118 protein-coding genes, 1 other RNA gene and 2 riboswitches (1 of these 121 running past the window's edge) are annotated in these 115,343 nt (G+C 32.5%); of the genes, 19 read left to right on the plus strand and 100 right to left on the minus strand.

What is annotated here, in order from left to right; translation table 11 throughout:
• Nucleotides 1–7,616 (minus strand): YPDG domain-containing protein (locus LQ694_RS00005; RefSeq protein ID WP_239771774.1); only part of this gene is annotated, 7,616 nt, incomplete at its 3' end.
• A gap of 451 nt (nucleotides 7,617–8,067) precedes the next feature.
• Here LQ694_RS00005 and LQ694_RS00010 point away from each other — a divergent pair.
• The gene (locus tag LQ694_RS00010) at nucleotides 8,068–8,466 is read left to right on the plus strand and encodes a ribonuclease HI family protein (RefSeq protein WP_196968348.1); all 399 of its coding nucleotides are present in this window, start codon (nucleotides 8,068–8,070) and stop codon (nucleotides 8,464–8,466) included.
• 42 nt (nucleotides 8,467–8,508) lie between these two features.
• On the opposite strand, the gene LQ694_RS00015 is transcribed toward LQ694_RS00010, so the two are convergent.
• The gene (locus LQ694_RS00015; RefSeq protein WP_058611273.1) at nucleotides 8,509–9,393 is read right to left on the minus strand and encodes a 5'-3' exonuclease; all 885 of its coding nucleotides are present in this window, start codon (nucleotides 9,391–9,393) and stop codon (nucleotides 8,509–8,511) included.
• Nucleotides 9,394–9,404: 11 nt separating this feature from the next.
• A complete protein-coding gene (locus tag LQ694_RS00020) occupies nucleotides 9,405–12,833 on the minus strand; it encodes a dynamin family protein (protein WP_218696542.1) in 3,429 nt (1,142 codons plus the stop codon).
• 285 nt (nucleotides 12,834–13,118) lie between these two features.
• On the opposite strand from LQ694_RS00020, the gene LQ694_RS00025 reads away from it, so the two are divergent.
• Together LQ694_RS00025 and LQ694_RS00030 are read left to right on the plus strand one after the other, a co-directional pair.
• Nucleotides 13,119–13,598 carry a cupredoxin domain-containing protein gene (locus LQ694_RS00025; protein WP_048539800.1) on the plus strand — a complete coding sequence of 160 codons (480 nt, stop codon included), beginning with the start codon at nucleotides 13,119–13,121 and terminating at the stop codon, nucleotides 13,596–13,598.
• Nucleotides 13,595–15,247 (plus strand): b(o/a)3-type cytochrome-c oxidase subunit 1, encoded by a 1,653-nt coding sequence (locus tag LQ694_RS00030; RefSeq protein ID WP_096791922.1) that lies wholly within the window; start codon nucleotides 13,595–13,597, stop codon nucleotides 15,245–15,247. Before LQ694_RS00025 ends, LQ694_RS00030 begins: the two co-directional genes overlap by 4 nt.
• A gap of 337 nt (nucleotides 15,248–15,584) precedes the next feature.
• Here the strand turns inward: LQ694_RS00030 and LQ694_RS00035 are convergent, their stop codons facing one another.
• The 5 genes from LQ694_RS00035 to LQ694_RS00055 form a co-directional block, all read right to left on the minus strand.
• Nucleotides 15,585–16,709, minus strand: coding sequence for a THUMP domain-containing class I SAM-dependent RNA methyltransferase (locus LQ694_RS00035; RefSeq protein ID WP_096791921.1), 1,125 nt, complete (start codon nucleotides 16,707–16,709; stop codon nucleotides 15,585–15,587).
• Nucleotides 16,710–16,793: 84 nt separating this feature from the next.
• Nucleotides 16,794–17,163, minus strand: an RNA gene (gene rnpB / locus LQ694_RS00040) — RNase P RNA component class B.
• Between the two features lie 47 nt (nucleotides 17,164–17,210).
• Nucleotides 17,211–17,525, minus strand: coding sequence for a cell division regulator GpsB (gpsB, locus tag LQ694_RS00045; protein ID WP_025905495.1), 315 nt, complete (start codon nucleotides 17,523–17,525; stop codon nucleotides 17,211–17,213).
• Nucleotides 17,526–17,538: 13 nt separating this feature from the next.
• Nucleotides 17,539–18,102 carry an SLOG family protein gene (locus LQ694_RS00050; protein ID WP_218697460.1) on the minus strand — a complete coding sequence of 188 codons (564 nt, stop codon included), beginning with the start codon at nucleotides 18,100–18,102 and terminating at the stop codon, nucleotides 17,539–17,541.
• Complete coding sequence (locus LQ694_RS00055; protein ID WP_218696540.1) at nucleotides 18,096–18,425, minus strand: DUF1798 family protein; 330 nt, start codon at nucleotides 18,423–18,425, stop codon at nucleotides 18,096–18,098. The genes LQ694_RS00050 and LQ694_RS00055 overlap by 7 nt, the downstream gene beginning before the upstream one ends.
• A gap of 168 nt (nucleotides 18,426–18,593) precedes the next feature.
• Here LQ694_RS00055 and recU point away from each other — a divergent pair, with 168 nt between their 5' ends.
• Entirely contained in the window at nucleotides 18,594–19,220 is a 627-nt protein-coding gene (gene recU, locus LQ694_RS00060) for a Holliday junction resolvase RecU (RefSeq protein ID WP_058592357.1), read from the plus strand.
• Nucleotides 19,217–21,547 carry a transglycosylase domain-containing protein gene (locus LQ694_RS00065; protein WP_058611266.1) on the plus strand — a complete coding sequence of 777 codons (2,331 nt, stop codon included), beginning with the start codon at nucleotides 19,217–19,219 and terminating at the stop codon, nucleotides 21,545–21,547. Before recU ends, LQ694_RS00065 begins: the two co-directional genes overlap by 4 nt.
• Nucleotides 21,548–22,033: 486 nt before the next feature.
• Here the strand turns inward: LQ694_RS00065 and LQ694_RS00070 are convergent, their stop codons facing one another.
• The 30 genes from LQ694_RS00070 to cmk all read right to left on the minus strand — a co-directional run bounded on the left by LQ694_RS00070 (nucleotide 22,034) and on the right by cmk (nucleotide 49,230).
• A complete protein-coding gene (locus LQ694_RS00070) occupies nucleotides 22,034–22,381 on the minus strand; it encodes a YpoC family protein (protein WP_218696538.1) in 348 nt (115 codons plus the stop codon).
• Nucleotides 22,378–23,046 (minus strand): endonuclease III, encoded by a 669-nt coding sequence (gene nth / locus LQ694_RS00075; RefSeq protein WP_025905489.1) that lies wholly within the window; start codon nucleotides 23,044–23,046, stop codon nucleotides 22,378–22,380. Before nth ends, LQ694_RS00070 begins: the two co-directional genes overlap by 4 nt.
• Nucleotides 23,036–23,728, minus strand: a complete 693-nt coding sequence (locus tag LQ694_RS00080; protein ID WP_058611263.1) for a DnaD domain-containing protein — start codon at nucleotides 23,726–23,728, stop codon at nucleotides 23,036–23,038. Before LQ694_RS00080 ends, nth begins: the two co-directional genes overlap by 11 nt.
• A 69-nt stretch (nucleotides 23,729–23,797) precedes the next feature.
• On the minus strand, nucleotides 23,798–25,090 hold the full coding sequence (asnS, locus tag LQ694_RS00085; RefSeq protein WP_231493082.1) for an asparagine--tRNA ligase: 1,293 nt from the start codon (nucleotides 25,088–25,090) through the stop codon (nucleotides 23,798–23,800).
• Between the two features lie 62 nt (nucleotides 25,091–25,152).
• Nucleotides 25,153–27,846, minus strand: coding sequence for a helicase C-terminal domain-containing protein (locus LQ694_RS00090; RefSeq protein ID WP_096791916.1), 2,694 nt, complete (start codon nucleotides 27,844–27,846; stop codon nucleotides 25,153–25,155).
• A 10-nt stretch (nucleotides 27,847–27,856) separates the two neighbouring features.
• Entirely contained in the window at nucleotides 27,857–28,825 is a 969-nt protein-coding gene (locus tag LQ694_RS00095) for a biotin--[acetyl-CoA-carboxylase] ligase (protein WP_065381190.1), read from the minus strand.
• Nucleotides 28,812–30,023, minus strand: a complete 1,212-nt coding sequence (locus LQ694_RS00100) for a CCA tRNA nucleotidyltransferase (RefSeq protein ID WP_239771776.1) — start codon at nucleotides 30,021–30,023, stop codon at nucleotides 28,812–28,814. The genes LQ694_RS00095 and LQ694_RS00100 overlap by 14 nt, the downstream gene beginning before the upstream one ends.
• Nucleotide 30,024: 1 nt before the next feature.
• The gene (gene bshA / locus LQ694_RS00105; protein ID WP_218696537.1) at nucleotides 30,025–31,146 is read right to left on the minus strand and encodes an N-acetyl-alpha-D-glucosaminyl L-malate synthase BshA; all 1,122 of its coding nucleotides are present in this window, start codon (nucleotides 31,144–31,146) and stop codon (nucleotides 30,025–30,027) included.
• Nucleotides 31,147–31,165: 19 nt separating this feature from the next.
• Complete coding sequence (locus LQ694_RS00110) at nucleotides 31,166–31,480, minus strand: nucleotide pyrophosphohydrolase (RefSeq protein ID WP_025905482.1); 315 nt, start codon at nucleotides 31,478–31,480, stop codon at nucleotides 31,166–31,168.
• 181 nt (nucleotides 31,481–31,661) lie between these two features.
• The gene (locus LQ694_RS00115; protein ID WP_037588148.1) at nucleotides 31,662–32,348 is read right to left on the minus strand and encodes a zinc metallopeptidase; all 687 of its coding nucleotides are present in this window, start codon (nucleotides 32,346–32,348) and stop codon (nucleotides 31,662–31,664) included.
• 53 nt (nucleotides 32,349–32,401) lie between these two features.
• Entirely contained in the window at nucleotides 32,402–32,995 is a 594-nt protein-coding gene (locus LQ694_RS00120; RefSeq protein ID WP_204200930.1) for a DUF1405 domain-containing protein, read from the minus strand.
• Between the two features lie 57 nt (nucleotides 32,996–33,052).
• A complete protein-coding gene (locus tag LQ694_RS00125) occupies nucleotides 33,053–33,841 on the minus strand; it encodes a menaquinol-cytochrome c reductase cytochrome b/c subunit (protein WP_049318833.1) in 789 nt (262 codons plus the stop codon).
• Between the two features lie 37 nt (nucleotides 33,842–33,878).
• Nucleotides 33,879–34,553 (minus strand): menaquinol-cytochrome c reductase cytochrome b subunit, encoded by a 675-nt coding sequence (gene qcrB / locus LQ694_RS00130; protein WP_016912349.1) that lies wholly within the window; start codon nucleotides 34,551–34,553, stop codon nucleotides 33,879–33,881.
• A gap of 13 nt (nucleotides 34,554–34,566) precedes the next feature.
• Nucleotides 34,567–35,070, minus strand: a complete 504-nt coding sequence (locus LQ694_RS00135; protein ID WP_037588153.1) for a Rieske (2Fe-2S) protein — start codon at nucleotides 35,068–35,070, stop codon at nucleotides 34,567–34,569.
• 288 nt (nucleotides 35,071–35,358) lie between these two features.
• On the minus strand, nucleotides 35,359–35,790 hold the full coding sequence (locus LQ694_RS00140; RefSeq protein ID WP_218696536.1) for a DUF2487 family protein: 432 nt from the start codon (nucleotides 35,788–35,790) through the stop codon (nucleotides 35,359–35,361).
• On the minus strand, nucleotides 35,790–36,326 hold the full coding sequence (locus LQ694_RS00145) for a YpiB family protein (RefSeq protein ID WP_096791913.1): 537 nt from the start codon (nucleotides 36,324–36,326) through the stop codon (nucleotides 35,790–35,792). Before LQ694_RS00145 ends, LQ694_RS00140 begins: the two co-directional genes overlap by 1 nt.
• 12 nt (nucleotides 36,327–36,338) lie before the next feature.
• On the minus strand, nucleotides 36,339–37,577 hold the full coding sequence (locus LQ694_RS00150; RefSeq protein ID WP_049318831.1) for a tetratricopeptide repeat protein: 1,239 nt from the start codon (nucleotides 37,575–37,577) through the stop codon (nucleotides 36,339–36,341).
• 15 nt (nucleotides 37,578–37,592) lie between these two features.
• Nucleotides 37,593–38,693, minus strand: a complete 1,101-nt coding sequence (aroB, locus tag LQ694_RS00155; RefSeq protein WP_231493083.1) for a 3-dehydroquinate synthase — start codon at nucleotides 38,691–38,693, stop codon at nucleotides 37,593–37,595.
• Nucleotides 38,675–39,841 (minus strand): chorismate synthase, encoded by a 1,167-nt coding sequence (gene aroC, locus LQ694_RS00160; RefSeq protein ID WP_037588158.1) that lies wholly within the window; start codon nucleotides 39,839–39,841, stop codon nucleotides 38,675–38,677. The genes aroB and aroC overlap by 19 nt, the downstream gene beginning before the upstream one ends.
• An 845-nt stretch (nucleotides 39,842–40,686) precedes the next feature.
• Nucleotides 40,687–41,139, minus strand: coding sequence for a nucleoside-diphosphate kinase (gene ndk / locus LQ694_RS00165; protein ID WP_196968276.1), 453 nt, complete (start codon nucleotides 41,137–41,139; stop codon nucleotides 40,687–40,689).
• 75 nt (nucleotides 41,140–41,214) lie between these two features.
• Nucleotides 41,215–42,177, minus strand: coding sequence for a polyprenyl synthetase family protein (locus tag LQ694_RS00170; protein WP_058611255.1), 963 nt, complete (start codon nucleotides 42,175–42,177; stop codon nucleotides 41,215–41,217).
• Nucleotides 42,178–42,189: 12 nt separating this feature from the next.
• On the minus strand, nucleotides 42,190–42,894 hold the full coding sequence (locus tag LQ694_RS00175; protein ID WP_048539778.1) for a demethylmenaquinone methyltransferase: 705 nt from the start codon (nucleotides 42,892–42,894) through the stop codon (nucleotides 42,190–42,192).
• A gap of 40 nt (nucleotides 42,895–42,934) precedes the next feature.
• Nucleotides 42,935–43,405, minus strand: a complete 471-nt coding sequence (locus tag LQ694_RS00180) for a hypothetical protein (protein WP_049318829.1) — start codon at nucleotides 43,403–43,405, stop codon at nucleotides 42,935–42,937.
• Between the two features lie 131 nt (nucleotides 43,406–43,536).
• Nucleotides 43,537–43,809: an HU family DNA-binding protein gene (locus LQ694_RS00185; protein ID WP_016912122.1), complete on the minus strand. Its 273-nt coding sequence runs from the start codon at nucleotides 43,807–43,809 to the stop codon at nucleotides 43,537–43,539.
• 127 nt (nucleotides 43,810–43,936) lie between these two features.
• Nucleotides 43,937–44,662, minus strand: a complete 726-nt coding sequence (locus tag LQ694_RS00190; protein ID WP_058611253.1) for a hypothetical protein — start codon at nucleotides 44,660–44,662, stop codon at nucleotides 43,937–43,939.
• Complete coding sequence (locus tag LQ694_RS00195; RefSeq protein WP_025907089.1) at nucleotides 44,655–44,861, minus strand: DUF2768 domain-containing protein; 207 nt, start codon at nucleotides 44,859–44,861, stop codon at nucleotides 44,655–44,657. The genes LQ694_RS00190 and LQ694_RS00195 overlap by 8 nt, the downstream gene beginning before the upstream one ends.
• Nucleotides 44,862–44,878: 17 nt before the next feature.
• A complete protein-coding gene (locus LQ694_RS00200) occupies nucleotides 44,879–45,883 on the minus strand; it encodes an NAD(P)H-dependent glycerol-3-phosphate dehydrogenase (RefSeq protein WP_058611252.1) in 1,005 nt (334 codons plus the stop codon).
• A 19-nt stretch (nucleotides 45,884–45,902) separates the two neighbouring features.
• On the minus strand, nucleotides 45,903–47,213 hold the full coding sequence (gene der, locus LQ694_RS00205) for a ribosome biogenesis GTPase Der (protein ID WP_025907085.1): 1,311 nt from the start codon (nucleotides 47,211–47,213) through the stop codon (nucleotides 45,903–45,905).
• A gap of 127 nt (nucleotides 47,214–47,340) precedes the next feature.
• Nucleotides 47,341–48,498 (minus strand): 30S ribosomal protein S1, encoded by a 1,158-nt coding sequence (gene rpsA, locus LQ694_RS00210; protein ID WP_058611251.1) that lies wholly within the window; start codon nucleotides 48,496–48,498, stop codon nucleotides 47,341–47,343.
• Between the two features lie 78 nt (nucleotides 48,499–48,576).
• Entirely contained in the window at nucleotides 48,577–49,230 is a 654-nt protein-coding gene (gene cmk / locus LQ694_RS00215; RefSeq protein WP_218696534.1) for a (d)CMP kinase, read from the minus strand.
• 74 nt (nucleotides 49,231–49,304) lie between these two features.
• Between cmk and LQ694_RS00220 the strand changes: the two genes are divergently transcribed.
• Nucleotides 49,305–50,273 carry an asparaginase gene (locus LQ694_RS00220; RefSeq protein ID WP_218696533.1) on the plus strand — a complete coding sequence of 323 codons (969 nt, stop codon included), beginning with the start codon at nucleotides 49,305–49,307 and terminating at the stop codon, nucleotides 50,271–50,273.
• 45 nt (nucleotides 50,274–50,318) lie between these two features.
• On the opposite strand, the gene LQ694_RS00225 is transcribed toward LQ694_RS00220, so the two are convergent.
• From LQ694_RS00225 to LQ694_RS00245, 5 genes are all read right to left on the minus strand, one after another.
• The gene (locus LQ694_RS00225; RefSeq protein ID WP_204200935.1) at nucleotides 50,319–51,305 is read right to left on the minus strand and encodes a YpdA family putative bacillithiol disulfide reductase; all 987 of its coding nucleotides are present in this window, start codon (nucleotides 51,303–51,305) and stop codon (nucleotides 50,319–50,321) included.
• A gap of 461 nt (nucleotides 51,306–51,766) precedes the next feature.
• Nucleotides 51,767–52,405 carry a CBS domain-containing protein gene (locus LQ694_RS00230; RefSeq protein ID WP_049318824.1) on the minus strand — a complete coding sequence of 213 codons (639 nt, stop codon included), beginning with the start codon at nucleotides 52,403–52,405 and terminating at the stop codon, nucleotides 51,767–51,769.
• A gap of 24 nt (nucleotides 52,406–52,429) precedes the next feature.
• Nucleotides 52,430–53,917: a LysM peptidoglycan-binding domain-containing protein gene (locus LQ694_RS00235; RefSeq protein WP_218696532.1), complete on the minus strand. Its 1,488-nt coding sequence runs from the start codon at nucleotides 53,915–53,917 to the stop codon at nucleotides 52,430–52,432.
• 86 nt (nucleotides 53,918–54,003) lie between these two features.
• Nucleotides 54,004–55,377 carry a RecQ family ATP-dependent DNA helicase gene (locus LQ694_RS00240; protein WP_096791909.1) on the minus strand — a complete coding sequence of 458 codons (1,374 nt, stop codon included), beginning with the start codon at nucleotides 55,375–55,377 and terminating at the stop codon, nucleotides 54,004–54,006.
• Nucleotides 55,358–56,314, minus strand: coding sequence for a helix-turn-helix domain-containing protein (locus LQ694_RS00245; RefSeq protein ID WP_096791908.1), 957 nt, complete (start codon nucleotides 56,312–56,314; stop codon nucleotides 55,358–55,360). The genes LQ694_RS00240 and LQ694_RS00245 overlap by 20 nt, the downstream gene beginning before the upstream one ends.
• Nucleotides 56,315–56,418: 104 nt before the next feature.
• On the opposite strand from LQ694_RS00245, the gene LQ694_RS00250 reads away from it, so the two are divergent.
• The gene (locus LQ694_RS00250) at nucleotides 56,419–56,667 is read left to right on the plus strand and encodes a ferredoxin (protein ID WP_016913182.1); all 249 of its coding nucleotides are present in this window, start codon (nucleotides 56,419–56,421) and stop codon (nucleotides 56,665–56,667) included.
• Between the two features lie 41 nt (nucleotides 56,668–56,708).
• On the opposite strand, the gene LQ694_RS00255 is transcribed toward LQ694_RS00250, so the two are convergent.
• From LQ694_RS00255 to LQ694_RS00295, 9 genes are all read right to left on the minus strand, one after another.
• Nucleotides 56,709–57,257, minus strand: a complete 549-nt coding sequence (locus LQ694_RS00255) for an ECF transporter S component (protein ID WP_048539767.1) — start codon at nucleotides 57,255–57,257, stop codon at nucleotides 56,709–56,711.
• Nucleotides 57,258–57,335: 78 nt separating this feature from the next.
• A riboswitch (FMN riboswitch) is annotated at nucleotides 57,336–57,465 on the minus strand.
• A 75-nt stretch (nucleotides 57,466–57,540) separates the two neighbouring features.
• Nucleotides 57,541–59,283 (minus strand): ATP-binding protein, encoded by a 1,743-nt coding sequence (locus LQ694_RS00260; RefSeq protein WP_096791907.1) that lies wholly within the window; start codon nucleotides 59,281–59,283, stop codon nucleotides 57,541–57,543.
• On the minus strand, nucleotides 59,283–59,990 hold the full coding sequence (locus tag LQ694_RS00265; protein WP_025907062.1) for a response regulator transcription factor: 708 nt from the start codon (nucleotides 59,988–59,990) through the stop codon (nucleotides 59,283–59,285). Before LQ694_RS00265 ends, LQ694_RS00260 begins: the two co-directional genes overlap by 1 nt.
• A gap of 27 nt (nucleotides 59,991–60,017) precedes the next feature.
• Entirely contained in the window at nucleotides 60,018–61,235 is a 1,218-nt protein-coding gene (gene ccsB / locus LQ694_RS00270; RefSeq protein WP_048539765.1) for a c-type cytochrome biogenesis protein CcsB, read from the minus strand.
• Nucleotides 61,228–62,871: a cytochrome c biogenesis protein ResB gene (resB, locus tag LQ694_RS00275; RefSeq protein WP_058611581.1), complete on the minus strand. Its 1,644-nt coding sequence runs from the start codon at nucleotides 62,869–62,871 to the stop codon at nucleotides 61,228–61,230. The genes ccsB and resB overlap by 8 nt, the downstream gene beginning before the upstream one ends.
• A 13-nt stretch (nucleotides 62,872–62,884) precedes the next feature.
• A complete protein-coding gene (gene resA, locus LQ694_RS00280; protein WP_058592335.1) occupies nucleotides 62,885–63,421 on the minus strand; it encodes a thiol-disulfide oxidoreductase ResA in 537 nt (178 codons plus the stop codon).
• 114 nt (nucleotides 63,422–63,535) lie between these two features.
• A complete protein-coding gene (locus tag LQ694_RS00285) occupies nucleotides 63,536–64,273 on the minus strand; it encodes a pseudouridine synthase (protein ID WP_048539762.1) in 738 nt (245 codons plus the stop codon).
• Nucleotides 64,273–64,833, minus strand: a complete 561-nt coding sequence (gene scpB / locus LQ694_RS00290) for an SMC-Scp complex subunit ScpB (RefSeq protein ID WP_048539761.1) — start codon at nucleotides 64,831–64,833, stop codon at nucleotides 64,273–64,275. Before scpB ends, LQ694_RS00285 begins: the two co-directional genes overlap by 1 nt.
• Nucleotides 64,820–65,554 (minus strand): segregation and condensation protein A, encoded by a 735-nt coding sequence (locus tag LQ694_RS00295; protein WP_058611582.1) that lies wholly within the window; start codon nucleotides 65,552–65,554, stop codon nucleotides 64,820–64,822. The genes scpB and LQ694_RS00295 overlap by 14 nt, the downstream gene beginning before the upstream one ends.
• A gap of 97 nt (nucleotides 65,555–65,651) precedes the next feature.
• Here LQ694_RS00295 and LQ694_RS00300 point away from each other — a divergent pair, with 97 nt between their 5' ends.
• The gene (locus LQ694_RS00300; RefSeq protein WP_048539759.1) at nucleotides 65,652–66,155 is read left to right on the plus strand and encodes a DUF309 domain-containing protein; all 504 of its coding nucleotides are present in this window, start codon (nucleotides 65,652–65,654) and stop codon (nucleotides 66,153–66,155) included.
• A gap of 86 nt (nucleotides 66,156–66,241) precedes the next feature.
• On the opposite strand, the gene xerD is transcribed toward LQ694_RS00300, so the two are convergent.
• From xerD to LQ694_RS00315, 3 genes are all read right to left on the minus strand, one after another.
• Nucleotides 66,242–67,156 (minus strand): site-specific tyrosine recombinase XerD, encoded by a 915-nt coding sequence (xerD, locus tag LQ694_RS00305; protein ID WP_196968280.1) that lies wholly within the window; start codon nucleotides 67,154–67,156, stop codon nucleotides 66,242–66,244.
• Nucleotides 67,157–67,247: 91 nt separating this feature from the next.
• On the minus strand, nucleotides 67,248–67,688 hold the full coding sequence (fur, locus tag LQ694_RS00310; RefSeq protein ID WP_025907044.1) for a ferric iron uptake transcriptional regulator: 441 nt from the start codon (nucleotides 67,686–67,688) through the stop codon (nucleotides 67,248–67,250).
• Nucleotides 67,689–67,788: 100 nt separating this feature from the next.
• Nucleotides 67,789–68,331 carry an NUDIX domain-containing protein gene (locus tag LQ694_RS00315; protein WP_196968281.1) on the minus strand — a complete coding sequence of 181 codons (543 nt, stop codon included), beginning with the start codon at nucleotides 68,329–68,331 and terminating at the stop codon, nucleotides 67,789–67,791.
• Nucleotides 68,332–68,408: 77 nt separating this feature from the next.
• Between LQ694_RS00315 and LQ694_RS00320 the strand changes: the two genes are divergently transcribed.
• Nucleotides 68,409–69,320, plus strand: a complete 912-nt coding sequence (locus LQ694_RS00320) for an aldo/keto reductase (RefSeq protein WP_196968282.1) — start codon at nucleotides 68,409–68,411, stop codon at nucleotides 69,318–69,320.
• Between the two features lie 42 nt (nucleotides 69,321–69,362).
• Here LQ694_RS00320 and LQ694_RS00325 read toward each other — a convergent pair whose 3' ends face one another.
• Nucleotides 69,363–70,118 (minus strand): SDR family NAD(P)-dependent oxidoreductase, encoded by a 756-nt coding sequence (locus LQ694_RS00325; RefSeq protein WP_218696530.1) that lies wholly within the window; start codon nucleotides 70,116–70,118, stop codon nucleotides 69,363–69,365.
• Between the two features lie 139 nt (nucleotides 70,119–70,257).
• On the opposite strand from LQ694_RS00325, the gene proC reads away from it, so the two are divergent.
• Nucleotides 70,258–71,073 (plus strand): pyrroline-5-carboxylate reductase, encoded by an 816-nt coding sequence (gene proC / locus LQ694_RS00330; protein WP_025907039.1) that lies wholly within the window; start codon nucleotides 70,258–70,260, stop codon nucleotides 71,071–71,073.
• Between the two features lie 58 nt (nucleotides 71,074–71,131).
• Here the strand turns inward: proC and rnz are convergent, their stop codons facing one another.
• On the minus strand, nucleotides 71,132–72,049 hold the full coding sequence (gene rnz, locus LQ694_RS00335) for a ribonuclease Z (protein ID WP_065381199.1): 918 nt from the start codon (nucleotides 72,047–72,049) through the stop codon (nucleotides 71,132–71,134).
• 195 nt (nucleotides 72,050–72,244) lie between these two features.
• Here rnz and zwf point away from each other — a divergent pair, with 195 nt between their 5' ends.
• Together zwf and LQ694_RS00345 are read left to right on the plus strand one after the other, a co-directional pair.
• A complete protein-coding gene (gene zwf / locus LQ694_RS00340; protein ID WP_218696529.1) occupies nucleotides 72,245–73,729 on the plus strand; it encodes a glucose-6-phosphate dehydrogenase in 1,485 nt (494 codons plus the stop codon).
• A 28-nt stretch (nucleotides 73,730–73,757) separates the two neighbouring features.
• Nucleotides 73,758–74,618, plus strand: a complete 861-nt coding sequence (locus tag LQ694_RS00345) for an effector binding domain-containing protein (RefSeq protein WP_049318808.1) — start codon at nucleotides 73,758–73,760, stop codon at nucleotides 74,616–74,618.
• A 50-nt stretch (nucleotides 74,619–74,668) separates the two neighbouring features.
• Here the strand turns inward: LQ694_RS00345 and gndA are convergent, their stop codons facing one another.
• Together gndA and LQ694_RS00355 are read right to left on the minus strand one after the other, a co-directional pair.
• Nucleotides 74,669–76,072: an NADP-dependent phosphogluconate dehydrogenase gene (gene gndA / locus LQ694_RS00350; RefSeq protein WP_058611590.1), complete on the minus strand. Its 1,404-nt coding sequence runs from the start codon at nucleotides 76,070–76,072 to the stop codon at nucleotides 74,669–74,671.
• Between the two features lie 110 nt (nucleotides 76,073–76,182).
• Nucleotides 76,183–77,298 carry a M20/M25/M40 family metallo-hydrolase gene (locus LQ694_RS00355; protein ID WP_218696527.1) on the minus strand — a complete coding sequence of 372 codons (1,116 nt, stop codon included), beginning with the start codon at nucleotides 77,296–77,298 and terminating at the stop codon, nucleotides 76,183–76,185.
• 95 nt (nucleotides 77,299–77,393) lie between these two features.
• On the opposite strand from LQ694_RS00355, the gene prli42 reads away from it, so the two are divergent.
• Nucleotides 77,394–77,495, plus strand: a complete 102-nt coding sequence (gene prli42 / locus LQ694_RS00360) for a stressosome-associated protein Prli42 (RefSeq protein WP_151452370.1) — start codon at nucleotides 77,394–77,396, stop codon at nucleotides 77,493–77,495.
• A gap of 200 nt (nucleotides 77,496–77,695) precedes the next feature.
• Here prli42 and LQ694_RS00365 read toward each other — a convergent pair whose 3' ends face one another.
• The 9 genes from LQ694_RS00365 to LQ694_RS00405 form a co-directional block, all read right to left on the minus strand.
• Entirely contained in the window at nucleotides 77,696–78,661 is a 966-nt protein-coding gene (locus LQ694_RS00365; protein WP_135016740.1) for an aromatic acid exporter family protein, read from the minus strand.
• 18 nt (nucleotides 78,662–78,679) lie between these two features.
• Entirely contained in the window at nucleotides 78,680–79,117 is a 438-nt protein-coding gene (locus tag LQ694_RS00370) for a BrxA/BrxB family bacilliredoxin (RefSeq protein WP_025904925.1), read from the minus strand.
• Nucleotides 79,118–79,190: 73 nt separating this feature from the next.
• On the minus strand, nucleotides 79,191–80,465 hold the full coding sequence (locus LQ694_RS00375) for a dihydrolipoamide acetyltransferase family protein (RefSeq protein WP_096791902.1): 1,275 nt from the start codon (nucleotides 80,463–80,465) through the stop codon (nucleotides 79,191–79,193).
• Nucleotides 80,466–80,476: 11 nt separating this feature from the next.
• A complete protein-coding gene (locus tag LQ694_RS00380) occupies nucleotides 80,477–81,460 on the minus strand; it encodes an alpha-ketoacid dehydrogenase subunit beta (RefSeq protein WP_058611594.1) in 984 nt (327 codons plus the stop codon).
• Nucleotides 81,453–82,451 (minus strand): thiamine pyrophosphate-dependent dehydrogenase E1 component subunit alpha, encoded by a 999-nt coding sequence (locus LQ694_RS00385; RefSeq protein WP_196968286.1) that lies wholly within the window; start codon nucleotides 82,449–82,451, stop codon nucleotides 81,453–81,455. Before LQ694_RS00385 ends, LQ694_RS00380 begins: the two co-directional genes overlap by 8 nt.
• A 14-nt stretch (nucleotides 82,452–82,465) precedes the next feature.
• Nucleotides 82,466–83,878, minus strand: coding sequence for a dihydrolipoyl dehydrogenase (lpdA, locus tag LQ694_RS00390; RefSeq protein WP_135016736.1), 1,413 nt, complete (start codon nucleotides 83,876–83,878; stop codon nucleotides 82,466–82,468).
• A gap of 11 nt (nucleotides 83,879–83,889) precedes the next feature.
• Nucleotides 83,890–84,951: a butyrate kinase gene (gene buk, locus LQ694_RS00395; RefSeq protein WP_196968287.1), complete on the minus strand. Its 1,062-nt coding sequence runs from the start codon at nucleotides 84,949–84,951 to the stop codon at nucleotides 83,890–83,892.
• Nucleotides 84,951–86,051 (minus strand): Glu/Leu/Phe/Val dehydrogenase dimerization domain-containing protein, encoded by a 1,101-nt coding sequence (locus LQ694_RS00400; RefSeq protein ID WP_058611597.1) that lies wholly within the window; start codon nucleotides 86,049–86,051, stop codon nucleotides 84,951–84,953. The genes buk and LQ694_RS00400 overlap by 1 nt, the downstream gene beginning before the upstream one ends.
• Before the next feature lie 209 nt (nucleotides 86,052–86,260).
• The gene (locus tag LQ694_RS00405) at nucleotides 86,261–87,151 is read right to left on the minus strand and encodes a phosphate acyltransferase (RefSeq protein WP_196968288.1); all 891 of its coding nucleotides are present in this window, start codon (nucleotides 87,149–87,151) and stop codon (nucleotides 86,261–86,263) included.
• A gap of 121 nt (nucleotides 87,152–87,272) precedes the next feature.
• On the opposite strand from LQ694_RS00405, the gene LQ694_RS00410 reads away from it, so the two are divergent.
• Entirely contained in the window at nucleotides 87,273–87,530 is a 258-nt protein-coding gene (locus tag LQ694_RS00410; protein WP_096791898.1) for a DUF2627 family protein, read from the plus strand.
• A gap of 2 nt (nucleotides 87,531–87,532) precedes the next feature.
• Here the strand turns inward: LQ694_RS00410 and LQ694_RS00415 are convergent, their stop codons facing one another.
• The 13 genes from LQ694_RS00415 to LQ694_RS00475 form a co-directional block, all read right to left on the minus strand.
• Complete coding sequence (locus LQ694_RS00415; RefSeq protein WP_049318794.1) at nucleotides 87,533–88,237, minus strand: response regulator; 705 nt, start codon at nucleotides 88,235–88,237, stop codon at nucleotides 87,533–87,535.
• 23 nt (nucleotides 88,238–88,260) lie between these two features.
• Nucleotides 88,261–89,937 (minus strand): DNA repair protein RecN, encoded by a 1,677-nt coding sequence (recN, locus tag LQ694_RS00420; protein WP_049318793.1) that lies wholly within the window; start codon nucleotides 89,935–89,937, stop codon nucleotides 88,261–88,263.
• Between the two features lie 17 nt (nucleotides 89,938–89,954).
• Nucleotides 89,955–90,407: a transcriptional regulator AhrC/ArgR gene (gene ahrC / locus LQ694_RS00425; protein WP_025904936.1), complete on the minus strand. Its 453-nt coding sequence runs from the start codon at nucleotides 90,405–90,407 to the stop codon at nucleotides 89,955–89,957.
• A gap of 147 nt (nucleotides 90,408–90,554) precedes the next feature.
• Nucleotides 90,555–92,423 carry a 1-deoxy-D-xylulose-5-phosphate synthase gene (dxs, locus tag LQ694_RS00430; protein ID WP_196968289.1) on the minus strand — a complete coding sequence of 623 codons (1,869 nt, stop codon included), beginning with the start codon at nucleotides 92,421–92,423 and terminating at the stop codon, nucleotides 90,555–90,557.
• A gap of 57 nt (nucleotides 92,424–92,480) precedes the next feature.
• A complete protein-coding gene (locus tag LQ694_RS00435; RefSeq protein ID WP_049318791.1) occupies nucleotides 92,481–93,359 on the minus strand; it encodes a polyprenyl synthetase family protein in 879 nt (292 codons plus the stop codon).
• Entirely contained in the window at nucleotides 93,340–93,558 is a 219-nt protein-coding gene (gene xseB / locus LQ694_RS00440) for an exodeoxyribonuclease VII small subunit (RefSeq protein ID WP_025904939.1), read from the minus strand. Before xseB ends, LQ694_RS00435 begins: the two co-directional genes overlap by 20 nt.
• Before the next feature lie 5 nt (nucleotides 93,559–93,563).
• Complete coding sequence (gene xseA / locus LQ694_RS00445) at nucleotides 93,564–94,889, minus strand: exodeoxyribonuclease VII large subunit (protein ID WP_058611601.1); 1,326 nt, start codon at nucleotides 94,887–94,889, stop codon at nucleotides 93,564–93,566.
• A 12-nt stretch (nucleotides 94,890–94,901) separates the two neighbouring features.
• The gene (nusB, locus tag LQ694_RS00450; protein ID WP_025904941.1) at nucleotides 94,902–95,294 is read right to left on the minus strand and encodes a transcription antitermination factor NusB; all 393 of its coding nucleotides are present in this window, start codon (nucleotides 95,292–95,294) and stop codon (nucleotides 94,902–94,904) included.
• Between the two features lie 56 nt (nucleotides 95,295–95,350).
• Nucleotides 95,351–95,710 carry an Asp23/Gls24 family envelope stress response protein gene (locus LQ694_RS00455; protein WP_025904942.1) on the minus strand — a complete coding sequence of 120 codons (360 nt, stop codon included), beginning with the start codon at nucleotides 95,708–95,710 and terminating at the stop codon, nucleotides 95,351–95,353.
• A gap of 12 nt (nucleotides 95,711–95,722) precedes the next feature.
• Complete coding sequence (gene accC, locus LQ694_RS00460) at nucleotides 95,723–97,081, minus strand: acetyl-CoA carboxylase biotin carboxylase subunit (protein ID WP_196968290.1); 1,359 nt, start codon at nucleotides 97,079–97,081, stop codon at nucleotides 95,723–95,725.
• Between the two features lies 1 nt (nucleotide 97,082).
• Nucleotides 97,083–97,532: an acetyl-CoA carboxylase biotin carboxyl carrier protein gene (gene accB, locus LQ694_RS00465; RefSeq protein WP_037588238.1), complete on the minus strand. Its 450-nt coding sequence runs from the start codon at nucleotides 97,530–97,532 to the stop codon at nucleotides 97,083–97,085.
• A 181-nt stretch (nucleotides 97,533–97,713) separates the two neighbouring features.
• Nucleotides 97,714–98,271 carry an elongation factor P gene (efp, locus tag LQ694_RS00470; RefSeq protein WP_196968291.1) on the minus strand — a complete coding sequence of 186 codons (558 nt, stop codon included), beginning with the start codon at nucleotides 98,269–98,271 and terminating at the stop codon, nucleotides 97,714–97,716.
• A gap of 25 nt (nucleotides 98,272–98,296) precedes the next feature.
• Entirely contained in the window at nucleotides 98,297–99,352 is a 1,056-nt protein-coding gene (locus LQ694_RS00475; protein WP_077233440.1) for a M24 family metallopeptidase, read from the minus strand.
• Between the two features lie 99 nt (nucleotides 99,353–99,451).
• On the opposite strand from LQ694_RS00475, the gene LQ694_RS00480 reads away from it, so the two are divergent.
• A complete protein-coding gene (locus LQ694_RS00480; protein WP_196968292.1) occupies nucleotides 99,452–100,042 on the plus strand; it encodes a hypothetical protein in 591 nt (196 codons plus the stop codon).
• 55 nt (nucleotides 100,043–100,097) lie between these two features.
• Nucleotides 100,098–100,310 (plus strand): SA1362 family protein, encoded by a 213-nt coding sequence (locus LQ694_RS00485; protein ID WP_048539730.1) that lies wholly within the window; start codon nucleotides 100,098–100,100, stop codon nucleotides 100,308–100,310.
• 31 nt (nucleotides 100,311–100,341) lie between these two features.
• On the opposite strand, the gene LQ694_RS00490 is transcribed toward LQ694_RS00485, so the two are convergent.
• Nucleotides 100,342–101,172, minus strand: a complete 831-nt coding sequence (locus LQ694_RS00490) for a lipoate--protein ligase family protein (protein ID WP_070368876.1) — start codon at nucleotides 101,170–101,172, stop codon at nucleotides 100,342–100,344.
• Between the two features lie 120 nt (nucleotides 101,173–101,292).
• Between LQ694_RS00490 and LQ694_RS00495 the strand changes: the two genes are divergently transcribed.
• On the plus strand, nucleotides 101,293–101,673 hold the full coding sequence (locus LQ694_RS00495) for a rhodanese-like domain-containing protein (protein WP_025904950.1): 381 nt from the start codon (nucleotides 101,293–101,295) through the stop codon (nucleotides 101,671–101,673).
• Nucleotides 101,674–101,718: 45 nt separating this feature from the next.
• Here the strand turns inward: LQ694_RS00495 and gcvPB are convergent, their stop codons facing one another.
• From gcvPB to comGA, 10 genes are all read right to left on the minus strand, one after another.
• Nucleotides 101,719–103,194 carry an aminomethyl-transferring glycine dehydrogenase subunit GcvPB gene (gene gcvPB / locus LQ694_RS00500; RefSeq protein ID WP_196968293.1) on the minus strand — a complete coding sequence of 492 codons (1,476 nt, stop codon included), beginning with the start codon at nucleotides 103,192–103,194 and terminating at the stop codon, nucleotides 101,719–101,721.
• Nucleotides 103,187–104,530 (minus strand): aminomethyl-transferring glycine dehydrogenase subunit GcvPA, encoded by a 1,344-nt coding sequence (gcvPA, locus tag LQ694_RS00505; protein ID WP_058611607.1) that lies wholly within the window; start codon nucleotides 104,528–104,530, stop codon nucleotides 103,187–103,189. Before gcvPA ends, gcvPB begins: the two co-directional genes overlap by 8 nt.
• A gap of 11 nt (nucleotides 104,531–104,541) precedes the next feature.
• Nucleotides 104,542–105,630: a glycine cleavage system aminomethyltransferase GcvT gene (gene gcvT / locus LQ694_RS00510; RefSeq protein ID WP_196968294.1), complete on the minus strand. Its 1,089-nt coding sequence runs from the start codon at nucleotides 105,628–105,630 to the stop codon at nucleotides 104,542–104,544.
• Between the two features lie 80 nt (nucleotides 105,631–105,710).
• A riboswitch (glycine riboswitch) is annotated at nucleotides 105,711–105,806 on the minus strand.
• A gap of 16 nt (nucleotides 105,807–105,822) precedes the next feature.
• On the minus strand, nucleotides 105,823–106,311 hold the full coding sequence (locus LQ694_RS00515; RefSeq protein ID WP_196968295.1) for a shikimate kinase: 489 nt from the start codon (nucleotides 106,309–106,311) through the stop codon (nucleotides 105,823–105,825).
• A 234-nt stretch (nucleotides 106,312–106,545) separates the two neighbouring features.
• Nucleotides 106,546–106,980 carry a competence type IV pilus minor pilin ComGF gene (locus tag LQ694_RS00520; protein WP_196968296.1) on the minus strand — a complete coding sequence of 145 codons (435 nt, stop codon included), beginning with the start codon at nucleotides 106,978–106,980 and terminating at the stop codon, nucleotides 106,546–106,548.
• On the minus strand, nucleotides 106,955–107,236 hold the full coding sequence (comGE, locus tag LQ694_RS00525) for a competence type IV pilus minor pilin ComGE (RefSeq protein ID WP_058611610.1): 282 nt from the start codon (nucleotides 107,234–107,236) through the stop codon (nucleotides 106,955–106,957). Before comGE ends, LQ694_RS00520 begins: the two co-directional genes overlap by 26 nt.
• A complete protein-coding gene (comGD, locus tag LQ694_RS00530) occupies nucleotides 107,220–107,666 on the minus strand; it encodes a competence type IV pilus minor pilin ComGD (protein WP_227531649.1) in 447 nt (148 codons plus the stop codon). Before comGD ends, comGE begins: the two co-directional genes overlap by 17 nt.
• A complete protein-coding gene (comGC, locus tag LQ694_RS00535) occupies nucleotides 107,647–107,964 on the minus strand; it encodes a competence type IV pilus major pilin ComGC (RefSeq protein ID WP_058611611.1) in 318 nt (105 codons plus the stop codon). The genes comGD and comGC overlap by 20 nt, the downstream gene beginning before the upstream one ends.
• A gap of 14 nt (nucleotides 107,965–107,978) precedes the next feature.
• Nucleotides 107,979–109,019: a competence type IV pilus assembly protein ComGB gene (gene comGB, locus LQ694_RS00540; RefSeq protein WP_196968298.1), complete on the minus strand. Its 1,041-nt coding sequence runs from the start codon at nucleotides 109,017–109,019 to the stop codon at nucleotides 107,979–107,981.
• The gene (comGA, locus tag LQ694_RS00545) at nucleotides 109,009–109,911 is read right to left on the minus strand and encodes a competence type IV pilus ATPase ComGA (RefSeq protein ID WP_218697438.1); all 903 of its coding nucleotides are present in this window, start codon (nucleotides 109,909–109,911) and stop codon (nucleotides 109,009–109,011) included. The genes comGB and comGA overlap by 11 nt, the downstream gene beginning before the upstream one ends.
• Before the next feature lie 153 nt (nucleotides 109,912–110,064).
• Here comGA and LQ694_RS00550 point away from each other — a divergent pair, with 153 nt between their 5' ends.
• Entirely contained in the window at nucleotides 110,065–110,313 is a 249-nt protein-coding gene (locus LQ694_RS00550) for a DUF2626 family protein (RefSeq protein WP_025904960.1), read from the plus strand.
• Nucleotides 110,314–110,346: 33 nt separating this feature from the next.
• On the opposite strand, the gene LQ694_RS00555 is transcribed toward LQ694_RS00550, so the two are convergent.
• The gene (locus LQ694_RS00555; protein ID WP_058611613.1) at nucleotides 110,347–110,979 is read right to left on the minus strand and encodes an MBL fold metallo-hydrolase; all 633 of its coding nucleotides are present in this window, start codon (nucleotides 110,977–110,979) and stop codon (nucleotides 110,347–110,349) included.
• A gap of 97 nt (nucleotides 110,980–111,076) precedes the next feature.
• Between LQ694_RS00555 and LQ694_RS00560 the strand changes: the two genes are divergently transcribed.
• On the plus strand, nucleotides 111,077–111,316 hold the full coding sequence (locus tag LQ694_RS00560; protein WP_016911885.1) for a DUF2759 domain-containing protein: 240 nt from the start codon (nucleotides 111,077–111,079) through the stop codon (nucleotides 111,314–111,316).
• A 29-nt stretch (nucleotides 111,317–111,345) separates the two neighbouring features.
• On the opposite strand, the gene LQ694_RS00565 is transcribed toward LQ694_RS00560, so the two are convergent.
• From LQ694_RS00565 to phoU, 7 genes are all read right to left on the minus strand, one after another.
• Entirely contained in the window at nucleotides 111,346–111,660 is a 315-nt protein-coding gene (locus LQ694_RS00565; protein ID WP_058611614.1) for an MTH1187 family thiamine-binding protein, read from the minus strand.
• Nucleotides 111,660–112,631 (minus strand): ROK family glucokinase, encoded by a 972-nt coding sequence (locus LQ694_RS00570; RefSeq protein WP_218697436.1) that lies wholly within the window; start codon nucleotides 112,629–112,631, stop codon nucleotides 111,660–111,662. The genes LQ694_RS00565 and LQ694_RS00570 overlap by 1 nt, the downstream gene beginning before the upstream one ends.
• The gene (locus LQ694_RS00575) at nucleotides 112,628–112,819 is read right to left on the minus strand and encodes a YqgQ family protein (RefSeq protein ID WP_078099923.1); all 192 of its coding nucleotides are present in this window, start codon (nucleotides 112,817–112,819) and stop codon (nucleotides 112,628–112,630) included. The genes LQ694_RS00570 and LQ694_RS00575 overlap by 4 nt, the downstream gene beginning before the upstream one ends.
• 4 nt (nucleotides 112,820–112,823) lie before the next feature.
• Entirely contained in the window at nucleotides 112,824–114,272 is a 1,449-nt protein-coding gene (locus tag LQ694_RS00580) for a rhomboid family protein (protein WP_096791885.1), read from the minus strand.
• Nucleotides 114,273–114,827 carry a 5-formyltetrahydrofolate cyclo-ligase gene (locus LQ694_RS00585; RefSeq protein WP_096791884.1) on the minus strand — a complete coding sequence of 185 codons (555 nt, stop codon included), beginning with the start codon at nucleotides 114,825–114,827 and terminating at the stop codon, nucleotides 114,273–114,275.
• Between the two features lie 150 nt (nucleotides 114,828–114,977).
• Nucleotides 114,978–115,127, minus strand: coding sequence for a 50S ribosomal protein L33 (rpmG, locus tag LQ694_RS00590; RefSeq protein ID WP_016911879.1), 150 nt, complete (start codon nucleotides 115,125–115,127; stop codon nucleotides 114,978–114,980).
• 76 nt (nucleotides 115,128–115,203) lie between these two features.
• Nucleotides 115,204–115,343 carry the 3' portion of a phosphate signaling complex protein PhoU gene (gene phoU, locus LQ694_RS00595; protein ID WP_096791883.1) on the minus strand. The gene runs 508 nt beyond the window's last position, so the window shows 140 of its 648 coding nt (coding positions 509–648); the start codon falls outside the window, past its right edge; the stop codon is at nucleotides 115,204–115,206.

The following is a 115,343-nucleotide window of genomic DNA, read 5'->3' on the forward strand; positions in this document are numbered from 1 at the left end:
TTATCACCAACTTGTGGGATATGAGTAGACGTACCAGGTTTAACAGGTGTTGAACCATTATCTTTAGAACCATATCCAGGTGTATTGTCTTTAGCGTCATTACTATCAGTATTACTGTCAGATGAGTTATCAGAGTTGCTATCTGAATCAGAACCTTTATCACTGTCTGAAGAACTGCTGTCATCAGAGTTAGAGTCAGAATCTACGTCAGAATCGCTATCAGAAGTATTATCTGAGTTACTATCTGAATCAGAATCTTTGTCGCTATCTGAAGAGCTGTTGTTATCAGAGTTAGAATCAGAATTCATGTCAGAACCACTGCCAGAAGTATTATCTGAGTCGTTGTCTGAGTCAGAATCTTTATCACTGTCTGAAGAACTATTGTCGTCAGGGTTAGAGTCAGAACTCATGTCAGAACCACTATCAGATGAGTTATCTGAGTTGCTATCTGAGCCAGAATCTTTGTCGTTGTCTGAAGAACTGTTGTCGTCAGGGTTAGAGTCAGAACTCATGTCAGAACCACTATCAGATGAGTTATCTGAGTTGTTGTCAGAGTCAGAATCTTTGTCGTTGTCTGAAGAGCTGTTGTCATCAGAGTTAGAATCAGAATTCATGTCAGAACCACTATCAGATGAGTTATCTGAGTTGCTATCTGAGTCAGAATCTTTATCACTATCTGAAGAGCTGCTGTCGTCAGAGTTAGAGTCAGAATTCATGTCAGAACCACTGTCAGAAGTATTATCTGAGCTGCTATCTGAATCAGAATCTTTGTCCTTGTCTGAAGAGCTGTTGTCATCAGAGTTAGAGTCAGAACTCATGTCAGAACCACTGCCAGAAGTATTATCTGAGTTACTGTCTGAGTCAGAGTCTTTATCGCTATCTGAAGAGCCGTTGTCGTCAGAGTTAGAGTCAGAATTCATGTCAGAACCACTGTCTGAATCAGAATCTTTGTCGTTGTCTGAAGAACTGTTGTCGTCAGGGTTAGAGTCAGAATCTTTATCGTTATCTGAAGAGCTGTTGTTATCTGAGTTAGAATCTTTATCGCTTTCTGAAGAACTGCTGTCATCAGAGTTAGAGTCAGAATTCACGTCAGAACCACTATCAGATGAGTTATCTGAGTTACTATCTGAATCAGAATCTTTGTCATTGTCTGAAGAACTGTTGTCGTCAGAGTTAGAGTCAGAATCTTTATCACTGTCTGAAGAACTGCTGTCATCAGAGTTAGAATCAGAATTCACGTCAGAACCACTATCAGATGTATTATCTGAGTTGCTGTCTGAGTTAGAATCTTTATCGCTTTCTGAAGAACTGCTGTCATCAGAGTTAGAGTCAGAGTTCATATCAGAACCACTATCAGATGAGTTATCTGAGTTACTGTCTGAGTTAGAATCTTTGTCGCTATCTGAAGAACTATTGTCATTAGAGTTAGAATCAGAGTTCATATCAGAAACACTATCAGATGAGTTATCTGAGTTACTGTCTGAATCAGAATCTACGTTAGAACCACTGTCAGATGAGTTAACTGAGTTGTTGTCTGAATCAGAATCTTTATCGCTGTCTGAAGAGCTATTGTTATCAGAGTTAGAATCAGAACTTACATCAGAACCACTGTCAGAAGTATTATCTGCGTTACTATCTGAATCAGAATCTTTGTCACTATCTGAAGAGCTGCTGTCTGAATCAGAATCTTTGTCGCTGTCATCAGAGTTAGAATCAGATCCATTATCTGAATTAGAATCAGAATTTACATCAGAGCCATTGTCAGATGAGTTATCAGAGTTGTTGTCTGAATCAGAATCTTTGTCGCTGTCTGAAGAGCTATTGTCATTAGAGTTAGAGTCAGAATTCATGTCAGAACCACTGTCAGAAGTGCTATCTGAGTTACTGTCTGAGTTAGAATCTTTGTCGTTGTCTGAAGAACTGCTGTCATCAGAGTTAGAATCAGATCCATTATCTGAGTTAGAATCAGAGTTCATATCAGAACCACTATCAGATGAGTTATCTGAGTTACTGTCTGAGTTAGAATCTTTGTCGCTATCTGAAGAGCTATTAGCATCAGAGTTAGAATCAGATCCGTTATCTGAATCAGAATCTTTGTCGTTGTCTGAAGAACTGTTGTCGTCAGGGTTAGAGTCAGAATTCATGTCAGAACCACTGCCAGAATTATTATCTGAGTCGTTGTCTGAGTCAGAATCTTTGTCGTTGTCTGAAGAACTGTTGTCATCAGAGTTAGAATCAGAACCGTTATCTGAATTAGAATCAGAATTCACGTCAGAACCACTATCAGATGTATTATCTGAATTGCTGTCTGAGTTAGAATCTTTGTCGCCATCTGAAGAGCTATTAGCATCAGAGTTAGAGTCAGAACCGTTATCTGAATTAGAGTCAGAGTTCATATCAGAACCATTGTCAGATGAGCTATCAGAAGTGCTATCTGAGTTATTGTCAGAGTCGGAATCTTTGTCGTTGTCTGAAGAATTATTGTCATCAGAGTTAGAGTCAGATCCATTATCTGAGTTAGAGTCAGAACTTACATCAGAACCACTGTCAGAATTATTATCAGAATTAGAATCAGAATTCACGTCAGAACCACTATCAGAAGTATTATCTGAGTTAGAATCTTTGTCGCTGTCTGAAGAGCTATTGTCATCAGAGTTAGAGTTAGATCCATTATCTGAGTTAGAATCAGAACTTACATCAGAACCACTATCAGATGAGCTATCTGAGTTGTTGTCTGAATCAGAATCTTTATCGCTGTCTGAAGAACTGTTGTCGTCAGAGTTAGAGTCAGAAGTATTTTCTGAATTAGAATCAGAATTAGAATCAGAACCATTGTCAGATGAGTTATCTGAATCAGAATCTTTATGGCTGTCTGAAGAGCTGTTGTCATCAGAGTTAGAGTCAGAAGTATTATCTGAATTAGAATCAGAATTTACATCAGAACCACTATCAGATGAGTTATCAGAGTTGCTATCTGAGTCAGATTCTTTATCACTGTCTGAAGAACTATTGTCGTCAGAGTTAGAATCAGAACCACTGTCAGATGAGTTATCTGAGTTGTTGTCTGAATCAGAATCTTTATCGCTGTCTGAAGAACTGTTGTCATCAGAGTTAGAGTCAGAACCGTTATCTGCATTAGAATCAGAATTCATGTCAGAACCACTGTCAGATGAGTTATCTGAATCAGAATCTTTATCACTGTCTGAAGAATTATTGTCGTCAGAGTTAGAATCAGAACCACTGTCAGATGAGTTATCTGAGTTGTTGTCTGAATCAGAATCTTTGTCGCTGTCATCGGAGTTAGAGTCAGATCCATTATCTGAATTAGAATCAGAATTTACATCAGAACCACTATCAGATGAGCTATCAGAGTTGCTATCTGAATCAGAACCTTTATCACTGTCTGAAGAGTTGTTGTTATCAGAGTTAGAGTTAGATCCATTATCTGAATTAGAATCAGAACTTACATCAGAACCACTATCAGATGAGTTATCTGAATCAGAGTCTTTATCGCTGTCTGTAGAACTGTTGTCATCAGAGTTAGAGTCAGAAGTATTATCTGAATTAGAATCAGAATTCATGTCAGAACCACTATCAGAAGTGCTATCTGAGTTAGAATTTACATCAGAATTACTATCGTCTGTTTTAACTGTTACAGGAACTGTAATTTCGTCTTTAGATCCGTCAGGATATTTAACTGTTACAGGGATATCAACAGTTGTACCTGGTTCGGCATCAGCCGGTGGCGTAACCGTCACAGCACCTGTATTAGGATCAACAGTCGCTGTCCAACCATCTGGCACGCTACCTTCAGGAATTTCAAATGTTGTACCTGGAGGTAATGTACTATCTCCATTTTGAGGAATCGTTACAGATTCACCTGGTTTCGTAGCCACAGGTTCAGTTGGGTTGTAACCTGGGTCGTTATCTTGAGCTTCGTTAGGTTTAACCGTAACAGAAACAGATGTATCGTCTGTAGAACCGTCAGGATATTTAACTTTAACAGGAATTTCTTTAGTTGTACCTGGCTCGGCATCAGCCGGTGGCGTTACAGTTACAGCACCCATATTAGGATCAACAGTCGCAGTCCAACCATCTGGCACGCTACCTTCAGGGATTTCGAATGTTGTACCTGTTGGTAATTCAGTATCCCCATTTTGAGGAATCGTTACAGATTCACCTGGTTTCGTTTCAATTGGTTGATCTGGGTTTTCAGTATTATAACCTGGCTCATTTTCTTGAGCTTCGTTCGGTTTAACTTTAACTGGAACAGAAATTTCATCTTTAGATCCATCAGGATAGTTAACCGTTACAGGGATATCAACAGTTGTACCTGGCTCAGCATTAGCTGGAGGTGTAACTGTAAGTTCACCTGTATTAGGATCTACTACTGCAGTCCAACCATCTGGCACGCTACCTTCAGGGATTTCAAATGTTGTACCTGTTGGTAAATCTTGATCTCCATTTTGAGGAATCCTTACAGATTCACCTGGTTTTGTAGCCACAGGTTCAGTTGATGTATAATTTGGATTTTTATCATCAGCGTCTGAAGTCGTTTTAGTACCTCGTTCAATTATTTTATTCTGAACTGGAGTTATAATTTCTTCAGAAGTACTTGCAATTCTTGTTTTTTCACCTGTAGTAGGATCTATTTCGTAAATATTATTAATGGATTTAGAACCGTTACGTCCTTCTTCGATAATATTTTCAGTACCTACTTTCAAGTTCGGATTATCTCTATATTCTATTTCGAAAGGAATAGTTTCAGTTAACACTTCTTTAGCGCCAACTTCTATTATTTTATCTGTTTTCTCAAGTTCATAAATTGTTTCAGATGTAGGGTTTGATAATTCACCTGTATCTGTATTTAGATCATATGAAGTTCTGATTCTTCTGATACCATCTTGACCTTCTTGAACTGTTGTAGGCTCATCTGAAATTAATTTATTATTATTTGCTTGATAAACCGTATCAAATGGAGTTACATTATTCTCAATTTGCAGTGTATTTTTTGCAATTAATTTAGCTATTGGTTTGTTAGATTCAGATTTGTATATTATGTTAACTGATCCGTCATTACGGTTTGTATACTTTTTAGCTTCACCGTCTTTACCTTCTTTTAGAACAGTTTCTGCACCAAGTGGTATATTATCTGCCACTTGTTTAACATATTTAACTGGTCGTGGAATAATTGCATGTAAATCGACATCATGTCCAATTAATACAAATCTTTGAAGCATACCTATATCAAGATCTTTAATATCTTTACCGTTGTTACTTAGAGGAGTTGTATATCCTTCTTCATGAGTGATTGCTCCACTTGAAGTGTGTCTATCTGTGATTTTAGCTGAGAAGTCAGTTATGTTTTCCCAAATATTAGATACATTGCTATTTATATCAGAATCATGCTGACCCTTCTTACTGAACACGCGATCATTCCATGTTCTTACTTCATGGTTACCAGTCCATTTAAGGAAATTATTTTTAGATGCATCTCCATAAATAAGTGAGTTGTTTCCTGTTGGGTGTGTCTCAGTACCCGCTTGTCCACTAGTTACCAGTCCAGTTCGTTGTAAGTTGAAATATTTAACTGTGCCTTCGATGAAGATACCACGATCTTGACCACCAATATTTGAAAATCCAATAATTTCTGAATGATAATCGTGATTATCCGTTTTTATATCAAATGTTGAATTTTCTTTAAGGATAATTTTGGCTGTTGTTTGGCCAGATGCAACCATAGAAATTACAGGGTTACGGCTTGTACGAGTGCCATCTGGTCCAACGAGATGGTTTATAGCATCAATTTTGAATACTGCATTTTCAGATACTGTAATGATAGAGTTTGAATTAAGTCCGATTAGGTTATTATTTCTGTTTTGACCATTATTTTTGTATTCAGAAACTGCATTAAACACACTATCGTTTTGAATGTTAAATCTAGAACCACCATGCATATTAACAATATTACCATTACCTTTTTGATGAATATTGATAGTTGTTCTTTTCCCTGTATTTAACATTCCATATTCGCCGTTACTACCGATACCAGTGCCAGTTCCAAAAGCAAAAATGTCTTGTCCTGATAAATCAATTTTATTATCGTTACCTAAGTCGATCGTTACGCCATCTCCACTAGTAGCGAAAATTCTATGTGTATTTTCTTCATCCCATGGATTTTCAGAATTTGTACTTAATTTTATTGTAGCATGATTCCCAACAGTGAAAGATCCGTTTTGATATTGTCTCGCTTTATTCTTACTTGAATCAGCGTAAATTTCAAAAATTCTACCTTTCTTTGCCATTGACATATCAACATTACTGTTGTCAGCAATTCTGATTGTATTTGCACCAATAGTAACGGTATTATTGTATCCTCTTCCACCATTTCCACTTTCAATACGGCTAACAAAATTACCAGAAATATTAACTGTTAATTTATCGTCATTTGTTAATGTACTACCAGTATGTTCTATGTCTCTAAAGTTTAATACTTGATCGTGAGCACCGCTACCATATTGAACAATCCCTGCATTCTGTCTCACAGGACCTGGATTGTTATCATCAGTATGAATATGACCATTATTAAATGTGATATTCCAAGCCGGTTTAGTGCCACTGTTTCCAGGAGTTTCAAAGTAGTTGTCCTGAGTATTTAAAGTGTGAGAATTTAAATTGATAGTCACAGCTCTTGCGGCATTTGAATTTAAAGTTTGGGCATCACGTTTTATGCCACCAACACCTCTTTGTGCTTTTGGCATAGTAATATTCGTATCAAATTCGATAGTTCCAACGTTCTTGTCATTCATTGCAGCTAGTAATTGATCGTAATTACTTACGTGCCTTGTTTGATATCCTACTGCTCTAAATGTATTGCTGTAACTACCTCCAGGCTTTGGTGCTTGTCTTGAAGGTTGTTCTAATGTTGTTGCTTCGACTTTGTCTTTATTTTGATTGTTAACAATGTCTTCAAGTGATTTAGATGACACGCTGTCTGTATCTACATCAGAAATTGTATTTGTAACTGTTGCTTCTACTGTTGGTGTATCTACTGCAGGTGTTTCTTCTACACTTGCTGGTTGTACTGCATTTACAGTATTAACTGCTGGTTCTGCAGTTTCTGTTGCTTCTTCAGTACTAGTTTCTTCTTTAGCTACTTCTGTTGATTCAGCTTTTGGTTGTTCTGCTTTTTCAGCAGTTTCAACTTTCGCAGTTTCTGTTGCTGCTGTATCAACTTGAGTTGCTTCTTCTGTAGATGATTTATCTTCTGTTGTTGATTCTTCGTTAGTTGTTGCATCTTGTGATGTTTCTTCAACTGCAGGTGCTTCTGTAGTTGCTTCTTCTTGTGGTTGTTCTGCTGTTGTTTCAGCTGTACCGTTTTCTTTAGCTGCTTCTTCAGTTGATGTTGTTTCTTCGATTGCAGACGCTTCTTCAACTGGATCTGTTGATTTGCCTTCTGCTTTTTCTTCTTGTGCATGTTTTTGAATTACATTTTCAGATGCAAATGCATCGTGAGTTGGTAAGCCTAAGAATATAAGCGTACCGATTAGTATCGAACACGTTCCTACTGTGTACTTACGGATACTAAACTTCTGTAATTTCCGTTGCTTATCCATTAGCAAGCCCCTTTACTATAAATTTCCTTAAAGGCAACTTTACTCATGGCTGAGTTTCCCCCGTTACTATTTTGTCTTTATCTCATTAGTAATGTGTTCAGTTATATATTCTATTAATGAATCTCAGATATATGAGTGAAGTGCACACTATTAATATGTGAATGGTCGTGCGAAACTAACTCTCCCTCCGTTAAGATTATTCACACATAAGATATGAACAAAATTATATTTCGTTCTGAATTAGTATATCACTTTTAATGTTAATTTCAAATACTATTTATAAATAACTCTATAAAATTAATATACAATTTTTACAACTTACAATATTTTGTACAAGTTTGATGAAGAATTATTAAGTCTAAATGAAAAGTATTATGACCATTTATTGAAGTCTGTTTATCGTTCGTGTAAATTAGATGAGAAGGTAAATAATTTGAAAGAGTTGATTGAAATGCCGCAAATTTATTTTGACGCCGCTTCTAAAGGTAATCCTGGAGAGAGCTGTTGTGCTTGCGTGATTATTACGGATGATGCGAGACATCATTTCGTGTCTTGCCTAGGTGAAATGGATAATCATCGTGCTGAATGGGAAGCTTTAATCTTCTCTATTCAACATGCAATTGAATTAGAAGTTGGTAATGCGTTAATTTATACAGATTCGAAATTAATTGCAGATAGTATTGATAAAGATTATGTTAAAAATGCTACGTTCAAACCCTACTTTGAGCTATTTAAAGAATTAGAACGTCAATTTGATTTAATATTTGTGAAGTGGATTCCACGATCTCAAAATAAAGAAGCCAATCAATTGGCACAAACTGTCTTAAGAAAACAATTAAAGCATAAATAAAAAGCATATCACGACGGCGCGTGATATGCTTTTTGTGTTTACTTACAAGAAGTTTGTTGTTAAATATTTACTTGATACAAATAATTCATGTTCGTTACAGATTTCGATAGATTGTTCGATTTCATGACGATATGTCATTTGATTAAGTAAATCTTCTGTTTCTAATGGTACATCTGTATGAATTTGCGCAAGTTGTTTCGACATTGCTAAGTCATCTCGATATGTGATGATTTTCTTTTGTTGTCCTGCTGTTAATTCATTAATGTTTTCGAGTACATTTTCAACTGATTGATATTGTTGTATCAGTTTAATCGCTGTTTTCTCACCGATACCTTTAACACCTGGATAACCATCAGCTGTGTCACCCATAAATGCTTTAACATCGACTAACTGATGAGGCTCTAAACCATATTCTTCTCTAAATTTGTGAATATCATATTTATTATAAATATTGAATCCTTTTTTCGTCAGCCATATATCAACATCTGTGTTAATACATTGTAATAAGTCACGGTCACCACTCACGACATATGTTTCATGCCCTTTTTCTTGAGCGCGTTTACTAATTGTTCCTATAACATCATCCGCTTCATAATTCGTAATACCTAAATTCAGTAGACCTAATTTTTCAGCAATTTCTTTCGCACGGTCAAATTGTGGAATCATTTCTTCAGGTGGTGCGACTCTATTTGATTTGTAAGCTTCAAACATATCATTTCTGAAAGTCTTAGATCCCATATCCCAACATACGGCAACGTGTGTCGGTTTAATGTCATTGATTACTGTATATGAATGTCTAATAAATCCTTGTACAGCATTTGTAGGAATACCTTTAGAATCTCTCATAAATTGTTTATGAATGCTCGTTGCATAAAAATGTCTAAATAATAAAGCCATACCATCTATTAATAATATTTTGTTACTCATATTGTGCTCCTTTATATCTCTTTCAAGACGTTTTCAATTTTTTCTATGACATCGTTATCAATATTCACAGATAAGTAATCTTCAATGAGATGAATCGTCTCTTGATTATACTGTTCGATGTACGACTCACCTATTGTATCATAATGTTCCAAATTCTTAGTTAACGCTTCATTAAATGTCACAATTGGACGGTCAATAAGCTTCATTGTATCATTTAAAATCGCATTTTGTGTTTCTTTTATTTTAGATGTCTTAATTAAATCTTTCTTACTCACCGAATTGATCGTTTGTTTCGCAATATCTTGAACTTGAATGTTAATCGGTTCATGATTGATTTCATTTTCAAAGTCATGTTTAAACTTAGAGATTAAAATAGAAGCATCATTTAATTCAACAATTGTTGGTGTTAATAAATCATCAAATGTTCTTGCATAAAAATTCTTTAATCTTTCTACGATAAGCGAGCTTTCTAAACTTAATTTCTGATTTAAATCATCTACATAATATTTCGTACTCATTTGTAGCGATTGTTTAAATTGATCCGTTACAGTTGATGTATTGAAATGTTTTTTGACAATATCATTTAATTGTATATTCAACCTGTCTTTCAAGTAATACAGTTGATCATGAATTTCTTTTTCCAGTTGATGATGTGATTTAATCACAATTTGATTAGTGAAGTTCTGTTTATCTTTATAACTGAGTAAAGTTGATTTTCTCTTTTCAAGCTGTGCTTTATCTTGTCTATACGTATGCACCATTTGTTCTAATTCATTTGTCAGTTGTTTAATTCTAGACTCTACTTGTGACTTGAGCACTTGCTTACTTTCAACTTTAACAAAGTGATCTAACGCTTCCATAAGTCGTTTAAACTGATCATCATGTGATTTCAATGCTTGTTTACTTGAAACTGGATAACACTCAGGTTTAATGTTCAATGCATCTAATGATGATTCTACATAAGATATAACAGCTTGTTTATCTTCTTCAGATTCTGCTAAATCAATGGCGTTAATGACAAATTTCAAACCTTGTGATTGTTGTAAATTATTCATATCACGCATGTAAGTTAAGAACTCACCGTCTTTATCAGTAAAGGCGTGATTATAATAACTAACATAAATAATTAAGTCACTTGATGCAATAATTTGTTCAGTCTCTCTCGTATGTCTTTGGTTATTAGAATTAAGCCCTGGTGAATCGATAATAATCTTGTCTTTTAACCATGCTTCTTCAAGTCTTAAATTAATTTTGTGTACAAAGGCAGCATGCGTATCATCAGCTGTTAACTTCTCTAGTTCTTCTATATCGAATGTGACAGATTTGCCTTCTTTTAAGATATCTTTGTAATGATTAAAGTTTGTCTCGATTGCTTCAAAGAATGCTAGATGATTACTAGATAATGAAGGATGTTGTTTAATTTCTTTATCGTTAATGAATGATTCAATTGTTGAGTACTGTTTATTGGCGAACTCTGTAATATGATTAATCTCTTCTAATAATTGCTCATAAGTCTTAAACGTCACTTCTTGTTCAGTACCGTAGCTAATTTCAGTAATACTTGCTGTCGTTGGATTTGGTGAACTTAACAGCACTGGCTTTTGTAAGATGGCATTAATTAAACTACTCTTACCTGCACTAAATGTTCCGAATACCGCAATCTTTGTGATATTATGCTCTATTCTTTCGACTTGGCTTTCGATATTATGAACTTCACCTTCAAATAACGGTAGTTTTTTTAAATGATTGATTTGATCTTTAAGTTGTTGCAGATTATTTTCTTGATGTTCCGTTTGAACTTCTTTGAATTGTTGTTTCGTTTCTTTCTTATCTTCTAGGTCAAGGTCATTTATATGAATAAAATGTCTATCAATTAACTTATCAATAGATTCATCAAGGTGAATATAATAATGTTGATAATTATTCGTAATGAGTGATGTTTTTAAATTCTTAAATTCAACATATGTTTCATATTCATTTAATTGATTAGTTTCTTCATTCGATTCGTTATGTACTTCACTCGCATTAACGATTTCTTCAATTAATTGATTTGTTTCATTGCGTATTTTTCGATTAATCATTTCTGTAATGCCTTTAGAATAAATTAACACGTAATCATTTGTAATGGACGTTTGTTCTTGAACATGACCACTTAATTCTTCTTTACTAATCGTATATTGTTGGTTGATGATTTTCTCGAATAAGTCCGCATCTTGAATGTATTTGTTTAAGTTCTCTAATGATTTAATCCATACTTTCGTAATTTCATCATGAATTTTGATGTCTAAAGGTTCTTTCACTTGTTCAAGTGTTTCATCTTGAATCATCGCTTTCTTCTTATCTTTATTAAATAGTCCTTTAACTTTATAGTCTTTAGCAGTTGTTTCTAAATAATGACGAATCGTTTCTCGCATTTCATAAGGCATCAAATAAGCGTTATCTAAAATTTCTTTGCGCTTTTCTTTTAAATTTGAAGTGAACTGATCTTTATCTTGAATTAATGATTGTTCACTTTGGACGTTGAATTTCTCTTTGTATGCTTGATAATCGTCATCGAAAGTTTCTTCAGTAGAATCAATATCAGAAAGAATCGTTTCCATATGTTGGTTAATATATTTCAGCTGTTCTTGTTTAATGTAATTCGTCACACGGTCTATAAATACTTGGTGTTCCGTACGTTGTTGATCAAGCTGATGGATATACTGATTAAATAACTGCTTCTCATTATTCGGTGTATCATATTTAGAAACATAAAATATCTTCTCTAAATTCAGTTTCCAATCTGTAACGGCTTTGTTAACACGATTTTTATAAGTATCAAACGAGATTTCATCTTCATCATGTTTATCGACTTGGTTCACAACTAATATTACCGGAATATCCAATTTATTTAATGATTTAATAAAATTAAAATTCATATCTGACTGCACATGGTTATAGTCGACTGTATAAAATACATAATTAGATGTCAGCAAATATTGAAAAGCACTTTCTCTATGGTTATCACTCATAGAATCGACACCAGGTGTATCTTGGAAAGTAAAGCCTTTATTGAATTTATCTGATGTAAATTCAATTTCGATAGACTCCACTTCTCTATCTTCTGTATTAAGCCTTTTAACATCTTCTTGATTATCTACAACTGTATATTGATTGTTGTTTAAATTAACAGAAATACTGTTTTTGTCTGAAGAAATCAGTTGTGCTGTGTTACTAGTTGTCGGGACAGGAGAACTTGGTAATATATTTTGTCCGATAACATTATTAATTAATGTAGATTTCCCTGCTGAAAAATGTCCGACAAAACTCACTGTATATTGTTCGTTATATATTTTTTTGATCATTTCATTGATTTGTTTAATTAATTGTTGATTTGATGACTTTTCGATTTCTTTTTTTAATTTATAAAGTAAATCTAATGATGCTTGATTACGATCCATTTTAATTCCCCTTTATTTTTACACAAATAATTTAAATAGTGTGATTTACATCACATTAATTTTTTAATCTCTATTCTATTATAAATAATGAAGAGAATATAAGAAAGGATGAATAAAATGACAGTCCAAAATAATGACCTAAACAAGAAGATTGATGACCACTCTCATGATGATCTGGATTTAAGAGGTACACTGTATTCAGTTTTCACATTGGGAGGCATCTTTGCAGTATTATGGGTAATTTGTTTTATTTTATTTTTAGTAAGAATTTAAGGGGTGAAATCTGTGCATAAATACGAAAAGTTATGGCTAAAAGTCGGCATAAGCTCATTAGTCATTTTCTTAACAATTTTGATGATTACAGGTTTGCATAATGGACACACGCCAGCCGCTTCTGGTAGAGACTATGTTAATCCTGATAAAGTCGATCAAATTGAACCTTTCAACAAACCAGGGCTACACAAAGTTAGCGGTAAAGATTACGACTATGAATTAGTGATTCTTGCTTCAGCTTTTAATTATCAGCCAGGTAAAGTCGAAATTCCTAAAGGTTCAAAAGTAAAAATCATTGCGACAAGTAAAGATACTTTGCATGGATTTAGTTTACCAGGAACGAACGTCAACATGATGTTAGAACCTGGTCACATTAGTGAATATTACAAGACATTCAATGAGAAACGCGAATATTTAGTCATCTGTAATGAATATTGTGGTATCGGACATGCAGATATGAAGTCGATGATAAAGGTTGTGGATAAAAAATGATAACGCGATTAAATAAGAATGATAGCAGACTTGTGATGGCGCATATGTATGTAGCCATTGGTTGTTTAATCCTTGGTGGACTAGCAGGATTATTACAAACATTTGTAAGATCAGGTTTATTACAATTACCTAAACAAATTTCTTATTATCAAATCTTAACGGTGCATGGTATCGTATTAGCATTGGTACTGACAACTTTCTTTATCTTAGGCTTTCAATATTCTGCAGTAGCTAAGACATCTGGACATTTAACGTCTGTACAAAGAAAGTTCGGTTGGATTGGATTTTGGGTAATGATTATTGGAACGCTCATGGCAGCAACAATGGTTCTATTAAACAAAGCCACTGTTTTATATACTTTTTATGCACCATTAAAAGCACATGCTATTTTCTATATTGGTATGGCACTTGTTGTTGTAGGTAGCTGGATTTCTACAGTTGGGCAAATTTTAAAATATGTAGAATTTAAGAAGAAGAATCCAGGTAAGAAATCTCCCCTACTGAGCTACATGGTAGCAATCAACGGGGTAATGTGGATTGTATGTTCATTAGGTGTTGCTGCGACAGTACTTCTTCAATTAATTCCTTGGTCATTAGGTTTAGTTGAAAGAGTAGACGTAACATTAAGTAGAACATTATTTTGGTATTTTGGTCATGCACTTGTTTATTTCTGGTTGTTACCAGCATACATGTGTTGGTATGCAATTGTGCCAAAGATTATCGGTGCAAAAGCATTCTCAGACAGTTTAGCAAGAATGTCATTTATGCTATTCTTATTCTTCAGTATTCCAGTTGGGATACACCACCAATTAGTAGAACCAGGTATTGATGATACATGGAAATACTTACAAGTTATATTAACTTTTATGGTTGTTATACCTTCAATGATGACAGCATTTAGTTTGTTTGCAACATTTGAAAATTACGGCCGTTCTAAAGGCTATAAAGGATTATTCACATGGTTTAAATCTTTACCATGGAATGACGCAAGATTCGTATTACCATTCTTAGGTATGTTAGCCTTTATTCCAGGTGGCGCAGGTGGATTAGTTAACGCATCTGCACAAATGAACGGATTAATTCACAATACAATTTGGGTAACTGGACACTTCCATTTAACCATCGCTTCAGCAGTCATCATGACATTCTTCGGAATCATGTACTGGTTAATACCTCATTGTACAGGTAGAAAACTAACTAAATTCACAAATAAATTAGCGCTTATGCAAGGTTATACTTGGGCAATCGGTATGACAATTATGAGTGGTGCTATGCACTATGTTGGATTAGTAAAAGGCGCACCAAGAAGATCAACATATTCAGAATATGGCGGTGCTAAACAAGCTGCTGAATGGATACCATATCAAGTATTACAAGCAGTCGGGGGAACAATTTTATTTATATCTATAATATTAGTTGTAATAGTGTTTATACATTTAGCCTTCTTATCACCTAAAGGCGAAGAAGAATATCCAGTATCAGAAGCATTAGATGAACAACAACCAGTCATTAAATTTGTTGAGAACTGGAGATTCTTAATCATCGTGACAGTATTGCTTATCTTAATTGCTTATACTGTCCCTATCGGACAGATGTTCACAGATCCAGCACCAGGAGCAAAAGGATTAGGAGAAGGCAAACTTTGGTAATTCTAAATTAATACATTTAACATAGAACCTTCATACAATGATGAATAATTAGGAAGACTGGCAACACATCTTTAGAAGATGCGATGCCAGTCTTTTTTGTTGTGTGGGGGTGAAATAATATATTGATTTAGGTTTATATTTTGGGATTTAGGTCAGTCTTAATAGAACTTGTGAGTTAAAGTGGAAGTAAACTCACATCTTTATAAAACACGTGAGTTAAAGAAACAATAAACTCACATCTACCTCAATTAAATCCTCCCTATCTAATCCGCCCCTTTCAACAAACCAAAAAACCACCTGTTCTGCAGGTGGTTTCCGCTTTTCTACTTACTTTCTACTATTTATTTCGTTTGCCCCAATATTGATAGTACGTACATTCGATATAGCCGTTAAATAGTTTTCTTCTTTTTGTGGCTTTCTTACCTACTAATGGTTCAAATTCTTTATAGCTTGTAAGCATATATAATGATGCTTGTTCGTTTTGTTTCATGATTTCGCCTAAGTGTTTGTACATGGCTTCTACTTCACTTCGTTCACCGATACGTTCCCCATATGGTGGGTTTCCGATTATTGAAACGGGTCCTTCTGGTACTTCTAGATTATGAACATCTTGTACTTTAAATTGTATGATGTCCCCTAACCCAACTTCTGTTGCATTATCTTTCGCGATTTCAACCATTTTAGGATCGATATCACTTGCTATGATGTTGATTTCTTTATCATATAATGCCGCTTCATCTGCTTCTTGTCTGAATTGGTCATACAAGCCTTCTGGTATGATATCCCAATCTTCACTCGCAAACTCACGATTAAATCCTGGTGCAATATTTTGAGCAATGAGTGCTGCTTCTATTGCAAGTGTACCTGAACCACAGAATGGATCAATGAATGGTGTTTCACCGCTCCAGTTTGTTAATCTAACAAGTGCTGCAGCTAATGTTTCTTTCATAGGTGCATCACCTTGTGCTAAACGGTAACCTCTTTTATGAAGTCCAGAACCTGAAGTATCGATTGTTAATAAAGCTTCGTCTTTCAGTAATGATACTTCAACTTGGTATTTACTACCTGTTTCATCGATCCAACCTTTAATTTGATACGCATGTTTCAATCTCTCAACTATCGCTTTTTTAACGATTGCTTGACAGTCGGATACGCTGAATAATTTAGATTTAACACTTTTACCTTGAACTGGGAACATACCTTGAGCGCCAATTACATCTTCCCATGGTAATGATTTAGTCTTTTCGAATAATTCGTCAAAAGTTGTTGCATGGAAACGTCCTACTACGATTTTGACTCTGTCAGCAGTTCTTAACCATAAATTTGATTTAACGATTGCTGTTTCATCACCTTCGAAAAGTACGCGACCGTTTTCTACTTTTGTTTCATATCCTAATTCTTGAACTTCTCTAGCAACAATTGATTCTAATCCCATTGGACTAGTAGCGAGTAATTGATACATGCATATACTCCTTTATATTTAAATTATCATTATTTACAAATAAAAAGCTCTCCTACTTGGGAGAGCGACACTAGTAAGTGATAAATCTGTAAGCCATGTTTTGTCCTTTAGTACTGCTAACGTGTACTAGTTACACTCGTACGCCAGTGATAATCATCTGTCTGTATGATTACATACCTTCTTATTCCGTTCATTTCCGTCAAAGAAGTGCTCCTACCAATTTTGGATTGCTCACTCGAGGGGTTTACCGCGTTCCACCTTTTACATTTCTGTAAAAGCTACGTCACTGTGGCACTTTCAAACTACTTTAACCATATTATAAATAACTTAGGTTATTTCGTTGCCGTCAATTATTTGCCCTGGCTTATTGTTTCGCCAAGCACGAACACTACATTCATCTCAGAATGTGTGAGCATGGACTTTCCTCTACTTAACGTAGCGATTATCCGAAATACCACTCAACAAAGAATTATAGCATAAACGACGTTAAATAACTATCATTTATTCGCCGAATACTGCTTTTTCAAGATTAGAAATACGTTTCAAGATATCTACATTATTGGAATTGTATTGTTGTGAACCTTGTGGTCTGCCTGACGCGACACGGATTCTTAACTGTTCGATTTCTTTTTTAAGTTTAGAATTTTCTTCTGTTAATTTGATGACTTCGTTATTTAACTCAGCCATTTTTTGATAGTCTGAAATAATGTCATCTAAAAAAGCATCTACTTCTTCAGTTTTGAAACCTCTTAAACCTCTTTCAAATTCCTTTTCATAAATATCTTTTGCAGATAGCTTTAATGTTACATCAGCCATTTTTACACCTCATTTAATATGATTCGTTGTCATTATTATAATTAAATTCCATAAAGTCTTGTAAATCCATGAATGTAATAACATTATAAGTATAGTTTGTCTTTTCAGCAAAATCAACTAACTTACTTTTGAAGTATTTAGATGATGCTTCTTGTTCATCATCATAAAATAAAATTGTCTTATCAGTGTTATCGAGTATAAATTCATTAGCTTGTTGAAATTGGAACCCACCTTGATAGTCACTTTGATGAATCGCATTGACATAGTCTGCTTGTGCGACAATATTTTGGTAAGCTTGTTGGTTTGTTTCATTCCATTTATTATAATGATTTAAATATGGCGTCAATATCGCAAGTTTCAATTGTGGGTATTTATTTTTCATTTCAATGGTCACTTCAGCTGCCCATAGTTCAAATCCTAATTGTCCTGAAATAATGACCCACTCCATACCTTCTTCTATTTCTTGCTCAATTATTTCTTTAAGATATGCTTTAATAACTTTCACTTCTGGCTGGTCATTTTTAAAAATATTCAGTTCAAACGGTTTGTATCCTGTAAAATATACTGACGTCATGATAAATCACCTATATGCGTATAAATATAATTTAAATCATGTTGTACAGCTTTATGCTTTTCAAAGAAGAGCTTCTTACTTGTACGTTTATAATGACATTCTACAGACAACTCTTTGTAGTTACTAATTAAGAGGTGAAATTTCTGTTCATTCATATATTGTAATTTCAATACTGTGTCTTGATGAACAGCAAGCTTATCTAATAGAACATCGACTTGTTCTACAAATGGTACGACATCTTTATAAAAGTCGTATTCATGATCGTCCTTCGCTTGTTGAAAAATATCTAGCATGTCATTTAATTTATTTAAAAGATCTTGTATCATCGCTACACCTACTATTAATGAAGTTTGTATTTTAAATGTGCTCACGATAAAATGATAACATAACTAGAAAAGTTCTAGAATATTTATGTATCATTAAAAACTTTTGTAACTTATAATGAAATAAGGTATAATGTTTAGAGTTTTATGATATGAAGCTAGGTGATGAATTTGAATTATCCAAACGGAAAAAAAGTTACAAAAAATACTTCTAAAGTCTCAATTCAAAACGACCCAAAATATAGTAGAATACAATATGGTAAACGGGGTATGAGATTAGAGGAGGAAATTGATAAATCCAATGAATACTTCAGATTAGAAAATATAGCCGTTATTCATAAGAAACCAACACCTATTCAAATCGTTGATGTTGACTACCCTAAAAGACAAAAAGCGGTCATTAAAGAAGCTTATTTTAGAAAGCCTTCAACAACAGATTATAATGGTGTTTATAATGGATACTATATTGATTTTGAAGCTAAGGAAACGAAAAATAAAACAAGTTTCCCTTTAAATAATATCCACGATCACCAAGTATCACATATGGAACAAGTACTAAACCAAAAAGGCATATGTTTTTTGTTGATAAAATTTAGCTATCATGATAGCGTATTTTTATTGCCTTTTAGGAAGTTTATGGTATATTGGGACAGATATAAATCTGGAGGGAAAAAGTCCATCACACTTAAAGAGATTGAAAATGATGGTTACTTAATACCAATCCAATTTAAACCAAGAATTAACTACATAACAATAGTTGATCAATTGATAAAAACAGAAAGTGAGGCGCTCAAATGAGTCAATCAAAAGCTTCTAATAGTAAAAATGGTAAAGAACAACCTAAAAAGAAAAGGAATATCAAACGGACGATTATTAAGGTGTTCGGTATTCTCGTGCTAGCATTCTTAGCAATGGTAATCGTAGGTGTTCTCGTATTTGCATATTATGCTTGGAAAGCTCCTGCTTTCAATGAAAGTGCGCTTAAAGACCAATTACCAACTAAAATTTATGACAAAAATAATAAACTTGTCACGACCCTTTATATGGGACAAAAGAGAGAACATGTTAAGTTTGATGAAGTACCAGACAAAATGAAAGATGCCGTATTAGCAACTGAAGATAATCGCTTCTATGATCATGGTGCATTAGATTATAAACGTTTATCTGGAGCAGTCATGAAGAACTTTACAGGTGGCTTTGGTTCACAAGGTGCATCTACATTAACACAACAAGTTGTAAAACGTTCATTCTTAACTGATAAGAAATCAATTGAAAGAAAAGCTCAAGAAGCTTACCTTTCATATAGATTAGAACAAGAATATTCTAAAGATGAAATCTTTGAAATGTACTTAAACAAAATCTATTACTCAGATGGTATTTACGGTTCTCAAACAGCAGCTAAATATTATTTCAATAAGAAATTGAAAGATTTAAACTTAGCTGAAACAGCATACTTAGCAGGATTACCACAAGTACCAAATCAATATAATATTTATGATAATCCTGAAGCGGCTGAAAAACGTAAAGACACTGTTCTTTATTTAATGGAAAGACACGGTAGAATCACTAAGAAAGAAATGAAAGAAGCACAAGATACACCTATCGATAAGAACTTAGTGAAACGTACAGTCGAAGAAAGAAATGACGCGATGACAGATACGCCTGATAATGAGTACGCTTCTTACATTAACTATGTTAAACAAGAAATTACTCAAAACAAAGCGTTCAAAGGTCAATCATTAAATGATATTATGACAAGCGGTCTTAAAATCTACACAAACATGGATAAAGATGTTCAAAAAACATTACAAGAGTCAGTTGATAATGGTACATTCTACAAGAATAAAGACCAAATTACAGGTTCATCTATAGTAGATACGAAGACTGGTAAATTAGTCGGTATCAGTGGTGGTAAGAATTACAAAGACGTAGTGGATAGAAACCAAGCAACAGATGTCCATCCAACAGGTTCATCTCTAAAACCGATATTAGCTTATGGGCCAGCAATTGAGAATATGCAATATGCGACAAACCATAAGTTCCAAGATGAAAGCGAATATAATATCAACGGTAGTATATTCAAGAACTATGATGGTCAAGGCCACGGTTCAGTTACAATGGCAGATGCATTAGCAAGATCATACAACATCCCAGCATTGAAATCTTGGCAAGAAACAAACCAAAATGCTGGTGAAAAAGCAGTTAAAGACTTTGCTTCTAAAGTGAATTTAAATTATAAAGATGAAATTGGACCTTCAGAAGTACTTGGTGGTTCACAATCAGAATTCTCCCCTACTCAATTAGCATCAGCATTTGCATCAATGGGTAATGGTGGAACATACAATGAAGCAAAATCAATTAGAAAAGTTGTCACTCAAGATGATGAAACTATCAAATTCTCAAGCGAAAGCCATAAAGCAATGGAAGACTACACAGCATACATGTTAACTGAAATGCTAAAAGGAACATTCCAAGCATACGGTTCAGCTTATGGATATGGAATTAACGGCGTGAACGTAGCAGCTAAAACAGGTACTGGTACTTATGGTGATGAAGTATACAATGAATATCAATTACCTGAAAATGCAGCGAAAGACGTTTGGATTACAGGTTATTCGCCACAATACACAATGTCAGTATGGATGGGCTTCAATAAAGTTAAAGAATACGGTGAAAACTCATTCTTAGGACATGATGAACAAACGAAACCACAAATATTATTCAATGAAGTTATGTCAGAAATCTCTAATTATGACGGTGCAGACTTCGAAAAACCTGATTCAGTAACAGGAAGCGGTAAAAGCTTGAGTGTTGCAGGTAATGAAGACAATGATACAACATCAAGTTCAGCACCTAACACTGGTAATAGTAGCAGTCAGCAAAATAATTATAATTTCTCAAATAACAATAATAATGTAACAACAAATGAACCACAGACGAATTCAAATTCATCAACAACACAACAAAATAATACACAACAACAGTCATCTACTAATCAGAACGTAACAACTGAAGAGCAAACGACTGAAACACCAACATCGGAAGAATCAGATTCAGACTCGGAAGATAATAGTTCGGCCTCTGATGCAGCAAAACAAGCTGCCAAAGAAGAGAAAGATGACTAAGATATAGAAAATGCATCACATCCAAGGCGGATGTGATGCTTTTTTGATTTATATAATAGTGAGTTAAGTATAACGCACGAAGACTTAAAAATATCGTGCGCTGGGGTACCAAATCAGGCCCTAACGCACGAAGACTCAAAGATATCGTGCGCTCGGGTACCAAATCATGCCCTAACGCACGAAGACTGAAAGATATCGTGCGCTCGGGTACCAAATCATGCCCTAACGCACGAAGACTCAAAGATATCGTGCGCTGGGGTATAAAAACAGGCCCTAACGCACGAAGACTTATAGATATCGTGCGCTCGGGTATAAAAATATGCCCTAACGCACGAAGACTTAAAAATATCGTGCGCTGGGGTACCAAATCAGGCCCTAACGCACGAAGACTGAAAGATATCGTGCGCTGGGGTACAAAAACAGGCCCTAACGCACGAAGACTGAAAGATATCGTGCGCTAACGTACCAAAACTGACCTTATATTTTTTATTCTCCGCTTTCACGTTGTGTGGCTCTTTTAAGTTGGATCTGATATCTCGCGTTCATTCTAATTAATTCTTCTTTCAATGTTACCATTTGTCTATATCCCATAAAGTGATATATTCTCTCGTTTATATAGTGGTAGCGTTCTTCGAAATTCATTGGTATAACTGGATATTCTTCAATATGTGCGATATCAAATGTTTCTATTTGATTGATTTGTTCTATATAAGCAATGATCAAATGATAATATTGAACTAATAATTGGTGCGCTTCATTTGTTTTAAGCTTTTTATTTTTAACAAGTGGCTCTATTTGTTGTTCAAGTTCTATGAAATCATTTTTTTGTATCATGCGCCCTCAACCTTTACTAAACCAGCTTTTAATCGTTTTTGCCCTTCTCTACAATCTGCAAATAATGGACATACTTCACATTTCGGTTTACGTGCTACACAGTGATAGCGTCCAAAGAATATAAGCTGATGGTGACTTTTCGTCCATCTTTCTCTTGGAATGATGCTACATAAACGATCTTCAACTTGGCGCACATTGTCTTTAATTCTACATATTGCAAGACGTTTAGAAACGCGTTCTACATGTGTGTCTACTGCTAATGATGGTTCACCAAATGCTACACTCATCACAACATTCGCTGTTTTACGCCCTACACCAGCTAATGATTCTAATTCTTGATGTGTACTTGGTACGACACCATTAAAATTATCTAACAATGATTGACAAAGTTTTTGTATATTTTTAGCTTTATTGCGGTATAAACCTATTGAGCGAATGTCATTTTGAAGTTCTTCTAAACTTACATTTAAATAGTCTTCAGGTGTTTTATACTTTTCAAAAAGCGATTTCGTCACTTTGTTGACGAGTACATCTGTACACTGTGCAGAAAGTAATACTGCGATTGTTAGTTCAAATGGATTGTCATGAACGAGTTCACATTCAGCATCTGGAAACATTTCATCAATAACATCCATCATTTCTAATGCTTTCTTTTTACTTATCATAAGGATTCTCCCCATTTACCCAATCAAAAGTCGGGATTAAATTAACATTTTGTTTTACTTTTTTAGTTTGATTAAACTTTTCACTTTCTTCTTTGGAAGATTCAACAGTAGTGATGTTCTTCTTCTTCCAGTTTAATAAAATGCGGTCGATATATTTGATGCTGAGTTTGTCTAAACTATGCGCTTCGTTAAGTGCACTCATAATGAGTTCGTTTGAATGTTTATCAGTATCAATCCAGTGGTTTAATGTTTGAACTTCTAATGGTGTTAATGGTCGACCGAAAGTGGATTCGAATTCTTGGAATAATTTCTTGAATTGTAAGTTTTGATCTTCTACTGTACCTTGTTGCATCGCTTCGTTTTTGATTAATGCAAGTTGTTCATACAAAGGATCAAATGATATGAATTCATTATATTTATGTTGGTCATCTTTTTCAATTTTAATGTCTATAATTTTTAATTGAGAAAGTTGATTAATGATATGACTCACTTCTTGTATAGATAAAGTCGTGCCACGTTGGATATCTTCTAATGGAGGCTGTAAGTTTCGATCATTCTCTTGATCCAGCAATTTAATAAGGATAACGAATTGTTTTTCATTTAATCCTAAATTGGCATAATGATCAAACAAAGCTCTTTGAACAACGACTGGCTTTTCTTTTAACATAGCACTTGTATACATATTTTCACCTACTTCATTATAAAAATATAGAGTCTGGGATCACTATTCAGCTCCCAGACTCGCATATTATTATGGATATAATCGATTTAATAAACGTGGGAATGGTGCAGTTTCTCTAACGTGTTCTACGCCACTTAACCATGCTACTGTTCTTTCAAGTCCTAAGCCAAATCCACTATGTGGTACACTTCCGTATTTTCTTAAGTCAGTGTAGTAACTATATGCTTCAGGATCTAAACCATGTTCATTAATTCTTTGATTAATTAAATCTAAATCACTAATTCTTTCAGAACCACCAATGATTTCTCCGTAACCTTCTGGTGCGATTAAATCTGCACATAATACAGTGTCTGGATTTTCAGGGTTTGGTTCCATATAGAATGGTTTAATTTTTGTTGGATAATTAATGATAAATACTGGTTTATCATAATGATTTGCAATTGCAGTTTCATGAGGAGAACCGAAATCGTCGCCCCATTCAATATCATTGAATCCTTCTTGATGTAAGAATTTAATGGCATCATCGTAAGTGATTCTTGGGAATGGTGTTGAAACTTGTTCTAACTTAGAAGTATCTCTTTCAAGAAGTTCTAATTCTAATTTACAATTAGCCAACACAGCTTTAACGATGTGATGAACGTAATTTTCTTGAACTTCTAAGCTTTGGTCATGTTTCATAAATGCCATTTCGCCTTCGATCATCCAGAATTCAATTAAATGTCTTCTTGTTTTTGATTTTTCAGCTCTGAAAGTTGGACCGAAACTAAACACTCTATTATGCGCCATAGCTGCAGCTTCTAAGTATAATTGACCACTTTGAGATAAGAATGCATCTTCATCGAAATATTTCGTATGGAACAATTCACTTGTACCTTCAGGAGCACTACCTGTTAAAATTGGTGGATCAATTTTAGTGAATCCACTTTCGTTAAAGAATTCATATGTCGCACGAATAATTTCGTTTCTAATTTTCATAACGGCATGTTGACGTTTAGAACGTAACCATAAATGTCTGTGATCCATTAAGAATTCTGTACCATGATTTTTTGGTGTGATTGGATAATCATGTGATTCTGAAATGACTTCTACACCACTTACTTGCATTTCATAGCCAAATTTAGAACGGTCATCTTCTGTAATTGTACCCGTAACATAAACAGATGTTTCTTGTGTTAATGATTTAGCTAATTGGAAGATGTCTTCTGATACTTCAGCTTTTACAACGACACCTTGCATAAATCCTGTTCCGTCTCTTAATTGTAAAAATGCTATTTTCCCACTTGATCGCTTGTTTGCAATCCAAGCACCGATTGTCACTTCTTGATTGACATAATCTTTAGCTTGTTTAATCGTAATATTCATTATTATTTCTCCTATTCAAATAAATTACCTATAGTTATTTTATCAAATTATGCATACAACTGCTATCTGTTTGGATATTTTCTTAGTTTATCTTGGAATTTATTTAAATCGCCTTCGATAACAGGTATTTCACCTAATGCATTGATAAAGTATTTACTGTAATTACTGTCTAATATTCTTCTATCAAAACAAATTAATAAACCTTGGTCATGTTTGTTTCGAATTAATCGACCAATGCCTTGTCTGAACTTAGTTACTGCGTCTGGTAAGACAAAGTCTTTAAAGGGATTGTCAAATTCATCTTTCATTAAATGGTATCGTGGATCATCTTGATGTATAAATGGTAATTTCGTCATCATGACACATTTAATGCCTGAAGATTGGTAATCAAATCCTTCAAAGAATGATAAAGTACCTAGTAAAATCGTTTTATCAAATTGGTTAAACTGTTGTACGAGTTTATACACGTGTGAATGTTGTTGCTGCATTAATACGACATAATCATCAAAGATTTCAAGTTCTTCCATGTATCGGTATGCTTGGTACAACATCGTATAATTCGTAAACAGTACTAAACATTTTTGATTGGTTTCACTAACAAATGTAGATAAATAACTAATAATCGTTTCAATATAGTCATCTTGTTGATGATATTGATAAGTTGGCATATTTTGCGGTACAAAACATGTTGCTTGATTTTTTAAGTCATAAATATCATTTAAATAATACGTGTTAAATTGAATGTCTTCAGGAAACATGGATTTAAATGATGTAAATGAATGATTAACTGTTAATGTTCCTGAAATGAAAATATTGCTATTGAATTGTTCAATAAACACTTCATTCAGTAAATCTTTTACTTCTGCTTTTTTAACAAAAAGTGAAAGTGTAGATTTCTGAGAAATTTTCTTAATGGATACGAATGGCACTTGACCAGATTTAATCATGTTATAAATTTTAGTATATTGATGATAGATATATATTAACTCTTTTTTGAATGCTTTAACATGTGCGTGTGAGTAAGATTTAAATCTAGATAATATTTGATTGATTGTACTAATTTGTCGTTTAAATATTTCAGATATATTCGCAACATCAATATCATAGAAGTAATGAATTTGTTTGTCATCTTCATGTGATTCATGATGTTTATCTGAAATTTGAGCCATTAAATCATCAAATAATTGTTCGTTTTGTTCATGAAGTAAATCAATATCACGTTTCAATTGATAAATATCAATTGGTTCGATTGGGTATTGCTCGATGACTCTTCTATTTTCTAATTTATCTAATCGTTTAAATAATTTTTCTTGTTCATTTTTACCTAATAAACCTAGATGATATTTAATATGTTGGTAACTTAAATCATCCGTTACTTGATTAAGTGCATAATCTTGAATGCGATGTGCCTCATCAACAATGATATGTTTGAACAATTGATATACCGTATCTTCTGTACTATGTTGTAACAAGTGCGCGTGGTTTGTTATCCCAATCTCGACATGTTGCGCACTCTCTTTAATAAATTGATAGTAATGTATATCATTCTTAAACGGTACATAAGTCGTGCGTTTTTGTTCAAAGAAGACTTTTTGGCCACCTTTAAGATGGAGCTCTTCAATGTCACCCGTTTCTGTTTCAAGAATCCATACAAGCAATTGCATTTTTAAAATTGTCGCTTCATAGTTGTCTGTATCATCTTGTAATATATTCAAGATTAAACCAAGCGAAATATAATGATCTTTACTTTTAATAATCATCGCTTTTAAATTTAAATCTAATGCATTTAAGACTTTATTAAATTCTTGTTCTAGAAGTTGATTTTGAAGTAACTTCGTATGTGTTGAAACGAGAATATGCTCACCAGTTTCTAAATAATAAAGCAATGCAGCAAGCACAAAGCTCATTGATTTCCCACTACCAAGTGGTGCTTCAATTAAAGCATTCTCGTTATGCATTAATGAATCAAACAATTGTTGAACGAGTTGATATTGTTCTTTACGATAATCGAAGTTAAATGTTTTCAGTATTCTATCATAAGCTTCATCAAGCGTAATGGATGTTCGATCGCTTGAATGACGTATAGGCATTTGCTTTAAATAATGGATGTTCTGGTACTTTTTAATATTGCGATTATGCGTTTCAGTACCTTGATGTGTTCTTACAAGTTCAAATAGAACGTCTTTTAAATCATGCTTTAACGATTTAGATAAATAATAAAGTTGTTTAATGGTATCAATCGGAAGACCATTAATTTTTTGGATGGCTTTAATAAATAATAATGCAGTTGCTTTAGCATCCTCATAAGCACTATGCGCTTGGTTTAAATCAACTTGTAACGATTGACTCAATTCACTTAACTGATAACTTTCTTCGTTTGGAAATGCGATTTTAAACAATTCCATCGTATCAATCGTTAATTTAGGTTCAAATTGTATTTGATGCTTTTCGAAATGGGATTTGAGAAAGTTTAAATCAAACAGAACATTATGCGCGACAAATACACAATCTTTCAACAAGTTAAATAATGATTGACTGATTTCTTCGAAGTACGGAGCTTCTTCTAAGTCTAATTCATTGATATTGGTTAATGCTTGAATGAAAGATGGAATTTCCAAATCCGTTTTGACATATGAATGATATGTATCGGTAATTTGGTTATTTTCTATAAATGTTATCCCAATTTGAATGATTTCATCATATTGAATTTGGTTTCCGGTTGTTTCTAAATCTACAACAGCGTATCTTTGCGCCATATTATCTCTCCTATATTTCGATATCTGCACTCATAAATTGGTGTAATTGACCATCATCAGATATCACGGTTAAGAACCCATTATCTTGTATATCAATTGCTCGACCAAATACTTGTTTTTTACCCTCTGTATAAGTTAATTTTTTGTCCCAAATCATACTTTTACTTTTATATAATTCTTTAATGTCACTGAAGGGTAATTCTAAAAATTGATCATATCTCAGTTCAATAGCTTCTATTAATAATTTTAAAAATCGATAAGGTTCTATAGATTGTTCGTTTTCTATTTTTAAACTTGTCGCACGTGATTGACCAGCTTGATCGAAATCTACTTGTGTTTGGTTTAGGTTAATACCAATGCCACAAATAATCGCATTAACGCCATCTGTATCTGCAATCATTTCTGTTAAAAAGCCACAAACTTTTTTATCGCCTATATAAATATCATTTGGCCATTTAATTTTACTTTGAATGCCATAATGCTGTTCAATCACTTCTTGAATGGCAAGGCTTATAAATAGATTAAATGTCGACATTCTTTGAATTGGAATATCTGGGCGTAATACAACTGACATCCAAAGCCCTTTACTTTTAAGAGATGACCATTCTCTTTGGAAACGCCCTCTCCCATTTGTTTGTTCATCACTCAAAACAATAAAGTCATGTTCAATGTCATTAACACCAGACTTGGCTAACAATTGTGTTGAATCTACTTGTGTTTGAACAATTGCATGATTCAATATACTTTGATCTTGAAGTGTAATGTTCACAATGTCTTCTTGCCAAGTTGTAGGGATTTCTGAGATTTTATATCCCTTATTAGAAATAGACTCAATTTCAAAGCCTTCTTTTCTCAATTGATCGATGACTTTTTTAACTGTGACACGTGAACAATTTAACGTTTCAGCTATATGTTGTCCTGACAAATATTCATTATTTTGATATAAATATTTAATAATTTCACGTTTATATTTTGACATTCTCTCGCACCCATTCTATTAAATCATTTTCTGAATTATCCACTTTATAGTTAATGACAGCTTGTTCAACTTTATTTAAAATATCTTTTATCCATGGTCCACCTTTTTTATTAAATGTAGCCATCAATATTTGACCATTAATTTGTAATTCAGATTTATCATATATAGGTAGTTTATCATATATTTCATCAATTACACGGTCATTCATAATTGTTGGATGGATAGTGATATTCAGTTGTGCATTATGCTCAGAAATAAAGTGAATGATTTCTTTCATTTTATCACGATGATACGTATATACGAGATGAATCATATCTTGCTTTGAAATATTATTTTCAGAAAGTGATATCAATAATTGAACGTATGATGAGATATCGCGCTTTTCTTGATTACTGATTTTCAAACTGTTCAAGCTTGTTAAATCTAATTCGTATAAATAACATAATGCAGCCACCCATAAATCGAAATGGGCATGTTCCGGCATGAAGATACTATTTTGGTTGATTTCTTTGAAAAATGGAATATATTTAAATATTTCTAATTCATGAGCAGTCTTTTTTGTATCAAGAATATATTGACCATGAATCATTTTTTTAAGTTCAACAACTATTCTTTCAATTGCGATGGCATTTAAAGAATGTGCTGTTTGATGCATGGCGTCTTTAGTATCATGATCAAGTGCAAAACCTGTCTGAGCTTGGAATCTTACACCTCTCATAATACGTAATGCGTCTTCTTCCATGCGATCAATAGGTGTTCCGACAGCTTTTATAATTTTGGATTGTATATCGTTTAACCCGTTGAAATAATCATGAAGTTGATACGACTTATCCATAGCGATAGCATTCATTGTAAAATCTCTTCTTGCTACATCTTCATATAAATCCGTTACAAACTGAACAGATGTAGGTCTTCTATGATCAACATAATCCCCATCTTTTCTAAATGTTGTCACTTCAAACTGTTGATTTTCACCCATTACAATCATCGTGCCGTGCTCTTTGCCTATTGGTAAAGTCTTATCAAATAATTGTTCTACTTCATCTGGTAAAGCACTTGTTGTAATATCAACGTCTGAAATTTCTTTCTCCATTAAATAGTCTCTTACTGAACCACCGACAAAATATGCTTGATGATCATTACGTTCAAGTGTTTCAATTATCCATTTCGCATCTTCAAATACTTGATATTCACGCATATTATTCTCCTAACATATCGTTGTAGCAAGATTCGTACTGATCAGCAATCACTTTAGATGAGAATCTTTCACGTACATCTTGAATCATAGCGTTTTGCATTTTGCGATAAAGTTCTGAATCTGTTAATAATTTGACCGCATATTTACTCGCTTTATCTGTATCACCGACATCAACCGTATAACCAGTTTCACCGTTTTTGATGACTTCTTTAATACCACCTGCATTTGTACCAATCGGCACGACACCAGTAAGCATAGCTTCAAGTAATACAAGTCCAAAGCTTTCTTTTTCACTTAATAACAACGTTAAATCAGACATTTGATAGAAGATGTTCACTTCATCTTGTTTACCTAAAAATAGAACTTGGTCTTCTATATTAAGTTGTTTAATTTGTTCTCTAGCCACTTGTAATTCTGGACCATCACCGATCAGTAATAATTTAGATTTAATTTGTTTATTAATTTTGTAGAACGTATCTACGACATCAGGCACGCGCTTAACTTTTCTAAAATTTGATACAAACGTGATGACTTTTTCATCTTCTTCTATGCCGTAACGGCTTCTTAAATCTGTATTATAAACTTGTGGAAAACTTTCTTCCTGTACAAAATTGTATATTGTTTTGATTTCTTTATCAGGTTCTATAATGTCATATGTTTCTTGTTTAAGACTATCACTGACACTTGTTACAACGTCACTCTTTTCTATTCCAAATCGAATAGCACTTTGTAATGACGTATCATAACCTAATACTGTAATATCTGTTCCATGCAACGTCGTCATGATTTTGACATCTTTTCCGGATATTTGACGCGCTAAAATACCACAAATTGCATGCGGTACTGCATAGTGCATATGTAATATATCCAAGTCGTAATCGTTAATGACGTCTGCAATTTTAGCACTTAATGTAATATCATATGGTGGATATTGGAATACAGAATATTGATTTACGTCAACTTGATGAAATGTTACGTTTGGAACAGGCTCTCTCATTCTAAAAGGCATGTTAGAAGTAATAAAGTGAATTTCATGACCTCTTTTCGCCATTTCCAAACCAAGCTCAGTTGCAACAATACCTGAGCCCCCCATTGATGGATAACAAGTTATACCGATTTTCATATTAATCCTCCATTATGACTTATTTACGTTCAAATCTATCTTTATCTCTTACATTGAATTTATTCATTGTATCTTGGAAACTTTTATTTAAATCTATATCTAAAGAATTTGCTAAACAAATTAAGACGAATAAATTATCACCTAATTCAGCTTCAATTGTATTGTCTTCTTCTGTTGGTTTCTTTTTCTTTTCACCATGACTATGATTAATTTCTCTAGCTAGTTCTCCAACTTCTTCTGTCAATCTTGCTAAATTTGCTAATGGCGAAAAATAACCTGCTTTAAACTGAGAAATATATTGATCAACTTCATGTTGCATCTCTTTCATGTCCATAAAACTTCCTCCTCACCTATCTTTTATATCTCTATATAAAAGAACTCACATAATAAAATTATATATGATAATCATGCATAATGACAACGTAATAAGCTTATAACTAAAAACCTCATAAATATTTATAAAATAAAAAATACCAACAAAGTCTAAAGACTTTATTGGTATTAAAATGATTTCATTAATTATTACGTGCCATTAGAATAAATCTTGCTAATTCAGCTACGGCTACAGCTGTTGCTGCAACGTATGTCATAGCAGCTGCAGATAATACTTTTTTAGCATGTCTATATTCTTGTTGGTTAACGATATTTAATTTTTCAATTTGTCGCATTGCCCGTTTACTTGCATCGAATTCAACTGGTAATGTGATGATTGAGAATAATACAGCGAATGACATAAATACGATACCAACCCATAATAATGTTGTACCGAATGTACTACTCATTGCTGTTAATACGATACCAGCTAAAATGATAATGTATGATAACGAACTTCCTAAATTAGCAAGCGGTAAAAGCGCTGATCTAAATTTAAGGAATCCATATCCTTGAGCATGTTGAATAGCATGTCCTACTTCATGTGCTGCAATTGCTGTACCCGCAACACTTGGTTGTTGATAGTTTGCCGGTGATAATACAACACGTTTCTTAGTTGGATCAAAATGATCTGATAAGAATCCTTCACCTTGTAACACTTCTACATCATGAATTCCATTTGCAGCTAAAATTTCTTCTGCAACTTGTTTACCCGTCTTCCCACTTGTTGAACGTACTCTTGAGTATTTATTGTATGTTGATTTTACTCTAAATTGGAAGTACATAGGGACAATCATAATGATAATAAAATATATGATATATGAAAACAAATAACTTCCTCCTTTTTATCCCTGTTATTTATTATATTACGGAGTGACGGCTCTTACGTCAAATATTTTGAACGTAATTCGATGTTTTTTTGGAAATATAGTAATAACAGAAAAGCGATAACACTTAGCCAAAAAGCAAAGTATCCTATATGTGACTCATACTGACTTAACATACTATATACGGGATATTGATGATACACATAATCAATAACATCATTGTGAAATACCCAAATCATAGTTACGACAATATGCCACTTTTTAATATTGAATAAAGGATAAAACATCAATGCTTGAATAGCCATAATGCCGTGTGAAGTCATTAGCATAATTGCCATTGGAACAAGTTGATCGTAATGAATCATTACAAATATATTCATTACAACCGCCCATACACCATATTTAATTAATGTAATAAATGCTAAACATTCAAACAAACCTAAATGTTTATTGAAATAAATTGCAGCTATCGCAATCACTAAGAATAATGTTGCTGTTGGACTATCGGGGATAAACGGCCAAAAGTACCATTTGCTATCAAGTAATTGACTGCCATACCATATGTATCCGTAAATGGTGCCGAGAAGATTTGCAATAAATAGCGTAATGAGAATAGATTTCTGTCCCATTACATATCTCCAAAATTCCATTTTATTACTCCTTTGAAAAGAGCCCAGGGCACGCATATGCCCCAGGCTCAAATTTAATTATTTTTTCAATTCTTTACCGTTTGAATCTGTTTCATGTAAATCTGCAACGTACTTAGCAACTTTGTCAATTTCATCTTTAGAAAGTGTGTCTTTGAAGCTAGGCATTTTACCTGCACCATTTTCAACGAATCCTTTAACGCCATCTTTAGGTAGTTTCGATTCAACTAAGTTTGGACCTTGTCCACCTGTTAACTCACCACCGTGACAACTTGTACAGTTTGACTTGATGATGTCTGTATAAACAGGGTCTGACTTGTCTAAGTTAGAGAAGACGATTTCACCTTGTTTAGCTTGTTGCTTCCAATCATGGTAATAACTTGATTCCCATGTTGTATAGAATAAGATTGCAATTGCGATTAACATAAATCCAGAAGCAAATGGTCTCTTTGTCCATTTACGTTCAGGGCCTCTATCTAACCAAGGTGCTAATAATAAAGCACCGAATGCGATACCTGGTAAGATAATTGCTCCGAATGTGTTATAAGGACCAGATGCGAATGAATATTTAAGTATTTGATATAAGAATAAGAAATACCAGTCTGGTAATGGTGTATAACCAGTATCAGATGGATCTGCCACACGTTCAAGTGGCGATGGATGAGCGACTGTTAAACATAAGTACGCGATTAAGAATACCGCACCAGTCATCCATTCTTTTAGTAGAAAGTCAGGCCAGAAACTTTCTGTACGACCTGGAAATTCTGAATAATCTCGATTTAATTTCGGTTTGTCGTATGACTTTATTCTTGAATCACCAACAAACTTCATCCCTTTACCGCGATGCATGTCGCATGACCTCCTTTTTCATTTATTCACGTTAATTTTATAGTGGACCTGAAATACCTTGTTTTCTGATCATTATAAAGTGTGCTGCTAATAACGCGAATAGTGCAGCTGGTAGGAAGAATACATGTATCGCAAAGAAACGAGTTAGAGTTTGTGCACCAACTATCTCTGCATCCCCTGCTAGTAATGTCTTAACCCACGGCCCAATGATAGGAACAGATTCTGCAATTTGTAAACCTACTTTTGTTGCGAATAGTGCTTTCATATCCCATGGTAATAAATAACCAGTAAAACTTAATCCAAGCATTACGAAGAATATTAATACACCGACAACCCAGTTTAATTCTCTAGGTTGTTTATAAGATCCTGTAAAGAATACACGAAGTGTATGTAAAAACATCATTACTACTACTAAACTTGCTCCCCAATGGTGCATACCACGTACGATAACACCAGCAGCTACATCGTGTTGTAGATAGTAAACTGATTTCCATGCATTAACGATATCTGGAACATAGTACATCGTTAAAAACATGCCTGATAAAACTTGTATTACTGTAATGAAAAACGTTAGACCACCAAAACAATAAACGAAAGCTGAAAAGTGATAAGCAGGGTTAACATGCTCTGGCACCTCATGATCAGCAATATCTCGCCAAATTGGTGTAATATCAAGTCTGTCATCGACCCAATCATAGATTTTATCTATCATTGTTAATCCCTCCTTATTTAGCTAATTCGTTCTCGTGCTTTTTACCGATTTGAATAATGCCACCTTTAACTTTTACTTCGTATTGATCAAGTGGTGCTAATGGCGGCGTACCTGGAATATTCTTACCGTTCTTTTCATAACGACCGTTATGACATGGACAATAGAATTGATTAGGATTTGATTTATCGCCATTCCACTGTACTGTACATCCTAAATGTTTACAGACTGGTGATAATGCTACGATTTCATTTCCATCTTTGTATACCCAAGCAAATTCTGTAACTTCACTTGTGTACCAAGCATCTTCTTGCTCGAATTTAAAGTCCACTTTAATAGGCTCTTTACCAAGTTCTGACTCCTTTACGCCTGTAGCAATCAAATCGCCTTGTGCATCAGCTTTGAATACAGGATCAAGCGCAAATCTACCCATAGGTAAAATCATACCAGCAGCCATAAATGACCCAACACCCATCAATGAATAGTTTAAAAATTGGCGTCGTGTGACACGTTGGCTCATTTAGATTCCCCCCTCTATTAATCGTTCTTTTATAACTAGGACAACTTAATTTTAGCCTATTATTTCAAGACGGTCAACGCTTTGTCACAATTTAAATGTTTATTTATTAACCTTTTATCTAGGAATTTTCAAAAAAATGAAAAGGCTTTATTATGAAGGAGAAAATATTGATAAAAAACTATGAAAATAACTCGATTTTCCACATAGAAAAGACAAATGTGTTTTTGAAATAAAAAACCGCAACAGATCTTATTGGGTTAAGATTTGCTACGGTTATTCATCTACCTACTATTTATTCCATGTTCTAATGATAAACTTCATAAATTGTTTAACTTCGTCTTCGATGAGTGTACGTTTCATATCATCGTCTAAGTCACCCATTGGAATCGTGTTTACTTTATACAATTCGTGATCGCCGTTCAGTTCTACTTGATTACTACTTAAAATAATTATATTGTTCAAGCCATAATCTTTTAAACTTTGAATAAAAGATACGACATGATCGTACTGGTTACCACTTGTGAAAAATGTTGGTGTAAGTAGTAATCTACCTTTAAATTGTTTTTCTGCTAACATGCCAACAAGTTGAACTGTTTCATTTTGGTCACATGATATTAATAATTGATGATTCATATCAATATTTGATACAGGTAAGATGGCTGTATCGATATATTCTAAGTTGTTTTTTAATTCTTTTAAGTCAACATGATTAAATAACATTATCGATGTTCCTCCAATTCATTAATGAATTGTAATATTTTAGACATTTCTATAAACATGTCTTGATCGTTATTATCTAAAGATTTATCTATTTCATTACTGATGAGTTTACGCCAATGTCCTAGTCCGTGTGTATTGTTATTATTTAAAGCACGAATATCTTTATCATCTCCATAATAATCAACAAGCATTTGTAACAACAGCAACTTATTCAGTCGATCATCATTTCTGTTCAAATATAAAAGGACATTTAAATGCGTATTATCCAGTCTGATATCGTGGAAGATTTGACGACCATCTTCTATACAGAAACGATCTTTGCAATAAAGTAAAGGCAGTTGTTTAGATTGCTCGGTACTAATGGACAGTATGCGTTCATCTGAAAATTCATTGACGAATGAAATGTTAGATAAATATTTAGGGCTACTTTTTAATAAATTTAATATCCATACACTTTCAGCAATTTTAAAATCGTATTGATATAGAATATATTCAATAAATCGCTGTTTTTCAAAATTTAACCATGTATGATTCATAATTAACCCTACTTATGATAATCTTTCGTATTCTTGGTCCCAATATGGATTTTCAGGATCAAGTTTGCGAACAGATTCTAATATATTTTTAGCGTTATCGACATGACCGATTTCAATTAAGTAATGGTAATAGTCGTTTAAGAAATCAATATTTTGTGTTAAATCTGGATATGCTAATTCGTAGAAGTGTTGAGCTTCTTTATCTCTTTCTTCTTCACCGAACGCATATGCAACGTGCCAAGCTACTACAGGGTCGATATCTTCATGATCAACATACGTTAATAAATTAATAAGACCTGTTATATTATCTTTTTCTCGATAATAATCAGCAAGTATAATGGCAGCTTCAGTATAAGAAGGATCAACTGTTAATGCATCTTGTAACAGAATTGCACCATGTTCATCATTTGTTGTTAACATCAGTCTAGCAGTATCTGTCATAAGTTCTTTATAATATGCGTTTAAGCGAAGCCCTTCTTTACCAATTTCTATTGCTTTTTCATAATCTTTTTCTGATTCATAAATTTGCAATAAGTAATGGTAAGCTTGCATAAAGTCTGGGTCTTTTTGTAATAACTTTTCAAGTTGCTTTATCGCTTCTCTTGTTAAGTCATTTTTTTGATAACTAATTGCTTGTTTGAAATAATCTTCAGCTGTCATATCCATTTCAGATACGTTTTCATAATATTTGATTGCTTCTTCATATGCACCACTTTGTAAACTTGCGTCTGCCATTCGTGCATAAATCGAAATACCATTAATAATATCTTCACCAGTTTGTGTGATTGTTTCATAGTTAGAAATTGCTTTTAAATATTGACCATCATAATAGTACATTTCAGCTAAAGCGAATGTAATGACAATATCATCTGGTTCCATTTCTTTTGCTTCAATCAATTTCTCTATTCCTACTTCGAATAAGCCTTGTTGTTGGTATAAATCAGCTTCAAGCATTAACTTCTCTGTAGAATGTGGGCTGTTATACAATACTTCATGCGCTTTATCTAAGTCGTTTTGGTCAATTAGCCCTTCTATATAATAAACAAGCAATTCATTTTCATCTGGATAAAGTAAATAAAGTTCTTCGAATATTTTAACGCCTTGATCGACAATACCGTATTTGTATAATGTTTCGCCTAACATAAATAATGCGTCGTGATCGTCAGATTGTAGAACTCTGTTTACTTTCTCATCTAAATGTTCGATATTCTTCATGTGAATATCGTCAATTACTTTATATACATCTTCCATGTTAAAGGACTCCTTCTATTCATTTATTAGAGATTTAAGTTCTTTAAATGCATCTAATACTTCTTCTTTAGAAACGGATTCAATTGTAAATGAAGCTTCACCATTTTGTAAAACCATTTGAATCGTTTGTCCAATATTCTTTTTGTCTTTTTTCATATATTTAAAAATTTGTTCAATATCAGCATGATTTAAGACATTTAAAGGGTAACCTAATTCTTTTAAATAATTGATGAACAGATGCACACTTGATGTGTTATCGTACATATTTCTATTTTTATTAATCACTTTCTGGAAAAGAATACCGATCATCACAGCTTCACCGTGAGCAATTTTTGTTAAGTATTCTAGTCCGTGTCCAAAAGTGTGTCCTAAATTTAAATGTTTACGTACGCCACCTTCAAATTCATCTTCAATTACAATTTTTAATTTAGTTTCGATGCCCATTTTTAAATAATCTTCTATATTTTTCAATTGCGCTAATTCTTTTATAGAAGGATAAACATCCATTAAATGAAGCGTGTCAGCTTCACTATTTAAAATGGCATGTTTAAATATTTCACCATAACCACTACGTATTTCAATATGTGACAATGTTGCTAGGAAATTTATATCATATATAACAGCGCGTGGTCTATGAAATGCACCGATTAAATTTTTACCGACTGATGCATTAATGCCCACTTTTCCACCGATTGCTGAATCGTGTGCTAAAAGTGTTGTTGGAACTTGTATAAAATCAATGCCACGTAACAAAGTTGCAGCTAGAAAACCAACAAAGTCTCCAGTTGCGCCTCCACCGATAGCGATGAGTTGAGATTGTCTTGTTATATTCATTGATAATAGCTTTTCGCTGAGCGATTCAAAATATGACATTTGCTTACAAGCTTCACCACTCATAACCGTTAAAAATTTAATATCTTGGTCTTTAAGATGCGACTTAATATAGTCTTTATGGAATCTATAAACATCTTGGTCAATTAATACAATATTTTGTTCATCTGCTTTAAGATATTGATTAAGTTCAGCTAGTGCGTTCTGCTTTAATATTATCGGATAGTTGTTGTTAGTATATGTTGTTTCAAAAATCATTTCATCACCTAGAAGTTTAAGTTCCAATTACGATGATTCTTAATAGCTTCTTGTAATTGGTCAATGTGATTAGATTGGTATTCTTCAGTTAAAGCTTTTGCAACTTCAAATGCGATAACATTTTCACAAACAACACTTGCAGCAGGAACAGCACAACTATCTGATCTTTCAATTGTCGCTTTAAAGCTATCTTTAGAATCGATATCTACAGAGTTTAATGGTTTATATAATGTTGGTATTGGCTTCATAACACCATTGATGACGATTGGCATTCCATTTGACATTCCGCCTTCAAGTCCACCTAAGTGATTAGATAAACGATGGTATCCAATTTCACTATCGTAAGCAATCTCGTCTTGTATTTCACTACCTGGTTTTTCAGCAGCTTTAAAGCCTTCACCGAAACTAACACCTTTAAAAGCGTTAATACTTACGACTGCTTGAGCTAAACGACCATCAAGTTTACGGTCATAATGAACATAACTTCCAATTCCTGCAGGCATATTTTCAACGACTACTTCTACGATACCACCGATTGAATCACCATCTTTTTTAGCTTCATCAATACGATTTCTCATTTTTTCAGCTACGTCATCATTAATACAACGTACATCATTATGATCAATATTTTGTTTGACTTCTTCAAGCGTGTATTCATAATCGTCTTTAACGCCACCGATTTCAATAACTCTTGAATAAATTTCAATATCTAAAGCTTTTAATAAAATTTTAGAAACTGCACCAACAGCAACTCTTGCAGCTGTTTCACGTGCAGAAGAACGTTCAAGTACATTTCTTAAATCTCTATGATTATATTTCATACCACCAACAAGATCGGCATGGCCAGGTCTAGGTTTAGTGATAACTCTTTTCATATTTTCTAATTCTTCTTCAGTTAATGGGTCAGCTCCCATAATTTTTCTCCAATGTTTAAAATCATCATTCTTAACGATGAGTGTAATAGGGCTACCTAATGTATAACCATGTCTCACACCTGAAACGATTTCTACAGAATCTTTTTCAATTTGCATACGACGACCGCGTCCATATCCACCTTGACGTTTAAACATTTCTTCATTAATCTCGTTTACGTCAATTTTCAAGTTTGCTGGTACACCTTCTATAATGACAGTTAGTTGTGGTCCATGTGATTCACCAGATGTTAAGTAACGCATATTATCTCTCCCTACTGTTAATTAAATATAAAATTAATCATATCATATTTAGCGCGTTAAATTAACAAAAACAGACGAATAGTTTAACAAAGTTTTAGATTTTTTTGATTTTAAATAAGTGTGAATAATATGTTGTTCAGAGTATGTCGGATGTGAGGTGAAAATAAAGGGGTTTTTGTAAGTGTGTTGGTTGTGAGGTGAAAATATTGAATGCGTTATTAGCATGTTGGTTGTGAGGTGCCAATATTGGGTGCGTTATAAGCAGTTTTGGTCAGAAGTGCAAATACTGGATTCGTTATTAGCAAGTTTGGTTAGAAGTGCAAATAAGGAGACCGTTAATTACATTTCTTAGTAGTTTTGTAATTAAGGCCGTCCATAGTAACACTTCGGCCGAGTTTTGTAATTAAGGCCGTCCATAGTAACATTTCAGCCGAGTTTTGTAACTAAGGCTGTCCATAGTAACACTTCAGCCGAGTTTTGTAACTAACGCCCACGTTATGAACAAGTTTGGCGAGAAGTGTTCACAACACCCTCGTTATGTACAAGTTTAGCGAAAAGTGTTCACAACACCCTCGTTATGTACAAGTTTAGCAAGAAGTGTTCACAACACCGCCGTTACGAACAAGTTTGGGCGAAAGTGTTCACAACACCCCCGTTACGAACAAGTTTGGTCAGAAGTGTTCACAACACCCCCGTTATGAACAAGTTTGGGCGAAAGTGTTCACAACGCCCCGCGAATTCCAGAAATACCCGTAAACATCCGCCAACACCCCACACCCTCCCACACCCTCCCTTAACAAAAAAGTAGTTCAACAATTTCTTGTTGAACTACTCCTCTATTGTATTTATTTTTCGTAAACCCAATTTTCATTGTTTAATTTATAATCATTTAGTTCTGATTGATTAAACCAGAGACCAATTTCACGTTCTGCTGATTCGTTTGAATCTGATCCATGAATAATGTTTCTGCCTAAGTCGATACCATAATCCCCTCTTATCGTACCTGGCGCTGCTTTAGTAGGGTTTGTTTCACCAACAAGTGTTCTTGTTACTTCTACTACATTCTTACCTTCTACTACCATTGCAAATACTGGTCCTGATGTAATAAAGCTTACTAAATCATTGAAGAAAGGTTTCTCAACATGTTCAGCATAATGTTCTTTAGCTAATTCTTCATTAGCTTGGAATAATTTAGCTGCAACTAATTTCAAGCCTTTTCTTTCTAATCGTGAAACGACTTCACCGATTAAGTTTCTTTGTACTGCATCAGGTTTAATCATTAAAAAAGTTCTTTCCATTGCGTAATCCCTACCTTTGTTTTATGTAAATCCAAGATAAGTTTATCATTGACTACGCATACTTGCAAGCGCTTTCTAATGGTTTCTATCTCTTATTTTCACAATTATTTCCAATAGCATTTTTTTACCTGATTCATTATTTAATGTATCAATTAAATTTTCTGCTTTTTGTAAATAATGATTGCTTACTTCTTTAGATTTTTGTAATTCTGGTGATTTAATAATTTCTTGAACTAATCCGTCAAATACTTCTGAAGGACTATCTGGTTGTAGTTGGTTAATACTTGCTTTAAAATCTGATGAATTTTTCATTCTTAATAAGACTGGTAAAGTTAAATGTCCGTTTCTTAAATCAGATCCAACTGGTTTACCGAGTTTCTTTTCAGTACTCGTAAAATCTAGGATGTCATCAACTATTTGATAACTCATACCAATGTAATATCCAATTTTAGTTAACTTCTTCACAGTTTCATCATCTGCTCGTGCAGCGTACGCACCTAATTCTGTAGATAATGAAATAAGCAATGCGGTCTTACGTTTAATTCTACGTAGATAATTTGTTATCGATTGATTTGAAACGAATTGATCTTCGAATTGAAATAGTTCTCCAAGACACACTTCGATAATACCATTTGCTAATTGTTCATGTAGCTTTGGATGTTCTATTTGGCTAACTGCATTTAAAGATTGAGATAATAAATAATTACCTGTAATAACTGCAGTTTGCACATCCCACTTCTTTGCTATAGTTGGCTTACCTCTTCTTTTGTCACTTTTATCAATGACATCATCATGAACTAAACTGGCCATATGTATAAGTTCTAATGTAGTTGCTACAGTGATTACATCTCTTGAATAATGCTCGCCAAATTGACTTGCAATTAAAGTAAATAATGGTCGTATACGTTTACCACCAGAAGTTAATAAATATTGGCAAGCTTCGTTTATAGTGTTTTGATCACTATTTATATAACTATTCAATTGTTTTTCTATTTCTTTTACTTCTTTATTTATATGAATTTTAGTTTTGTCATACATGTAATCACCTTGTTATTTAGGTTTGTAAGCTAAATGCATTGCTGAAACGCCGCCAGTGAAGCTTTTTACTTTAATTCTTTCGTAACCAACATCAGCAAACATTTCTGCTAATTCTTTTTTGCCAGGGAAGTTTCCGGCAGATTCTTGTAACCAGTTGTATTCTTGTAAAGATTTTGCAAAAATTTTACCGAATAGTGGCATGATATTTTTGAAATAAAATCTATATAATTGTTTGAATACTGGCATTGTTGGTTGACTTGTTTCTAGACATACAACCATACCGCCTGGTTTAACGACTCTCTTAAGTTCACTTAAGACATGTTTATAATCGGGTACGTTTCGTAAGCCGAATCCGATTGTGACATAATCAAATTCATTATCTTCGAATGGTAAGTTCATAGCATCACCATGAATTAAATGAATATTTGCCATGTTGTCTGTTTTCTTCTTACCGACTTCTAGCATATTCTCACTAAAGTCGATACCAACTACTTCACCATATGGTCCGACAGCGTGACTTAATTGAATTGTCCAATCTGCAGTTCCACAGCAAACATCTAAAGCTTTAGAACCTGGTTTAACATCCATTTGTTTCATTGTATATTTACGCCATCTTTTATGTTGCTCGAAGCTGATGATATTATTTAATGTATCATATTTACCTGATATATTTTGGAAAACTTCATGTACGTGTTCTGATTTCGATTTATTATCCACTAGTTATTCATTCCTTTAAGTTTAAAAATGTAGTTATTCTTTAATAATAATATGCATAAATTTGATCTTTTAAGTTTTCTTTATCCATATTAATTTTGTAGTAATCAATCACTGTTGTAATAAAGATTGACTCTATTTCTTTTATAATAGCTGTATCTTGATTTATTTTATCATGAGCCAACGTTTGTTTTAATTCATTTTGTTTACTAATTGCTTGAGTCATAATATCTAAAAATACGAGGTCTTTATTTAATGTAGCACATTTATAAAAATATGCACTAACAAGATCACCTATTAAGATATCTTGATTAGAAACATTTGGCTCGCCTATTCTATTTAAAAAGCGCATTGAGGCATCAATAGATAATGTAGCTAACTTAGCATTAGTATCGATGTTCATTTTATCTAATACGTCAGCTATGATTGGGTTAACTACAGGTACATTACTATTCTCTACACCTTTTAACAAATTAGAAATATCTTTTTTATAAATTTTTTCAATTTTATCCATCTTATCACCTCAACAATATCACCTATATATCTTAACACTAAGTTAAATGAATTGAAAATGCATATATTCATTTCATATAAAGAAATAAGACAAATAAAAAAAGCCCTTAAAAAGGGCTTTGATACAATCAATTATTTAACTGCATCTTTTAATGCTTTACCTGCTTTAAAAGCTGGAACTTTGCTTGCAGGGATATCAATTTCTTTACCAGTTTGTGGGTTACGTCCTTTACGAGCAGCTCTTTCGCGTACTTCAAAGTTACCGAAACCAATTAATTGTACTTTTTCACCGTCAGATAAAGATTTTTGAATTGATTCGAACACTGCATCTACAGCAAGACCAGCTTCTTTTTTAGTTAAATTAGCTTTTTCACTTACTGAGTTGATTAATTCTGTTTTGTTCATTTCAATTTCACCTCCCAAAAGGTTATCTAATGATATGTATAAATACCATTATGATAAGACTTTAACACAACAACCTGTGCCACTGCAACGATTTACAAGCTATAAATGCATAATTTCTATATTTTTATTAATATTTTTTCACTTTTGATTTAAAAACAGGCTCATTTTTACTATTTATTGTAAATTCAGGCGAATAAGCCGGTAATATCGGTGAATCTTTGTATAATAAATATCGAATATCTTGTCCTGGTTTAGGAAGTGATTTTTCTTTTTTAATTGCTTTTGCTAAATCTAATCTATAATCAATAACAAAATCATTTCCGCCGTTCATATATACTGGTAATCGTTCATTACTATATGGACTCGGAACAGTTGGCTGTTTTTTGAAACCATATTTTTTGTATTCAATTTCATATACATTAGGTGCAACTTTTTTGCCTAATTGTAATGGTTTACCTGATGCATCTATTCGAATTCGAATATCTTTTAAGACTTCTGACGTTCTTAAATCGATTAAATGCACTTTAGGGTCTTTGTCGACATCCATGATTACATATTGATAAATACCGCCGTTCTCAAATGAATTACCTGGTAATTGAGATAAGAACTTTGGCTTTAATTTATTAAAGTCAACTGGGTGTTTTAAGTATAATGAATAACTATCATCTCTATCTTTGATAGGTAATAACCCACCACTCGCCTTTTTGTATTCATCTACCGCTGTTTGAACCATACTTAATTGGTCTTTCGCTGGCACTTGGTTTTCTGTTTTCTCTTTATTAGGAAAAGCACAAGCTGACAAAATTAAAGTACTTAATATTAATAAGATCGATATTTTTTTGTAATTATGCATGGCTGGATCCACCTAATACAACAATCATAAAGATACCAGCAATAATAAGAGAAATGACTGCTAAAAACATTGTTATACTACTGATGATTTTATTTTTTAATTTAAATCTTGATAAATATACGAGTATAATTGCCAAAATCATAAAACCAATAGAATAAAATGACACCCACATTAAATCCATTCTTGATATATCAAACATTTAAATACCCCTCTTGCTTAAATATTCTCTGACTTTTTGTCACGTTCCATAAGATCTTTGACACCTTCAGAAACTGGATAATCTTCGAATAACACTTTATATAAACCTGATGTTATTGGCATTTCAACATCATATTCTTTTGCCAAGTTGTAAGCAGCTTCTGTTGTTCTTACACCTTCAACGACCATATTCATTTCTTCTAACGCTTCGTCTAATGTAGCCCCTTTACCAAGCATATTTCCGCATTTCCAATTTCGTGAATGTACAGAAGTACAAGTAACGATTAAGTCACCGATACCACCAAGACCTAAGAACGTCATAGGATCAGCGCCCATTTTAACACCTAATCGTGTTATTTCAGCTAAACCTCTCGTCATAAGTGCTGCTTTCGCATTGTCACCATATCCGATGCCATCAGTTATACCAGCAGCAAGTGCAATGATATTTTTTAACGCGCCACCTATTTCAATACCAACAAGATCATTGTTCGTATATACACGGAAATAATCCGTCATAAATAAATCTTGAGCTAAGCGAGCAACTTCTTCGTTTTCAGATGATACTGAAACTGTTGTTGGATGTTTAATCGCAACTTCTTCTGCATGACTTGGTCCTGATAATACTGCGATACCGCCATTTATTTTGCTATCGATTGATTCTTCAATCATTTCAGAAATACGTTTGAAAGTGCCAGGTTCGATACCTTTAGATACATGGATGAATACTTTTTTGCCATAAGCGATTTCATTAATGTTTTCACTCACTTCACGAATGGCTTTTGTCGGAACAGCTATAATAAAGATAGATGCATGATGGACAGCATCTTTTAAATCAGTTGTTGCTTTAATATTTTCATTTAAAGTGATTTCTTTTAAATATTTTGTATTTTTATGTTCCTTGTTGATTTCGTTAATTGTCGTTTCAGTTTTACCCCACATTAATACATTATGTTGGTTGTCTGCTAATACATTTGCTAAAGCAGTACCCCAACTTCCTGTACCAAACACAGTTATATTTGTCATAGTTATCAATCCTTTAATATTAGTTTCTTTTTCTTGAGATTAAATGAACTGGTGTACCTTCATAACCGAACGCATCTCTTATACGATTTTCTAAGAAACGTTTGTAAGAGAAATGCATTAATTCAACATCATTAACAAATATTACAAATGTTGGCGGTTGAATCGCTACTTGTGTTGCATAGAAAATGTTTAACCTTCTACCATTATCAGTAGGCGTTGGATTCATCGCAACAGCATCTGTAATAACTTCATTAAGTGTAGAACTTTGTACACGTTTACGATGGTTTTCATCTGCCATCGTAATTAATGGGAATAATGTTTTTAAGCGTGATTTTTCTAATGCTGATACGAAAGCAATTGGCGCATAGTCTAAGAATTGGAAGTTATCTCGAACCTTTTCTTCAAACTTCTTCATTGTTTTCGAATCTTTTTCAACTGTATCCCACTTATTAACAACAATGACAATTGCTTTACCGGCTTCATGCGCATATCCAGCAACTTTTTTGTCTTGTTCAATGATGCCTTCTTCAGCGTCGATCACAACAAGTACGACATTAGAACGTTCGATGGCTTTTAAAGCACGTAATACTGAATATTTTTCAGTACTTTCGTATACTTTACCTTTCTTTCTCATACCTGCAGTATCAATTAATACATATTCTTGATCATCATATGTGTATATTGTATCAATCGCATCTCTTGTTGTACCAGCAATTGGTGAAACAATAACACGTTCTTCTCCAAGAATGGCATTGATTAAACTAGATTTACCCACGTTTGGTCGACCGATTAGTGATAGTCTAATTGTTTCATCATCATAATCTGGTTCGTCATCTTCAGGGAAATGTTTAGCCGCTTCATCTAATAAGTCACCTAAACCTAGACCATGTGAACCTGAGATTGGGAATGGCTCACCAAATCCTAATGAATAAAAGTCATAGATTTCACTACGCATTTCTGGATTATCAATTTTATTAACTGCTAATACGACAGGTTTATTTGATTTGTATAATATTTTAGCGACCATTTCATCAGCTTGTGTTACACCTTCACGACCATTAACCATAAAGATAATAACATCCGCTTCATCAATTGCAACTTCTGCTTGTGCTCTTATTTGTTGTTGGAAAGGTTCATCACCTAAATCTATTCCGCCTGTATCTATTAAGTTGAAGTCATGTGTTAACCATTCTCCACTTGAATATATTCTATCTCTTGTTATACCAGGTGTATCTTCAACGATAGATACCCTCTCGCCTATAATTCTATTAAAAATTGTAGATTTCCCTACATTTGGTTTACCTACAATTGCTATAATGGGTTTCGTCATAAACCTACTTCCTCTCTTTCATAATCCTTTCTATTTTAACATATGATGACTATTTAGCCTATCGAATTAAAAAACTAAAAAAGACTGAAACATTTCATTATGTTCCAGTCTCTTATATACACACATATTATAATTTAAAATCTTTTAATTTATCTCCGAAGACATCTCCTAAAGTAGGATTGTCATCATCTGTATCTTGTTGGTTTAAATATGATTCATCAAAATCAGTTTCTTGTTCGATTGTATCTTTAATAGATAAAGAAATTCTTTCTTCATCTTTATCGACAGCAAGAATTTTCACTTGTACATCTTGTCCTTTTTCTAATACTTCGTCAGGATTACCGATGTGCTCGTGGCTGATTTGAGAAATATGAACTAAACCTTGTAAGCCAGGCGCGATTTCTACAAATGCTCCGAATTGAGCTAAACGTACGACTTTACCAGGTACGATATCACCAACAGTGAATTGTGAATCGATTTGTTCAAATGGGCTTGGTAACGTGTCTTTAATAGATAAAGAAATTCTTTCTGCTTCTCTATCGACAGCACGTACTTTAACTTTAACTGTATCGCCAACTTTTACAACTTCGTCAGGTGATTTAACATGATCGTGAGATAACTCAGATACATGTACAAGTCCATCTACGCCACCTAAGTCAATGAATGCACCAAAGTTCGCAATTCTAGCGACAGTACCTTCTAATACATCACCTTGTGAAATATTATTGAGTAAGTCTTCTTTTTTAGAACTTAATGCTTCTTGTTCAACTTTCTTGTGACTTAAAATGACTCTGTTATTTGTTTGATCTAACTCTTCAACTTTAAGTGTTAATACTTTACCTAAATAGTCAGAGAAATCATCAATATAGTTCACAGAGATTAATGAAGCTGGAATAAAGCCTCTAATACCAGCATCAACGACTAAACCGCCTTTAACAACTTCAGTTACTTTAGCTTCGATTGTGTCGTCATCTTCTAAAATCTTTTGTAACTTTTCGTATGATAGATTTTCATCTAATTTACGTTTCGATAATATATAATGTCCGCTTTCATCATTTTGTTCGATTTTAGTTACGAATGCTTCGATTTCATCACCAATATTGACGACTTCGTTAGCTGTTTCGATGTGTTGAGTTGACAGTTGGCTAATTGGAATGATGCCATCAAATTTACCACCCACTATATGCACAACTACATGTTTATCTTCTACTTGTTGTACAGTACCCTTAACTTTGTCACCTTCTTGCACTTCATTTATCATGGATTCGTTGAATTCTTCCGTCATCAAAATTGCCTCCTTTAAATAAATATCATAATAATAACTTCTTATAAAGCGGCTAAATTGTCAAGAAATTCGAACTATTTAGAGCATTTTGCTTTTTGCAAGTTCGACAATCTTATTTGTCACTTCTTCAATTGACAATCCAGTTGTATCGATACTAATAGCATCTTCTGCTTTCACTAAAGGTGAGATTTCACGATTCATATCATATTGGTCACGACGTTCAATATCAATCTTTAATGATTCGATATCAGATTCGATTCCGCGTAATTCATTATCTTTAAATCTTCTAATGGCACGTTCTTCAACAGATGCTATCATATATACTTTTAATTCTGCATCAGGCAATACTGTTGTACCAACATCTCTACCATCCATTACGACATTTTTCTCATCTGCTAATCTTTGTTGTTCTTCTACTAAAAATGTTCTTACAGGTTCTTTAGAGGCCACATATGAAACTTTTTCGGTTACATCATTTTCTCTGATTCTTTCTGAAACATCTTTACCGTTTAAAATAACACGTTGCCCGTTATCTAATACGATTTTTAAGTCAATTTCTTTAACAAGATGGTCAAAGTCTTCTGATTCTTGCTCAATATAATAAAGTGTAATCGCTCTATACATAGCGCCTGTATCTACATATATCATATTAAAATGTTGCGCTACGAGTTTAGCGATTGTACTTTTACCAGCTGCTGCTGGACCATCTATTGCTATATTTATTTTTTTCATTTGTATAACCTCTCTTGTTCTTTAATCTTATATATTTTATCATAAATTATAATCATATGAATAGGAGGAAAGAAATGAAGAGAATATTAGTTATACATACTGGTGGAACAATTAGTATGTCTGAAGATAAAGATACAGGTAAAGTAGAAACAAATGCTGAACATCCGATGCATAGACATCAAGCATTTATACAATCTCTAGGTGATATTACAGAAATAAATCCATTCCAAGTACCTTCCCCACATATGAATAATCAATATATTAATCAATTGAAAGATATTATTACGGAATCAATTGATAAAGATGAATATGATGCATTTGTGATTACACATGGAACAGATACTTTAGAAGAAACGGCGTATTTACTAGATTTAACAATAGAGACGAACTTACCTATTATTTTAACAGGTGCCATGAGATCTTCAAATGAAATAGGTTCAGATGGGTTATACAATTATGTTTCAGCTTTAAAAGTAGCATCTACAGATGAAGCTCAAAATAAAGGGGTTATGGTTGTATTCAATGATGAAATTCATACAGCTAAAAATGTAACCAAAACACATACGTCAAACACGAGTACTTTCCAAAGTCCTAACTATGGACCAATTGGCAGTGTTACAAAGACGCATGTCATATTCCATCATCAACCTTTTCCATATAAAAAATATCCAAACATCAATCCGAATATCAAAATAGGCATTGTAAAAGCTCACATGGATCTATCAAGTGATTTATTAGATTTCTTTGTAGAAAAACAATACGATGGTCTAATTATAGAAGCGCTTGGTCAAGGCAACATGCCACCTACTGCATTACAAGGAATTCAGAACTTGCTCGATGCTGATATTCCGGTTGTAATGGTTTCACGTTCATTTAATGGAATTGTAGGAGGTATATACGCATATGAAGGCGGCGGATACCAACTTCAACAAATGGGTATTATATTATCAAACGGATTAAATGGACAGAAAGCACGTCTTAAACTACTTGTTGGTTTAAGTAATCATTTATCTAAAGAAAATTTAGTTGAATATTTCGCATAAAAAATAACCATGTTACTGGCTAATTGTCCAATAACATGGTTGTTTTTATGATTCTAAAGGTGTTTGTTTTTTTCTTTCAATATCTTGTGCAATTGTGCCACCATGGAATTTACCATTTTCGATAAATATCGTGTTAGCATCGTTACCAGCAGCTATAACACCAGCGATATATAAATTCTCAACATTCGATTCCATTGTATCTTTATTATATGAAGGTGCAGTTCCAAATTCATTTGTAATTGTTTCTACGCCACAAGATTCTAAGAATTTATAATCAGGGTGATAACCGATCATAGCAAAGACGAAGTCATTTTTAATTGTATATGATTTACCTTCTTTATTGAATGTAAGTGTGTCTTCATCGATACGTTCTACTTCACTGTTAAAATGCATCGTGATTTTTTCGTGTTTTGCTAATGAATCAAAGTTAGGTAATATCCATGGTTTAATACTTTTAGAGTATTCTGATCCACGGTATAAGACTGTTACATTTGCACCTGCTTTTTCTAATTCAATTGCTGCATCTACAGCTGAATTCTTGCCGCCAATAATAACAACGTCTTGATTAAAGTACGGATGAGCTTCTTTGAAATAATGCATCACTTTACTTAATTCTTGACCTTCTACTTCTAATTCGTTTGGTTGACCATAGTAACCAGTAGCAATTGTTAAGAATCTAACTTTATACGTTTGTTTAGTTGTTGATACTAAAAATCTATTATCAACCTTTTTAACAGCTAATACTTCTTCAAAAGTTCTTACATCAAGTTGGTGATGTTTAACGACTTCTCTATAATAAACGAGTGCTTGATTTCTTTTAGGTTTTAAATCTTCAACGATAAATGGTACATCACCAATACCAAGTTTATCACTAGAAGAAAAGAATGTTTGATGAGTAGGATAATGATAAATGGCATCTACAACATTACCTTTCTCAATCACGACAGCATTAATACCTTTTCTCTTCTGTTCGATTGCTGCACTCAATCCACAAGGGCCACCACCGATTATTAAGCTTTCATATTCTTGCATGTACTTTCACTCCTTATAATATCCTCAATCATTATATCAATAATGCGAGATTAGTAAAATAAAATGAAACTGAATATATGAAAAGATCGGGAGTGAAGTGTGGTGTGGTCATTAAAAGCAAGTTGAGTGAGAAGTGCAAATACTGAGGTTGTTATTAGTAGTTTTGGTTAGAAGTGCAAATACTGGGTGCGTTATGAGCAGTTTTGGTGAGAAGTGCAAATAAGGATACCAGTAGTAACACTTCGGTCGACTTTTGTAACTAACACCCTCGTTACGAACAAGTTTGGGCAGAAGTGTTCACAAGACCCCCGTTATGAACAAGTTTGGGCAGAAGTGTTCACAAGACCCTCGTTACGAACAAGTTTAGCGAGAAGTGTTCATAACAGATACCTATCACCATATATAACTTCGCCAAAATGAAAAGAACCTGAACATTTCACATGTTCAGGTTCTTACTTAATTTATTCTTCTGATACATCAAGTACTTTGAATCCATTTTTTCCTAAATACTTAATGAATTTGTCTAAATTGTTTGTTTTCTCAACTTTGATGATCATTCTGCGGTACATTTTATCTGTTTCATCAAATGTTACAAATGATATTGTGTTGAGTTTGAATTTCGCAATGATACTTGATAATCGTTTAATTCTGCCTTCAGCTTCTACAGAAGTAATCGCAATACGGATTCCTTTTTGTTTCATGCCGAATGCTGATTTAAATTGTTCCATTACATCATATCTTGTTACGATACCAAGAAAATCTTTTTCATCATTTACAACTGCTAATATTGGAAAGTCTTGCAGATTAAGTAGTGATTCTTCTACTACTTGGTTTGCATTTAATGAGTGTAAATCTAATGTTAAGATTTCTTCAATTTTAGTACTTTCAATAAATTCATCCCTTGAGACATTTTCTTTTTTGAAGAAGTAATGTCTAAAAATACTATATCTCGTGATCATGCCAATATACTTTCCATCAGCAACTACTGGTAACCCATCAATACCATGATGTTCTAACTTATCAAGTGCTGAGTGAATCGTATCTTTCGGATTCGCGATATAACATTTTTCTTTTGGTATCATAATGTTCGTTAAATACATAAAGCCATCCCCTTTTGTTTATGTCTATGGTATTACTAAATTCTGACCTTGAGATATTTCATTGCCAGAAATACCATTTGCTTGTCTAATTTTTTCTACATTTTCTGGTGATCCACTACCATAATATTGTATCGCAATACGGTATAAGTTTTCTTTACCAGTTACAGTATGTGATTCTTGAGACTGATTTTGGTTTTGATTACTTTGTGTATTTTGATTTGTTTGGTTGTTAGCTGCATCATCAGCTGCATTTTGTACATCTTCGTTACTTGCGCTATCACTATATTGATTTACGCTATCGTCACTGTTTTGATCTTGGTTGCTTTGGCTATCTTCAGTGCTATTTGCGTTTGCGTCTGAATCTGAGTTACTTTCGTCTGAGCTGTTTTCAGAAGCATTATTTGAGTCGCTTGAATCACTGTTTTTGTCAGAGTCTTCATTTGATTCTTTTGCTTTATCTTCGTCTTCTTTTTTAGCTCTATCTTTTTCAGCTTGTTCATCAGCTTTTTTCTTAGCGTCACTATTTGTTTGCTCTGTTTTTTCAGCAATTTCTTTACCATTATCTTTATTTGCACCATTTAAGTACATACCTAAGAATAAAGCAAGTGCACCAAGTATAAGAATTGCAGCTATTATAGGAACAAGTGCTTTCTTGAATTTATTTGAGTTTCCATCATCGCCGTTTTGTCCACCGCTACCATTACTTGGTGGTGTACCTCCACCGGCAGATCCGCCTCCTGCAGCACCTGCTGCGCCAGCGCCAACTGCTGCGGCTGCACCTTTTTTGTTTTTAGATTGCTTGTCTTTGTTATCTTTACTGTTTGATTCTTGTTTGTTGTTATTATTTGATGAAGCAGATGCTGCTACACCAGCACCAACTGCGGCAGCTCCGGCAGCGGCTGCTGCACCTTTTTTACCTTTTGATTTATCTTTTTGAGACTCTTTTTTGTTTTGATCTTTAGCATTATTCTGTTTTGCAGAATTACTTGCAGCACTAGCGCCTGCACCAGTAGCAGAACCTGCAGCTTTTTTATGATCATTTTGATCTTTAGGCTGCTGATCCTCAGTTTCAGGTTTATCTGTTAAAGACCTTTTTTGTTTTGGATTATTATTTTGAGTGTTTTTATTGGCGTTAACAGCACTTGCACCTGCTGCTCCGGCACCAACTGCACCTGCAGCGCCAGCTGCTCCAGCTTTTTTAGAAGACTTATCTTCGTTATTTGGTGTTTCTGAAGCTTTAGGTGTTTCTTGTTTAGGTTGTTCTTCTTTTGCTTTCTGTTTATTAGCTTCTTCTTTTCTACGTTGTCTTCTTAATGCGCCTCTTGGTGGATATTGTTGTTCTTGTTTACTTTGTTGTTTTTCTTCTTTTTTGTTGTCTGTTTCTTTTCGATTTGGCTGACTTTTATCGTGTACCTCTTCGTTGTTGTTTTCTACTTCTTGTGTCTTGTCTTCAGGTCGTTCTATCTTTTGACGACTTTTTTCGAATTCGTCTTTAAAATTATCTTTAGACAATAAACTCACCTCATCATTATCTTTTTGTATATATTGAATTATACTTTATTATATCCTTGTTGAACTTATCAAGTAAAGCAATCCTATTAAAATATTGCATTTAATCTATTTTTATAAGAAGTTTTGAATTTGACTTCTTTTATATTTGGTAATTTTAATAAATTTGCATTCTTACAATTGTCACAACAATGATTATCTTGAGTCACATGTTCATTAAAATAGTTCATTAAATATGTGCGTCTACATGTATCGATTTGAATATAATTTCTCATAAAACTAAATGCATATTGTTTTTGGTTCTGCTCAGATTGGATTTTCTCTTTTAATTGGTTAAGTGGATATAATTCAAGAAGATACTGGATATTTTTAGATATCTCCTCATTTAGTTGATACCCTTGTTCGAATAAATTAAGCATATCTATATCAATTCCATGCTCATTAGCTAAATGGCTTAAAATATGAATATCACTTGATGTAAATAAACTAATTGCTTGAGAAGCTTTGCCATCACGTCCTGCACGTCCTACTTCTTGTATATATTTTGAAGGTGACGTAGGTAAATGGTAATGAATAACGGTTCGTACATCTTGTTTATTAATACCCATTCCAAAAGCACTTGTAGCGACAATGATTTTAATATCGTTATTGATAAACTGAGTTTGAACAGTTGTTCTTTCTTGATAATTTAAATCTCCGTGATATATCCCTGTTAAAAAGCCTTCTTTATAAATCATTTCAGCTAATTCATGACATTTCTTCTTAGATGATACATAGATAATGGTTGGTCCTGAGTCTTTTAATGCGTCTAATAGATAATGATCTTTTTCTTCTTCACTATCAAAATTAACATGATGATACATAATATTTGAACGATTGAGTCCTTCTTTATGTATTTTAAAATGGCGCTTAGTAATGATTTCTATATCTTCCATCATTTTATTTGTCAATGTTGCTGACAGTGCGATAACTTGCGCTTCTTTAAAGTATTGTGTGACTTTTGAAATCAGTGCATAGTGTGGCCTAAAATCAAAGCCCCATTCACTTAAACAGTGTGCTTCATCTAAGACAATATATTTAAAACCAATTGATTTAAAGCGTCTAAAATTATGTTCTTCATATATAAATTCTGGGCTACAAAATATAAATTGATAATTTGATAAGTTTCTAAATATGTCTGCCCTTTCTTTTGTATCAATAGCAGAATGGATTGTAACAGCATTCTTCTCACCATTTAATTTCATTTGAACGACTTGATCATCCATTAAAGAAATAAGTGGAGAAATAACGAGCACTCTGCCCCCTGTTATATAAGCTGGCAATTGATAACACAAACTTTTCCCAGCGCCAGTTGAAAGAATGCTCAACACATCATGACCGTCTAATATGTTTTGGACTGTTTCCTCTTGCCCACTTCTAAAATGATCATATCCAAAATACTTTTTAAGTTCTTGTTGTAGCATTTAATCCCTCCATTGCATAACAAACATACATGAGTTTGATTTCGAAATATGTAAAATCATTTAACGCTTCATAGTAAAATTTTAAATTTTGATTAGGTGTTTGTTGAATAACTTCTACAAATCTTGCGTATTGGTCATCACTAATATATAAATTCTTATCATTTAAATAACCTTTAATGTACATCTCTATAATATGGTCGTGAATAGTATGTGTCTTAACACGTTTGATATTTGCGAGTTGATCCATATCATATGTGCGATTTAATAATTCGTATGTAGTGAACGTTTGTTGGTTTAACAGCGGTTGATAGTTTATCTGAGATAATATTGGGTAACGTTCTTTATTTTGTATCGCTACTTGGATAAATTGATATTCTTCTACTAAATGTTCTCTTAAATCCATTATACCAATTTCTTCAATCAATGAAATTTGTTCTATAGTATACGGTGTTTCACGAAAACCTGCTAATAAATAGTGAATATAAATTGTTTGGAAGTATGTATTCATGTCTTCAAATAATTGATAAATCTCTTCTATAAAATGATCTTCACCTATTTCTTTAATAAGTACATAAATTTCTTTAGCTTTAAATTGTATCTCTTTATCATTGATGATCGGTTGATACGTTAAATGGTTATGCTTTTTTTGACTAATCATCTGAGTTAATAATAAGATTGTATTAACAGATTGAATGGCCTGACTATAGAAAAAGTCGCCTATAATTGGCTCATCAATATGTTCTATAGGTTCGTTAATAATTTGTTCGAATTGTTCAAATTTCAAATTTGGCAAACAGCCATAATACAATTTTAAATGTTCAATTGTTGCATCAAAATATGTTTGATGGGTCTTTTTACCGATTAAAATATTATAAATACTTTTATCAGTTTTGTTTTCATGCTTCATGGAAAGGGTTTTCAGTATAATCTGTTTCAAATAAGTCACCTCAAATAACATAAATATGTTGAAATATATAAGTGTTATCACTAAAATAAGTATGTATAATAAGTGTAGCATGTTTTTTAAAGGAGGCGAAAATTTTGGCTAAATACACAATAGTAGATATGGATACATGTATAGCATGTGGCGCATGTGGAGCAGCTGCCCCTGATATTTACGACTATGATGATGAGGGAATCGCCTACGTAATACTAGACGACAATAAGGGAATTGAAGCTGTACCAGAGGAATTATTAGAAGATATGGAAGATGCTTTCGAAGGTTGTCCGACAGATTCAATTAAAATAGCAGATGAATCATTCGACGGAGACGCACTTAAGTTCGAATAATATATATGAGAAAGGCTAGGACGCGAGGTCCTAGCCTTTCTTTATTTTATAATAGATTTAAGTTTATCAAATATTAAAATGTATATGACTGAAATGACAATACCTTTAATTAAATTGAATGGAATAATACCGGCAGATACGATTAATTTTAAATTATGTGCGATATCTGCAAGATTCATAATTTGTCCGTATAAAGGTAATAGAACAAAGTAATTCATTAAACTCATAAGAATTGTCATCAAGATTGTACCAACTGCTAATCCATATCCCATAAATAATTTTGTTTTTTTCATGCGATAGAAATAGTAAGTTGGAATTACGAGACATATTGATGCTAAAAAGTTAGCCGTATTTCCAATTGGTTCATGAGACACAATTAAGAAATTCAATACGTTTTTAAATAATGCTACTAATATACCTGAAACTGGACCGAACGCAAATGTTGCGACAAGCACAGGAATATCACTGAAATCCATTGTTAAATATGGTGGTAAAAATGGCAATGGAAATTTCAAAAACATCAAAATAAAGCTGATTGCGATGAGCATACTTACAGTAAGTAAGCGTTTTGTTTTGTTATCGTTAGACATATAAACTCCTCCTATTCATCTCGTAAGAATAGGAGGAAAAATTATCGCAAAATAAACCTAGCCAAGACTAGATTTTTCCTCCATCTTCTCCCATCCAGACTTTAACTGTCGGCCTTAGATTTTCACTAAGTCAGCCAATATACATACATATATTGGGTCGCGGGCTTTAACCGCCGGTATGGAATTTCACCAAACCCCGAAGATGAATTTTTTTATTTAGTTTTAATTACAAAATATATATTAGCACATTGGTCAGGTATTTTCATCTAAATAACTCAACAATTTAAACTTTTGGTAAAGTTATTGTAAATTGAGTACCTTCACCCTCTTTACTATCGACTTTAATCGTTCCATGATGTGCATCTATAATTTTTTGGACGATAAAGAGACCAAGTCCTGTTCCGTGTTTACCTCTCGTGCGAGAAGCGTCAACTTTATAAAAACGATCAAATATTTGATCTAAATGTTCTTTAGCAATACCTACGCCACTATCTTGGACAGTTATTACAAAGTCTTCTTCATCCGTATCATCAAAGACGACATTAATAGAATCATTTTGATGAGTGTATCTAATCGCGTTATCGATTAAATTCGTTAAAATCTGCTCGACACGATCACTATCACCATACCAATTTGTAAGATTTCCAATATGTTTAACGGATAAATTCAAACCATTTTCTCTAGCTTGCGGTAAGAATTTAGTATCAATTTTGTTCATTAAAGTAGAAATATTAAATTCGTCTAAATGAACTTTAATACCTTCAGCATCCATTTTTGCGACTTCTAATAATTCATTAATCAATCTACTTAACCTCTTAGACTCATCTAAAATAATATATAAGAAATCATCTACGTCTTTCTTCTCTGTTACAATACCATCTACTATTGCTTCAGTATAACCTTGTAACATAGATATTGGTGTTCTTAATTCGTGTGAAACACTTGCGATAAAGTCTTTTTTCATTTGATCCATATGGTGTTCGTCTGTCATATCACGAATGATTACGACTATACCTGATGAACCATCATTTTGAATGCTATCGATATATGTTGATATCACGACATAATATTTATGACCCAATTCGTATTCGAAAAACTGCGTATTCTTTTCTTTAAATGTGTCATTTCTTTGCGTAGATATATCAACATGATCAAACTCTTTTACTTCATTTAAGAATGTGTCAGCTTTGGAGTTAGAAATAATGATTTCATTCTTATCATTGATGCCTAGCACACCATCTATCATTGAATTAATGAGTTTTTCTTGTATATTGTTTTTCGATTTAACATCATCAATGTTTGTACGTATATCTTTACTCATTTTATTAAATGCTAAACCGAGCTCGCCTATTTCATCACGTGTATAGATCGGTACTTTTTCAGTGTAGTGCCCTTTAGCAACTTTAAAGGCAGCGTGTTTAAGTTGAATTAAAGGTTTCGTTATTCTGTTTGAAAGGAAGAATGCGAACACCGTACTCACGATTAATAATATAATGGCTGAAACAAGTATACTCAGTGTGACAACATTTTGAGCTTCTTTGATGGAATTGATATCTTGGAATAAAAAGATACCTGCATCTTCTTCAGGAAAAGCTTGAGAAGGATATCCTAATAAAATATATTGATGTTTCTCACCGTTATAAGTTAAATTGATTTCTTTCAATACATGTTTATCTTCATTAAATACTTTGTCGAATGCATGATTAGTTCTGATCTCATTGATCATGACTTCTTTTAACGGATCTTCAGACTTTGCTGTTAAATCGTCGCTATTTTTAACGATAATGAGTCCAGCTGGGTCTTCAACAAGTTCTCTCGCATAATCAATCGCTGATTCTTTTTCATGTGAGCTCAGCAATAATCGTTCTATTTTGCTTGCATTATTATATAAATTTTCACCTGTAGTAGATGTATTATAAGATTGTAAGAAAGTTATAAGAAATCCGCTTAATAAAAGTAAAACTGTCGTTACTATTAAAATAATAGATAACCACAGTTTTACAACAACACTATTTAACCGATTCATTATTCAGGAACCTCAAATTTATAACCGACGCCCCATACAGTATGAATCATTTGTGCAGCATCTTCAGAAACTCTATTTAACTTTTCACGCAATCTTTTAACATGTGTATCAACTGTTCTTAAATCACCATAAAATTCATAGTGCCAAACTTCTTTTAACAGTTGTTCTCTATCAAACACTTTATCAGGTGATTTTGCTAAATATAATAATAATTCATACTCTTTAGGCGTTAAATTTACTTCTTTTTGATCTGCTAATACGCGATGTGCGTCATTATCAATGACTAAGTTTTCAAATACAATTAAATCTTTAGCTGTATTAGTTTGATTAACCATTGAATGATTCGTTGTACGTCTTAGTAATGCTTTTACGCGTAAGACAACTTCTCTAGGTGAAAATGGTTTGACGATATAATCATCTGCCCCAATTTCAAAACCTTCAACGCGATTATTTTCTTCACCTTTAGCTGTTAGCATAATAATAGGTGTTGATTTTGTTTCTCTTACTCTCTTACAAACTTCGATTCCATCTATTTCAGGTAACATTAAGTCTAACAATATGCAGTCATAATCTTCATTTAAAGCTTTATCTAAGGCATCTTGGCCATTATCCGCTTCATCAGTCTCATAACCTTCTCTTTCGAGATACATTTTAACTAATTTTCGAATTCTATCTTCATCATCTACTACTAAAATACGATCTGTCATGCTTCGTTGACTCCCTTCTAGCATTTTTTAAGCATAAGAATGTAAACCAGCTACTATTAAGTTAACGGCAATAACATTAAATAGAATGATTGCAAGGCCACCAACAGCTAACCATGCTGATTTTCTGCCTTCCCAACCTTTACCTAATCTTAAATGTAAGAATATCGCATAATATAAGAATGTTATAAGCGCCCAAACTTCTTTAGGATCCCAGCCCCAATATCTACTCCAAGCCATTTGTGCCCAGATACTAGCGAATAATATTCCGCCAAGTGCAAATAATGGAAAGCCAATGATTACTGAACGATATCCTATTTCATCCATCAAGGATAGATTGACTTTTTTCGTAAGTGGTTTGATAAGACTAAACAAAGTCTTGCCTTTCAAAATCAATCTTAGTATACCATACAAGACTGTACCAACTACAATTGACCAAACGACTGTGTTTAATTTTTGTGAATTGATAACAGCAGGTAATTCAATCTTGCTCCATTTTAAGATATCTGTTCTTTCTTTTGGTTCATAATCACTACCAGAAACATGATCTACAAGTAAACTATCTTGTTGTGTTACAAATGCTGGAAGATGATAATGTTGAACAGAGTTATTATCATTTTTATCGATAAAGAAATAAGTGTCATCGTAACCAACGATATCTTTCATAATAATCGTTGTTAATATAAACCCAATTACAATAACAATGAAATACATAATGACTTCTACAAAGAAACTATGTATAGATTTTTCTTCTGGACTAACAGCTGCAAATAAATAAATTAATCCTGCTATACAGCTGATTGATAAAATACCATATGAAATCGTTACTGTTATAACGTGAATTGCTAACCAACTAGATTGTAACGCAGGAATTAACGGCGAAACATCTCTAGAGAACATACTTGCATATGCAATTAACAACATCGCAATTGGTAATACGAATAGCGCTAAAATAGGTGTCTTATATATAGAGTAAATAACGAGGAAGCCACCTACCATCATAATGCCAAACATCGTTAAGAATTCATACATATTACTTACTGGTGCATGTCCCGCAGCAATCCATCTAGTAATAAAGTATAGAATTTGTAATACAAAGCCGATGACAGTTAATGTCACCCCTACTTTTTCTGCTCTTTTCTTAGGTGAACGGATTGAAAATGAATATGGGACAATCGCAACTAAGTATAAAATAAAAGCAGAATATAAACTAATATTACTAATATTTAAAAACATATCTTTATCCATTGTTTGCCTCCTTACTTTCGTGAATGTCTTGTTTAGTATCTTCTATATGTGAAATGTGATGTTTATCTAAGACTTGGTTAATCTCTTTTGAGAAACCATAATAATTCTTATTTGTATGTGCAGCGATATTAAATTCACCGTTATCAGTATTAATCCAAATACGTCTATGGTTAATATATGATCCAACTGCTAAACCTAATAAGAAGATAACGAAACCTGTAAATAATATTGGAAGTGTTAAGTCTTTCTTCACTGCCAACACTGTTGCCCATTGATTTGTTGCATTCGCAAATTTCACATCGTATTTATTATCTTTAGATATATCTTGTGATTCTTTAATTCTTAAGAAACTAAATTCTGATTGTTTACCTTTATCAGTTACTTCAAACACAAAAGCTGGATTATTTGGATTTGGAGATTTAGTTGCAAGTACACCATTTTCTATTTTTTCGTAATCGGGTGCATAACTTCTTAACTTAACTGTTAAATCATCTGTTATTTTATAAGTCTTTTTCGGACTTTCCAAATTAACTGTAAATGGTTTTCCTAAAGGTTTACCATCTTTTGTTTTTAAGTTAAATGTCATATCTTTTAACAACGAGTTGTCAAAGCTACTTTGATAAAATTGTAAGTGATCATATTTCAACGGATGATTGACTTTAATTGAATCTGAAGCGACTTCTTTTAGATTAGCATCTGACCCAATCACTTCTTCTTGACTGTTTTTATACAAAGTAGCTTTTGTTTCGTAGTTCTTAGCAATTTTGTTTAAACTTGGGTCAATTGATTCAGGGTTTGAATTGGATTGAGATTTTTGATCATATTCTTCATATATAAAGTCATTATTTTTTATATAATAGCCTCTATCTGTACCAGGTACTGGTTTAGTTTCTCCTTCTTTCACATAGACCATATCATCTAAGTAAAAGCCTGGTAAAAATCTTAACATTGCCCCAAATAATAAAATGATTAAACCAGTATGGTTGATATAAGGACCGTATCTAGATAAACGTCCTTTTTCAAGTAAGATATGATTCCCATCTTGTTTAACTTTGTATCTTTTATCTTTAAAAGATTGACTTATTTCATCTAGATTAACTTGATCATCTGAATGTGAGTTTAATCTTTGACGTTTATAGAATGAACTGTGCTTTTTCGTTCTTTGATTTTTCAAAGATTTATGTAAAGGTATCCCTCTATCAATACTTGATGTAATAATAGAGAATGCTACTAAACCTAACAGAATTAAGAACCACCATGAACTATATAAATTGTGGAATCCAAGTTTATAATATAGTAAACCTAGAGAACCATAATGTTCATAATAATATTGTTCTGGATTCACATTCATTGGAATGAAATATTCTTGTGGGAATATTGTTCCAATTGAAGCTGCAATAACCGTTAATACGAGTAACGTAACACCTGTTTTGATTGAAGCGAAGAAATTCCATATGCGATCTAATATTGTTCTGTTTTTCGTTTTCGAACGTATCGCTTGCCCATCGTAACGCATAACGTCGGTTGTTTTTTTCTTATCATAGTCGTCATTTATTAAGCGACCACAGTTTAAGCATAATTGAGTTCCTTCTGGGTTCTTATGCCCGCACTCACAAACAATTTGCTTGTTGCTCACTTTAAATCCCCCTCTATTTCACTTTGACCTTTTCCATTTCTTCTATGATTTGCTTTTTAGAAAGTTCACCAGTATGCTTTGTTTTTATTTTACCATCTTTATCAACCGTTATCGTAGTTGGTAATGGATTGATACCATATGCATCTGTTACTAAATTATCGTTATCCATCGCAACTGTGAATGTTGGTGTTTCTTTTAACGAACTTAAATATTGTTTGATTTGTTGAGGATTATTTCTGACATGTATCGCAACGACTTCAACACCTTTGTCTTTGTAGTTTTGATATTGTCTTTCCAACTCAGGCATTTCACGTTTACAAGGTTCACACCAAGTCCCCCAAAAGTTAATTAAAACACCTTTCCCACGTAAATCTTTTAAATTAACCTTTTTCCCATCAACTGTTTGGAGTTCAAAAAGTGGCGCATCATCTCCAACTTGCGCTACTTTATCCTTATCTTTCGTAAGACTGGACCAAACTGTAAATATAATTGCAATTAAGATTACTGCTGTTATAACAATTTGAAGTACAGTCTTCTGTTTTTTCTTCATTTAAAATCCTCCCTAACACAATAAAAAAACCATACATATGCAATGTTATGGTGTTTTGTTTAGTATATCATGACTAAAAAGCAGATTAGTGGCATTATTGTGAACGTTTACAGATTATTTACCTTCTTGTGCCAAATGTCTTAAAACTTTGATTTCATGAGGTGATAATGTTCTGCCCTGACCAGCATTTAAGCCTTTTAAATTAAGTGGACCATATTCTACTCTCGTAAGTTTAATGACCTCATGTCCAAAATGACTAAACATTCTTCTAACCTGTCTATTTCTACCTTCAGTAATCGTAATTTCTACATGTGTTACATTACGCTCTCTGTCTTGACTTTTTACTTTTACAATTGCAGGTTGTGTCAATCCATCTTCTAGCTGTATACCTTTTTCCAATTGTTTTACTTCTTCTCTAAGTAAATAGCCTTTTAATTTTGCTACATATTTCTTTTGAATTTTGTAACGAGGATGCGTCATTAAATTTGTAAACTCACCATCATTCGTTAAAATTAATAAACCAGATGTATCATAATCTAATCGACCAACGGGGAAAATTCTTGTCTTAATATCTTTAAAATAATCTGTTACAACGGCTCTTCCTTTATCGTCAGATACACTTGTAATTACCTTTGTTGGTTTATGGAATAAAATATATAGTTTATCTGGCATTTCTAATGGAATACCTTCTACTTCGATATAATCAGAATCTTTCACTTTAGTTCCAAGTTCTGTCACTTGTTTATGATTAACATATACAAGTCCTTCTTCTATTAATTTTTCTGCTTTTCTACGTGACGTATATCCACTTTTTGCAATAACTTTTTGTAATCTCTCTAATTCTTCACTCATTATGATTGCTCCTCATTGTTTTGTTTTTCGTTCATGCTACTAAAAAACAAATCCATTTCTTCTTGTTCATTTTCTTCATTTGTTGATTTAGGTAATTCGTCTAAAGAAGTCAGTCCAAATACATTTAAAAAATAATCTGTCGTATACAATAATTGGCTTCTAGATTGATCATTATGTTTCGATTCAACGACACCCTTAGCAATTAAAGTTTTTACAGATGCATCTGAATTCACACCACGTATCACTTCTATATCGCTTCTTGTAACAGGTTGATTGTATGCAATAATAGATAATGTTTCTAACGCAGCTTGTGATAATTTTGTATTCATATTATCTATCATTAATTTTTCAAGATATTCATGCATAATTGGCTTTGCAGTAAGAATGCATTTATTACCGTAAAAAATGATTTGTAATGTTTCGCGTTCATATTCATTTGCTAAATCTTTTAATTGTGATGGTGTTAATTCTAATAACTCACATAACTGATTGATTTCAATGCCTTCATCACCTAATGAATATAATAATCCTTCTAATAATCCTAATTTACTCACTGACATAATTCACGCCTCGATTTATAGTTATTTCTCCAAATTGATATTGTTGGAATACATCAATTTGTCTTAATTTCATCATTTCCAATATTGCCAAGAACAACGTTACCAATATATTTGTAGATAAATCAGAAGGTAATGTTTCGAAAAATTTATAACTCTTATGTTGGGCAAGTTGTGCTTGTATTGAAGCTGTTGCCATTTCAATCGTATAACTATCTTCATTAACTGTGACATTCTGAGGTTTATTAAATCTTTGTCTACGTTTAGTACGTTGGTATGCAATAATTAAATCCGTCATATCTAAATCTAAAGGTGCACGTTTGTCATGAACGGCTTCAAATTTGGATAAATCTGCTGGCTTTTTGATGAATATTTGTTCTCTGTCTTGTTTTTTATGATTTAATAATTTAGCATATTCTTTATAATTTTGGTATTCGATTAATTGTCTAACTAAATCGTCCCTTGGATCATCTTCAAATTCATCAATATCTGATGGTTGTGTAGGTAGTAATAATTTGCTTTTAATCATCAATAACTCTGATGCCATCACTAAATATTCACTCGCTACATTTATTTCTAATATTTTCATTTGATGTATATAACTTAAGTATTGCTCGGTTAGTTCCTTCATTGGAATATCATAAATATCTATTTCGTATTTTTGTATTAAATGAAGTAATAAATCCAAAGGTCCTTCAAAGGCATCAAGTTTTACTTCATACATTTAAAACTTCCTCATTTCTATTCCTTTTACGTGCATAAATCTAAAAATTATTATACCATGATTACGTATAAATATTCTATGCTGAGAGGGATTTTAAATGGAAACACAAATAATGTCATTTCACTATCATTTCCATGTCTTAAGACATTATTTTGAATGTCACGATATATTAGAAGATCATTGGAAAGATCAAACTCAATTTAGTAAACATGATGCAATTGTAAGTTTAATTTTGTTCTCTACAGCATGTTACCACTATAGACGTGATAATACGAAAGGTGCGCTAAAAACTTATAAAAAAGCATTACAAATTGCAGAATTAAATGATGACTTTAGCCATTTAGGTATTGAAAAAGCATCATTTCAATCTTTAATTCATTCACAAATCATGCGCATTGAGCAAGGTCATCCTTATGAAAATATTCAACTACCTTTAACAGATGCAAGCTATCGTGCTTTAGAAAGTTCTTTTGATGATTTTGAATTTAACTATAATACAGATGTATCAGATTATATTAAACACCATCATCTACTAAGAGATCGTACTGAAGTGATAGAAAGTCGTATTTCAGCATATAAGCAACGTCATGCTAGACAATAAATAACCAATAAATGAGACCCCATGCGACAGCAAATGTTAATAAAATTGCTAAAGTGACATATTTTTTTGATTCATTTTGTTGTTGTTTATTGTTCTTCATTTTTCTTCTCCTTCTTGGCTCTAGGGTGATACATTAAATACATCTCGCGTATTTGTTTCTTAGAGATGTGTGTGTAAAGTTGTGTCGTAGAAATGTCGGAATGACCGAGCATTTCTTGCACTGCCCTCAAGTCTGCACCATTTTCAAGCAAATGCGTCGCAAAAGAATGCCTTAACGTATGAGGTGTTAAAGTTTTCGTTATCCCTTTTTCTAAGCCGATTTTTTTTAGTATTTTCCAAAATCCTTGTCGCGTTAAAGCTGTACCACGTGCATTTAAGAATAATATATCCGTAACATGTTTCTTCAATAAATTTGGTCGAACTTCTTGAATGTAGTTTCTTAAAATACCCATTAAATGCTCACCAAGCGGTACGATTCGTTCTTTATTACCTTTACCAAACACTCTAATAAATCCCATCGTCAAATTGACGTCTTCTACATTTAATTGAATCAATTCGCTTACACGAACGCCCGTGCCATATAAAAGTTCAAGCATCGTTCTGTCTCGTTCATCTCTAGGATTTGTAATATGTGTAAATGTTAATAGTCGATTCACTTCATCTTCACTCAATACATCTGGAAGTTTTTGTTCGTATTTAGGCGTTTCAATCAATATTGTTGGGTCTTTAACAGCGTATTTTTCTCTAATCGCAAATTGATGAAAGCTTCTAATCGTTGCTGCCAATCTCGCAATTGTTTTTGCTGACTTACCTTCTTGTTTTAGATGTGCAAAATATTTTTGTATCACAATACGATCAACGTTGTCTATATGACTAATTTTATGTTCAGTTATGTATTGGTTATATTGTTTTAAATCTCTTTGATACGATTGGATTGTATTTTGACTCAAACCTTTTTCTAATCTTATAAAATCTATAAACTCATTTATGATTTGTTCCATGAATTCACCTCATTGTTGTCATTATTTTACCATAAAAAAAGACATCACTAAAATCAGTATAAAACTTCATTTAGTAACGTCCATTATAGATTTATTCTTCGTGACATCTATGACAAATACCATGAAAAGTTAATCGATGGTCTAAAATTTTAAAGTTAAATTCTTTTTCAACACGACGTTCTACGTCTTCTAATAAATCTTCTTCGATTTCATCAACTGCACCACATTCCATACATACCATATGGTGGTGAAAATGTTTTGCCCCTTCTTTTCTTAAATCGAATCTAGCAACACCATCGCCAAAGTTAATTTTGTCGACTACTTTTAATTCTGCTAAAAGTTCTAATGTACGATACACTGTTGCGAGACCAATCTCAGGTGCCTTATCTTTAACTTTTAGGTAAACATCCTCTGCACTTAAATGATCGGCTTCATTCTCAAGTAATACTCTAACTGTCGCTTCTCTTTGCGGAGTTAGTTTGTAGGAAGCTTTGTGTAATTGTTCTTTCACACGTTGTATGCGTTCTTCCAACTTGACACCTTCTTTCTAAAAAATAATCATTATCAATTAGTAATGTATTCGTATACTAAAATACCAATAATCTTCTCAAAAAGCAAGAAAAAATATCTTTTTATTTAGAATGATTATAATTTAATAATAAGTATTGGAAGGCAATCATTGTTTTGGCATCTTCAATTTTATGTTCTGATAATAATGAATGTATTTGATTGATTGGAATTTTTGTTAAATTTAAGAATTCATCTTCATCTAAATTTACTTTTCCTTCTTTTAAATCTTTCGCGATATAAATACTTACTTTTTCATTACAGAACCCTGGGCATCCATAAACTTCACCAATAAGTTCGAGTTTGTCTGCAACGTATCCTGTTTCTTCTTCTAATTCTCTATGCGCAGCTGACTCACGTTCCTCACCTATTTCTAATTTGCCAGCAGGAATTTCGATTAATGTCTTTTCCATTGCCTTTCTATATTGTTCCACCACTAATACTTCGTTTTCTGGTGTTATAGCTAATACAGATACTGCACCATTATGTAATACGACTTCGCGTTCACTCGTTTGACCATCTGGAAGTGATACTTGATGTTTTTCTAGCTTAATAATACGACCATCATATATCGTTTCTTTCGAAATCGTTTCTTCAGTTAGTTTCATTATAAGTGTGCCTCTTTTCATTAAAATAATTTATCTGGTAAACTTAATAAATAAAGTGTAGCGAAAGGAGCTTCAATATGCAAAAAAATACATTGAAAAGTGGCATTGAAATTTCAGAAGTCGGATTAGGTTGTATGAGTTTAGGAACAGATATTAACCATGCAGAAACAATTGTTGATGAAGCAATCAAACAAGGTATAACATATTTTGATACTGCTGATTTATATGATTACGGTGAGAATGAAAAAATCGTAGGTCAACTTTTGAAAAAATATCAAAATCAACATGATATCGTCATTGGATCAAAAGTCGGTAATCATTTTGATAAAGATAAACAAGAACACTTTTGGGATCCTTCTAAAGAACACATTATGGAAAGCATTAAAGAATCGTTACAAAGATTGGATCTTGAACAATTAGATTTATATATGTTACATGGCGGTACTATTGAAGATAATAAAGATGAAACGATAGAAGCATTCGAAAGATTAAAAGAACAAGGTCTCATCAAAGCATACGGCATTTCGTCAATCAGACCCAATGTAATCGATTATTACTTAAAAAACAGTCATATTGAAACAATTATGATGCAGTTTAGTATTTTAGATAATCGTCCTGAAAATCTATTAGAAAAAATTAATGATCATGGTGTCAAAATATTAGCAAGAGGTCCTGTTTCTAAAGGTTTATTAACACATAAATCAAACGAAGTGTTAGATCGTAAATTTAAAGACGGATTGTTAGAATACAATTATAACGATTTGTCCGATACCATTTCTCAACTAAATAAAGAATATGATGACTTATCTAGTGTTACATTCAATTATTTGAAATCATTTGATGTACTTGGCTCTATTATTACGGGTGCAAGTTCACCAGAGCAATTGGCAGAAAGTATTCAAAGTTATAATGGAACATTATCAGAAGCTCAAATTAAGCACGCCCGTTCAATCGTTAAAAATATTGAATACACAAATCACTTACAATAAAAGAAAAGAGTCTGGGAGAGTATATATTTTCCCAGACTCTATTTATATCTTTTTACTTAAAAAACTTTGCTTAAATAATTTTTCAAATGTACGAGGTGCTATATGATAAAACCTCAATCCTAAATCCATCCATTTCGGTTCATTTATTTCTATTTTTCTTTTAATCATACTTTTAACAATTTGTTCGCTTAAATCTTCTACATTAAGTTGTATTTGAGATGTAAGCTTTTCAAAGTGACCTGAAGGATCTGCTTTAGCATGAAATTGTGATTTGAAAGGTCCTGGATTTACAGCAAGTACATGTAAGTCTTCGCGTTCAAGTCTTAATGCATTTGTGAAACTACTCAAAGCTGCTTTCGACGCTGCATAATGGCTACCATATGGCGTTGTCACTTTAGAAGAAATCGATGAAATATTAACGATTGATGCCCCTCTTTTTAAATAAGGTAATATACGGTTCAATAGAATAATTAAATTCACGAGATTTGTATGATAAATGTCTTTAATTTCATCACTTGTATGTGCCTCGTTAGATTTAAAGTAACCTAACCCAGCGTTATTAATAATCCCGTCATACGTGTTGTTATGTGCAAGACTAAATTGTTCGACTTGCGCCGTGTCATTCATATCTAATATAAAGACTTTTTTAATATTTTGATATTTTGTCATTAAATGATTGGCCTTATCCTCATTTCTTACAATTATGGAAACGTAAGCACCATGATTATTCAATGATTGTATCAAGCTCTCCCCTAGTGAACCTGTGGCACCAGTTAATAAATAATGTTTACCGATCATTTAACTCATCCTTTATTCATTGTTATGTATAATGTATCATAACACTCCAAAAAAACTAAATACGATACAAGCAATTTTGACATAAGATTATATTTCTTTATAATTAAAATGAATTCATATGGAAGTGAGTGATTTTATTATGAAAATTGTGTTTTATGGATCTGGTAATATGGCAAACGCGATATTCACTGGAATTGTTAACAGTAAGTCGATTGAACCTGAAAATATTTATTTAACAAATAAGTCGAACCAAGAAGCATTGGAAAGTTATCATGAAGCTTTAGGTGTTAGCTATAGTTATGATGATGAAGAATTGTTGAAAGATGCAGATTATGTATTCTTAAGTACAAAACCTTATGATTTCTTAAAATTAGCTGAACGCATTAAACCTTTTATAACGAGTGATAATAAATTCATTTCAATTATGGCTGGTTTACCGATTAGTTATATTAGAGATAATTTACAAGTCGATAATCCAATTGCTAGAATTATGCCGAATACAAATGCACACGTAGGTCATTCAGTAACGGGCATTAGTTTCTCTACAAACTTCGATCCTAATTCTAAGCAAGAAGTATTGACACTTATTGAAGCTTTCGGTACAGCATTAGAAGTTAAAGAAGACCATTTACATCAAGTGACAGCTATCACAGGTAGTGGACCAGCATTCTTATACCATGTATTTGAACAATATGTAAATGCAGGTACTAAATTAGGTATTGAGCAATCTCAAGTTGAAGAATCCATTAAAGAACTGATTATTGGTACTGGTAAAATGATTGAACGTTCTGATTTAAAAATGGATCAATTAAGAAAAAATATTACGTCTAAAGGTGGTACAACGCAAGCAGGATTAAATGCGTTAAGCAACCATGATATAGAAGCTATTTTCTTAGATTGTTTAAACGCAGCTGTTAAGAGAAGTATCGAACTTGCAGAAGCGGACGAAGATTAATTGAATAATTCACAAAAAAACATCTCATCTTAAAATACAAATAAGATGAGATGTTTTTTTATATTTGAAATTGGTCATAATCTTTTACAAATTTAAAGTCATGATTTACAGCTGAACGTAATGATGATTCAACAGTTTGAATATCTTCTAATTCATATCGATTAGATAAATGTGTGAATAGACCTTTTTTTACATTTACATCCGTCATTAATTGAAAGACATCTTCAATATGACTATGATAATAAGAATTTGCTAAATTTTTATCGCCTTCGATATACGTTGTTTCATGAACAATAACGTCTGCATCTTGAGCAAGGATATGTTCATTTTGACATGGCATCGTATCACCAAAGATTGTAATCACTTTCCCCTTTTTCTTAGGACCTTTGAAATCTTTAGACTGATAAGTTTGATTCTCATATTCAAAAGTTTCGTTTGCTTTCACTTCTTGATATTTGGGTCCAGGTTCTATCCCGATAGCTTTAAGTTTTTCAACATCTAGCTTTCCTTCAATATCAGGTGCAGTGATTCGATAACCGACAGATAATATACCGTGTTTTAAAGGTAAAGCTTTAATATGAAAGCCATCGATATTTAGTTCTGTTTCTGTGTTGAATTCATTTACAGTTATCGGATAATTTAAATTTGATTGAGAAATTTCTAATGCCGTTTGTATAAACTTTGCTATACCTTTAGGACCTATTATTGTTAAAGGTTTATCTTTACCACCTTGGAAGGAACGACTTGTTAATAATCCGGGTAATCCAAATATATGATCACCGTGTAAGTGCGTAATAAATATGTGACTTATTTTGCCAAGTTTAATGCCAGTATGTAATATTCGATGTTGCGTTGCTTCACCAACATCAAATAACCAAAGTTGATTTACGTGAGGTAGGCAATTAAAGGCAATTGATTGTGTATTTCTTTCTTTAGTCGGTAATCCGGCACTTGTGCCTAAAAATGTGAGTTCCATCGTCTTCCTCCTTACGTTATTATTATAACATGTATCGTACAATGATTTATAAAAATACATAAAAATGATGATGATTATACAACTTACTGAATAAATTGAAAATTTAACAGTTCAAATTGAAGAATATCAATCACTAACATGTTATAATAATTAATATTGTAAATTGTGAAAAAGTTAGAGAATCGAGGTAAATAAATGACAACCGAAACTAGAAATATTCCATGCTTAATTACAATATTTGGGGCTACAGGTGATTTAAGTCACCGTAAATTATTCCCATCTATTTTTCATTTATATCAACAAAATCAATTAGACGAGCACATCGCAATTATTGGTGTTGGTCGAAGAGATTGGACTACTGAAAAGTTCAGAAGTGAAATAAAAGCTTCAGTAGAGAAACATGTACAGAATACAGACAAGTTAGATGAATTTATGGAACATGTGTTTTATCAATCGCACGATGTTAGTGACCCTTCTAGTTATGAAGAATTATTAGCTTTTTCAAATGAGTTAAATGAACAATATCAATTAGAAGGTAATCGATTATTTTATTTAGCAATGGCACCTCAATTCTTTGGAACTGTTACAGATTTCTTAAAATCTTCTGGTTTAACAGATACTGACGGTTTCAAACGCTTAATTATCGAAAAACCTTTCGGCACAGATTTAGCATCTGCTGAAGAATTAAATGAACAAATTAGACGTTCATTTAAAGAAGAAGAAATTTACAGAATAGACCATTATTTAGGTAAAGATATGGTACAGAACATCGAAGTATTAAGATTTGCCAATGCGATGTTCGAACCATTATGGAATAATAAATATATTTCTAATATTCAAGTAACATCATCTGAAATATTAGGTGTAGAAGATCGTGGCGGATACTATGAAAATAGTGGCGCATTAAAAGATATGTTCCAAAACCATATGTTACAAATGGTTGCATTATTAGCAATGGAACCACCTATTAGTTTAAACAGTGAAGATGTTAGAAATGAAAAAGTAAAAGTATTGCGTTCAATTAGAGCTTTAGATGAGTCAGAAGTCAAACAGAACTTTGTTAGAGGGCAATATGATAAAGGCAAAATTGAAGGTGAAGAAGTTAAAAGCTATAGAGAAGAAGATAAAGTAGCAGATAACTCTAATACCCCTACTTTCGTCGCAGGTAAATTAATGATAGATAATTTCAGATGGGCTGGCGTACCATTCTTTATTCGAACTGGTAAAAGAATGAAGAAAAAAGGTATTCAAGTAGTTGTTGAATTCAAAGAAGTACCAATGAATTTATATTACCAACGTGATTCAGAATTAGAATCTAATTTACTTGTTATAAATATTCAACCTAATGAAGGACTTTCACTACACTTAAATGCTAAAAAACAAGTTCAAGGTATAGAAACAGAACCTGTACAATTATCATACGCAATGAGTGCACAAGATAAAATGAACACAGTTGATGCATATGAGAACTTAATTTTCGACTGCCTTAAAGGTGATTCAACAAACTTTACACATTGGGAAGAATTAAAAGCGACATGGAAATATGTAGATGTGATACAAAATGTGTGGGACAATGATAAAGCACCGTTCCCTAATTATAGAGCTGGCACTAATGGACCGATTAAGAGTCAATTATTATTGTCAATTGATGGATTTAAATGGTGGGACGATATTAACTAATCTTTCTGCCAACAGGAGTGACTGAACATTGGAAGTAATTAAAGATTTACAAAGAGCAATTGTGTACATTGAAGATCATCTATTAAGCGATATCGATTTACAAACTTTGAGTGATCACGTTGAAAAGTCCCCTTTTCACTTGAATCAATCTTTTACGATGGTTATTGGTATGACGCCTATTGAATATCAACTTGCTAGAAGAATGACTGAAGCGGCCTTTGATATTTTAAGTGGTCATACACGTATTTTAGATATTGCCTTAAAGTATGGATACAGAGATGCACATGCATTCGCTCATGATTTTAATGCATATCATGGTATAAGTCCGCTACAAACGAAGACACATCAGTCTATGCTTAAAATTAAAAAAAGAGTCTCTATTAAATTAACTTCTACAGAAACAGAACCGTTAAATTATTCATTACAATACAAAGATGATTTAAAGTTAGTAGGAAAAAATCATCATTATCATTCAAATGAACTAGATAATCATTTTTTAATACCTGACTTATTAGAAATGTTATTAGAGAATAATTACATAGAAGACTTTATTAAATATAATGATGTTAAACCTAACCAACTATTTGTTGTTCGAAGACCACTAGTAGATGGACTCGAAGTATTTGTAGGCGTACCTAGCGAAAGATATCCAGGTCATTTAGATAATTATTATTTACCTGGACATCATTTCGCGACGTTTAATTTACAAGGTGAATTAGATTTTGTAGTGAGTGAAGCTTGGCACCATATTGAAAATCAATGGCAACTTAAAATGCCTTATTTACATGATGATTTTTATGTTGAGGTTTACCCTCTTGATGTTAATTTTGATCAAGAAACTTCTAAAGTACAACTTTGGATACCCATTGATCATAAAAGAATTAATTAAAAAACACCCCGCTATCTTATTTAGATAACGGGGTGTTTCGTTATATCAAATTATTTAGTCCATTCAGTATGGAAAATACCTTCTTTGTCTTTACGTTCGTAAGTATGCGCACCAAAGTAATCACGTTGTGCTTGAATTAAGTTGGCAGGTAAATCTTCTGAACGGTAACTATCAAAGTAATTAATTGCTGAAGAGAAACCTGGTGTTGCAATGCCTGCTTTGATTGCAGTTGCTGATACTTCTCTTAATGAACCTTGATATTTTGCCACGATATCGTTGAAGTAAGGATCTAATAATAAGTTTGTTAATGATGAATCATTATCGTAAGCGTCTTTGATTTTTTGTAAAAATTGTGCACGGATGATACAACCCTCTCTCCAAATCATAGCTAACTCACCTAATTTTAAGTTCCAGTTATTTGTTTCACTAGCAGTTTTCATTTGAGCAAATCCTTGTGCATAACTACAGATTTTACTCATATAAAGTGCTTGTCTGATTTGTTCTAAGAATACTTCTTTATCACCATCAAACTCAGTTACTTCTGGACTAAACGCTGTGCTTGCTTTAACTCTTTCATCTTTGAATGAAGAAATAAATCTAGCAAATACAGACTCAGTAATAATTGTTAATGGAATACCTAATTCTAAAGCATTAATTGAAGTCCATTTACCTGTACCTTTTTGGCCAGCTTTATCCATAATTTTTTCAACTAATGGTGTACCATCTTCGTCTAATTTATTAAAGATTTCGCCTGTGATTTCAATTAAATAACTTTCTAATTCGCCAGCGTTCCATGATTTGAACGTTTCAGCAATTTCTTTATGATCCATGTGTAATACACGTTTCATTAAGTCATAACTTTCAGCGATTAATTGCATATCTGCGTATTCAATACCGTTATGCACCATTTTTACATAGTGACCAGCACCGTCTGGACCAACGTATGTTACACATGGAGAACCATCGTTTGCTTTTGCAGAAATGCTTTCTAAAATTGGTGCAACCAATTCATAAGCTTCTTTCTGACCACCAGGCATAATTGAAGGACCAGTTAATGCACCTTCTTCTCCGCCTGAAACACCTGTTCCAATGAAGTTTATTCCACTTTCATCTAAGTATTGATTTCTACGAATCGTATCTAAATAGTTAGTGTTTCCGCCATCGATAAGGATGTCGCCTTTATCTAATAATGGTAATAAGCTATCGATTGTTTTATCTGTTGCTTCACCAGCTTTTACCATAAGTAAAATTTTTCTTGGTTTTTCTAATGAATCTACAAACTCTTCGATTGAATAGTTTGGATGTATATTTTTACCTTGTGATTCTTCAACCATTTGGTCGACTTTCTCTTTTGAACGGTTATACACTGAAACTGAGTAACCACGTGATTCAATATTCCAAGCTAAGTTTTTACCCATTACAGCTAAACCAACTACACCTATTTGTTGTGTCATGAAATTAACCTCACTTTTTTTCATTTTCTAGTACATTTTAACATAGTTTGAATACGTTTTTCGTCTATAAAGTCTTTAATTTCAAATGAATACGTTTACATACTGAATTTTTATGCAAGTTCAGCAATTGCAACGATTTGTTCTGTAATTTTTTGTAATTCTTCAACTGGCATACGTTCATTTGTTGTATGAATATATTCATAACCAACACCTAAAATAACAGTAGGTATACCAAATCCACTAATAACATTTCCGTCAGATCCACCACCTAGTTTAACAAGGTCTGCTTTACGTCCAATTTTTTCAGAAGATTTAACAGCTAATTGAACAACATCGTCTTCTTCAGTTAAGTTAAAGCTTGGGTACATGATTTGTACATTAACTTCAGCAGAACATCCGAATTCTTCAGCAGTTTTCTCGAATGCTTCTTTCATATGTGTAACTTGTTGGTTCATTTTTTCGTCATCTAAAGATCTAGCTTCTGCTAAAATATATACATGATCACTTACGATATTTGTTGCTGTTCCACCTTCGAATCTACCGATATTAGCAGTCGTTTCTTCATCGATACGTCCTAAGTTCATATGACTAACAGCTTTAGCAGCGATATTAATAGCAGAAACACCTTTTTCAGGTTCTAATCCAGCGTGTGCTGTTTTACCTTTAATAATTGCCTCTATTTTAGCTTGTGTTGGAGCCGCTACAACAGTTGTACCTACTTTACCAGGCGCATCAATAGCAAAACCATATTTCGCTTGAATATCATCTGGATTTAAAGCTTTAGCACCAACTAAACCAGATTCTTCACCTACTGTAATGACAAACTCGATATCACCATGTTGAATATTGTTATCTTTAATAACTTGAATAGCTTCTAATATGGCAGCTAAACCAGCTTTATCATCAGAACCTAAGATTGTTTCACCTTTAGAATAAATGTAACCATCTTCACGTAATTCAGGTTCAATATTATTACCAGGCGTAACAGTATCCATATGGCTTGTAAAATAAATCGGTGTCTTGCTAGTATCTTCACCTTTTAATTTACAAATTAAATTACCAGCACCATAACCAGTCTCACTTTGAGAGTCATCCTCTTTAACATCTAAACCTAAATCCGTAAACTTTTGATTTAATAAGTCAGCAATCTTTCTTTCATTTTTAGATTCAGAATCTACCTTTACAAGTTCTATAAAAGTATTCAATAATCTTTCTTCATTAATCATGATTGTCCCTCTTTTCATTTATTTAAATATCTCATAATCTAGTGTATAATAGTTGATAAATATATACAAAACTAATGTTTAAAGAGAGGGTTATCATGCAAAATAAGAATATACGTAAAATCATAATCATCGTAATGTTAGTAGCAATCGTAGCTGCACTTGTATTATCAGGTATCTTACCATTCCTATTAAATTAATAATATAATTTAAAAGCGCTAGCTCATGATGAGTAGCGCTTTTTGTTTTGGGGTAAACAATTCTAGAAAATGAGGTATGTCATGGCTTAAGTCTCCCATTAAGCCAAGAGTTTGATTAGTTCATAGTTTAGGTTTCAAACATTAACTCACATCTCCCCTCTATATATACAAAAAACGCAATGCTGAATAGCATTGCGTTTTTACTTCTTAAGGCTACCGAATTGTGATTTGATTAGTAAGTACTCTTCTACTTCGTTTAATAGTTGAAATAGTGCTGCTATACTTTCTAATTCTTGTTGTGTTTTTGGTAGCTCGATGGACTGTAATTTGATTTTAATGTCATATAGATTATGCAATCTCATAAGTGAGTAATCATTGCCTTGTACATTTTGTGAAACTTCTAATAACAATTGACTACATAAATGATGTGCGTGCTGACTGTGTTGCATTGATTCAATTAAATTTTTCATTCTTTTTAATAAAGTTAATTGTTCTTCTCTCATATCAAAATAATGATAGTAAGAATTTTCATTTCTTACAAAATGATTTTTAACTTCTCTAAATGCTAATGATTTAGCTTTTCTAATATTTTCTGAAACTATATCGAATGATGGTACATTAATTTTCTTATTTGGATCTTGTAAACATTGACTATAAATAAAGGTTATTAATATAAAGTCGTCTTCTATTTTGCGCTTATAATTGTTAAGTTTATAATCTAAACTTGGCATAAACATATTCATGATTAAGGCAATACCGATACCGATTATAAGTAATAAAATTTCATTTATAACGACATTCATATCAATCGTTTTAGCCATATACAGATGAAGTATAATAACACAGCTTGTTACAATACCTTCTTGTACACCAATCATGACTGTTACGGGTATAAATAAAAGAACCATAATACCAAGTATAATAGGTGTACTTCCTAAATAAGTGAAAAATACTGAACCTATCAAAATTGCAATAAAACATGCTACAAATCTATATATTGCAGCTTCAAATGATTTAACTCTTGTATCTTTTATACATAATACAACAAGAATAGCACTGGATGCATAATTATCTAAGCCGATTAACCTAGAAAGGATGACAGCTAATGTCATCCCTAGGGCAGTTTTTAATGTTCTATATCCTATTCTGTACGGTTTTATTTGCATAAGAAATGAACCGTTCCTTTACACTTCTTCGCAATACTCTTCGAATAGTGCTTGAATGTTTGTAATAACACTCATTGGATCGTGACCTTCGATTTCATGTCTTTCAATCATTTTGACAATTTTGCCATCTTTTAGAAAAGCAAATGATGGACTTGATGGTGGATAACCTTCGAAATAATCACGTGCTGTTTCAGTTGCTTCTTTATCTTGACCAGCAAATACAGTTACTAATTGATCTGGTAATTTATCATAGTGTAACGCATGTTGTGCTGCTGGTCTTGCGATACCACCTGCACAGCCACAAACTGAATTAACCATAACAAACGTTGTACCTGGTTTGTTGAAAGTTTCTTCAACTTCTTCTTTAGTTGTTAATTGTTTGTATCCAGCCGCTTCTATTTCATTTCTCGCAGAATTTACTACGTCGTTCATATATAAATTGAAATCCATTTCCATAAAAAAGCCTCCTGTAATAATAGATAAGTCTATTTTACAGGAGATTTAAGGGTAAAACAATGAGAAGCTTTTATTAATATATAGATGTGTTCTCGATTGTCATACTTTGTAATCTTTCTTTTACATATTTTAAGAATTCACCGGCCATTAAACCATCTAATATTCTATGATCAATTGATAACGATAAATTAACCATATCACGAATACCGATCATATCATTAACAACTACAGGTCGTTTCACAATGGATTCTACTTGTAAAATAGCAGCTTGTGGATGATTGATAATACCCATTGATGATACTGAGCCAAATGAACCCGTGTTATTGACTGTGAATGTACCACCTTGCATATCTTGAGAAGTTAATTTATGCTTCCTTCCTCTAGTTGCAAGATCATTAATTTCACGAGCGATACCTTTGATTGATTTATCATCAGCATTTTTAATAACAGGTACATATAATTTATCTTCACTTGCAACTGCGATTGAAATATTAATATCTTTATGAATTTTAATTTCATCGCCTGCCCAAGTACTATTTAACATCGGATATTTTTTCAATCCTTCTGCAACAGCTTTTACGAAAAATGCAAAGAATGTTAAGTTATATCCTTCATTTTGTTTGAAAGATGATTTATGATGTTGTCTTGTTTTAACAAGATCTGTAGCATCAACTTCGACCATCATCCAAGCATGTGGAATTTCATGAACACTTTGCAACATTTTATTCGCAATTGCTCTTCTAACACCATTGACTGGAATTGAATCACCAGGTAAAGAAGACGTTTCTGGTTGAACTGTGTTTTCAGCCACTTCTTGAGCTGGTGCATCTACTTGTTTAGATGATGTATCTTCAGTTGGAACACCATTTTCAATTGCATTTAAAATATCTTTTTTAGTCACTCTTCCTAAATTACCAGTTCCTTTAACTTTATTTAAATCAATATTATTTTCACTTGCTAATTTAAAGACAACAGGTGAATATTGACCGTTATTCATCGGACCTTCTTGTGGTTCATTAGAAATAGGTGTTTCAGCTTTTACAGGTTGCTCTTCTTGAGATACTTCTGTTTCAGTTTGTTCATCAGTGCCATCATTACTATCCTCTGATGCTTCACCTTCTACCTCCATTCTACAAATAACTGTACCAACTTCTACTGTTTCACCAGCTTCTACAACAATTTCTTTAATTGTTCCATTAAATGTTGAAGGTACTTCAGCTGTTACTTTATCTGTTATCACTTCGCACAGTGCATCGTACTCTTCAATTGTGTCACCTGGTTTAACGAGCCATTGTTCGATTGTACCTTCATGAACACTTTCTCCAAGTTTCGGCATCTTTACGTCCATAATTTAACCTCCTAAAATTCAGCTAATGTTCTCATTTTTTCTTCTATTTTCACAGGATTCATCATAAAGAAATCTTCCATTGGTGGTGAAAATGGCATAGCTGGTACGTCTGGACCTGCAAGTCTTGCAATTGGTGCATCTAAATCAAATAAGCAATTTTCAGCTATAATGGCAGATACTTCACTCATGACACTACCTTCTAAATTATCTTCAGTTACAACCAATACTTTGCCAGTCTTTTTCGCACATTTAATAATTGTTTCTTTATCTAGTGGATATAATGAACGTAAATCTACTATTTCTGCATCTATACCTTCAGTCGCTAATATTTCAGCTGCTTGAAGTGCATAATTCACACATAATCCATAAGTGAATACTGTAATATCTGAACCTTCTCGTTTAACATCTGCTTTATCAATTGGTACAGTATAATATTCTTCAGGAACTTCTTCTTTTAAAAGTCTGTATGCTTTTTTATGTTCAAAGTATAATACAGGATCATTATCTTCAATTGCCGCAAGAAGTAAACCTTTAGCATCATATGGTGTTGATGGAATAACCACTCTTAAGCCTGGTGTTGAACAGAATATACTCTCAATACTTTGAGAATGATATAAAGCACCATGAATTCCGCCACCAAATGGACTTCTAATTGTTAAAGGACAATCCCAATCATTATTAGAACGGTATCTTATTTTTGCTGCTTCATTGATGATTTGGTTTGTTGCCGGTACGATATACTCTGCGAATTGAATTTCAGATACAGGTCTTTTACCCATCATTGCAGCACCAATTGAAGCTCCAACTATATTAGATTCTGCTAATGGCGAATCGATCACGCGTCCTTCACCATATTTGTTGTATAAATTTTTAGTTGCGCCAAATACGCCGCCTTTTAGACCAACATCTTCGCCAATAACAAATACATTATTGTCTTTTTCCATCGCTTGGTCCATTGCTTGATTAATCGCGTCAAGATAGGATAACTTAGGCATTCTTTTCGCCTCCTTGATCATATACATGTGTTAAAGCTTCTTCCGGTAATGGATAAGGTGCTTTTTCTGCATTTTTAGTAGCAGTATTGATTTCTTGTTTAATTTCATCTTCAATTTGGCTGAACCATTCGTCATTAGTCACTTGATGTTCAACTAAATATTCTTTGAATTTAATCATACAATCATTTTCTTTTTCTTCTTTCATCTCATCAGCTGGACGATAATTATCATCATCATCTGAAGAATGCGGTGTTAATCGACTACATAACGCTTCAATGAGTGTAGGTCCTTCACCATTTATAGCACGTTCTCTAGCACGTTTGACTGCTTCGTATACAGCAATAGGGTCATTACCATCAACTTGTTCACCAAATGCACCATAACCTGCAGCTCTAGATGATAAATCATTTGTTGCGTACTGTAAGTGAGTTGGTACAGAAATGGCATATTTATTGTTTTCAATAATACAAATAAATGGCAATTTATGAACACCAGCGAAGTTCATTGCTTCATGGAAATCACCTTGACTGGTACTTCCTTCACCTAAAGTAGCTAGTGCAATGGCTTCTTTGCCATCCATTTTAAGCGATAAACTTGCGCCAACTGCATGTAATACTTGAGTTGTTACACAAGAACCTTGCGTTAAAATAGATAAATCCTTTTTACTAAAGTGAGATGGCATTTGCTTACCACCACTTGAAGTATCACCTTGTTTAGCAAATGCAGCTAACATAGATTCTTCTGCAGAAATACCACGTGATGTAACTAAAGCTAAATCTCTATAGTAAGGCGCTAATACGTCTTCATCTTTGAGTGCATAATATGTGCCAATCTGAGTTGCTTCTTGACCTTGACAACTAATGACAAACGGTAATTTACCTGCTCGATTGAGTAGCCACATTCTTTCGTCAATTTTTCTACCTAATAACATCCATTTATAAATTTCTTTTAAGTCTTCATGCGTTAATCCGACAGTCTTATAATCTAACATCTAATCTCTCCTCTTTAGACGTGAATAGCACGATTCTCAGATTTTAACCCTAGTTCCATGAGCACTTCTCCAATTGAAGGATGTGCATGTACAGTAGTTGCTAGTTCTTCAGTAGAGCCATTCATAAATGTAAATAGAGCTGCTTCATTAATTAATTCAGTCACTTTTGCACCAATCATATGAATGCCAAGCACTTTTTCATTGTCTATATCTTTAATTAAAATACATTCACCAAGTCCATTATTTTCGATGACGGATTTTCCAATCGCTTTAAATGGTACTTTGAATTTTTTGAAATTAATATTTTGCGCTTTGGCATCTTGTTCAGTCATCCCTATCGATGCAATTTCAGGGTTCGTATATATACATCTTGGTACTGTTAAGTAATCTAACATAATAGGATTTTGATCAAACATATGCTCTACTGCAATTGTGCCTTCTTTAGTTGCAACATGTGCTAATTGATAATTACCGATAACATCTCCAACCGCATAAATATGTTTATCATCAGTTTGATAAACATCATTTGTTTGTATATAACCTTTGTCATCAGTCTTTATTTTTGTGTTGTTTAACCCTATATCTTCAGTGTTCGGTGTTCTACCTACTGCTACTAGCACTTTTTCAAAAGTTTGTTGTTCATTTTGAAGTGTTACATCTACGTGTTGATCATGTACGTTGACATCTTGTTCAGATAAAGGACAATTCTCATGAATGTTTATGCCATTTTCTTCAAAAGTACGTTTGATAGTTTTGCTGATTTCTCGTTGCTCGTTAGGGATAATGGATTGCCCTGCTTCAACAACTGTTACTTTTACACCTAAATCATTTAATAAAGATGCAAATTCAAGTCCAATTACACCGCCACCGATAATTAACATGCTTTCAGGCAATGTTTCTAATTGCATCATATCATCACTTGAAATGACAGTATGATGATTAAACTTTAAGAATGGTAATTCAATAGGTCTTGAACCTGTTGCAATCAATACATGTTGGTTAACGAGTAGTTCGGATTCGCCATTTTCAAACTCAACAGAAACAGTTCCAGCTTGAGGCGAGAACAATGATGGTCCAAGAATTCTACCATTACCTTCGTAAATATCAATTTTGTATTTTTTCATCAAACTTTGTACACCATTGTACATCGTAGAAACTGTTTCATCTTTCTTAGCAACAACATCCGACATTTCAAAATCAGCTGAAGCAGTTTTAATACCATATTCGTTTGAATGTTGTATGTATCTTAAAATTTCTGCAGTTTTTAAATATGATTTTGTTGGAATGCAACCTTTATGTAAACAAGTTCCACCTAACTTAAATTTCTCTACAATTGCGACTTTTTTTCCTAGTTGAGAAGCACGAATTGCAGATACATAGCCTGCCGTACCGCCACCTAGAATGACTAAATCATATTCTTTAGACATAGTATTACTCCTTATTCATATGACTTGGTACTAATTTTACCGTGTAAGAGGTCCAATACGCCAATATTTAAGGCGTGCATTTCTTTTTCTCCTTCATATATAGTAACATTTTGTAGCCAAGATACATATTGTTTTACTTTATTTGTGATATATTTTGAATAACTTAATCCACCGGTTATGATAATTTGATCAATTTTACCTTCTAAAACGACCGCACAAGAACCTATAGATTTAGCAATTTGATAACACATTGCATCTAAAACTAGTTTAGCAGTTTTATCGCCATTTTCCATCATTTCTTCAACTTTTCTACAATCATTTGTACCAAAATATGATAATAAGCCTGAATTTTTACTTAATTCATTGTTAGCTTCTTTAGTATTTAAATTGTGATCAATAACCCATTTAATTAATGCATCATTTGGTATTGAACCAGCTCTTTCAGGACTAAATGGCCCCTCACCTAATAAACCGTCATTAACTTCGATGACTCTTCCCTTTTTATGAGCACCCACACTTATACCACCACCAAGATGTGCAACGATGACATTAATATCTTCATATTCTTTGCCAATATCAGTTGCATATTGTTTAGCGACAGATTTCTGGTTTAATGCATGAAAGATACTGCGTCTCTCAATACCTTTAATACCAGTAATTCTAGCTTCAGGTATTAATTCATCTACAACGACAGGATCAACAATATATGTTTGTATATTTAATTCTTTAGCAAATGTATAGCCGATAATACCACTTAAATTTGAGGCATGAAATCCATATTTAAATGATTTCAAGTCTTGATACATGATGTTATTAACAAGATATGTTCCACCTTGTATAGGCTTTAAAATACCACCCCTACAAGCAATAGCATCTATTGCTTGTAGGGAGATATGATGTTGGTTTAATGAGTTCTTGATACTTTCAAGTCGAAATGGGACTTGTTCAATTAATGGAAGATTAGTTTGTTCGATATCATGCCTAATAACATCTTCAAATAACATATCATAGTTATCAAATACAGCAACTTTAGATGATGTGCTTCCTAAATTAAGTACAAGAATTTTTTTCATTATTTTTTACCTCTAGAAATGATAGATCTTTCAGTTTTTAAGAAATTACTTCTTACATTTTTAAGTTGTTCAATACGTTCTTCAGCTAAAATTTCAGCTGCACGTGCAGAAGTAATTTGATCTCTTTTACTAATTTCAAATACTTTATCCATTTGGTCATAGATTTTCTCAATATTTGAAATAGCGCGTACTTCATTGTATCCATCTAATTCATCAGCAACATTGATAACACCACCAGAGTTTGCAACGAAGTCAGGCGCATATACAATACCTTTATCTTCTAATTGTGAACCATGTAAATCTATGTCTTGTAATTGATTGTTTGCACTACCACATACAACTTTAACTTTTAAACGTGCGATTGTATCATCGTTTAATACGCCACCTAAAGCACATGGAGCAAAGATATCAGCATCTACATCATAAATATCATCAATACCTACACTTTGAGCGTTGAAATCATTTACAACTCTATCAACTGCATCTTGATTTATATCCGTTACAATTAATTGTGCACCTGTTTCATGTAAATAACGACATAGTTCGTAAGCAACGTGTCCAACACCTTGTACAGCAACTGTTTTCCCGTTTAAGTCATCTGTTCCAAATGCTTCTTTAGCTGCACGTTTCATAGAAACAAATACACCTAATGAAGTTTTAGGACTTGGGTTACCACTAGATTCATGGCTTTCAGATAATCCTACTACGTAATCTGTTTCTTCGAAGATAATATCCATATCGTCTTCAGTCGTTCCTACATCTTCAGCAGTAATATAACGACCATTTAAACTTTCAACATATCTACCTAAAGCTCTAAATAATGCTTCTGATTTATCTTTTTTAGGATCTCCGATAATAACTGTTTTACCGCCACCTAAGTTTAAACCAGCTGCAGCATTTTTATATGTCATACCTCTTGATAGGCGTAATGCATCATTAATTGCTTCTTCTTCACTTTCATATGGCCACATTCTACAACCACCAAGTGCTGGTCCTAATGTTGTATCATGAATTGCAATGATTGCTTTTAATCCTGAACTTTTATCGTGACAAAATACAATTTGCTCATAGTCATATTTCTCTATCGTTTCGAATAACATAATAATCCCCTTTTCAACTTTTATATAATAACTTCATTTCTAATTTTACATGAAATGTTTTATTTATCAAATAAATTGACGAAAAATGATAGCGCTTACAAAAAGTAAAAATTTTTAGAAAATTCAAACTTTATTGATATAAAAGCATTGTAAACCTTTTCAACACTTTGAATTAAAGAGTATAGTTATTTATTTGTTATTATAATATACTAAATAAGCATTAACGCACTACAAATAGAGTGGAATTTATCACGTGATGAATCTGATCTAGAAGTTAAAATTATGGGTATTTTTGCACCAATTATAACAGATGCTACATCAGCGTTCGATAAATACACGAGTGATTTATATAAAATATTACCACTTTCAATTTGAGGAACGATTAAACCATCAACATTACCTGATATTTTTGAATCTATTTTTTTAATAATGGATGCTTTTTTATTAATTGCAGCATCAAATGCTATAGGACCTTCAATTTCAAGATCTGGCTCTTCTTGATTAAAATAAGATACCACTTCGTTTGCATCAACCGACGACTGCATTTTCGGATTCACATTTTCTATTGCAGAAAGTACCCCTATTTTAGGTGAATCTACGCCCATTTTTTTAAGCGCATAAACTAAATTAGAAGTGATTTCAATTTTCTGTTTGATACCTGGTGCAATGTTCATAGCAACATCTGATACGGTCAACATTTTGTGATACTCCGGTATATTGAATATTGCGATATGACTCATTCTATAGTTAGTCTTCAAATTGTATTTATCTTTTAATACTTCTTTCAACAATTCTGAAGTCGAAATTAACCCCTTCATAATTAAGTCAGCTTTTCCGTCCGCTACCGCTTGTACACATTGCGATACAGTATGTTCTTCATTAAGTGTTTGAATAATTTCAATTCTATTTAATTCTTCATGTGTTAAATTAAATGACCTGATCAACTCATCTTGAGGTCGTTCATCAAACAACATGAACCTAGCTTTTGTATGTTTAATCGCTTTAACAATTGCTTTAATAACACCTTCATCATTAGATTTACATACAGCAATTGTAACTGATATATTTTGGCCGTTTTTTATCATATCTTTAAAAAGCATTTAATCCCCTCCTATAACTATCATAATCAAATTGTGCCGTTTATTCTATTTTTTCAATGTTTACTTTTACTCATTATCTCATATATAATATAAGTTATTAATTAATAGGAGTTTTTAACTTATGCAAAAGTATATTGCATTACTCATTTTGGTTATACCAGGTATCATTGCAGGACTAGGTATCAAATGGATGAGAGATGCTGTTTTCGGACAACTTGTTCCACAATTACATTTTATTTGGTTACAGTTTTTATTAGGCTTTATCTTCTTTATATTTGGGGTAGTGTTCATTGGGGGTTATATACTACATCGCGAAAAGAAAAATAAACGTGCACAAGAACATTTTATGAAGAAACAAAGCGCCAAAAAAAGAGACTAGGCTTACCTAGTCTCTTTTTTAAACTTTTCATATAGATGTAATAAAAACTCACCGTTTGTAGGTCGTACATATAATTTTTCGCTATTATACCAATAGGATTTTAATTCTTTATCCCAAGCTAATTTAATGGCATGTCTTATAGACCTTTCAACATTATTCGCTTGTATATTATAATTTTGAGAAATTAAAGGATAAAGTTCTTTAGTTAACGGCATCTTGCGATTATATTGAAGCATAAGGTGTACACCATACTTAATATATTCATAGCCATTTAAATTTGATGAAAATCCAATCTTCTCAAGTAATAAATCTAAAGCGTCCATTTCTTCTATATTAGAATCTGTTGTCGTTAATACACGTTGTATCGTGTCTAATAAGACATCAAACTCAACAGGTTTAATTAAGAAATAATCTACTCCTAATGAAACAGATTCTTTTAAGACATCATCACTTACAAAAGCACTCATACATATCACTTTAAATTGCTTATTTTGTTTTATATATTTTTTAAGCAAAGTCATGCCATCTATGTGTGGCAAGATTAAGTCTAATAGAAGAACATCGAAAACTTCTCCGTTTAAAATGTCGAGTGCCTCTTTACCGTTGTATCCAATATTAACAATTTCAATTTCGTGTTCTTTTAAATATTGTGCCATTTCACTAACATATGCTTTCGAGTCTTCTATTATTGCTACCTTAATTACCATGCTTAACACCCTAACGAATCATTCTATTTTAAATTTTTGTTTTGTATAATCATTTCTTTAGCGTGTTGTCGAGTTAATTCTGTAACTTCAACACCTGATATCATTCTTGCTATTTCATCAATCTTATCTTCACCATCTAATTGTTTTATAGAGGTCGTTGTTCTATCATTTACGGTTTCTTTAGCAATATACAAATGATTATCACTAATTGCAGCGACTTGAGGTAAATGCGAAATACATATCACTTGAAGTGTTTGCGCAATTTGATGCATCTTTTCAGCCATTTTTTGTGCGACTCTTCCAGATACACCTGTATCTACTTCATCGAATAAAATTGCTGTTTGTCCTTTTGAAGAAACAAATATACTTTTCAACGCAAGCATTATTCTCGATAGTTCACCACCAGAAGCTATTTTATTTAAGCTTTTTAATGGTTCGCCTTTATTTGGACTGATTAAAAATTCAACTTCTTCTAAGCCATATTGAGTAGGCTTTGTTTTCGTAAATGTAATTTCAATATTCGCATCTTGCATGTGCAAATTCTGCACTTCTTCAACTAATCTATCTCTAAGATCCAACGCAACTTGTCTTCTTTTAGTCGATAGTGCTTCTCCGTATTTTACAACATTTGTATAAAGATTATTAATTTCTTCACGTAATTGAGAAGTGCTTTGTTCGTAATTCTCAATTTTATAAATTTCATCGTCAATTTTATCTCTATATTTGATTAATTCAGGTATGCTTTTACCATATTTACGATTGAGGTCAGTGAGTACATTTAACCTAGACTCGTACTCATTTAGTAAAGATTCATCAAAGTCATTAGATGTTAACTCATTATAAAGTTCATGTTTGTAGTCTTCTAAAGTGTAATACATTTGATCTAATTCTTCACTAAAAGCAGTATATTTATCCGGAATAATATCGTTGATATGTTGAATTTCTTGATTAAGCTCATAAATTTTATCAGTAATGTTTTCTTCACTACTCAATAACATATGCGCTTTATTAAGACTTTCGTTTATTTTTTCGTGATTTTGAAGTTTCTTAATTTCTTGATTTAAAAAGTCAATTTCATCTTCTTTTAAATTCGCATCTTGTAATTCATCACGTTGGAATTTTATTAAATCTAATCTTTGTAATAATGCTTGGTCTTGAGATTCTAACTTTTCAAGTTCTTGTTTCTTCAAGCGATAAGATTGAAAAGTTTCTTCATATTGATCAATTTCAGCTTGATAAGTACCATCAGCATAATCATCTAATAATGATAAATGATATTTAGGTTTAAGTAATATTTGTGTTTCATGTTGACCATGAATATCAAGTAATTCTTGCATGACAATTTTTAAATCAGATAGCGTTACATTCTGATTGTTTAATTTACATATGCTTTTCCCTGATGCAAAGATTTCTCTTTTTACAAACAAGAAATCTTCGTCAAAGTCGATATCTAACTCACTTAATATCTTATTAACGTTAGGTACATTATCAATATCAAATACGCCTTCAATTGTTGCCTTCTGTTCGCCATGTCTCACGAAACTTTGTGAGGCTCTTGCACCTACTAACTGACCTATAGCATCTATAATTATAGATTTACCAGCACCAGTTTCACCGCTTAAAACAGTTAGTCCACCTGAAAAATTAATTTCTAAAGATTCAATTATAGCGAATTGTTTAATTGTAAGTGCTTGTAACATTGTATATTAAATCTCCTTTAAAGCATATTAAAAATTCTATCTGTAATAACTTCAGCTGCCTCAGTATCTTTACAAATAATTAAGCATGTGTCATCACCGCATATCGTACCAATGACTTCTGTCCAATCAATTTGGTCAATAATTGCACCAATTGATTGCGCATTACCTGGTAATGTTTTAAGAACTAATAAATTATCTGCTCCGTCAATTTTTACAAATGAATCCATTAAATATCTACCTAATTTATCAATCGGGTGATATTTACGATCTCTAGGTAAACTATAGATATATTGACCAGAAGGTGCTGGAACTTTAATTAATTGAAGCTCTTTAATATCACGAGATATTGTAGCTTGTGTGATATTCAAATCATATTCATTTAGTCTTTTGACTAATTCTTCTTGTGTTTCAATTTGTTCGTTAGAAATTATTTCTCTTATCTTAATCTGACGCATTGTTTTGTTCGCCATTACATACACCTCTGTTAATGAATATTTATACACTTATAATAGCATAAAATTGATAAAAATAGTAATGTAAGCGCTATAAACAATTTAAATGACGCTTTAGATATACTAAAGCGCCTTTTTCAACATAATTATTCATATATTTATCAATTACTTAATTAATGATTTGATGGTAGATATGATATTTGATTTAGAGATACCAATATCTTCTAATAATAAACCTACGTCACCATGCTCAATGTATGTGTCATTTATGCCTATTCTTCTTACATTATTATGATAATCATTGTCTTTCATAAAAGTAGCTATTTGACTTCCTAAACCACCAGTCAACATGGCTTCTTCAACTGTAATAATCGGTTTCGACGCTTTACCGAGGTTATGCAGCATTTCAAAATCCATAGGTTTTATAAACCGAGCATTAACAATATTGATATGGATGTCTTCTTTTAATAATTCGTCTGCTACATCTGTTACAAGTGAGACTGTTGGTCCATAACTAATAATCGTTAAATCATCACCGTTTCTTTCAACATTCCAAGATCCTAATTTTATTAGTTCACTATTTTTAGAATCATCAAGTAACGGAGCATTACCTCTCGGATACCTGATCGCCATTGGACCATGTTCAGTTTCAAAAGCAGTTTTGATCATATTTTTCGCTTCATTACCATCTTTAGGCATCATGATTGTAAAGTTAGGAAATTGACTTAAAAAGCCAACATCAAATACACCTTGATGAGTTTCTCCATCTGCCCCAACAAGTCCTGCTCGATCAACACCAAATAATACGTTTAAGTTTTGACGGTCTACATCGTGTAACAATTGATCATAAGCACGTTGCATAAATGTTGAATAGATTGCGACATATGGTTTCATACCTTGTGTTGCAAGTCCTGCTGCCATCGTAACTGCATGCTGTTCAGCAATACCTACATCAACAAATTGTTCAGGTATGGTTTGTTGAAATTTAGTTAATTTTGATCCAACAGGCATAGCTGGTGTAATGGCAACAATTCGTTTGTCTTGCTGCGCATATACTAATACTTCATCGCTCATTAATGCACTCCATGCCGGCCCTTCAGTACTTCCTTTTATCACTTCACCAGTCTCAAGTTTATATGGTCCTAAACCATGCCAAGTCCCAATTATATCTTTCTCAGCAGGTTTATAACCTTTACCTTTTTTAGTCACAACGTGTATGATAACAGGTTTGTCCATTTGTTTTGAAACTGTTATAGCTTCATCTAATGCATTAAAATTATGGCCATCTACAGGTCCAATATATTTAATGCCGAGTTCTTCAAAGAAGATGCCATCTACGACTAAATATTTTAAACTGTCTTTAATTTTATCCGCAGAGTCTTTTAACAAATCTCTACCAGGTAGTCTATTAATTAAACTTTCAGCATCAAATTTAAAGCGATTATAATTTTGGTTTGATCGAATTCTTGCAAACATATTATGCATTGCACCAACATTAGGTGCGATACTCATTTCGTTATCATTTAAAATAATCGTTAAATTCGTTTTGTCATGTCCTATGTGGTTTAATGCTTCTAGTGCCATACCACCTGTTAAAGCACCATCACCAATTACAGGTACAACATGATGTTCTTGTCCTAATAAATCTCTTGCTTTTGCCATCCCCACAGCAGCAGATAAAGAAGTTGAACTATGTCCAGCTTCCCACACATCATGTTCTGATTCTTTCATTTTAGGAAAACCACATAATCCTTTATATTGTCGCAAAGAATTAAATTCGTGGCCTCTACCAGTTAATATTTTATGAATGTATGTTTGATGTCCAACATCCCATAATATCTTATCTATAGGGCTATTAAAATGTTTATGTAGACTCAATGTTAATTCAACCACACCTAAATTGGCCCCTATATGTCCGCCAGTTACCGAACAAGTTTCTATTAAAAATTTTCTAATGTCACTGCTCAGTTGTTCAAGTTCTTGATGAGATAAATCTTTGAGGAAGGATGGGTTTTTTATTTTTGAAACATCCATTTTTTAACCACCTTTAGCCCGATTCTTGTGACCAGTCATCTACATTATATAAATAGATTAATTTTCTCTATTTGCAAATAATTTTGTGAGAGACTTAAGTTCTTCAGTGTTATATTGGTCTTCTAATTGTTCAAGTAAATATAACGCTTGATTCACATGTTGTTCTAAAGCAACTTTAGTATTGGTCTTACCTAATAGAGACACATAAGTGCTCTTCTGATTCGCGACATCACTGCCAACTGACTTGCCTATTTTATCGAAATCCCCTTCAATATCTAGTAAATCATCTTTAATTTGGAATATTAATCCTAATTCTTGGCTAAATGAATCTAGTAATAAAAATGTCTTGCTATTAACTTTAGCGATCGTACAAGCTGCAACGACAGAAAAACGTATCAGTGCTCCAGTTTTGTATCTATGGATTTTGCGTAAAGTATCTAGTGAAATTTCTTTGTTTTCACTTTCCATATCTAACACTTGTCCGCCTACCATACCTTGATGGCCTGCTGATTCAGAAAGCAATCTGATCAATTTAACTTTGTCGTCAGCTTCTATATATGTATCTTTAGTAATCAGTTCAAAAGCCTTTGTTAATAATGCATCACCAGCTAAGATCGCAGTCGCATCACCATAGATTTTATGATTCGTTTTCATTCCGCGTCTATAATCATCGTTATCCATAGCTGGTAAATCATCATGTATAAGGGAATATGTATGTATCATTTCAAGTGCTTTTGCAGTTTCCATTCCTTTATTAATATCTGTCTTCAACATCGATAACGTCATTAATAATAGTACAGGACGAATACGCTTACCACCTGCTAATAAAGAATAACGCATACTTTCTTCTAATTGTGTGTTTACAACTGAATCTAGTTTCGTTTGATTAAGTGATTCAGTGAACTTGTCTACATAACTATTCATGATTTGACTCATCTGAATCACCTTCTTTTTGAACAAGTTTATTTACTTTATCTTCAGCTGCTTTAAGTTTCGTTTCACATTTACTACTTAATTCAATACCTCTTTGATAAAGTTCAATTGATTCCTCAAGAGAAATATTTTCTTCGTCTAATTTACCGACGACTTTTTCTAATTCTTCCATCATTTCTTCAAAAGTTTGTTCTTTAGCCATATTTGTCACCTGATTTCCTTAACATTAGCATTTATTTTACCATCTTTTAAATTGATTGTAATATCATCGTCAATTTTTAAATCATTTTTGCTTGTAATGATTTTATCATTTTTTTCGATGATTGAATAACCTCTTAACATAATTTGAGTCGGACTTAACGCATCTAGTTGCGCTAACTTGCTTGTCAGCACTTGTTTTTTTTGACTTATAATACGATTAACGAGCTGTGTTTGAAGCATGTTTAAACGATTAAAGTCTTGTCTAAATTGAAAAGTCTTATTATAAATTGTTGTGATTCGCAATTTATTCTGTAAGATATCTAGCTTATGATTATTACGCGTAACAGTTTGTTCTAAATTTCTAGATAATTGTTTTTGTAATTCATCTAACTTCTGAGTTTCTTGATCATATAGCAACGAAGGCGTCTTCAATTTATAATATGATGAAAGTTGTTTTAATTTATGTTTATCTTGTTGAATAGTTTGCGTGATATGTTTTGTTAAATACTGTCTAGCATTTGAAATAAGTTGATACAGCGCATTAATATCTGGTGTCGCAATGACTGCAGCTTGTGTTGGTGTTGCGGCTCTTACATCACTGACAAAATCACTTAATGTCGTATCTGTTTCATGACCAACTGCTGAAATAACAGGCGTCTTACAATGATAAATGGCTTCTACAACTTCTCTTTCATTGAAGCTCCATAAATCTTCAATAGATCCACCACCACGACCAACGATAATAACATCAACGCCCATGGAATCAGCTTCTTTAATATTGTTAATGATATTATCCTTAGCTCCTTTACCTTGAACTAAAGTGCTCATTAACACTTGTTCTGCAAGTGGATATCGCTTATCTAAAGTAGAACATATATCTCTTATCGCAGCCCCAGTCGATGCTGTCAACACAGCAATTTTCTTAGGATATTTAGGTATACTTAATTTATGCTCTTGGTCAAAGTAACCTTTTTCTGCTAATTCTTTTTTGAGTGCTTCAAATTTTTCATACAGAAGACCCACACCATCTAATTGCATAGATTGAACATAAATTTGGTAAGCACCTCTTGATTCATAAACCCCTATTCTACCTTCAACAAGTACTTGGTCACCTTCTTTAGGATTAAACGACAATTGATTTGCGCTCGATTTAAACATCATAGCACTGAGCACACCTTTATCGTCTTTTAATGCAAAATAAAGATGACCACTTGAATGTCTTTTAAAGTTTGAAATTTCACCTTTAATAAAGACATTAAGTAGATGTGGATCTTGATCAAATTTATATTTGATATATTTAGTTATTGCTGTAACTGATAAATACTTATCCATTTATATCACTCTTTAACTTTTTGATAAACTGCTTAATACACCATTAATAAATTTATAGTGATCATCATCACTGTATACTTTCGCAATTTCAACTGCTTCATTAAATATTACTTTCTCTGGTGTATCTGTATATTTCAATTCATAAGTTGCCATTCTTAAAATGATTCTATCAGTTTTAAGTAAACGGTCTAATGTCCAGTTTTTTAAATGTGGACTTACAATTTCATCTAATTCGTCTTTTTTCTCTATAACTTCTTTAACAAAGTTCTTAACGTATAAATATTGTTCACCTTTAAAATCTTCTACTAAATATTGAATCGCTTCTTCTACTGTTAAATCAGTTTTGTTATTTTCTAATTGATATAGTGATTTAAAGACAATCTCTCTTAGTTCAGTTCTTTTCATATTCTTCTCCTTCAAAGAATAAGAGGATGCACGCATCCTCTTAATTAATCATTTTATTATTGGAAATGTATATTAACGATATGTACATTAACTTCTTTTGGTGTTAATGCCGTCATCGTATTTAATGCTTGTTTAATTTCTGATTGAACTTTACGTGCTGTTTCAGAAATTTTTGTACCGTAGTCAAATGTACAGTAGACATTAATGTAGATGCCGTCTTCTTTAATATCGACTTTAATACCTTTACCAAAATTCTTTTTCCCGAATTTTTCTAAGGAATTCTTATTAAAAACGGATTGCATATGAGATACACCTTTAATGTCAGTAGTCGCAATGCTCGCAATGACCTCAATAACTTCTGGCGCAATCTCTATTTTACCTAAAGAAGGCTTTTTATTTTCAATTGTTTTAGCCATTTGAATCCCTCCCTATTTGTCTTCATTATTTATAATATCATGAATCTCTAGGAAATTGGTATTAAAATCACCTGATTCAAATACATCATTTTCTAACAATCTTAAATGGAATGGGATCGTTGTATCAATGCCAGCAACTAAAAATTCTGATAAAGCTCTTTTACCGATTTGAATAGCATCCGTTCTATCTTTACCATGAACAATAAGCTTCGCAACCATTGAATCATAATAAGGTGGAATCGTATATCCTGTATAACATGCTGAATCAATTCGCACACCAAACCCACCTGGTGTTAAATATTGATTAATTTTACCTGGTGATGGCATAAAATTCTTAAATGGACTTTCTGCGTTGATTCTGAATTCAATCGCATGTCCACTTAAGTCAACTTCTTCTTGTGTAACTGGTAAAGTTTCACCACTTGCTACTTTTAGTTGAAGTTTAACTAAATCCATTCCAGTAACCATCTCAGTAACAGGATGTTCTACTTGAATACGCGTATTCATTTCCATGAAATAGAACGTTTCAGCATCTAAATCATAAATAAATTCAATTGTACCGGCATTTTCATAATTAACGGCTTTAGCTGCTCTAATAGCCGCTTCACCCATTTCTTTACGCATTTCTTCAGAAAGAACTGGTGAAGGAGATTCTTCTACTAACTTTTGCATACGTCTTTGGATTGTACAGTCACGTTCACCAAGATGTATAACATTACCTTCTGAATCACCCATTACTTGTATTTCAATATGTCTAAAGTTTTCTATGAACTTTTCTAAATATAAACCTTTGTTACCAAATGCTGTTTCAGCTTCTTGTTGTGTCATTCTAAATCCTGTTATAAGCTCTTCTTCATTACGTGCAATTCGGATACCTTTACCACCACCACCGGCAGTTGCTTTAATAATAACGGGATAACCAATTTTCTTTGCACATTTCTTTGCAATTCTTACTGTATCTACTAAACCATCACTACCAGGAACAACAGGTACGTTTGCTTTGATCATTTCTTCTTTAGCAACGTCTTTAATACCCATCTTCTGGATAGATTGATAACTAGGTCCAATAAATTTAATTTGGCATGCTTCACACATTTCAGCAAAATCACTATTTTCGGCTAAGAAACCATATCCAGGATGGATACCGTCACAACCTGTTGATTTGGCAATTGAAATAATATTAGGAACGTGAAGGTATGAATCTTTAGATTGTGTCGGTCCAACACAATAAGCTTCATCTGCTATTTGAGTATGTAATGCATCTTTATCAGCTTCTGAATAAATTGCGACCGTTTGTATGTCTAATTCTCTACAAGCTCTAATGATTCTTACTGCAATTTCCCCTCTATTTGCAATTAATACTTTTTTCATATTACTTCACCTTGAATAACGGTTGGCCATACTCTACCATTTGTCCGTCTTCAACTAATATTTCAGTGATTTCACCAGAAACTTCTGCTTGAATTTCATTAAATAATTTCATTGCTTCTAAAATACATACAGTTGTATCAGCTTCTACACGTGAACCTACTTGAACGTATGGACCTTCATCAGGAGATGGTGATTTATAGAATGTACCAACCATTGGCGCATTAATTGTTAAACCACTTGGTGCTTCTTGTTCAACATTTTGTTGTGGTGCTGATTGAGTTGCTTGTTGTGGTTGTTCTGCAACGACATTTGTTGCTCCTTGGCTATAAATGATTTCTTGTTTAATATCTTTTTTTAAAGTTAGTTTAAAATCTTTATCATTAATATCAATTTCAGTTAAAGAAGAATTATCTAACACATCAACTAGTTCTTTAATTTGTTTTAAGTTCATTTGAAAAACTCCTTTTAAATTCTAATACGTTACACTTCATACATTTTACTTTAGTGGTCATACCAATTCAAGAGATTTTAATATTTAATTATAAATGTAAATAAGATACATTCCTAATTTAACTAAAATGATTGAGGCCAGGACACAAGTTACTGTCCAGGCCTCATTTTAATGTTTAATATTAACCTCTTGATACGTAGCTTCCGTCAGTAGTGTTAATGACAAGTAAATCACCTTCATTAACAAATAACGGTACGTTTAAACTATAACCTGTTTCAACTGTAGCTTGTTTAGTTGCACCAGTTGCTGTATCACCTTTAATACCAGGTTCAGTTTCTGTCACTTGAAGTGTTACTGTATTTGGTAATTCAATACCAATTGTTTCACCTTCGTAAGATTGGATTTGAACTTCCATATTTTCTTTAATAAATTTAAGTTCATATTCTAGTTTATCACCAGGTAATTCTAGTTGATCGTAAGTTTCGTTATCCATGAACACATGGCCATCACCATTAGCATATAGATATTGCATACGACGATTATCGATTTGAGCTTTTTCAACTTTTTCACCGGCTCTAAAAGTTTTCTCTTGGATTGCACCAGTTCTTAAGTTTCTTAATTTAGAACGAACGAATGCCGCACCTTTACCTGGTTTTACATGTTGGAAGTCCATAACTTTCCAAATGCCATTATCAACTTTAATTGTTAAACCTGTTTTAAAATCATTAACTGAAATCATTCATTTTCCTCCTATTTATACCTTCTTATAAAATAATAAGGTCTTTTGAAGATTTAGTAAAGCGCTGTAAGCCATTTTTTGTAACTAATACGTCATCTTCGATTCTAACGCCACCTAAACCATCTACATATATACCTGGTTCTAATGTGATACACATATTTTCTTCAAGTACAATATCTGATTTTTGAGATAATGCTGGACCTTCATGTACTTCTAATCCAATACCGTGTCCTAATGAATGGCCAAATTGTTCTCCATATCCATAACTTTTAATAACATCTCTTGCAATTGTATCTGCCTCTTTACCAGTCATCCCCGGTTTAATTTGCTCTAAAGCTGATAATTGTGCTTCTAAAACAATATTATAGATTTTCTTCATTTCTTCTTTAGGTTCACCAATAGCAAATGTTCTTGTAACATCACTAACGTATCCTTCATATAGTGCACCGAAGTCTAATGTAATCATATCTCCTTCTTCGATAACTTTATTACTTGCTACACCATGCGGTAATGCACCACGGTAGCCAGAAGCAACAATCGTATCAAATGAAGAACATGTTGCACCTTTCCTTCTCATGAACATTTCCATTTCATTATTCACTTCATTTTCAGTCATGCCTGGTTTAACCCATTTTAAAATGTGTTCATATGTTTCATCTACAATGTCAGCTGCTTTCTGAATTTGTTTAATCTCAAATTCATCTTTAATCATTCTGATTGTTTCAATAACACCTTCAATAGAAGAAAGTTCAACTGCATCTGTATTTAATGCTTGATATTCATTATACGTAATTAAATGTGTTTCAACGCCAACGTTTTTATATTGACCTTCTTTTATCAGCTCATTAATCTTACCTAGCATTGGTCCTTCTTGATTAATAACTTCAAAATCTTGAGCTTGATCATTCGCTTGTTGAATGTATCTAAAGTCTGTAATTAAAAGGGATTTATCTTGTGTAATTAGTAGACTACCACTTGTCCCTGTAAATCCAGAAAGATATCTTCTGTTATACGGTGATAGAATTACAACTGCTTCAAGACCTTTTTGATTCATGACTTCTCTTAATTTATTAATTTTCATAATTATCCCCTTTCTATTTGTACAATAAATCTATATACATTAAAATAATATCATACATATCGAAATTTTTTCACAGTAAAACATTGGGAGTAAATAAACATGAGAAAAACAATTATAACAATCATGGCAAGTACAGTTGTCTTATCTGCGTGTGGAAATGATAAAGTTCAACAACTTGAAGAAAAGAAGTCTTCATTAAAAAGTGATAATCGAAAATTAAAACAAGAAGTATTAGACTTAGAAGATAAAAACAAAACATATAAACAAAAAGAAAATAGTGTTAAAAGCAAAATTAAACAAAATGAACAAGAATCGTCTAGCCAGTTTACGACTCAATATTTAAAGTCATCTACAAAATTTGTAAATGAAACGAAAACGAATATTGCGAGTTATAACAAAATTAAGAAAAATGTAACTTCAAAATTCGACGACGAACATACTAAAAATGAATTAGAAAATATTTATCACGATCAAGAAAACATTACAGATAGATATAAAAATGAAATGAAAGGTAAAACTATTCCTAAAGATTATAAATCTCTTCATAAAAGCATGTTAAAGCTATCAACAAGTATTGAAAAAGTGTTTAAAGATTTAAATGATGCATACGATAAGAAGGATAAAAAAGGTATCCAAAAAGCAATTCAAGAGCTTAATGGTCTAGATAAAGAGATAGATCAAATTGAGTGAGATTATACATAAAATGTGCTATATTAAATAGACTAATAATTTAAGGTGAGATTTTATGAAAAATGTTTTATTCTATTTAATTATTGCTATAGCAGTTTTTGGATTAATTATGAATCTTGATTTCTTTATTATGGGCTTCATTCGTATGATTGTCTCATTAATCATATTCGGATTAATCATCTATCTAATTTACTATTTCTTCTTTTTAACGCCAGATCAACGAAAATATAAAAAAGCAATGCGCAAACAAAAGCGTAGAAATAGATAAAAAAAGAGACTATTGAAGTCTCTTTTTTTGTTTACTTTCTATAAGTCCAATCTTCTGATTTATATTTTTCTTCTAATTGTTTAATTTCAGCAAGCTGCTCTTCGGTAAATTCAAGTGGTTTATATTCTATATCTAAACCTTTCTTAAATCCTTCATAAAATGCTGTTTCCATTTCTTCTAAAGAGATGTATTTATCTGATAAATCATTGATAGCAACTGCTTTATCTGTAAATGCAGCTTTCATTTTATCTTTTAGTCGATCATTTCTATATATAAACATATCGAACAATTCATCAACATCTATATCTTGTAATATTGAACCATGTTGCAAGATAACGCCTTTTTGACGTGTTTGGGCACTGCCTGCTATTTTTCTATCTTCTACAACAAGTTCATACCAACTTGGCGCATCAAAACAAACTGAACTACGTGGTGTCTTAAGTTTATCTCTTTCTTCTTTTGTCTTTGGAATTGAAAAGTATGCGTCGAATCCTAATGATTTAAAACCTTCTAACAATCCTTCTGAGATTACTCTGTAAGCTTCAGTTACCGTTTTAGGCATATTAGGATGCGATTCTGGAACGATGACGCTATAAGTTAACTCTTTATCGTGTAAGACACCTCTACCCCCTGTAGCACGTCTTACAAGTCCAAAACCTTTTTCTTTTACTTTTTCAATATCGATTTCTTTAGTTAGTTTTTGAAAATATCCAATTGATAACGTAGCTGGATCCCAAGTGTAAAATCTAATAACAGGATCGATTTCTCCTCTACTCACAAAATTCATAAGTGCTTCATCAACTGCCATATTATAATATGGATTATTCGATTTCGTGTTTATAAAGTGCCAAGTTTCTTTCACAATTAAAACTCCTATTCAATTAATTCTTATGTACTTTTCTATTTTAGCAAAAAAATTTTGATAAATCTCACAAGAAATCTTATAATAAGGGTATCGACTTGAATTGGGAGGAATCAGACCATGAATTATTGGTATATCGCGCTCATAGTCCTAGTCTTGATTATCATTTATATGGCAATTAACTATTCATTAAATAAGCGCGCAGTAAAAGAATTAGATCAAAATGAATTCCATAAGGGATTAAGAAAGGCACAAGTAATAGACTTGCGTGAAAAGGCTGATTTTGACTATGGTCATATTATCGGGGCAAGAAATATACCGATGAGTGTATTTCGTACAAGATATCAAGGTTTACGAAAAGACCAACCTATATATTTCTGTGACGCAAATGGCGTAGCAAGTTATAGAGCTGCTAGAATGATGAAGAAAAAAGGTTACACTGAATTATTCATGCTTAAAGGCGGCTATAAAAAATGGACTGGTAAAGTTAAATCTAAATAATATTAAAGCGTCTTGATCGTTATATGCGACCAAGACGCTTTAATATTATGCTTTTTCTTCTTTTAGTAATTCAAATTTAAGTACTGGTTTTCTTGCTGCTTGTGTTTCATCTAATCGACCAATGACAGTTGTATGTGGTGCTTCTAATACAACTTCTGGTGATTCTTCTGCCTCTTTAGCAATTTGAATAAGTGTATCACAGAATGCATCTAATGTTTCTTTAGATTCTGTTTCTGTTGGCTCAATCATCATACATTCTTCCACGTTGATTGGGAAGTATATTGTTGGTGGATGGAAGTTGAAGTCTAAGAGACGTTTAGCAATATCCAATGTTCTTACACCAAGTTTTTTCTGTCTTGAACCACTGATTACGAATTCGTGTTTACAGTGTTGTGTATATGGTGTATCAAAATGATCTTGTAATCTTCTCAACATGTAATTAGCATTTAATACAGCTGTTTCTGAAACTGCTTTTAATCCATCTGGACCCATTGTTCTAACATAAGTATAAGCTCTTAAATAGATACCGAAGTTACCGAAGAATGGTTTAACTCTTCCGATAGATTGTGGCATATCATGTTCGAATTTAAATGTATCATTTTCTTTAACTACTGTTGGTTTTGGTAAAAATGGTACTAAATCTGCTTTAACACCTACTGGTCCTGAACCAGGTCCACCGCCTCCATGAGGTCCTGTGAATGTTTTGTGTAAGTTTAAGTGAACAGCGTCAAATCCCATATCACCAGGTCTAACTTTACTCATAATCGCATTTAAGTTAGCACCATCGTAATACAATTTTCCACCTGCTTGGTGTACGATTTCTCTGATTTCTAAAATATCTTCTTCGAATAATCCTAATGTGTTAGGGTTTGTTAACATGATAGCAGCTGTGTCGTCTCCAACTACACGTTTTAAGTCTTCGATATCAACTAATCCTTTTTCATTAGATTTTACAGTTACTGTATCGAAACCTGCTACTTTTGCAGAAGCTGGATTTGTACCGTGAGCTGAGTCTGGTACGATAACTTTCGTTCTATTGAAATCGCCATTTGCTTCATGGAAAGCTTTAATCATTAATAGTGCTGTCCATTCACCGTGAGCACCTGCTGCAGGTTGAAGTGTTACTTCATCCATACCAGTAATTTCTTTTAAATGTTCTTGTAAATCATAAATGATTTCTAATGAACCTTGTACAGTTGAAACATCTTGTAATGGATGTGCGTTTGCAAAGCCAGACATTCTAGCGACTTTTTCATTAATTTTAGGATTGTATTTCATTGTACATGAACCTAAAGGATAGAATCCTGTATCTACACCATGGTTTTTATTAGATAATTCAGTGTAATGGCGCATTAAATCTAATTCACTAACTTCTGGTAATTCTGCTTTTTGTTTTCTAGTAAATTTATCTCCTAAAAGATCTTGAACATCTTGTGTTTCAACATCTTTTTCAGGTAAAGAATATGCAAATCTATCTTTTCTAGATCTTTCAAATATTAATTCACTTGATGGTTTACGCACTGTATTCACCTACTTTTTTGATAAATGTGTCGATTTCTTCTTTTGTTCTTAATTCTGTTACTGCAATTAACATATGATTGTTAAACGCTTCATCTATGAAACCTAAGTCAAATCCACCAATAATACCTTCCTCAAGTAATTCAGCATTGATTTCACTTATCGGTTTGTTAAATTTAACAACAAATTCGTTGAATGAAATACCTTCTAACACATCAAAACCAGCATCTTGCATTTTTTGTTTCATGTAAGTTGTCTTTTCCATGTTAAGTTTAGCCATTTCAAATACACCATTTTTACCTAATGCACTCATACAAACTGATGCTGCTAATGCATTTAGGGCTTGGTTAGAACAAATATTTGATGTCGCTTTATCTCTTCTAATGTGTTGTTCACGTGCTTGTAACGTAAGAACAAAGCCTCTATTGCCATCTTCATCTTGTGTTTGACCAACTAATCGACCTGGTAGTTTTCTCATGAGTTTCTTAGTAGATGCAAAATAACCACAATGAGGTCCACCATATTGTGCTGGAATACCGAATACTTGTGCATCACCAACAACAATATCAGCACCGAATTCTCCAGGAGGCGTAATTAAACCTAGTGATAAAGGATTACTTGATACAATAAATAAAGCTTTTTTATCTTCAATTAACTGTTTAATTGCTTCTAAGTCTTCTAAAGAACCAAAGAAGTTAGGATATTGAACACATACTGCTGCAGTATCGTCATCGATAGCTGCTTTTAACTTTTCTAGGTCTGTTACAGTACCGTCTAAATCAACTTCAACTACTTCTATATCTTGTGCTTTTGTATACGTTTTAAGTACTTCTATAGATTGATAATGTACAGATTTAGAAACAATCACTTTTTTCTTCTTAGTGTGACCTGCTGCAAGAACAGCTGCCTCAGCAAAAGCAGTTCCACCATCATACATAGATGAGTTGGCTACATCCATACCAGTTAATTCGCAAATTAAAGTTTGAAATTCAAAAATTGCTTGTAATTCACCTTGTGAAATTTCTGGTTGATAAGGTGTATAAGCAGTATAAAATTCTGAGCGTGATATAACATGATCAACAACAGTTGGAATATAGTGATCATATACGCCAGCGCCTAAAAATGAAGCATGTGTTTCACTTGTGATATTTTTATTCGCAATTTGAGATAGTTCACGTAATAAAGGCGTTTCAGCTTTCTTTTCTTTAATATTTAACGGTTTATTAAACCTTACAGATTCAGGTATATCCGTAAATAATTCATCTACAGATTGAATACCAATGACATCTAACATTTCAGATTTATCTTTTTCAGTTAAAGGTATATAGCGGTGACCCATTTTATTCACTCCTATGATTTAAATGATGATTTTTTAACAATTTTAGCTTTTACTTGTCTTTTTCTAACTTGTATTAAAATTTCTTTATCTAATTCAAATGCACCCTTCTCAATTAATCCCATAGCAATAGATTTACCAGTTGACGGAGACTGTGTTCCAGAAGTTACATAACCAATTTCATTGCCGTCAGTATCTAGAATTGCATAATCTGTTCTCGGTATACCTTTATCTATCATTTCTATACCAATTGATTTTCTTGGCGCACCATTTTCTTTTTGTGCTTTCAAAACATTTTTACCGATAAAGTCATCTTCAATTAATGGTTTAACAGCAAAGCCAATGCCAGCTTCATAAGGTGTGATTTGTTCAGATAAATCTTGGCCATGTAGTGGTAAAGCAGCTTCAAGTCTTAAAGTATCACGTGCACCAAGACCACATGGAACAACATTTTCGTTAATAAAACCATCCCAAATAGCTTTAGTGTCTGCAGCATCGCAATAAACTTCGAATCCATCTTCACCTGTATAACCAGATTGAGATAATATAACTTCTTTCCCGAATAGTGTTACATTTTGTTTGAATTCAAACATCTTCATTTCTGTTACATCAACACTTACTAATTTTTGAATTAATTCGCGTGCTTCTGGACCTTGTATTGCTAATTGGCCATATTGAGAAGATTTATTTTCAACATTTACATTAAAATCTTTAATTGATTTTAACCATTCGTAATCTTTATCTGTATTACCTGCATTGACAACTAAGAAATAAACTTTGTCGTCTAATTTATAAACAACTAAATCATCAATCACGCCGCCATCTTGGTTACATAGCGTTGTATATTGAGCTTTACTATCCGTTAATAATGTTGAATCATTTGTTAAAGTGTATTGAATAAACTGATCCGCTTCTTCACCTGTAACGATAATTTCACCCATGTGACTAACATCAAAAATACCTACATGATTTCTAACTGCATTGTGTTCCTCTTTAATACTTGAAAATTGGACTGGTAAAGCCCATCCAGAAAAATCAATTACTTTCGCACCTTTATCTATATAAGTTTGATACAAAGGTGTTTGTTTTAAATCTGTCGTCATCATAACTCTCCCCTTCTGAATATGTATAATAAAAAAACAGGGTAGCTTTCGCTACCCTGTTGAAGTGCTCTTCAGGAATGCGTCACAAAGTTATCCTTTTGCCTGAGAGATTCACTCAAATCTGGCTTGCTCCTTCGGCGATGAATATATCATTCATTCTCTCTAACTTTGATCATTCGCAAATATTTAAGCTCATAGAGATTCAATAATCTCACTTGCAACTACTTCTCTAGGTCTGTTAGCATCAATATGCTTGAATGCGATTTCATTATAACTTAATTCTCGTTTTGAATACAAGGCTTTTAATTCATTTAATGACTTTCCGTTAGCATTCGGTCTGTTATTATCATGATTAATTCTATTAAATAGAATTTCAACATCACATTTTAACCAAAAAGCATTGTCATTTTGCTTTAATAATTCCTTACATAATTTTGATTCTACAATACCGCCACCAGTTGAAATAATCACATCTTGGTCAATCCATTTTTTTAAAGCTTCGTACTCTAAATCTCTAAAATGTTTTTCACCATATTTTTCAAAAATTTGTGGGATTGGTAATTGAGTTGTTTCAACGATATAAGTATCTATATCTACTAAACTTTTGTCATAATGTTCGCTCAACAAATTTCCGATAGTTGTTTTGCCAACACCCATAAATCCAATTAATACGATTGACATTAAATCTACTCCTCAGTTGTTTCATTTCAACTTAAACTTTATTCTATCTCATTATTCAGAAAATAAAAAGCTTAAAATTATTTATTTATCATTATTTTTATTTCACGTATATAGTATTGTTCTAAATTGTGATAAGTATTAAGCTTAAAGCTATATTGTACTAAGTAAAATGACAAAAAGGAACTATAAATAAATAATATTCCAAGTAATAACGGTAAAATAAAACCAGCATCATTAGATATAAATTTCTTCATGTATTTCTTTATCGCCTTTTCTTATAATTATAAATAATTTAAACGTTTCTTTTGATATTTTATCTACTTGAAAAGCCTTCACATTATTAACTAAAGTGATGTTACCTCGGCCATTGATACTTTTTATTATTTTTTCATTTAATAATGTGAATTCTATAGATCGTATTTCATTTACGAATTTAATCCTGTTATTTGCGCTGTCTAATTTTATAGTACTTTCTTTTATTTCATCGGAGAGTTCTTTTCTGAACATCATCAATTCAAAATGCGTATGATCCATTGCATTATCCTTAAACAAATAAAGACTTTTAATGAGCAATGGAACTAAAGCTAATATAATTAATAAAAATGATAATGACAGTAGCATTTCTATCATGGTAAAGCCTTTATTATTTTTCAATACATATTTTTTCATTTTTCAATTCATCTTTCATACAAACTTTTGTAGTAAACTCTAAATATTTATATCTCTTTACATCATATTTTGGTTCGGTAGATTTTGATTGCACAGTTTGATAGAGCAGTTGGTAAAGCTTAATTCTATCGTGTTCACGAGTGATATTTTCATTTAATGTTGTAACTAAAGGCAGTAATGTCCCACTCAATAGCATTATGATAAAAATAGACAACATAAAATCTATAAACACATACCCATCATGTCGTTTCAACAATTCTATATCTCCCTTTCTCGATGCGAAAAATAACATGATACTTTCTTTCATTAAATTCCACTTTTAAAGTACCAAATTGATTAATATTCCCTTCTCCATCAAAAACTAATGTCGTAAACTGGTTATTTTTAGAAATACGACCTTTATAGAGTGATATGGATTGGATCTGATTCTTCTCAATTTGATAAAATATTTTATCTGAATTAGGTTTAAACCAAACTAATATAGGTTGCTTTTGTGATAGTGATTTCGTTTCTAAGAACTCTAATTTCGTTTCAAAATCATCAATGCCATTGTCTAACCCGCTACGAGCCAGTGCGTTTATGGATAAATACATCGTCACCATAAAGATAATACTGATGATGGATAACACAATAATCATCTCCACCAACGTAAAACCTTTATTATCATTAATGTGCAACAACTTCACCGTTTTCTAGCGTAATTGTTTCTCCTGATTTACAAGTCAGTTGCTTTTGGTTAATATAGCCATCACTTATTAAATCATTTATAGAATTTGGTTTAGCATCGTGTTTCAATGTATAAGCTTCTACTTGACCAGCTACCATTTTCACTTGTGCTTGGCATCCAGTACTTTTTACCGTCTCTGATTGCTTGCTGATGTTTGGTATGATGATCACCAATAATATACTTATGATTAAAAGGACAATTAACATTTCAACCAATGTAAACCCTTCTTTTTTACTTAAAAATTTAAATCTTTTCATTTAATACATTCCTTTCACTTTATACCTTCTACCATTTGTAACATCGGTAGAATGATAATTAAATATAGCGTTACAATTAACAAAGCTAGAACACCAAATACGACTGGTTGTATCCATTTGAGATGTTTCAAAAAAGTCTTTTCTAATGTATCTAGCATAAAAAGACTATAATAATAAAGTTCTAAATCTAATTTAGATTTATTTTCTCCGTGATTAATATAGTGTATAAAATTAGATTCAAAGCACCCTAACTTTTTAATTGAATTTGGGAATGTCATACCAGTACATAATGATTGATTAATAGAATGTCCAATATATTTCAAAAAATCATCTTTAGTTTGCAACATATATATTTCAATTATTTTAGTAAGGGTAATGCCATTTTGAATAAAAAAGGAAAAATCTCTAGATATACGATATGAGTTATACATCGTTATATAACGATTGATTAGTGGTATTTTCTTATATAAAGTTATTTTACGAGCCATTTCTTTATCCATAAAATTCATATAACTGATAAGATAAGCGAGGAATAAAATGAGGACTAATGCAAAAATAGTTGTTGGTAAATAAGAAAATATTGTCGTGATAATACGCAACGAAGTGGAAATTTCTACATTCATCGAAGCATAAATTTCTGTGAATTGAGGAATAATGGTTTGATTCACAACAGCGAGTAACATAAAAAAGATGCTGAATAATAAAGCGGGATATTGAATTGTTTTTATAAATCTTTGTTTAACTTGTTCAATCTTTTTTAAATATAGGATAGAGTGTTCTAACGTTTCATTCAAATTACCATATTTTTCGCTAAAGTATATTTGAGTAATAATGACTTGCGGATAATTAAACAGTTTAAGTATTTCATGTAATTGCCCAGTCTCTTTAACAATTTCACAAGCAGTCGTGTTTAAATTGTGCTTTTTAAGTTGTATGAATTGATCAGACAGTAATTGAATAGCTTCTAGTAATGTAAAACCTTGCTTTAACATATCTAACAGTCGTGTTAAGTATAATACTTGGTCTTTCTTTAATACATTTTTCTTACGTTTCATAATCATTCTCCATATATTTAATAATGTCATCTTTAAAAATATAGGACATATCTAATGTTCTTGCTTCATCACATTTCTTCACAAGACGTTGGTTCGTAATACATGAAATACCTTGTTTAATTTGTTCGACTGTTACACCTAGCTCAACTAGTCGGTGGATTGCCCCGATTGTATCACTCGCATGCATTGTTGAAAGTACTAAATGACCACTTAAACTAGCTTGAATAACTTGCTTAGCAGTAATATCATCTCTTATCTCTCCAATCATAATAACGTCCGGATCACATCTTAAAATGGCTTTAAAGGATTGTTGATAAGTTATGTTAGCTTTTTCATTGACTGAAACTTGAACGATGCCATTTAACGTTTGTTCTACAGGGTCTTCAATCGTAATAATATGTTTATTCTTCTCTCTCTTTAATGCGTACATAAGTTCATACATTAATGTAGTCTTACCTGATCCAGTTGGACCCGTAAATAAAAATAGCCCTTCTGATTGATACATTCTGTTTTGTAGAACGTTATATGATTGATGCTCTGATTTCACTTGTGAATGATTAAAATGTTGAGGGGTTATTCTAATGGAACTAGATTCTATCCCTAAACTGATAGGTATCGTGGAAATTCTTAAATAGTAATGTATGTCATGTTCAAATAAATATTGACCACTTTGTGCTTTATTTCGTTCACTTACATCTAGATGAGCGATAAATTTCATATAAATAAGTAGCCTACTATACAAATTAAAATCTAAATCTAAATCATAAGGTATATTATCGCCATTTATCCTCACTTGGACAAAGACTTTATCATCGTTTAAAGGTACAAAGTGAATATCACTCGCATTAGAATTGATAGCATCGTTAATAATTGACTTAAATAATTTCTCCATAATCTCCTCCTAATATATATAAACGCTTCCAATTACCGAAATTACTTGTTTAAAGCTTATGAATTTGCGTCAAAATGCTATTTACTTTTGTATGGAGTAACTTTATAATTAAATATGAATAAGAAAGTAAACACAGAGGGGGTTCTTAAGAAGATGGATAAAGTTTATAAAACTCTAGGCTTCTGGACTGCTATTTTTGCTACGATGTTTTATGTCGGCGGTATGGACATGATGGCATATTTCTTCTTAGCACAAACTGGATTTTTCGTATTGTTGGGATACTTAAAATTAACAGAAAGAATGTATATGTATATATTCGCAATTTATTTAGTATTATGTTTTGTTGGATTTACATATTATTCTACATTCTTATTAGAGCCAAGTTTTGGAGCACATCATTAAAAGAAGCATTACACAAACGTGTAATGCTTCTTTTTAATTAAATCCATTTAAATACGGATTTGTCATTTCTTCATCTGCTATTGTTGTTTCCGGTCCGTGACCTGGGAAAATAGTTGTATTTGGATCTAATTCTAACAACTTATCTTCAATTGAATTCAGTAATGTTTTTGTATCACCTTTGTATAAGTCTGTTCTGCCAATTCCACCTTTAAATAATGTATCACCTACTATAGCAAAGTCACCAAATACAAATGATAAACTACCAGGTGAATGTCCTGGTGTATGGATCGCTTCGAATTTAAATTCACCAATCTCATATTCCCCAGGTTCCATTATTTGTGGAACAGTATGTTGAACCACTTGTGGTAGCTGATACATTGCAAATTTTTTAGAACCATTTTTCTCAGTATCTGTTAGCCACGATTTTTCTTCACGATGTACATATACTTTCGCATCAAATTCATTTGCGACATCATCTACTGCACCTATATGATCAAAATGAGCGTGCGTTAATAATACAGCACTCACCTTTTTATGATATTGTTTAATTTGTTTATTTAAAAACTCGCCATTATCTCCTGGATCTATCACGAGTAATTCGTTTTCACCTTCGAGAATATAACAATTTGTTTCTACAATTCCTAATGAAAAACTATGTACTTGCATTTTATTTCCTCCTCTTTTAAAAAGTATCTCGACAAAACCACATATTAATTATACAATTAATATGATAATAAAAGAAATTTGTATTGGGGGTATTGGAATGCCATTTATCGACACAGGGGAACTATTTGAGTTATTTGGAGTAAAAATCCATATCGGTGTTAATATTTTCTCATTATTAATGCTAGCTGTTTTTATTCTAGCTATATTTGGTTTAATTTCAGCATTCAAAAACAAAAATATTTTGGGCATTCTTTTTGGTGCAATAACTGTAGTATCTTTTGGGTTCTTCTCATTAGCTACAATCTTTACATACGGTTATCCAATTTTACATCATTAAAGAAAAGACGAGTTTACACTCGTCTTTTTTTATTTGTTCAAATGTTTATTAACAGAATCTAATTTATCGTTCATTTTTCTAGACTTATCTCTTCTATCATCAATTCGAATATTTGTACAAACTCTGTCTAACCCTTTATTGAATGGACTTTCATGAATTTCTTGTATAATTTCAAGTAAATCTTTTAGATTACCTTCAATAAGTGTATTCATTGGTGTTAATTGATAATCAATTGTACCTGCCTTTTTATGCTTTTCAAGAATTATTTGTATATCTGCAATATATTCACTCACACTAGGTCCTTCTGTTCCTACCGGTATTACGACTACGTCAACAATCGCCATTATTCATTCTCCTTTTCTATTACATATGTCTTGATTAGACCAGCTGCACCAATAATACCTGCATCATTTCCTAATTGTGCAACTACGATGTCTGTACCATCTTGAGCAGGTTTAAATGTCATTTTTTCATAATGCTTTTTAATAAATTGGATGAGAATATCACCGGCTTTACTAACGCCTCCACCAATTATAATATATTTAGGGTTCGTCATGACACTGACAACACTTGCAGCATAAGCAATGTAACCAGCAACTTTATCAATGATAAATAAACTGAATTCATCTCCTGATTTTGCAGCATCAAATACGTCTTTAGCTGTTACATTTTTACCTGTAATTAAGTCATGAATACTTGATTTCATATTGATATTTGGATAATAATGATGTACTAAATTAATAACACCTGTAGCTGAAGCAACTGTTTCAAGACAGCCCTTCATACCACAATTACATTGAAATCTTTTCTTTTGATCTACTAAGAAATGACCTATTTCAGCGCCTGAACCATTATGGCCATGAAGTAATTCGCCATTTGAAACAATGCCGCCGCCTACACCAGTTCCTAACGTCATACAAACAACGTCACTTTCATTTTGGCCAGCGCCTTTAAATTTTTCACCTAAAGTTGCGACATTCGCATCATTATCTACGTAAATAGGGCCATCAAAATATTGTTGCATATGTTTTCTAACTTCTATGTTACCAGTCCAATTTAAATTTACAGCACCATTGACGATACCATTTTCAAAGTCAATTGGTCCAGGTACACCAATTCCCATACCGATAATGTTTTTGATATCGATATCTTTTCTATTCAGATGCACAACGAATGAATCATATATATTCTCTAAAATGCCTTCTCCTGTTTTATTCGTTGAAATTTCCCATTTCTCTTCAATATTTAGCGAACGATCAAAAATCCCTAATTTACAAGTCGTACCACCAATATCTGCTGATAAAATATGTGTCATTTTTTCTCAATCCTTCTCTGATTTATAATAAGTCTTGCTTGTAAAAATGTTTCTTTATCAATAAGCATAGATTGATACATAGCTTTTATTTCTTGTTCCATCATTTCTAGTTGATCTTCTTCATCTTTAAAATAAATGATATAACCAAACTTTTTAAGTAATTGTTGTACGTCATATAAATTATTCATAAAATTAACTCCTAAACGCATCAATTTCATCTTTTAATGCTGCATAATGTTTATTCTTTTTATCAAGCTTTATTGCCTTATTAATAAACTTATTCGCTTTATCATAGTCATCTTTTGCTCTATAACCTAAAGCTAATTGGTAATTTAATTTAGCTGAATTAGGAAAAACTTTTAAGCCTCTTTCCCATTCTAGTATCGCTTCATTCAAAGACGTATTATTCGCCACGATTAAACCACTTAAAATATATGTCTCATCCGACTCGAAGTTCTTCTCTTTAATTTGCTTTACCATTGTTTCTGCTCTATCAAAATCACCGTTATTCATAGCATCTTTCGTTAATTCATCATATATATAATGTTGTTGTCTGTTAAATATGATAACAATCAAAATGATGATAATCACTATAAAGGCAACAATATAATAAAGTTTGAATTTGTCGTGTTCCATCCATTTGTAGATTATAAACATTAAGATTGCCCCACCAACAAATCCACCTAAATGAGCGAAGTGGTTTACATTATTAATAAACAAAGCTAACAACGAAATAATCGCAATACCAATAAATGTTTGTAATACAAATTGTTTATTAATATTTTTACGTGTAAATAAATACACAATAAAAGCACCAATTAATCCGAAAATAGCACCACTTGCACCAATTGAAATGGATTGTGTGTCAATACTAAGTGACACAATTCCTGCAAATAACCCTGATATGAAATAAATGGTGAACATTTTAATGGAACCTAATGCACCTTCAATCAGTTTACCGAATATAATGAGTGAAAATACATTCATCATTAAGTGTGTAAAATTAGCGTGTATAAACATGGACGTTAATAAACGGTACCATTCACCATGAACAACATTGAAATGCACAAGTCCACCGTAATCGACTAAATTAATTTGGCCAAAATGATTAAAAATTAAAACTAAAGACAACCAAACAATTACATTAACAGCTACTAAAAAATATGTTACAGGTGAAAACTTAAGCATAAAGCTGTCAATAAAGCTCGCATTCAATAATTTGTTTTTATATGTTGTAACAGGATTTGTTCTATTACGTTTAATTTGATGCTTCGTTACGAAATGATGAGATACTTTCTCGAAATCATCAAGCTCATATAAAGCATAATATCTGACTTTAGGTCGTTTACTATGATTAAATTCAGTGAAGTCTATCCCTTTATCGGTAATATAAAATACATCTAATTGTTCAAAACTAAACCCTATACTATCAATTAAGTCACCTAAATGGTCAGTAATTTTTTCTAAGTCAAAATCAACTTCTTGATGTGTAGGCGTCTTATGTATAAACCTTTTGACAATTTTTTTAGATTCGTGAGTCAACCATATTTCTGCTTCTTCTTCATCAATCGATATTATTTTATAGCCTTCTGTATAAACTAAATAATATATCGACTTCCACATTTGTTTTGTTTTATCCATCTACTCTTCTCCATATATATCATTTGGTGTCAACATCTCATCAACTGGTATATCATGTGATTCAGCATCAAAGTTTCTTATCTGAAAAGGATATAACAAACTTATTGTATGTCCATTATAATGAGATAAATATTTATCATAATACCCTCCACCATAGCCTATTCGATAACCAGCATGATTAAATACAACACCAGGTACAATAATTAAATCAATATCATCACTAATTTCAGTTTCTTGATCAACATATTTAATTCCTTTTTGATCAATCGCAATGGAATTTAAATCATGTAGTCGTTGAAATTCCATTTGTTTCGTTTCGTAATTTGTTCTTGGTACGAATACTTTCTTACCTATATTCAATAGATGTTCAATAATAGGTATCGTATTGACTTCATGATCCATACTCATAACGATAGCAATTGAATTGGCTTGCTTAAAATTATTATGTACAAATAATTGTTCCTTTAAATTTAAATCATATTGTTCTTTTTGAGAATTGTCTTGATTTCTCATTAAATTCAATATTTCTTTTCTTAAATTTTTCTTGTTTGACATGAATTTAACACTTCCAAATATTGATTAAATTTTTTATCAGTTACACATAATATGATAACACAAGAATTATTGTGATAGGTAGTCGTACAACCTTTAAAGGTATTAAAAAAACACATTCCCGTATAATGGAATGTGTTTTTATTCGTTTTATTATTTTGTTTCTCTATGAAGAGTGTGTTTACCGTCACGAGCACAATATTTTTTCATTTCAATACGCTCTGGGTTGTTACGTTTATTCTTTTTAGAGATGTAGTTTCTTTCACCACAATCAGTACATGCTAAAGTTACATTTACGCGCATGATGAACCCTCCTATTCTTATTTCAATTAATATACGACCTTATTATAATACCATCTATGCTTATATAATTCCAGTACTATTTTTCAATAGGTTCATAGTGTTCACCAGTTATATAATAATAGCAACTTTCACTGATATTCGTGATATGGTCTCCAATTCTTTCTAAGTATCTTGCAGCAAGATGTGCTTGACCAGAAATAAATGGATCGTTATCGA

The organism is Mammaliicoccus sp. P-M58 (assembly GCF_022386165.1).
Classification (GTDB): Bacteria; Bacillota; Bacilli; order Staphylococcales; family Staphylococcaceae; genus Mammaliicoccus; species Mammaliicoccus sciuri.

Excerpts from the sequence above, each read along its gene's own strand:
- xerD (WP_196968280.1), bottom strand. The coding sequence starts at position 67,156 with ATGGAACAAATCATAAATGAGTTTATAGATTTTATAAGATTAGAAAAA.
- ccsB (WP_048539765.1), bottom strand. The coding sequence starts at position 61,235 with ATGGATAAAGATATGTTTTTAAATATTAGTAATATTAGTTTATATTCT.
- LQ694_RS00435 (WP_049318791.1), bottom strand. The coding sequence starts at position 93,359 with ATGAGTCAAATCATGAATAGTTATGTAGACAAGTTCACTGAATCACTT.
- LQ694_RS00375 (WP_096791902.1), bottom strand. The coding sequence starts at position 80,465 with ATGGACGTAAAGATGCCGAAACTTGGAGAAAGTGTTCATGAAGGTACA.
- buk (WP_196968287.1), bottom strand. The coding sequence starts at position 84,951 with ATGAAAAAAATTCTTGTACTTAATTTAGGAAGCACATCATCTAAAGTT.
- LQ694_RS00195 (WP_025907089.1), bottom strand. The coding sequence starts at position 44,861 with ATGTTTGATATATCAAGAATGGATTTAATGTGGGTGTCATTTTATTCT.
- LQ694_RS00295 (WP_058611582.1), bottom strand. The coding sequence starts at position 65,554 with ATGTATGAAGTAAAACTTGATGCCTTTGAAGGACCTTTGGATTTATTA.
- asnS (WP_231493082.1), bottom strand. The coding sequence starts at position 25,090 with ATGAATATTACGATTAAACAAGCTAAAGATTATGTCAATCAAGAAGTG.
- LQ694_RS00325 (WP_218696530.1), bottom strand. The coding sequence starts at position 70,118 with ATGATCGGTAAACATTATTTATTAACTGGTGCCACAGGTTCACTAGGG.
- LQ694_RS00100 (WP_239771776.1), bottom strand. The coding sequence starts at position 30,023 with ATGCGTGAATATCAAGTATTTGAAGATGCGAAATGGATAATTGAAACA.
- LQ694_RS00570 (WP_218697436.1), bottom strand. The coding sequence starts at position 112,631 with ATGACACATATTTTATCAGCAGATATTGGTGGTACGACTTGTAAATTA.
- LQ694_RS00370 (WP_025904925.1), bottom strand. The coding sequence starts at position 79,117 with ATGGAAATGGATTTCAATTTATATATGAACGACGTAGTAAATTCTGCG.
- dxs (WP_196968289.1), bottom strand. The coding sequence starts at position 92,423 with ATGGATGTTTCAAAAATAAAAAACCCATCCTTCCTCAAAGATTTATCT.
- LQ694_RS00380 (WP_058611594.1), bottom strand. The coding sequence starts at position 81,460 with ATGCCTAAGTTATCCTATCTTGACGCGATTAATCAAGCAATGGACCAA.
- LQ694_RS00365 (WP_135016740.1), bottom strand. The coding sequence starts at position 78,661 with ATGCAAATAAAACCGTACAGAATAGGATATAGAACATTAAAAACTGCC.
- LQ694_RS00265 (WP_025907062.1), bottom strand. The coding sequence starts at position 59,990 with ATGACAGATCGTATTTTAGTAGTAGATGATGAAGATAGAATTCGAAAA.
- LQ694_RS00135 (WP_037588153.1), bottom strand. The coding sequence starts at position 35,070 with ATGAGCCAACGTGTCACACGACGCCAATTTTTAAACTATTCATTGATG.
- bshA (WP_218696537.1), bottom strand. The coding sequence starts at position 31,146 with ATGAAAATCGGTATAACTTGTTATCCATCAATGGGGGGCTCAGGTATT.
- gpsB (WP_025905495.1), bottom strand. The coding sequence starts at position 17,525 with ATGGCTGATGTAACATTAAAGCTATCTGCAAAAGATATTTATGAAAAG.
- LQ694_RS00550 (WP_025904960.1), top strand. The coding sequence starts at position 110,065 with ATGGATAAAGTTTATAAAACTCTAGGCTTCTGGACTGCTATTTTTGCT.
- LQ694_RS00410 (WP_096791898.1), top strand. The coding sequence starts at position 87,273 with ATGCAAAAGTATATTGCATTACTCATTTTGGTTATACCAGGTATCATT.
- LQ694_RS00475 (WP_077233440.1), bottom strand. The coding sequence starts at position 99,352 with ATGAAAATTAATAAATTAAGAGAAGTCATGAATCAAAAAGGTCTTGAA.
- LQ694_RS00125 (WP_049318833.1), bottom strand. The coding sequence starts at position 33,841 with ATGCATCGCGGTAAAGGGATGAAGTTTGTTGGTGATTCAAGAATAAAG.
- LQ694_RS00455 (WP_025904942.1), bottom strand. The coding sequence starts at position 95,710 with ATGGCTAAAACAATTGAAAATAAAAAGCCTTCTTTAGGTAAAATAGAG.
- LQ694_RS00080 (WP_058611263.1), bottom strand. The coding sequence starts at position 23,728 with ATGTATACAAGTGCTATGTTAAAAGAAAAGCCAGTCGTTGTTCAAAGA.
- LQ694_RS00070 (WP_218696538.1), bottom strand. The coding sequence starts at position 22,381 with ATGATACAAAAAAATGATTTCATAGAACTTGAACAACAAATAGAGCCA.
- LQ694_RS00200 (WP_058611252.1), bottom strand. The coding sequence starts at position 45,883 with ATGACAAATATAACTGTGTTTGGTACAGGAAGTTGGGGTACTGCTTTA.
- LQ694_RS00315 (WP_196968281.1), bottom strand. The coding sequence starts at position 68,331 with ATGAAACTAACTGAAGAAACGATTTCGAAAGAAACGATATATGATGGT.
- LQ694_RS00575 (WP_078099923.1), bottom strand. The coding sequence starts at position 112,819 with ATGAATAATTTATATGACGTACAACAATTACTTAAAAAGTTTGGTTAT.
- LQ694_RS00150 (WP_049318831.1), bottom strand. The coding sequence starts at position 37,577 with ATGGAAGATGTATATAAAGTAATTGACGATATTCACATGAAGAATATC.
- LQ694_RS00580 (WP_096791885.1), bottom strand. The coding sequence starts at position 114,272 with ATGGATAAAACAAAACAAATGTGGAAGTCGATATATTATTTAGTTTAT.
- LQ694_RS00055 (WP_218696540.1), bottom strand. The coding sequence starts at position 18,425 with ATGATACAAGATCTTTTAAATAAATTAAATGACATGCTAGATATTTTT.
- xseB (WP_025904939.1), bottom strand. The coding sequence starts at position 93,558 with ATGGCTAAAGAACAAACTTTTGAAGAAATGATGGAAGAATTAGAAAAA.
- qcrB (WP_016912349.1), bottom strand. The coding sequence starts at position 34,553 with ATGATAGATAAAATCTATGATTGGGTCGATGACAGACTTGATATTACA.
- LQ694_RS00400 (WP_058611597.1), bottom strand. The coding sequence starts at position 86,051 with ATGTTATTCGAAACGATAGAGAAATATGACTATGAGCAAATTGTATTT.
- resA (WP_058592335.1), bottom strand. The coding sequence starts at position 63,421 with ATGAAGAAAAAACAGAAGACTGTACTTCAAATTGTTATAACAGCAGTA.
- recN (WP_049318793.1), bottom strand. The coding sequence starts at position 89,937 with ATGTTACAAGCACTTACAATTAAACAATTCGCTATAATTGAATCTTTA.
- comGA (WP_218697438.1), bottom strand. The coding sequence starts at position 109,911 with ATGGAGAAATTATTTAAGTCAATTATTAACGATGCTATCAATTCTAAT.
- nusB (WP_025904941.1), bottom strand. The coding sequence starts at position 95,294 with ATGAAAAGAACTGAACTAAGAGAGATTGTCTTTAAATCACTATATCAA.
- LQ694_RS00190 (WP_058611253.1), bottom strand. The coding sequence starts at position 44,662 with ATGCATAATTACAAAAAAATATCGATCTTATTAATATTAAGTACTTTA.
- lpdA (WP_135016736.1), bottom strand. The coding sequence starts at position 83,878 with ATGTCTAAAGAATATGATTTAGTCATTCTAGGTGGCGGTACGGCAGGC.
- LQ694_RS00385 (WP_196968286.1), bottom strand. The coding sequence starts at position 82,451 with ATGTTAGATTATAAGACTGTCGGATTAACGCATGAAGACTTAAAAGAA.
- gcvPA (WP_058611607.1), bottom strand. The coding sequence starts at position 104,530 with ATGGGTCACCGCTATATACCTTTAACTGAAAAAGATAAATCTGAAATG.
- LQ694_RS00225 (WP_204200935.1), bottom strand. The coding sequence starts at position 51,305 with ATGCAAGAATATGAAAGCTTAATAATCGGTGGTGGCCCTTGTGGATTG.
- LQ694_RS00220 (WP_218696533.1), top strand. The coding sequence starts at position 49,305 with ATGAAGAGAATATTAGTTATACATACTGGTGGAACAATTAGTATGTCT.
- LQ694_RS00300 (WP_048539759.1), top strand. The coding sequence starts at position 65,652 with ATGGAAACACAAATAATGTCATTTCACTATCATTTCCATGTCTTAAGA.
- ndk (WP_196968276.1), bottom strand. The coding sequence starts at position 41,139 with ATGGAAAGAACTTTTTTAATGATTAAACCTGATGCAGTACAAAGAAAC.
- proC (WP_025907039.1), top strand. The coding sequence starts at position 70,258 with ATGAAAATTGTGTTTTATGGATCTGGTAATATGGCAAACGCGATATTC.
- cmk (WP_218696534.1), bottom strand. The coding sequence starts at position 49,230 with ATGAAAAAAATAAATATAGCAATAGATGGTCCAGCAGCAGCTGGTAAA.
- der (WP_025907085.1), bottom strand. The coding sequence starts at position 47,213 with ATGACGAAACCCATTATAGCAATTGTAGGTAAACCAAATGTAGGGAAA.
- LQ694_RS00020 (WP_218696542.1), bottom strand. The coding sequence starts at position 12,833 with ATGGATCGTAATCAAGCATCATTAGATTTACTTTATAAATTAAAAAAA.
- LQ694_RS00585 (WP_096791884.1), bottom strand. The coding sequence starts at position 114,827 with ATGTCAAACAAGAAAAATTTAAGAAAAGAAATATTGAATTTAATGAGA.
- LQ694_RS00515 (WP_196968295.1), bottom strand. The coding sequence starts at position 106,311 with ATGTCAATCGTATTAATTGGATTTATGGGTGTTGGCAAAACAACTATC.
- LQ694_RS00230 (WP_049318824.1), bottom strand. The coding sequence starts at position 52,405 with ATGTATTTAACGAACATTATGATACCAAAAGAAAAATGTTATATCGCG.
- LQ694_RS00320 (WP_196968282.1), top strand. The coding sequence starts at position 68,409 with ATGCAAAAAAATACATTGAAAAGTGGCATTGAAATTTCAGAAGTCGGA.
- LQ694_RS00120 (WP_204200930.1), bottom strand. The coding sequence starts at position 32,995 with ATGGAATTTTGGAGATATGTAATGGGACAGAAATCTATTCTCATTACG.
- LQ694_RS00240 (WP_096791909.1), bottom strand. The coding sequence starts at position 55,377 with ATGCTACAACAAGAACTTAAAAAGTATTTTGGATATGATCATTTTAGA.
- nth (WP_025905489.1), bottom strand. The coding sequence starts at position 23,046 with ATGATAAGTAAAAAGAAAGCATTAGAAATGATGGATGTTATTGATGAA.
- LQ694_RS00090 (WP_096791916.1), bottom strand. The coding sequence starts at position 27,846 with ATGGCGCAAAGATACGCTGTTGTAGATTTAGAAACAACCGGAAACCAA.
- LQ694_RS00355 (WP_218696527.1), bottom strand. The coding sequence starts at position 77,298 with ATGATTAATGAAGAAAGATTATTGAATACTTTTATAGAACTTGTAAAG.
- accB (WP_037588238.1), bottom strand. The coding sequence starts at position 97,532 with ATGAACTTAAAACAAATTAAAGAACTAGTTGATGTGTTAGATAATTCT.
- scpB (WP_048539761.1), bottom strand. The coding sequence starts at position 64,833 with ATGTCAGTGAGTAAATTAGGATTATTAGAAGGATTATTATATTCATTA.
- rpmG (WP_016911879.1), bottom strand. The coding sequence starts at position 115,127 with ATGCGCGTAAATGTAACTTTAGCATGTACTGATTGTGGTGAAAGAAAC.
- LQ694_RS00555 (WP_058611613.1), bottom strand. The coding sequence starts at position 110,979 with ATGCAAGTACATAGTTTTTCATTAGGAATTGTAGAAACAAATTGTTAT.
- LQ694_RS00110 (WP_025905482.1), bottom strand. The coding sequence starts at position 31,480 with ATGGACATGAAAGAGATGCAACATGAAGTTGATCAATATATTTCTCAG.
- LQ694_RS00560 (WP_016911885.1), top strand. The coding sequence starts at position 111,077 with ATGCCATTTATCGACACAGGGGAACTATTTGAGTTATTTGGAGTAAAA.
- LQ694_RS00030 (WP_096791922.1), top strand. The coding sequence starts at position 13,595 with ATGATAACGCGATTAAATAAGAATGATAGCAGACTTGTGATGGCGCAT.
- LQ694_RS00145 (WP_096791913.1), bottom strand. The coding sequence starts at position 36,326 with ATGAATCATACATGGTTAAATTTTGAAAAACAGCGATTTATTGAATAT.
- LQ694_RS00520 (WP_196968296.1), bottom strand. The coding sequence starts at position 106,980 with ATGAAAAAATATGTATTGAAAAATAATAAAGGCTTTACCATGATAGAA.
- LQ694_RS00260 (WP_096791907.1), bottom strand. The coding sequence starts at position 59,283 with ATGAATCGGTTAAATAGTGTTGTTGTAAAACTGTGGTTATCTATTATT.
- gndA (WP_058611590.1), bottom strand. The coding sequence starts at position 76,072 with ATGACACAACAAATAGGTGTAGTTGGTTTAGCTGTAATGGGTAAAAAC.
- LQ694_RS00170 (WP_058611255.1), bottom strand. The coding sequence starts at position 42,177 with ATGTATGACAAAACTAAAATTCATATAAATAAAGAAGTAAAAGAAATA.
- comGC (WP_058611611.1), bottom strand. The coding sequence starts at position 107,964 with ATGAAAAGATTTAAATTTTTAAGTAAAAAAGAAGGGTTTACATTGGTT.
- LQ694_RS00495 (WP_025904950.1), top strand. The coding sequence starts at position 101,293 with ATGAATTATTGGTATATCGCGCTCATAGTCCTAGTCTTGATTATCATT.
- LQ694_RS00185 (WP_016912122.1), bottom strand. The coding sequence starts at position 43,809 with ATGAACAAAACAGAATTAATCAACTCAGTAAGTGAAAAAGCTAATTTA.
- rpsA (WP_058611251.1), bottom strand. The coding sequence starts at position 48,498 with ATGACGGAAGAATTCAACGAATCCATGATAAATGAAGTGCAAGAAGGT.
- LQ694_RS00285 (WP_048539762.1), bottom strand. The coding sequence starts at position 64,273 with ATGAGTGAAGAATTAGAGAGATTACAAAAAGTTATTGCAAAAAGTGGA.
- ahrC (WP_025904936.1), bottom strand. The coding sequence starts at position 90,407 with ATGGCGAACAAAACAATGCGTCAGATTAAGATAAGAGAAATAATTTCT.
- efp (WP_196968291.1), bottom strand. The coding sequence starts at position 98,271 with ATGATTTCAGTTAATGATTTTAAAACAGGTTTAACAATTAAAGTTGAT.
- rnz (WP_065381199.1), bottom strand. The coding sequence starts at position 72,049 with ATGGAACTCACATTTTTAGGCACAAGTGCCGGATTACCGACTAAAGAA.
- aroC (WP_037588158.1), bottom strand. The coding sequence starts at position 39,841 with ATGCGTTACTTAACATCTGGTGAATCACATGGACCACAACTAACTGTC.
- LQ694_RS00095 (WP_065381190.1), bottom strand. The coding sequence starts at position 28,825 with ATGTCAAAATATAAACGTGAAATTATTAAATATTTATATCAAAATAAT.
- LQ694_RS00485 (WP_048539730.1), top strand. The coding sequence starts at position 100,098 with ATGAAAAATGTTTTATTCTATTTAATTATTGCTATAGCAGTTTTTGGA.
- LQ694_RS00565 (WP_058611614.1), bottom strand. The coding sequence starts at position 111,660 with ATGGCGATTGTTGACGTAGTCGTAATACCGGTAGGAACAGAAGGACCT.
- LQ694_RS00480 (WP_196968292.1), top strand. The coding sequence starts at position 99,452 with ATGAGAAAAACAATTATAACAATCATGGCAAGTACAGTTGTCTTATCT.
- accC (WP_196968290.1), bottom strand. The coding sequence starts at position 97,081 with ATGAAAAAAGTATTAATTGCAAATAGAGGGGAAATTGCAGTAAGAATC.
- LQ694_RS00035 (WP_096791921.1), bottom strand. The coding sequence starts at position 16,709 with ATGTATCAATTACTCGCTACTAGTCCAATGGGATTAGAATCAATTGTT.
- zwf (WP_218696529.1), top strand. The coding sequence starts at position 72,245 with ATGACAACCGAAACTAGAAATATTCCATGCTTAATTACAATATTTGGG.
- comGB (WP_196968298.1), bottom strand. The coding sequence starts at position 109,019 with ATGAAACGTAAGAAAAATGTATTAAAGAAAGACCAAGTATTATACTTA.
- LQ694_RS00010 (WP_196968348.1), top strand. The coding sequence starts at position 8,068 with ATGCCGCAAATTTATTTTGACGCCGCTTCTAAAGGTAATCCTGGAGAG.
- xseA (WP_058611601.1), bottom strand. The coding sequence starts at position 94,889 with ATGGATAAGTATTTATCAGTTACAGCAATAACTAAATATATCAAATAT.
- LQ694_RS00415 (WP_049318794.1), bottom strand. The coding sequence starts at position 88,237 with ATGGTAATTAAGGTAGCAATAATAGAAGACTCGAAAGCATATGTTAGT.
- LQ694_RS00065 (WP_058611266.1), top strand. The coding sequence starts at position 19,217 with ATGAGTCAATCAAAAGCTTCTAATAGTAAAAATGGTAAAGAACAACCT.
- LQ694_RS00140 (WP_218696536.1), bottom strand. The coding sequence starts at position 35,790 with ATGTTATTTAATCATGTTGACTTAAAAGAATTAAAAAACAACTTAGAA.
- LQ694_RS00255 (WP_048539767.1), bottom strand. The coding sequence starts at position 57,257 with ATGTCTAACGATAACAAAACAAAACGCTTACTTACTGTAAGTATGCTC.
- LQ694_RS00015 (WP_058611273.1), bottom strand. The coding sequence starts at position 9,393 with ATGAGTAACAAAATATTATTAATAGATGGTATGGCTTTATTATTTAGA.
- gcvT (WP_196968294.1), bottom strand. The coding sequence starts at position 105,630 with ATGACGACAGATTTAAAACAAACACCTTTGTATCAAACTTATATAGAT.
- prli42 (WP_151452370.1), top strand. The coding sequence starts at position 77,394 with ATGCAAAATAAGAATATACGTAAAATCATAATCATCGTAATGTTAGTA.
- LQ694_RS00180 (WP_049318829.1), bottom strand. The coding sequence starts at position 43,405 with ATGGATAAAATTGAAAAAATTTATAAAAAAGATATTTCTAATTTGTTA.
- LQ694_RS00405 (WP_196968288.1), bottom strand. The coding sequence starts at position 87,151 with ATGCTTTTTAAAGATATGATAAAAAACGGCCAAAATATATCAGTTACA.